At 59.2% G+C, this 115,343-nt stretch carries 96 protein-coding genes and 1 pseudogene (1 of these 97 only partly in view); 63 read left to right on the forward strand and 34 right to left on the reverse strand.

Translation table 11 applies throughout. The features are described from left to right. Positions 1 to 541 carry the 3' portion of an MBL fold metallo-hydrolase gene (locus tag U5A05_RS21505; protein WP_321834709.1) on the forward strand. The gene continues 323 nt to the left of window position 1, outside the view, so only the last 541 of its 864 coding nucleotides appear in the window; its start codon lies beyond the left edge, outside the window; the stop codon is at positions 539 to 541. A 98-nt stretch (positions 542 to 639) separates the two neighbouring features. On the opposite strand, the gene U5A05_RS21510 is transcribed toward U5A05_RS21505, so the two are convergent. Both U5A05_RS21510 and U5A05_RS21515 read right to left on the reverse strand, forming a co-directional pair. Beyond that, the gene (locus U5A05_RS21510) at positions 640 to 1,533 is read right to left on the reverse strand and encodes a PA4780 family RIO1-like protein kinase (protein ID WP_261739862.1); all 894 of its coding nucleotides are present in this window, start codon (positions 1,531 to 1,533) and stop codon (positions 640 to 642) included. A gap of 126 nt (positions 1,534 to 1,659) precedes the next feature. Then, complete coding sequence (locus U5A05_RS21515; RefSeq protein ID WP_321834712.1) at positions 1,660 to 2,454, reverse strand: AraC family transcriptional regulator; 795 nt, start codon at positions 2,452 to 2,454, stop codon at positions 1,660 to 1,662. A gap of 82 nt (positions 2,455 to 2,536) precedes the next feature. Between U5A05_RS21515 and U5A05_RS21520 the strand changes: the two genes are divergently transcribed. Beyond that, positions 2,537 to 3,589: a bile acid:sodium symporter family protein gene (locus U5A05_RS21520; protein ID WP_321834713.1), complete on the forward strand. Its 1,053-nt coding sequence runs from the start codon at positions 2,537 to 2,539 to the stop codon at positions 3,587 to 3,589. A gap of 125 nt (positions 3,590 to 3,714) precedes the next feature. On the opposite strand, the gene U5A05_RS21525 is transcribed toward U5A05_RS21520, so the two are convergent. Beyond that, entirely contained in the window at positions 3,715 to 4,989 is a 1,275-nt protein-coding gene (locus U5A05_RS21525; RefSeq protein ID WP_321834714.1) for an acetyl-CoA C-acetyltransferase, read from the reverse strand. A gap of 122 nt (positions 4,990 to 5,111) precedes the next feature. Here U5A05_RS21525 and U5A05_RS21530 point away from each other — a divergent pair, with 122 nt between their 5' ends. The 7 genes from U5A05_RS21530 to U5A05_RS21560 all read left to right on the forward strand — a co-directional run bounded on the left by U5A05_RS21530 (position 5,112) and on the right by U5A05_RS21560 (position 12,002). Further along, on the forward strand, positions 5,112 to 6,464 hold the full coding sequence (locus tag U5A05_RS21530; protein ID WP_261739866.1) for a 3-oxoacyl-ACP reductase: 1,353 nt from the start codon (positions 5,112 to 5,114) through the stop codon (positions 6,462 to 6,464). After that, positions 6,461 to 7,315: a MaoC family dehydratase gene (locus U5A05_RS21535; RefSeq protein WP_321834715.1), complete on the forward strand. Its 855-nt coding sequence runs from the start codon at positions 6,461 to 6,463 to the stop codon at positions 7,313 to 7,315. Before U5A05_RS21530 ends, U5A05_RS21535 begins: the two co-directional genes overlap by 4 nt. A gap of 153 nt (positions 7,316 to 7,468) precedes the next feature. Next, positions 7,469 to 7,774, forward strand: coding sequence for a nucleotide pyrophosphohydrolase (locus U5A05_RS21540; protein WP_261739868.1), 306 nt, complete (start codon positions 7,469 to 7,471; stop codon positions 7,772 to 7,774). Beyond that, positions 7,771 to 8,520, forward strand: a complete 750-nt coding sequence (locus U5A05_RS21545; protein WP_261739869.1) for a methyltransferase domain-containing protein — start codon at positions 7,771 to 7,773, stop codon at positions 8,518 to 8,520. Before U5A05_RS21540 ends, U5A05_RS21545 begins: the two co-directional genes overlap by 4 nt. A gap of 20 nt (positions 8,521 to 8,540) precedes the next feature. Next, a complete protein-coding gene (locus U5A05_RS21550) occupies positions 8,541 to 9,155 on the forward strand; it encodes a DUF4136 domain-containing protein (RefSeq protein WP_261739870.1) in 615 nt (204 codons plus the stop codon). Between the two features lie 20 nt (positions 9,156 to 9,175). After that, a complete protein-coding gene (locus U5A05_RS21555; RefSeq protein ID WP_321834719.1) occupies positions 9,176 to 9,763 on the forward strand; it encodes a DUF4136 domain-containing protein in 588 nt (195 codons plus the stop codon). A 244-nt stretch (positions 9,764 to 10,007) separates the two neighbouring features. After that, on the forward strand, positions 10,008 to 12,002 hold the full coding sequence (locus tag U5A05_RS21560) for a pilus assembly protein TadG-related protein (protein ID WP_321834720.1): 1,995 nt from the start codon (positions 10,008 to 10,010) through the stop codon (positions 12,000 to 12,002). A gap of 123 nt (positions 12,003 to 12,125) precedes the next feature. Here the strand turns inward: U5A05_RS21560 and U5A05_RS21565 are convergent, their stop codons facing one another. Beyond that, the gene (locus tag U5A05_RS21565; RefSeq protein WP_321836548.1) at positions 12,126 to 14,873 is read right to left on the reverse strand and encodes a PAS domain-containing sensor histidine kinase; all 2,748 of its coding nucleotides are present in this window, start codon (positions 14,871 to 14,873) and stop codon (positions 12,126 to 12,128) included. Further along, entirely contained in the window at positions 14,860 to 15,306 is a 447-nt protein-coding gene (locus tag U5A05_RS21570; RefSeq protein ID WP_261739873.1) for a TadE/TadG family type IV pilus assembly protein, read from the reverse strand. Before U5A05_RS21570 ends, U5A05_RS21565 begins: the two co-directional genes overlap by 14 nt. Before the next feature lie 71 nt (positions 15,307 to 15,377). On the opposite strand from U5A05_RS21570, the gene U5A05_RS21575 reads away from it, so the two are divergent. Next, on the forward strand, positions 15,378 to 15,851 hold the full coding sequence (locus U5A05_RS21575) for a prepilin peptidase (protein ID WP_261739874.1): 474 nt from the start codon (positions 15,378 to 15,380) through the stop codon (positions 15,849 to 15,851). A gap of 117 nt (positions 15,852 to 15,968) precedes the next feature. Continuing rightward, positions 15,969 to 16,757 (forward strand): response regulator transcription factor, encoded by a 789-nt coding sequence (locus U5A05_RS21580; RefSeq protein ID WP_321834725.1) that lies wholly within the window; start codon positions 15,969 to 15,971, stop codon positions 16,755 to 16,757. 120 nt (positions 16,758 to 16,877) lie between these two features. Here U5A05_RS21580 and U5A05_RS21585 read toward each other — a convergent pair whose 3' ends face one another. The 8 genes from U5A05_RS21585 to cpaB are packed head-to-tail and all read right to left on the reverse strand — an operon-like array spanning position 16,878 to position 24,305. Beyond that, positions 16,878 to 17,144 (reverse strand): DUF3613 domain-containing protein, encoded by a 267-nt coding sequence (locus tag U5A05_RS21585; protein ID WP_261739876.1) that lies wholly within the window; start codon positions 17,142 to 17,144, stop codon positions 16,878 to 16,880. Positions 17,145 to 17,161: 17 nt separating this feature from the next. Next, positions 17,162 to 17,851, reverse strand: a complete 690-nt coding sequence (locus tag U5A05_RS21590; RefSeq protein ID WP_261739877.1) for a tetratricopeptide repeat protein — start codon at positions 17,849 to 17,851, stop codon at positions 17,162 to 17,164. 14 nt (positions 17,852 to 17,865) lie between these two features. Continuing rightward, positions 17,866 to 18,750 carry a type II secretion system F family protein gene (locus U5A05_RS21595; protein ID WP_261739878.1) on the reverse strand — a complete coding sequence of 295 codons (885 nt, stop codon included), beginning with the start codon at positions 18,748 to 18,750 and terminating at the stop codon, positions 17,866 to 17,868. Position 18,751: 1 nt separating this feature from the next. Beyond that, the gene (locus U5A05_RS21600; protein WP_321834727.1) at positions 18,752 to 19,636 is read right to left on the reverse strand and encodes a type II secretion system F family protein; all 885 of its coding nucleotides are present in this window, start codon (positions 19,634 to 19,636) and stop codon (positions 18,752 to 18,754) included. A 9-nt stretch (positions 19,637 to 19,645) separates the two neighbouring features. After that, on the reverse strand, positions 19,646 to 20,920 hold the full coding sequence (locus U5A05_RS21605; protein ID WP_261739880.1) for a TadA family conjugal transfer-associated ATPase: 1,275 nt from the start codon (positions 20,918 to 20,920) through the stop codon (positions 19,646 to 19,648). Next, positions 20,917 to 22,116, reverse strand: a complete 1,200-nt coding sequence (locus tag U5A05_RS21610) for a CpaE/TadZ family protein (RefSeq protein WP_321834729.1) — start codon at positions 22,114 to 22,116, stop codon at positions 20,917 to 20,919. Before U5A05_RS21610 ends, U5A05_RS21605 begins: the two co-directional genes overlap by 4 nt. Then, positions 22,113 to 23,339, reverse strand: coding sequence for a type II and III secretion system protein family protein (locus U5A05_RS21615; RefSeq protein WP_321834731.1), 1,227 nt, complete (start codon positions 23,337 to 23,339; stop codon positions 22,113 to 22,115). The genes U5A05_RS21610 and U5A05_RS21615 overlap by 4 nt, the downstream gene beginning before the upstream one ends. A gap of 39 nt (positions 23,340 to 23,378) precedes the next feature. Then, positions 23,379 to 24,305 carry a Flp pilus assembly protein CpaB gene (gene cpaB / locus U5A05_RS21620; RefSeq protein ID WP_261739883.1) on the reverse strand — a complete coding sequence of 309 codons (927 nt, stop codon included), beginning with the start codon at positions 24,303 to 24,305 and terminating at the stop codon, positions 23,379 to 23,381. 329 nt (positions 24,306 to 24,634) lie between these two features. Here cpaB and U5A05_RS21625 point away from each other — a divergent pair, with 329 nt between their 5' ends. Beyond that, positions 24,635 to 24,856 (forward strand): Flp family type IVb pilin, encoded by a 222-nt coding sequence (locus U5A05_RS21625; RefSeq protein WP_321834734.1) that lies wholly within the window; start codon positions 24,635 to 24,637, stop codon positions 24,854 to 24,856. Positions 24,857 to 24,878: 22 nt separating this feature from the next. Then, positions 24,879 to 25,286: a response regulator gene (locus U5A05_RS21630; protein WP_261739885.1), complete on the forward strand. Its 408-nt coding sequence runs from the start codon at positions 24,879 to 24,881 to the stop codon at positions 25,284 to 25,286. Positions 25,287 to 25,419: 133 nt separating this feature from the next. Here the strand turns inward: U5A05_RS21630 and U5A05_RS21635 are convergent, their stop codons facing one another. The 3 genes from U5A05_RS21635 to pbpC all read right to left on the reverse strand — a co-directional run bounded on the left by U5A05_RS21635 (position 25,420) and on the right by pbpC (position 31,239). Then, on the reverse strand, positions 25,420 to 27,102 hold the full coding sequence (locus U5A05_RS21635) for a ShlB/FhaC/HecB family hemolysin secretion/activation protein (RefSeq protein WP_261739886.1): 1,683 nt from the start codon (positions 27,100 to 27,102) through the stop codon (positions 25,420 to 25,422). A gap of 191 nt (positions 27,103 to 27,293) precedes the next feature. Further along, positions 27,294 to 28,556 carry a collagen-like triple helix repeat-containing protein gene (locus U5A05_RS21640; RefSeq protein ID WP_321834737.1) on the reverse strand — a complete coding sequence of 421 codons (1,263 nt, stop codon included), beginning with the start codon at positions 28,554 to 28,556 and terminating at the stop codon, positions 27,294 to 27,296. A gap of 319 nt (positions 28,557 to 28,875) precedes the next feature. Further along, positions 28,876 to 31,239 carry a peptidoglycan glycosyltransferase PbpC gene (gene pbpC / locus U5A05_RS21645; RefSeq protein ID WP_321834739.1) on the reverse strand — a complete coding sequence of 788 codons (2,364 nt, stop codon included), beginning with the start codon at positions 31,237 to 31,239 and terminating at the stop codon, positions 28,876 to 28,878. A 12-nt stretch (positions 31,240 to 31,251) separates the two neighbouring features. Between pbpC and U5A05_RS21650 the strand changes: the two genes are divergently transcribed. Then, positions 31,252 to 31,545, forward strand: a complete 294-nt coding sequence (locus U5A05_RS21650; RefSeq protein ID WP_261739889.1) for a hypothetical protein — start codon at positions 31,252 to 31,254, stop codon at positions 31,543 to 31,545. A gap of 180 nt (positions 31,546 to 31,725) precedes the next feature. Here the strand turns inward: U5A05_RS21650 and U5A05_RS21655 are convergent, their stop codons facing one another. Continuing rightward, positions 31,726 to 36,615: an alpha-2-macroglobulin family protein gene (locus tag U5A05_RS21655; RefSeq protein WP_321834742.1), complete on the reverse strand. Its 4,890-nt coding sequence runs from the start codon at positions 36,613 to 36,615 to the stop codon at positions 31,726 to 31,728. Between the two features lie 249 nt (positions 36,616 to 36,864). Here U5A05_RS21655 and U5A05_RS21660 point away from each other — a divergent pair, with 249 nt between their 5' ends. Beyond that, positions 36,865 to 38,208 carry an MATE family efflux transporter gene (locus U5A05_RS21660; RefSeq protein WP_321834744.1) on the forward strand — a complete coding sequence of 448 codons (1,344 nt, stop codon included), beginning with the start codon at positions 36,865 to 36,867 and terminating at the stop codon, positions 38,206 to 38,208. A 77-nt stretch (positions 38,209 to 38,285) separates the two neighbouring features. On the opposite strand, the gene speA is transcribed toward U5A05_RS21660, so the two are convergent. From speA to U5A05_RS21680, 4 genes are all read right to left on the reverse strand, one after another. Further along, positions 38,286 to 40,205 carry an arginine decarboxylase gene (speA, locus tag U5A05_RS21665; protein WP_261739892.1) on the reverse strand — a complete coding sequence of 640 codons (1,920 nt, stop codon included), beginning with the start codon at positions 40,203 to 40,205 and terminating at the stop codon, positions 38,286 to 38,288. 206 nt (positions 40,206 to 40,411) lie between these two features. After that, on the reverse strand, positions 40,412 to 40,783 hold the full coding sequence (locus U5A05_RS21670) for a translation initiation factor Sui1 (protein WP_261739893.1): 372 nt from the start codon (positions 40,781 to 40,783) through the stop codon (positions 40,412 to 40,414). A gap of 288 nt (positions 40,784 to 41,071) precedes the next feature. After that, complete coding sequence (locus U5A05_RS21675; protein WP_261739894.1) at positions 41,072 to 41,614, reverse strand: NUDIX hydrolase; 543 nt, start codon at positions 41,612 to 41,614, stop codon at positions 41,072 to 41,074. Between the two features lie 3 nt (positions 41,615 to 41,617). Beyond that, positions 41,618 to 42,685, reverse strand: a complete 1,068-nt coding sequence (locus U5A05_RS21680; protein WP_261739895.1) for a DUF2333 family protein — start codon at positions 42,683 to 42,685, stop codon at positions 41,618 to 41,620. Between the two features lie 258 nt (positions 42,686 to 42,943). On the opposite strand from U5A05_RS21680, the gene U5A05_RS21685 reads away from it, so the two are divergent. The 14 genes and pseudogenes from U5A05_RS21685 to U5A05_RS21750 all read left to right on the forward strand — a co-directional run bounded on the left by U5A05_RS21685 (position 42,944) and on the right by U5A05_RS21750 (position 61,778). Then, positions 42,944 to 44,587: a PleD family two-component system response regulator gene (locus U5A05_RS21685; protein WP_321834748.1), complete on the forward strand. Its 1,644-nt coding sequence runs from the start codon at positions 42,944 to 42,946 to the stop codon at positions 44,585 to 44,587. A gap of 1,525 nt (positions 44,588 to 46,112) precedes the next feature. Beyond that, positions 46,113 to 46,628: pseudogene (locus tag U5A05_RS24350) on the forward strand (methyl-accepting chemotaxis protein); the annotation flags it as partial. A gap of 220 nt (positions 46,629 to 46,848) precedes the next feature. Continuing rightward, positions 46,849 to 48,615, forward strand: a complete 1,767-nt coding sequence (locus tag U5A05_RS21695) for a protein-disulfide reductase DsbD (RefSeq protein WP_321834752.1) — start codon at positions 46,849 to 46,851, stop codon at positions 48,613 to 48,615. 130 nt (positions 48,616 to 48,745) lie between these two features. Further along, a complete protein-coding gene (gene aroQ, locus U5A05_RS21700) occupies positions 48,746 to 49,201 on the forward strand; it encodes a type II 3-dehydroquinate dehydratase (RefSeq protein WP_048360251.1) in 456 nt (151 codons plus the stop codon). A gap of 25 nt (positions 49,202 to 49,226) precedes the next feature. Continuing rightward, entirely contained in the window at positions 49,227 to 49,685 is a 459-nt protein-coding gene (gene accB, locus U5A05_RS21705) for an acetyl-CoA carboxylase biotin carboxyl carrier protein (RefSeq protein WP_095001030.1), read from the forward strand. A gap of 17 nt (positions 49,686 to 49,702) precedes the next feature. Beyond that, a complete protein-coding gene (gene accC, locus U5A05_RS21710; RefSeq protein WP_046810401.1) occupies positions 49,703 to 51,061 on the forward strand; it encodes an acetyl-CoA carboxylase biotin carboxylase subunit in 1,359 nt (452 codons plus the stop codon). 285 nt (positions 51,062 to 51,346) lie between these two features. Then, positions 51,347 to 52,225 carry a 50S ribosomal protein L11 methyltransferase gene (gene prmA / locus U5A05_RS21715; RefSeq protein ID WP_261739899.1) on the forward strand — a complete coding sequence of 293 codons (879 nt, stop codon included), beginning with the start codon at positions 51,347 to 51,349 and terminating at the stop codon, positions 52,223 to 52,225. Between the two features lie 77 nt (positions 52,226 to 52,302). Beyond that, entirely contained in the window at positions 52,303 to 53,529 is a 1,227-nt protein-coding gene (locus tag U5A05_RS21720; protein ID WP_321834763.1) for a DUF3426 domain-containing protein, read from the forward strand. Positions 53,530 to 53,746: 217 nt separating this feature from the next. Beyond that, entirely contained in the window at positions 53,747 to 54,760 is a 1,014-nt protein-coding gene (gene dusB / locus U5A05_RS21725; protein WP_261739901.1) for a tRNA dihydrouridine synthase DusB, read from the forward strand. Beyond that, a complete protein-coding gene (fis, locus tag U5A05_RS21730; RefSeq protein WP_019408796.1) occupies positions 54,757 to 55,077 on the forward strand; it encodes a DNA-binding transcriptional regulator Fis in 321 nt (106 codons plus the stop codon). The genes dusB and fis overlap by 4 nt, the downstream gene beginning before the upstream one ends. An 81-nt stretch (positions 55,078 to 55,158) precedes the next feature. Continuing rightward, positions 55,159 to 56,766 (forward strand): bifunctional phosphoribosylaminoimidazolecarboxamide formyltransferase/IMP cyclohydrolase, encoded by a 1,608-nt coding sequence (gene purH, locus U5A05_RS21735; RefSeq protein ID WP_261739902.1) that lies wholly within the window; start codon positions 55,159 to 55,161, stop codon positions 56,764 to 56,766. A 179-nt stretch (positions 56,767 to 56,945) separates the two neighbouring features. Then, positions 56,946 to 58,244, forward strand: a complete 1,299-nt coding sequence (gene purD / locus U5A05_RS21740; RefSeq protein ID WP_321834774.1) for a phosphoribosylamine--glycine ligase — start codon at positions 56,946 to 56,948, stop codon at positions 58,242 to 58,244. A 99-nt stretch (positions 58,245 to 58,343) separates the two neighbouring features. Beyond that, positions 58,344 to 61,124 carry a hybrid sensor histidine kinase/response regulator gene (locus tag U5A05_RS21745; protein ID WP_321834775.1) on the forward strand — a complete coding sequence of 927 codons (2,781 nt, stop codon included), beginning with the start codon at positions 58,344 to 58,346 and terminating at the stop codon, positions 61,122 to 61,124. Positions 61,125 to 61,181: 57 nt separating this feature from the next. Next, on the forward strand, positions 61,182 to 61,778 hold the full coding sequence (locus U5A05_RS21750; RefSeq protein ID WP_261739905.1) for a MarC family protein: 597 nt from the start codon (positions 61,182 to 61,184) through the stop codon (positions 61,776 to 61,778). 165 nt (positions 61,779 to 61,943) lie between these two features. Here U5A05_RS21750 and cobJ read toward each other — a convergent pair whose 3' ends face one another. The 5 genes from cobJ to U5A05_RS21775 form a co-directional block, all read right to left on the reverse strand. Further along, entirely contained in the window at positions 61,944 to 63,608 is a 1,665-nt protein-coding gene (gene cobJ, locus U5A05_RS21755) for a precorrin-3B C(17)-methyltransferase (protein ID WP_321834777.1), read from the reverse strand. After that, positions 63,605 to 64,336, reverse strand: coding sequence for a precorrin-2 C(20)-methyltransferase (locus U5A05_RS21760; RefSeq protein ID WP_261739907.1), 732 nt, complete (start codon positions 64,334 to 64,336; stop codon positions 63,605 to 63,607). The genes cobJ and U5A05_RS21760 overlap by 4 nt, the downstream gene beginning before the upstream one ends. Then, a complete protein-coding gene (locus tag U5A05_RS21765; RefSeq protein ID WP_261739908.1) occupies positions 64,336 to 64,962 on the reverse strand; it encodes a precorrin-8X methylmutase in 627 nt (208 codons plus the stop codon). Before U5A05_RS21765 ends, U5A05_RS21760 begins: the two co-directional genes overlap by 1 nt. Further along, a complete protein-coding gene (gene cobG, locus U5A05_RS21770) occupies positions 64,955 to 66,286 on the reverse strand; it encodes a precorrin-3B synthase (protein ID WP_321834780.1) in 1,332 nt (443 codons plus the stop codon). Before cobG ends, U5A05_RS21765 begins: the two co-directional genes overlap by 8 nt. Positions 66,287 to 66,376: 90 nt before the next feature. Further along, a complete protein-coding gene (locus U5A05_RS21775; protein ID WP_321834781.1) occupies positions 66,377 to 71,572 on the reverse strand; it encodes a dermonecrotic toxin domain-containing protein in 5,196 nt (1,731 codons plus the stop codon). A gap of 287 nt (positions 71,573 to 71,859) precedes the next feature. Here U5A05_RS21775 and cbiE point away from each other — a divergent pair, with 287 nt between their 5' ends. The 14 genes from cbiE (at position 71,860) to U5A05_RS21845 (ending at position 85,881) form a co-directional block, all read left to right on the forward strand. Beyond that, a complete protein-coding gene (cbiE, locus tag U5A05_RS21780) occupies positions 71,860 to 73,068 on the forward strand; it encodes a precorrin-6y C5,15-methyltransferase (decarboxylating) subunit CbiE (RefSeq protein WP_321834782.1) in 1,209 nt (402 codons plus the stop codon). Beyond that, a complete protein-coding gene (locus U5A05_RS21785; RefSeq protein WP_321834783.1) occupies positions 73,061 to 74,158 on the forward strand; it encodes a cobalt-precorrin-5B (C(1))-methyltransferase in 1,098 nt (365 codons plus the stop codon). Before cbiE ends, U5A05_RS21785 begins: the two co-directional genes overlap by 8 nt. Next, positions 74,155 to 74,883, forward strand: a complete 729-nt coding sequence (locus tag U5A05_RS21790; RefSeq protein WP_261739913.1) for a cobalt-precorrin-6A reductase — start codon at positions 74,155 to 74,157, stop codon at positions 74,881 to 74,883. The genes U5A05_RS21785 and U5A05_RS21790 overlap by 4 nt, the downstream gene beginning before the upstream one ends. 48 nt (positions 74,884 to 74,931) lie before the next feature. Further along, positions 74,932 to 75,270 carry a type II toxin-antitoxin system RelE/ParE family toxin gene (locus U5A05_RS21795; RefSeq protein ID WP_321834785.1) on the forward strand — a complete coding sequence of 113 codons (339 nt, stop codon included), beginning with the start codon at positions 74,932 to 74,934 and terminating at the stop codon, positions 75,268 to 75,270. 5 nt (positions 75,271 to 75,275) lie between these two features. Beyond that, positions 75,276 to 75,599 (forward strand): helix-turn-helix domain-containing transcriptional regulator, encoded by a 324-nt coding sequence (locus U5A05_RS21800; protein ID WP_261739914.1) that lies wholly within the window; start codon positions 75,276 to 75,278, stop codon positions 75,597 to 75,599. 104 nt (positions 75,600 to 75,703) lie between these two features. Next, the gene (locus tag U5A05_RS21805) at positions 75,704 to 76,102 is read left to right on the forward strand and encodes a DUF2946 domain-containing protein (protein ID WP_321834787.1); all 399 of its coding nucleotides are present in this window, start codon (positions 75,704 to 75,706) and stop codon (positions 76,100 to 76,102) included. 48 nt (positions 76,103 to 76,150) lie between these two features. After that, positions 76,151 to 76,645 carry a copper chaperone PCu(A)C gene (locus U5A05_RS21810; RefSeq protein WP_321834789.1) on the forward strand — a complete coding sequence of 165 codons (495 nt, stop codon included), beginning with the start codon at positions 76,151 to 76,153 and terminating at the stop codon, positions 76,643 to 76,645. 48 nt (positions 76,646 to 76,693) lie between these two features. Further along, the gene (locus tag U5A05_RS21815) at positions 76,694 to 77,071 is read left to right on the forward strand and encodes a DUF2946 domain-containing protein (protein ID WP_321834791.1); all 378 of its coding nucleotides are present in this window, start codon (positions 76,694 to 76,696) and stop codon (positions 77,069 to 77,071) included. A gap of 93 nt (positions 77,072 to 77,164) precedes the next feature. Then, positions 77,165 to 79,243, forward strand: coding sequence for a TonB-dependent copper receptor (locus U5A05_RS21820; protein ID WP_321834793.1), 2,079 nt, complete (start codon positions 77,165 to 77,167; stop codon positions 79,241 to 79,243). 140 nt (positions 79,244 to 79,383) lie between these two features. After that, complete coding sequence (locus U5A05_RS21825; RefSeq protein ID WP_321834796.1) at positions 79,384 to 80,760, forward strand: PepSY-associated TM helix domain-containing protein; 1,377 nt, start codon at positions 79,384 to 79,386, stop codon at positions 80,758 to 80,760. Between the two features lie 164 nt (positions 80,761 to 80,924). Further along, positions 80,925 to 83,051, forward strand: a complete 2,127-nt coding sequence (locus U5A05_RS21830; protein WP_321834798.1) for a TonB-dependent receptor — start codon at positions 80,925 to 80,927, stop codon at positions 83,049 to 83,051. Positions 83,052 to 83,138: 87 nt separating this feature from the next. After that, positions 83,139 to 83,927 carry an ABC transporter ATP-binding protein gene (locus U5A05_RS21835; protein ID WP_261739921.1) on the forward strand — a complete coding sequence of 263 codons (789 nt, stop codon included), beginning with the start codon at positions 83,139 to 83,141 and terminating at the stop codon, positions 83,925 to 83,927. Continuing rightward, positions 83,924 to 84,874 (forward strand): ABC transporter substrate-binding protein, encoded by a 951-nt coding sequence (locus tag U5A05_RS21840; protein ID WP_261739922.1) that lies wholly within the window; start codon positions 83,924 to 83,926, stop codon positions 84,872 to 84,874. Before U5A05_RS21835 ends, U5A05_RS21840 begins: the two co-directional genes overlap by 4 nt. Further along, the gene (locus U5A05_RS21845; protein ID WP_261739923.1) at positions 84,871 to 85,881 is read left to right on the forward strand and encodes a FecCD family ABC transporter permease; all 1,011 of its coding nucleotides are present in this window, start codon (positions 84,871 to 84,873) and stop codon (positions 85,879 to 85,881) included. The genes U5A05_RS21840 and U5A05_RS21845 overlap by 4 nt, the downstream gene beginning before the upstream one ends. Here the strand turns inward: U5A05_RS21845 and U5A05_RS21850 are convergent. After that, positions 85,878 to 89,309, reverse strand: coding sequence for a DUF4329 domain-containing protein (locus U5A05_RS21850; RefSeq protein WP_321834803.1), 3,432 nt, complete (start codon positions 89,307 to 89,309; stop codon positions 85,878 to 85,880). The genes U5A05_RS21845 and U5A05_RS21850 overlap by 4 nt on opposite strands. A gap of 361 nt (positions 89,310 to 89,670) precedes the next feature. Here U5A05_RS21850 and urtA point away from each other — a divergent pair, with 361 nt between their 5' ends. The 12 genes from urtA to U5A05_RS21910 all read left to right on the forward strand — a co-directional run bounded on the left by urtA (position 89,671) and on the right by U5A05_RS21910 (position 101,139). Next, complete coding sequence (gene urtA, locus U5A05_RS21855; RefSeq protein WP_261739925.1) at positions 89,671 to 90,936, forward strand: urea ABC transporter substrate-binding protein; 1,266 nt, start codon at positions 89,671 to 89,673, stop codon at positions 90,934 to 90,936. A 148-nt stretch (positions 90,937 to 91,084) separates the two neighbouring features. Next, positions 91,085 to 92,587, forward strand: coding sequence for an urea ABC transporter permease subunit UrtB (gene urtB / locus U5A05_RS21860; RefSeq protein ID WP_321834807.1), 1,503 nt, complete (start codon positions 91,085 to 91,087; stop codon positions 92,585 to 92,587). Beyond that, positions 92,587 to 93,666: an urea ABC transporter permease subunit UrtC gene (urtC, locus tag U5A05_RS21865; RefSeq protein ID WP_261739927.1), complete on the forward strand. Its 1,080-nt coding sequence runs from the start codon at positions 92,587 to 92,589 to the stop codon at positions 93,664 to 93,666. Before urtB ends, urtC begins: the two co-directional genes overlap by 1 nt. Beyond that, entirely contained in the window at positions 93,663 to 94,508 is an 846-nt protein-coding gene (urtD, locus tag U5A05_RS21870; protein WP_261739928.1) for an urea ABC transporter ATP-binding protein UrtD, read from the forward strand. The genes urtC and urtD overlap by 4 nt, the downstream gene beginning before the upstream one ends. A 138-nt stretch (positions 94,509 to 94,646) precedes the next feature. Continuing rightward, on the forward strand, positions 94,647 to 95,345 hold the full coding sequence (gene urtE / locus U5A05_RS21875) for an urea ABC transporter ATP-binding subunit UrtE (protein ID WP_321834809.1): 699 nt from the start codon (positions 94,647 to 94,649) through the stop codon (positions 95,343 to 95,345). A 33-nt stretch (positions 95,346 to 95,378) separates the two neighbouring features. Further along, positions 95,379 to 96,218 (forward strand): urease accessory protein UreD, encoded by an 840-nt coding sequence (locus tag U5A05_RS21880; RefSeq protein ID WP_321834811.1) that lies wholly within the window; start codon positions 95,379 to 95,381, stop codon positions 96,216 to 96,218. A 138-nt stretch (positions 96,219 to 96,356) separates the two neighbouring features. Continuing rightward, a complete protein-coding gene (gene ureA / locus U5A05_RS21885) occupies positions 96,357 to 96,659 on the forward strand; it encodes an urease subunit gamma (protein ID WP_261739931.1) in 303 nt (100 codons plus the stop codon). A gap of 9 nt (positions 96,660 to 96,668) precedes the next feature. Beyond that, on the forward strand, positions 96,669 to 97,202 hold the full coding sequence (locus U5A05_RS21890; RefSeq protein ID WP_261739932.1) for a GNAT family N-acetyltransferase: 534 nt from the start codon (positions 96,669 to 96,671) through the stop codon (positions 97,200 to 97,202). Continuing rightward, positions 97,199 to 97,732, forward strand: coding sequence for a GNAT family N-acetyltransferase (locus U5A05_RS21895; protein ID WP_261739933.1), 534 nt, complete (start codon positions 97,199 to 97,201; stop codon positions 97,730 to 97,732). The genes U5A05_RS21890 and U5A05_RS21895 overlap by 4 nt, the downstream gene beginning before the upstream one ends. Next, complete coding sequence (locus U5A05_RS21900) at positions 97,729 to 98,037, forward strand: urease subunit beta (RefSeq protein WP_321834814.1); 309 nt, start codon at positions 97,729 to 97,731, stop codon at positions 98,035 to 98,037. Before U5A05_RS21895 ends, U5A05_RS21900 begins: the two co-directional genes overlap by 4 nt. Before the next feature lie 153 nt (positions 98,038 to 98,190). Further along, complete coding sequence (ureC, locus tag U5A05_RS21905; RefSeq protein WP_261739935.1) at positions 98,191 to 99,891, forward strand: urease subunit alpha; 1,701 nt, start codon at positions 98,191 to 98,193, stop codon at positions 99,889 to 99,891. A 105-nt stretch (positions 99,892 to 99,996) separates the two neighbouring features. After that, positions 99,997 to 101,139 (forward strand): sensor histidine kinase, encoded by a 1,143-nt coding sequence (locus U5A05_RS21910; protein WP_321834815.1) that lies wholly within the window; start codon positions 99,997 to 99,999, stop codon positions 101,137 to 101,139. Between the two features lie 78 nt (positions 101,140 to 101,217). Here the strand turns inward: U5A05_RS21910 and U5A05_RS21915 are convergent, their stop codons facing one another. Next, a complete protein-coding gene (locus U5A05_RS21915; protein ID WP_321834816.1) occupies positions 101,218 to 101,520 on the reverse strand; it encodes a chaperone modulator CbpM in 303 nt (100 codons plus the stop codon). A gap of 2 nt (positions 101,521 to 101,522) precedes the next feature. Beyond that, on the reverse strand, positions 101,523 to 102,434 hold the full coding sequence (cbpA, locus tag U5A05_RS21920; RefSeq protein ID WP_261739938.1) for a curved DNA-binding protein: 912 nt from the start codon (positions 102,432 to 102,434) through the stop codon (positions 101,523 to 101,525). Between the two features lie 291 nt (positions 102,435 to 102,725). Here cbpA and U5A05_RS21925 point away from each other — a divergent pair, with 291 nt between their 5' ends. Beyond that, on the forward strand, positions 102,726 to 103,991 hold the full coding sequence (locus tag U5A05_RS21925) for an Hsp70 family protein (RefSeq protein ID WP_321834817.1): 1,266 nt from the start codon (positions 102,726 to 102,728) through the stop codon (positions 103,989 to 103,991). Between the two features lie 170 nt (positions 103,992 to 104,161). On the opposite strand, the gene U5A05_RS21930 is transcribed toward U5A05_RS21925, so the two are convergent. The 3 genes from U5A05_RS21930 to U5A05_RS21940 form a co-directional block, all read right to left on the reverse strand. Next, positions 104,162 to 105,172: an AI-2E family transporter gene (locus U5A05_RS21930; RefSeq protein WP_261739940.1), complete on the reverse strand. Its 1,011-nt coding sequence runs from the start codon at positions 105,170 to 105,172 to the stop codon at positions 104,162 to 104,164. Positions 105,173 to 105,417: 245 nt separating this feature from the next. Beyond that, complete coding sequence (locus U5A05_RS21935) at positions 105,418 to 105,699, reverse strand: PsiF family protein (RefSeq protein WP_261739941.1); 282 nt, start codon at positions 105,697 to 105,699, stop codon at positions 105,418 to 105,420. A 64-nt stretch (positions 105,700 to 105,763) separates the two neighbouring features. After that, entirely contained in the window at positions 105,764 to 106,549 is a 786-nt protein-coding gene (locus U5A05_RS21940) for an AraC family transcriptional regulator (RefSeq protein WP_261739942.1), read from the reverse strand. A 96-nt stretch (positions 106,550 to 106,645) separates the two neighbouring features. Between U5A05_RS21940 and U5A05_RS21945 the strand changes: the two genes are divergently transcribed. Then, positions 106,646 to 107,521, forward strand: a complete 876-nt coding sequence (locus U5A05_RS21945; protein ID WP_261739943.1) for a DMT family transporter — start codon at positions 106,646 to 106,648, stop codon at positions 107,519 to 107,521. A gap of 124 nt (positions 107,522 to 107,645) precedes the next feature. On the opposite strand, the gene U5A05_RS21950 is transcribed toward U5A05_RS21945, so the two are convergent. After that, complete coding sequence (locus U5A05_RS21950) at positions 107,646 to 109,712, reverse strand: AsmA family protein (protein WP_321834819.1); 2,067 nt, start codon at positions 109,710 to 109,712, stop codon at positions 107,646 to 107,648. Positions 109,713 to 109,966: 254 nt separating this feature from the next. Here U5A05_RS21950 and U5A05_RS21955 point away from each other — a divergent pair, with 254 nt between their 5' ends. From U5A05_RS21955 to U5A05_RS21980, 6 genes are all read left to right on the forward strand, one after another. Continuing rightward, complete coding sequence (locus tag U5A05_RS21955) at positions 109,967 to 110,239, forward strand: hypothetical protein (RefSeq protein WP_261739945.1); 273 nt, start codon at positions 109,967 to 109,969, stop codon at positions 110,237 to 110,239. A 162-nt stretch (positions 110,240 to 110,401) separates the two neighbouring features. Next, a complete protein-coding gene (locus U5A05_RS21960) occupies positions 110,402 to 111,034 on the forward strand; it encodes a TetR family transcriptional regulator (RefSeq protein ID WP_046809184.1) in 633 nt (210 codons plus the stop codon). 161 nt (positions 111,035 to 111,195) lie between these two features. Beyond that, positions 111,196 to 111,696 (forward strand): urease accessory protein UreE, encoded by a 501-nt coding sequence (gene ureE, locus U5A05_RS21965; RefSeq protein WP_261739946.1) that lies wholly within the window; start codon positions 111,196 to 111,198, stop codon positions 111,694 to 111,696. Continuing rightward, entirely contained in the window at positions 111,693 to 112,367 is a 675-nt protein-coding gene (locus U5A05_RS21970; RefSeq protein ID WP_321834823.1) for an urease accessory protein UreF, read from the forward strand. The genes ureE and U5A05_RS21970 overlap by 4 nt, the downstream gene beginning before the upstream one ends. 9 nt (positions 112,368 to 112,376) lie before the next feature. After that, positions 112,377 to 112,988, forward strand: a complete 612-nt coding sequence (gene ureG / locus U5A05_RS21975; protein ID WP_261739948.1) for an urease accessory protein UreG — start codon at positions 112,377 to 112,379, stop codon at positions 112,986 to 112,988. A 169-nt stretch (positions 112,989 to 113,157) separates the two neighbouring features. Continuing rightward, positions 113,158 to 114,291 (forward strand): AGE family epimerase/isomerase, encoded by a 1,134-nt coding sequence (locus U5A05_RS21980; protein ID WP_321834826.1) that lies wholly within the window; start codon positions 113,158 to 113,160, stop codon positions 114,289 to 114,291. A 116-nt stretch (positions 114,292 to 114,407) separates the two neighbouring features. On the opposite strand, the gene U5A05_RS21985 is transcribed toward U5A05_RS21980, so the two are convergent. Continuing rightward, positions 114,408 to 115,313 carry a cation diffusion facilitator family transporter gene (locus U5A05_RS21985; RefSeq protein ID WP_261739950.1) on the reverse strand — a complete coding sequence of 302 codons (906 nt, stop codon included), beginning with the start codon at positions 115,311 to 115,313 and terminating at the stop codon, positions 114,408 to 114,410. Positions 115,314 to 115,343 lie beyond the last annotated feature (30 nt).

The following is a 115,343-nucleotide window of genomic DNA, read 5'->3' on the forward strand; positions in this document are numbered from 1 at the left end:
CCTTGAGCCCGAGTTCAAACTGGACGGCTCGCAGTTCGATCGGCTGTTCGAACCGGACGAGTTATTCCACATCGGGCGACTACAGGTACGGGCACTGCATGTGCCGGGGCACACCCCGGCCGATATGGCTTATCAGGTTGAGAACGACAGCCTGTTCGTCGGCGATACCCTGTTTATGCCTGACGTGGGCACGGCCCGCTGCGACTTTCCGGGGGGCGATGCACGCCAGTTGTATCAATCGATCAAGCGCCTGCTGGCCTTACCCGCACAGACCCGACTGTTCATGTGCCATGACTACCCGCCAGCCGGGCGCGCAGCTACCTGGTCAACGACGGTAGGCGAACAGCGCGCCAGAAATATCCATGTGAACGACAGCATCGATCTGACGGGTTTTGTCGACATGCGCACGGCACGCGACGCCACTCTTGGGGTTCCTGCACTGCTGATCCCGGCCATTCAGATCAACATTCGCGCTGGCAACCTGCCACCCGCAGATGAAAGTGGCTTGTGCAGCCTGAAAATCCCACTGAACCGGTTTTGAAATCCCCTCTTTGTGGGAGCGAGCAGGCTCGCTCCCACAAGGCACACGATTCGAGCACATAAAAAATCCGGCCTGAGCCGGATTTTTTATTTAGCCAATTACTGCATCCACGGTGGTGGCGGCTCTTCAGCTTTGCTCGGTGGAGCATCATCCGCAGCACGTACTGCCTGACGGAAGGCTTCGTCCAGGCGTGCAGCTTCGATCTCGCGCATTACACCGCCGACATCAGCCAGCTCGTCCGGCTCGTCAAACTCGCCCGTCAACACGCTGCCAGGGTGCAAGGTGGCTGCTTCATAAAGCGCCCACATTTCCTTGGCGTACTTGGTGCCCTTCAGCTCCGGTGCAAAACGCCCGAAGTAAGAAGCCATGTTGCCGACGTCACGCTCCAGCATGGTGAATGCATGGTTGTTGCCCGCGGCATCGACTGCCTGCGGCAAGTCGATAATCACCGGGCCGGTCGGCGTCAACAGTACGTTGAACTCGGACAAGTCGCCGTGAACCAGACCGGTACACAGCATCAGCACGATCTGCTGAATCAGGAAGGCGTGGTATTCGCGCGCCTGATCCGGTTCCAGCACCACGTCATTCAATCGCGGAGCGGCATCACCGTACTCATCCGCCACCAGCTCCATCAACAGCACGCCTTCCAGGAAGTCGAACGGTTTTGGAACCCGGACACCAGCGCCAGCCAAACGAAACAGCGCAGCCACTTCGGCGTTCTGCCAAGCGTCTTCGGTTTCTTTGCGACCGAACTTCGAGCCCTTGGCCATCGCGCGAGCCTGACGGCTGTTGCGAACCTTGCGGCCCTCCTGATATTCGGCAGCCTGGCGAAAACTTCGTTTGTTAGCCTCCTTGTAAACCTTGGCGCATCGCAGCTCATTGCCGCAGCGGACTACGTACACAGCTGCTTCTTTACCACTCATGAGTGGGCGCAGCACCTCGTCGATCAGACCGTCTTCGATCAGGGGTTCTAAGCGTTTTGGAGTCTTCATCAGCTTTTATTGTGGGTCCTTTATTACCAAACACGCGAATGTCACTCGTTATACGGCAATCCACTCACCACGGGGAGAGGGCAAACGATTTGAATGATAGACGAGCAACCCGTTTTGAGCACCGACTCAGCCCTGACGAAATAACTCGCCAGGGGTAAACCCGAACATTTTCTTAAACGCGGCAATAAAGGCCGAGGTCGAATCATAACCGCAGGACAACGCCGCGCTGGTTACGCTGGCGCCCTCCTCCAGCCCTTTTAACGAGGAGAGCAAGCGCATGCGCTGACGCCAGCTGCGAAAGCTCAAACCGGTTTCACGGGCAAATAAACGCATCAGGGTTTTTTCCGACGTGCCCAAGCGCTCAGCCCACAGGCTTAAGGTCACTACCGTATCCGGACTTTCGATCAACTCATTGCATAACGCCAGCAGCCGCGCATGACGCGGCAACGGTAACGAGAACCCAACCTCGGGCAAGCTCGCAAGCTGATCGAGCAACACCTGCACCAGACGCTGTTCGGGGGTTGCGCCTTCGGGGTAGGCCACCGGCAATTCACAAAATCGCTTGATCAACTCCCGGGCCAGCGGCGTGACCTCCAACACCCGGCAATGCTGCGGCGCCCACCGACAGTCTTCACGGCGCACATACAGACTGCGCATTTCAGCACGCATCGAGGTAATGACTTCGTGCTCCAGCCCGGCCGGAATCCAGATTCCCCACTGCGGCGGCGCAAAAAAACTGCCCTCGTCGGTATGCACCCCCAGAACACCGCTGATAGCGTACGAAAATTGCACCCAGTCATGGCGATGACGGGGCGTCCACGACCCCGCCCCAAGACTCTCAGCCCGGGCATAGAGCGGCCGCGGCAACTCATCGAGCACTGGAATGGCACGCTGGGGCCCACGTTGTCCGTTTGGCGGCATTGATTGGCCTTATGTCGCAAGACGTCTGATACCTGCGACGTTAGGCTAAGTCATCAATTCTTACAATATTCCGGTGGCAACGATGCCTGTGCTCAAACACCTCAAACGAATGTTCACCGACTGGTTTCTGTGCGGCATGTTGTTGGCGACATTCCTGGCTTATGTGTTTCCACATTTCGGCAGCACCGGCGGTGGGATGCACGCCGAGTGGGTCATCAATATTGGCGTGTTTTTGGTGTTTTTCCTGCATGGGGTCAACCTGTCCAGCGAGCAAATCAGCCACGGTCTGAAAAACATCCGCCTGCATTTTATGGTGCAGGGCTTCACCTTTATCGTCTTCCCGCTGATCTGGGTGATCGCCAACAAGCTGTTGGGTGCGCATATCCCGCCGCTATTGATGCTGGGTTTCTTCTACCTGTGCGCCCTGCCTTCGACCATCTCCTCCTCGGTGGCACTCACCGGCAGCGCAGGCGGCAACGTCCCGGCGGCGATTCTCAACGCCAGCCTGTCCAGTGTGCTGGGGATCTTCATCACGCCCTTGCTGGTCAGCTTTGTGATGGGGAGCGGCGCGGGCGGCATCGACCTGGGTTCAACCCTGCTCGACCTGTGCGCCATGCTGCTGCTGCCTCTGGTGCTGGGCCAACTGGTACGCCCGCTGTTCGGGCGCTTTTTCGCCCGCCACAAGCGCTACACCAACATCTGCGACAAGGTGGTGATTCTGCTGCTGGTTTACGCCGCGTTCTGCAACTCGATGGTCTCGGGGATGTGGCAACAACAAGGCACTTCGGTGATTTTCAGCGCACTGATCGGCAGTGCGGTGCTGCTCGCCGTCATCCTGTGGATGACCACCCGTACTGCTCGCGCCTTGAAGTTCAGCACCAGCGACGAAATCGCCGCGGTGTTCTGCGCCAGCAAAAAGTCCCTGGCTGCCGGTGCGCCAATGGCCGCCCTGATCTTCGGCTCCAACCCTGGGCTGGGCCTGATTCTGCTGCCAATCATGATCTACCACCCGTTACAGCTGATAGTGTGTTCGGTGATGGCTGAAAGCTACGCCACTCGCAGCCGCCAGGAGGTTCGCGCACGCACAACTCCTGTAGCCGCTGAGGAGCGAAGCGAGGCTGCGATCGGGCGCTAAGCGAACGTAAATCCTGAGAACCGGGAGCACCTGACACACCGCACAACCTGACTTTAACGACGACTTCGTCGCCGAACGCAGCCTCGCTTCGCTCCTCAGCGGCTACAAGGGGGGGGGGAGCTCTCCTACCGCTCAATTATCACCGTCACGCCCTGCCCACCCGCCGCGCAGATCGAGATCAGACCTCGGCCCTGCCCGGCAGTGGCCAGCAGTTTGGACATATTGGTCACGATACGTCCGCCCGTCGCCGCAAACGGGTGCCCCACCGCCAATGAGCTGCCTTTGACGTTGAGTTTACTGCGATCAATCGAGCCCAGAGGTGCATCAAGACCCAGACGGCTTTTGCAGTAGGCTGCATCTTCCCAGGCCTTCAAGGTGCACAACACCTGCGCGGCAAATGCCTCGTGAATCTCGTAGTAGTCAAAGTCCTGCAAGGTCAGGCCATTACGCGCCAGCAGCCGTGGGACGGCATATACCGGGGCCATCAGCAAACCTTCGGCGCCATGCACAAAATCCACAGCGGCTGTTTCGCCATCACGCAGGTACGCCAAAACCGGCAGCCCCCGCTCCTTGGCCCATTCCTCACTGCCCAGCAATACCGTCGATGCGCCATCGGTCAGCGGCGTGGAGTTACCCGCCGTCAGCGTGCCTTTGGCACTGCGCTCGAACACCGGTTTAAGCGCCGCCAGCTTCTCCAGGGTCAGATCGGCCCGCAGGTTGTTATCGCGACTCAAGCCCAGAAAAGGCGTAAGCAAATCATCTTCCCAGCCCGCGTGATAAGCCGCCGTCAGCGCCTGATGACTGTGCAGGGCCAGTTCGTCCTGCTCGACCCGGGGGATGTTCCAGGCCTGTGCCATCAACTCGCAGTGCTGGCCCATCGACAGCCCGGTACGCGGCTCGCCATTACGGGGAAACTCGGGTTTCAAGAAGCCAGGACGCAATTGCAGCAGGGTTTTGAGCTTATCCACAGGCGTTTTGATGCGATTGAACTGCAACAGCCATTTACGCAGCCCGTCATTGAGACCAATCGGCACATCGGAGGCGGAGTCCACTCCCCCTGCAATGCCGCACTCGATCTGCCCCAGAGCAATCTTGTTGGCCACCAGCAACGCGGCCTCAAGACCGGTGCCGCACGCTTGCTGCAGGTCATAGGCAGGGGTTTGCGGCGACAACCGCGAACCCAGTACACACTCACGGGTCATGCTGAAGTCCCGAGAGTCCTTAAGCACCGCCCCGGCTACCACCTCGCCCATGCGCAGCCCGTGCAGGTGGTAACGCTCAATCAAACCCTCCAGCGCCGCCGTCAGCATGTCTTGATTACTGGCGGTCGCATAAGGTCCGTTGGCACGGGCAAACGGGATTCGGTTACCACCAATAATTGCTACACGACGCAGACTCATAAGATTCACCCTATTCTCTTAAATCCATTAATCGTTACAAGCGTAGGCCTTATCGCTGATAACGAACGACCACGGCATGTTTGTGGTCAACCCTTTGAACCCCAACTGTCGGAGAGTGTTCCATGTCAGACCGTTATATCGACTTCGTCAACTCAGCCCTCGGCCAGCGTCTGGTCGGTGCTTTGGGGCTGCCGTCACCGGGACGACTGGAACGCTGGCAAGCCGGGCGCCTGCGCCCCATCGAAGGGCCTCTGCTGATTGGCGGCGGCGCATTGGCCGAAAAGGTTAACCGCTTCGCCAACAAGCTCACCGACGCGGTGTTCAGCTATGGTCCCGAACCATTGCTCGCCACGCCGTGGATTCCTGGCCAGGGGCCAAAGCTCAAAGCCGTGGTGTTCGACGCCAGCGAGCTGCTGCACACCGATCAGCTCAAGCAACTGCGCGAATTTTTCCAGCCACTGCTGCGCAGTCTGCAGGACTGCACGCACATGGTGATATTGGGCCGGGCGCCTGAAACACTAAGTGATCCATTCGCTGCCAGCGCCCAACGTGCGCTTGAAGGCTTCAGCCGTTCGCTGGCCAAAGAGCTGCGCAACGCCAGCACCCTGCAACTGCTGTATGTCGGTGAAGGGGCCGAAGACCAGCTTGAAGGCGCACTGCGGTTTTTCCTCTCTCCCAAAAGTGCATTTATCAGTGGCCAGGTACTGCGTCTGAACGCCTGCGCCGCTCAGGTGCAGGACTGGACGCGCCCTCTGGCCGGGCGCAAGGCATTGGTTACCGGCGCCGCCCGCGGGATTGGTGCCTCGATTGCCGAAACCCTGGCCCGGGATGGCGCCGAACTTATCCTGCTGGACGTGCCGTCAGCCAAAAACGACCTTGATGCCTTGGCCGCACGCTTGGGCGGGCGCAGTATCGCGCTGGACATCTGTGCCACCGACGCTCCTGCACAACTGATCGAGCACCTGGCAGACGGCGTCGATATCGTGGTGCACAACGCGGGTATTACCCGCGACAAAACCTTGGCCAACATGACCCCCGAGTTCTGGGATGCGGTGCTCGCTGTCAACCTCAACGCCCCGCAAGTGCTGACCAAAGCCCTGCTCGACAGTGGCACCCTGCGTGATAACGGCCGGGTGATTCTGCTTGCGTCCATCAGCGGTATTGCCGGTAACCGCGGCCAGACCAACTACGCCGCCAGCAAGGCCGGGCTGATCGGTCTGGCCCAAGCCTGGGCACCACTCCTGGGCGAGCGTGGGATCAGCATCAACGCCGTGGCCCCAGGGTTTATCGAAACCCAAATGACCGCGCATATTCCCTTTGCCTTGCGCGAAGCGGGTCGGCGCATGAGCTCGCTGGGCCAGGGTGGCCAGCCGCAGGACGTCGCCGAAGCGGTGGCCTGGCTCGGCCAGCCGGGTACGGGCGCAGTCAGTGGCCAGGCGCTGCGGGTGTGCGGGCAAAGCATTTTGGGAGCATGACCGTGAAGTGGCTCGACCTCAGCAGCCCGCCGCACTTGCCCACGCTGTACGCTCGCGCCGCAGCCCGGCGCAAGATCACCGGCAGCACCTTGCCAGAACAGGGGGTGCGCTGTTGGGTCGAGGTTGAAGCCAAGCCATTGGCAGCCTTTCGCGATGTGTGCGCGTTGGGGCCAAGCCCATTACTTCCTCCTACCTACCCCCATGTCCTGGCCTTCGGGCTGCAAATGCAATTACTGACCAGTAAGGACTTCCCCTTCCCACTGCTTGGGCTGATTCATCTGACAAATCGGATTCGGCTACTGCGCCCCATGGGCAACGTGACGCAGCTACGCATCGGGGTATCTGTGCACAACCTGCAAAAGCATCCCAAGGGCGCAACCTTCGATGTGGTGACTCAGGTCGACGACCTGCTGGGACCATTATGGGAGGCCGAAAGCACGCTGCTGTGCAAAGGTGTTGAGCTGACGGGCGAAGTGCCGCAGCCCGTAGTGCCTGCGCCAGTCTCCCTGGGCGAGCTGACCCGCTGGTACGCGCCCGCCGACATTGGGCGCCGGTACGCCAAAGTGTCGGGCGACTACAACCCCATCCACCTCAGCGCCGCCAGCGCCAAACTGTTTGGCCTGCCCAGCGCCATCGCCCACGGCCTGTGGATAGAGGCTCGCGCCCTGGCGGCTCTGAACTCACACCTGCCAGCCGCCAATGTGGAAATTTTCGTCGCGTTCAAAAAACCGGTCCGCTTGCCTGCCGAGGTGATCCTGCACTGTAGCGAAGCGGGCTCCAGTGGTGACTTCCAGCTCAACGGGCATGACGACCTGGTGCATTTGATCGGTAACTGGCGACCGATCAGTTGATTCATCGCTAATTCCGCTGTGGCAGCAAGCCTGCTCGCGAAGGGTTACCGACCTTCGCGAGCAGGCTCGCTCCCACAGGGGGAGTAGTGCCTTTCACTTGCGCCAATGCTCGTTCCGCCGCAAGCTTTGCGCCTTCTGGAGAGCACACCCTCGATGAACCTCGACGAACTCACGCAACGCATGCACCGCATCCGCGATAACAACGACTGGAAGCAATTTCACAGCCCGAAAAACCTGGCCATGGCCGCCAGTGTCGAAATGGCCGAACTGGTGGAAATTTTCCAGTGGCTGAGTGAAGACCAATCCCGTCAGCTCCCCGCCGACAAGCTCGCCCACGCCGGCCAGGAAGTGGGCGATATCGTGCTGTACCTGGTATTGCTGTGCGCCGAGTTGGGCCTGGACATGAATGAAGTGGTGCGCAACAAATTGGCCGACAACGAAAGGCGTTTCAGCAAATGAGTGACCGTCACTTCGATCAACTGGCCACCCGCTTCGCCGAGAAAATCTACGGCGGCGCCAAGGGAGCCATTCGTTTGGCCGTGCTTCAGGCCGACCTCGAACAAACACTGCCCAAGCGCCCGCTGCGGGTGCTGGATATCGGCGCCGGGCTGGGCCATATGTCTTTGTGGCTGGCCCAACAAGGTCACGATGTAACCCTCGCCGAGCCGGCCGCACCCATGCTTGAAGGCGCTCGACAGCGCTTTGCCGAGGCAGGCCAGACAGGTACGTTTATTCAGGCTCCGTGGCAAGAACTGCTGGGGCAGCTGACCGAACCCTACGATCTGGTGTTGTGTCACGCCGTACTGGAATGGCTGGCCGAACCCCACGCGATCCTGCCTGTTCTGCACCAACTGACGGCCAAGGACGGCTGGCTGTCACTGGCGTTTTACAACCGCGACGCGTTGATCTATCGCAATCTGCTCAAAGGCCACTTCCGCAAAATGCGCAAGAACGACATGGCTGGCGAAAAACAGAGCCTTACCCCGCAACAGCCACTCGATCCACGGGAACTGGCCACGGCACTCGAAGGCATGTGGCAGGTCGAAACCCAAAGCGGCGTACGAGTGTTTCACGACTACATGCCTGTGGAGTTTCAGGCTCGCGCAGAGCTTGATGCGTTGGTTGAAATGGAGCTGGCCCACCGTCGCCATCCCGCCTTTGCCGGGCTGGGACGTTATCTGCATTGGGTTTGCCGTCCGGTTTGAATCGCCTTGGGGAGAACATCATGTATCGCCGCGCTGCCTTAATCGTTTTAAGCCTGGGACTGGGCGCTTGCCAAAGCCCTAACCCATACACCGCAAGTGCCATGCCTATGCCGCCAGCCCCGGCGCAAGCGGCCAATACTCTGGACCTGAGTGCCTACCCCGCGGCACCGCGGGATTACGGGCGCTACCAGAGCTGGGCCTGGCTCAATGGCCGCTTGCCGGTTGGCACGGCATGGGCCGATTCGGCGCAAATCGCCGAAGCCGTGAACAATGCGCTGGACCAGCGCGGCTTGCGCCCGGCACAACCCGGCCGGGCGGCGGACCTGTGGGTCAGCGCTGATTTGCACACTGAAAAACGTCTGCGTCAGGTGCAGGACGACTATGGTTATGGAACCGGATATGGGAACAGTTACGGCCGTTACGGCAACCAGTACGGGATGTACAACTCTGTACCCGTAGTACGCACCTACGAGGTAGAAGTCATGGTGGTGCGGCTCAACCTGTACGACGGCAAAACTGGCCAACCCGTATGGAGTTCCAGTGCAGAAACCAGCAGTAAAGGCAGCCTGAGCGAACGCGGTGACGCCCTGCGCGAATCACTGAACAAGGCAGTGCAGGCATATCCTCCCCATTAAGTTGAAGCGGAGAAAGCATCATGCTACGTCGCATTGCATTACTGGGCCTGGCCCTGCTGCTCAGCGCCTGCGAGACCCTGCAGGTCAGCCACGACTACAACCCTGCGGTCGATTTCGCCAAATTCCAGTCCTGGGCCTGGAAAGAACCGGCCGTGCAATATCAGCCCAATAGCCCGATGCTCAGAAGCGACCTGACCGAGCAACGAATCATTCAGGCCGTGAGCGCTCAACTTGACCAGCGTGGTCTGCGCCCGGTGGCTGCGGGCAACAAACCGGACCTTCTGGTACAGGCCTGGCTGATCGTCGCCAACCGCCAGGAACAAGTGGTGACCCATTACGGCTACGGCGGTGCATGGGGTGGACCTTGGGGTGGTTACTGGGGTGGCCCGTGGGAAGGTAACTGGGGCGCACCGATGTACAACGAAACCCGCAATGTGGTCTATCAGGTGGGCACGCTGCAAATTGACCTGATCGATGCCAAAGACGGCAAACTGGTGTGGCGCGGCAGTGCCGAAAAAGTCGTCGACAACAGCCCGACCCCAGCGGAACGCGACGCCGCGATCCGCGACGCGGCAACTAAAATCCTGAGTACTTACCCACCCAAGTAAGGCTGACTGTTTTACACAACACTAACGTGTTCGCGATGTATATAAGTAAGTTGGCATTAATACTTTCGCGAACACGTTAGCTCCCACACTAAATTTTAAGTCATTTATCGTTGGCTTTTGATTAATCGCTCACATCGCGCCTATAAAACTGGCAACTGGCCAGCGCACTGATCACTTATTGGCTACACTCGCTGAAACTTTGGAGAGTTAGCGCTGGTTCATATACCAGCATCAGGAGTGCTCGATGTCTCCCCAACTACGCGGTATGGGTTTCACTGGTCCACAGCAACAGCGTGGCGCAATCGGCTTGATGGCCGCCGTCACCCTTGGCATGGTGCTGCTGTTTATGCTGTTGGTAATCGACAGCGGGCGTTTGTACCTGGAGCAACGCAAGTTGCAACGGGTGGCGGATATGGCTGCGTTGGAAGTGGTGAGTCGGGGGGGAACATGTGGCAGCAGCGCTACCGCCGTGACCTACGCCAAGGAGAGCGCAACCCGCAATGGTTTCACGCCCGGCAGCGGGCAAACGATAACCCCCACCTGCGGCACCCTGAAGACCGATGGCGCCACCCAGTTGCGCGTCTTCACGCCGGACCAGACCAAGTCCGACGCCATCCGTGTTATTGCCACTACGACCGTACCCACCAGTGTGGCGGGGGGCTTGTGGAGCATTTTTTCAAAAGACGGGTTTGACCCTGCTACAAACTTGACGGCGAGTGCAGTGGGAAGCAATGGTGGGTCACCATTGGCTCAGTTGACTATTCGCAGCTCACTGGTAAAAATCAGCTCCGACCAATCAACACTTCTTAACCCGCTTATTGGCGGGATGCTCGGCGGCACTTTGACACTCGACGCGGTGTCTTGGAATGGGCTAGTAGACACCAAAATCAGCTTGCTCAGTTATCTGAACACACTACTTGATTTAAACACGAACATCGGAAGTACCGACGAACTACTAAACACTAACCTACATCTTTCTCAACTCCTGGATGCGCTTTCGGTCAGCGTACTGAAAAAAAATGGCCCAGGTGCGGACTTAGTGATTAAAAACCTTACTAAGCTCAGTCTACTACCCAGTAGCACACAACTCTTGAAACTGAGTGATTTACTTAACATCGAAACAGGGACCCCAAGCGCGGGCCTAAACACAGAAATGAGCATATTCGACCTGCTACAAGGCGTTGCTCAACTGTCAAATGGGAAAAACGCGGCCGCGGTGACCGTCAATACCAACGTCCCTCTTGTCGGCAACATAGCAATTTCAGTTAAAGTTATAGAACCCCCGCAAATATCTGCTATTGGGAATCCTGCACTGGCAATAAAGCGTCCTATGGTAGACGCCGACCAAATAATGGTAAGAACAGCGCAAGTCCAAACGCACGTACACGTAGATCTAGCCATACTCAAACTGGTTTCTGACCTTACATCAACGCTAACCTCAATACTGTCGCCACTTACAAACGTAGTAAACAAATTATTAAACTTGGACTTGATTGGAGCCGTAGGCAACCTGCTTGTAGGAGACAGAACCTCATTGAGTCTTTTCTCTTCGCTTGATATTTATCTAGACGCTGCCGGTGCTAACAGCTACGTCACTGACTATAGCTGTTCAAGCAATACGTCAAAAAGCCTGACGATTCAGGCCTCGACTGCATTAGTCAATTTAAGCATCGGCAGCCCGCCATTAAACGCAACATTCCCTCCAAAGGTTGAAATAAACAACAAAACCTATCTCGCAATAGAGCCTGTAAAACTTATCAGCATTGACATTACAAAGTGCATAGCCGCTTTCATCTGTTCACCTACCCAAATCGGTGCAGGCGGAGGGCTCGGACTAAAACTCCAGACTCAAGTCGGGGCCAACTCACAGCCTATAACGTACAACTCCCCCGACTCTCCTGACGCTTTAAACTTGAAAAATGTTGGTTTGCCACCCGTTTATAAAAGCTTGAACTCTACAAAACTAATAGAGAGCATAGGCAACACACTGGACAATCAATTACTGGTTTCTTACATACCCAAAACTGCCAACATTACTAACGACGCTCTTAGTACCGTCGCTGGCACACTTCATTCGATCACCAGTACTCTGGCCTCAACATTCAAGCTCCTGCTTGCCCCCTTGCTTGATCCCATCATAAATACCTTGCTGCAAGCTTTAGGCATCAACCTGGGTAACGCCGAAATCGGCGCCAATCTCTCCTGCGGCCAAGGCGGCCGCGCCCAACTGGTGCTTTAACCAACAACGCGCCTGTAGCCGCTGACGAGGTACTTCAAGCGTGGGAGCGAGCCTGCTCGCGAAAATCATTCGCGAGCAGGCTCGCTCCCACTGGGGCTTGATCTGGAACAGAGTATCTACAGGTCAGCTCGCTTCGACCACCGGCAATTCCACGCAGAACCGGGCTCCGTGCCCGGTGTTGCTGACGCTTAGACGCCCGCCCATGTTGTCGATAATGCCGTAGCTCACAGACAACCCCAGGCCTGTGCCCAACCCGATGGGCTTGGTGGTGAAGAACGGTTCAAAGATCCGCTCCAGCAGGCGCGGGTCGATACCGCCAGCGTTGTCATCTACCTGCAGGCGCACGCTCCGGGCATCGGACTCGACGCTAAGGACAATCCAGGGCTCAAAGTCGCGGTCAGTTTCGCGCTTGCTCATCAGCGCATCACGGGCATTGACCATCAGGTTGATCAACACCTGCTCAAGCTGATCAATATGGCCACGCACCAGCACGGCACACACCTGGCCTTCGCTGCGCAGTTCCACGCCTTTGCCGCGCAAGCCTTCGCCGAGCAAGGCCACGGAGCCTTCCATCGCCTGTGTCGGGTTGAACACTTGCTGTTCGATTTCGGAACGGCGGCCAAACACGCGCAAGTGGTCTACCACACGTGCTGCACGCTGGATCTGCCCATCGATACGGGTAAGTTTTTCGTGCAGGTAAACGAGGGGTATATCACCGCTGCTCAGCCGCTTGAGCACGTTAACTACGGCCATGCGGATCACGTTCAACGGCTGGTTGATTTCGTGCGCCAGGCCTGTGGCCATTTCGCCAAGGGTGGCCATTTTTGCGCTGTGGGTCAGTTGCTGTTGCGAGCGGCGCACCTCGGTGTTGTCGCGGCCCACGGCTTGCACTTCCAGCAAGTTGCCTTGGGCGTCAAAGATGCCCCGGTCCGACCATACCCACCAGGCGTATTCGCGACCCGGCAGTTGCAGGCTGATTTCAGCCGAGCTGACGGGAGACTCTGGAGTCAAACCACCAATACGCTGCACAAAAGCCTCGCGCTGTTCGCACGATAGCCAACTGCTCAGGTTGATCCCCGGCAGTTGCTCGGTCGTGCATTCCAGGTAGCTGGCCAGCGGCTGATTGCCGAAGGTCAGGGTCAGGTCAGGCAGGTAACGGCAGATCATGGCCGGCGAATCTTCGACCAGAATCCGATAGCGTTCTTCACTGTTTTTGACCCGCTCGGCGGCTTCGGTAGCCTCGGTGATATCCAGCCACAAGCCGACTACTTCAACGGGCAAGCCCAGGTCGTCGCGCAAGAGCTTGGCCTCGTCCAGCAGCCAGTGATAATCGCCGCGCCGATCGCGCAGCCGATACCGACTACGGGTGCTGCCTTCGCGCAGCAACTGGCGCGTACGCTCAAAATAGTGCTCGCGATCATCGGGGTGGACCCACTCGATCAACGTGGCACCCGTGCATTCCTGTAACGTCCAGCCCAGCAGGGGCTTGAGGCTATCGCTGAAAAATGCAGGCAACAGCGCGCCTTCGACATAACGCTGGACGTAAATCACCGCAGGCGAACTGGCAATCAGGTTGTCCAGCCGAGCATGGGCGGCAGCGACTTGCTGCTGCTGGTTTTTGATGTCGCTGACATCCAGCATAAAACCCACGATGCGCCGTCTCGTGCCGCTCCCCAGCACCTGGCCCTGAATCCGATACCACTGGGTGGGTTGCGCGCTTTGCGTTTGATGCACCCGCGCGAACAACAGCAGATCCTTGCCATGTTCCAGCAGTTCATTAAAGCGACCACTGAGTTCATCCCGATCAGCAGGATGAAACAGCGCCAACCATTCCTCGCGGGTCAACACCTGCTGTTCGGCTGTAGACGCTAGGCTTGCGGCCAACTGCGGAGCCAGTTGCAACAGCTCGCTGGTTGTCGACCACTCCCACCAGCCCGTGCCCAATAGTCCTTGCAGGGCGTCCATGCGCTCGCGCTGTTGCAGGTGCTGCTGCTCACGCAAGCGATCCAGCAGCGGCGCAGCCAACGTGGCACACACCTGCAGCCAGTCACTTTCGCTCATCTGCGGGCCATGCAAGGAGGCCGGGTAAAAACCCAGCATCAGCCAGGCACACAGGCCTTGCTGATCGCTGTAGGGCACCAGCACGCCGTCGGCATTACCAAACAGGTCGTTGAGCCTCGGGTTGCCGTCGCGCTCAACACGCATGGGCGAGGCCCCACTGAGCGGGTCGAGCAGGCTGCCCAGGCTTTGCTCTGGCATCCACAGTTGCGGTGCATCAAAGGCGTGATAAGTGCTGTGCATGTGCCAAGCAGACTGCGCATCATCACGCAGAGCCAATGCCATGCAGGGCACACGCCCATGCTGGGCCACGCTGCGTAGCGCCTCGTGCATCACTTCAGGCAAGCGCACCACACTGCACTGGCGCAATTGTGCGCTCAAACCGAGAATCAATTGTGTACAGCGCTCACGGCTGCGGGCCTGCTGGCTGCCGAGTCGTAAGTCGCTGATATCCAGCAACTGTAAAAGCCAGCCCTCGGCCTGAGGCTGAATCCAGCCCCGGGTATGCACCACCCGCAGCCCGGCGCATTGAAAGTCCAGGTCGAGGCTGTGCCCCACCCAGTCTGCCGGTACGCCTTCAAGTGCCTGCGTACTGCCCGGCACCAGATAGCTGAGCAACAAACGCGGTGCGCCGTCGCCGGTAGCCCGCGCCAGGCCGTAACGCTGCAGGCCACGAATCTCAATGACGTAGCCCTGCTGATCGAGCAGCAACTGGATGCCCGTATCGGTACGTGATTGCGGCCCGCTGGATTCAGGCAAGCGCTCGTTGGTCCGCCCCAACAACCGCCCGAACAGCCCTTCACGGGTTGACAAGTTTGACACTCGATTGGGCCATCAGCTTGGCTGGCAGGTCAGGCACGGTGATGCTCCCCAGTTTGAGCACAGGCATGATGGAGTTCAGGGCCTCGGCCGGCAGACTAACGCTGGCTGTCAGTATCTTGGTGGCGTCGTTGTAAGAAGCGGCCGGGGCCAGACTGTCTTTCAACGCGGCAGGCACCCAGGTCAGCTTCTCGCTCAGAACGCTTTTGGCCAACGTCTCCACCACACTCCCATAGTTCGCTGCCGCCGGATCAACCGCCATGCTGCGACGCACCGCTTCGGCGGTCGCATTGTTGAATGACTGCATCAGTAACAGCGGCAAGCTGTAGCTGAGCACGCCATAAAGCACCGTAAAAAAAATCACAAACACCAGGGCGAACTCGATCGCAGCGGCGCCTTTCTGCTTTTTGGGAAGTCTTGTTTTCATGACTGCATCTACCCTGACAATCAAAACTAATATCATCATAGAATCACTGGTAAAAAAGGGAGGCCATTTACGTGATTCCGTTATGTGTTGTATTTCTGTGGCTCGCTGCTTGCTCCGTTCAAGACCTTATCCAACGCCAGATTGCCAATATCCTGACCTTTGGGGCGGCGGCTCTGGCGTTGCTGTATTTACTCTGGACAGGCCATACCTGGCTCGGGGCAAGCGCAGCCGAAGGAGGCTGGGCGTTGCTGATTGTCCTGCTGCTGACACTGCCCGGTTATGCACTGAACAAGCTGGGTGCCGGTGATGTAAAACTACTCATTGCACTCGCGCTGGCAACCGATCGTCCGACAGTTCTGGGCACCATTATCGGTGCCGGTCTGTGTGCCGGTGTGTTGTGGTTGCTCGCGTCAAAAGCCCTGCCTTTAGTGAATCAACGAGTTAAGATCCATTCATTTGACATGAAAGGCCTTGCGTCAAAAAAGCATCCCTTTGCGCCCTTCCTGTTAGGGGGATTTACCCTGACAATGGTGCTTCTTAACTAATTGATTTGCGGGGTTAACGCCTTGTACATAGTCGTAAAGTAGGTCTACGTTTAAATCAGTCGCCTCAAATGAGTGGACAAAGAAGTCCCTGATTGGTTTACCAGGAAGGAGAAGCGTGTGAACAAGTCCCAAACTCTAATAAAAATACTCGTGGTAGACGATCAGCCGTTGATTGTCGAAGAGCTGTGCGAGTTTCTGGAAAGCAGCGGTTACCGTTGCGTGCCTTGCAACTCAAGCAGTGAAGCCATCAGTGCCTTCGTTGCCGACCCACTGATAGGTCTGGTGCTGTGCGACCTGCACATGCCAGAAATGAATGGCATCGAACTGACCCAGCACTTGCAAAAACTCGCCGGCAAACACCGCGCGTTTGAAAGCATTTTGCTGACCGGTCGAGCAGACAAACAGGATGTGATCAAAGCCTTGCGTATCGGCATTGCCGACTACTATCAAAAGCCGGTCGATCTGAATGAGCTGCTTGAGGGCCTCCAGCGTCAGGAAGCCAGCTTGCGCGAACGCCACAAGAGCGATCAGCTGGGCCACCTGAACCAAAAACTGCAGAACCTGGCAGAGTCGATTGACGACCTGTATCAAGACATGGAGTCTGCTAGACGCCCTCCGCAATCCGACTATCAACCCTCAAGTCCACAAGACTCAAATGAGGGCACCTGGCAACAGATCCCGACGATTTTCAAACAACTATCGCCGCGCCAACTGGACGTCGCCAAGCTGGTCAGCAAAGGCCAGACCAACTACCAGATCGCCTGCGATCTGGGCATTACCGAAAACACGGTCAAGCTCTACGTGTCTCAAGTACTGCGCCTGACCCACATGAACAATCGCACCCAACTGGCTCTTGCCCTGTCCCCTAATGCCCCTTCCAATCACCACCGACAGACTGCGTATTAATCGCTGACTAGCGGCCTGAATAGCTCGCAAGCCAGCTCCCACAGAATGTGTTGTTGCACAACAACTGTGGGAGCCGGACTAAATCACTAAAACAGCCGCCCCCCCCCACAAAGTGCACACTCAATTCTGCTTGGCTGTACCCCCTTCATCCTGTTTGTAATACTCGGGAATTGGATGCTTGTAGCTGTCCAGCCAGCGTTGCAGGCTTAGCTCTCGCTCTGCCGGGGTGGCAACCTGGCGTATCGGCGATTGGGCCTGACCACTGATCTGAAGCTGCAACCAGTTTTCGGTTTGCTGCTGGTTTTTGGCCGCAGGGCCAGGCTCGATGGCCAGCGCGCCTAGCGGCAGCAGGGCCAACAGCACCCCCACACGAATAGAAAAAGTCATGGCAAACCTCCAACAGATTATTTGATTGCAGCCACCTGGTTGCTGGCTGTCTTGGCTTGGGTCTTCAATTCCTGTGCCCGGGACTGAGCATCACTCACCTGTTCGGGTGTCAATCCGGCACGGGTCACCAGTTCGGCAGCCTGTTTCCACTGATCCTGGTAAATCAGCAAGGTCACCAGATTCAGCGCCGCCAGCGAGTCGTCCTGCTTGAGCTCCAGAGCAGTCAAAAACTCAAACCGGGCCTCATCAACCCGGCGTTGATTGAGGTACACCACCCCCATGTCATTGCGAATCTTGGCATCGGTCGGCGCAAGTCGCGACGCACGCTCAAGGTAGGTGGTTGCCAAAGCGTTATCGCCGCGCCCCGCTGCCAACTGGCCCAGCCCATGCTCCCCTTCAGCGGCCAGACACCCCCCCAACAGCCCCCGGTACAAGGGTTCAGCTTCACTTCGGCCCAACTGGCGATAGATCCGCGCCTTGCGTAGTTGTACCTGCGCGGAACGCTCCGGCAGGTTTTGCAGATTGGCCAGGCTGGCGTGCAGCTTGCCCTCCTTGGCCATGTCATCCGCCAGGTTCAGCGACAGTTCCTGCTCGCTACTCAATTTGGCGCAGCTACCGCTCATGGCCAGCCACGGCGGATTGCTCTGCCCCCCTGTCGCACAGCCACCCAGCATCAGCAGCCCACACACGACGATGACAAGTTTCATGCTCATACTCCTGATCAAGAGGCAAAGGCTCGTGAGATCGCGACAAAACTCGGCCCGGCCAATACGATCATTAGCGCGGGGAACAGAAACACCATCATCACTACCGACATCTTGGCGGACATCTTGGAGATGTATTCCTCCATACGTGTCATGCGCCGGTCGTCGAGCAACTCCTTGAGCGCCTGCAGCGATTTCATCGCGCCGCCACCCTGTTGAATCAACTGCAGCAGGATCACGCAGGTGTCATTGAACTCATCTACTTCCAGCAAGCTCGCGGTCTTGCTCAGCTCCTGACTCAACTCCAGCCCCGAGTCCACTCGGGCCAGCACTACCCGCAACTCGCCAGTCAGCACCGGCAGCAGTTGCCTGGCCTCCTGGCTCAGCACGCGTAACGCCTGTTCAACCGCCATGCCCGACTCAAACAGAATGCGCAGTAACGGGATAAAGGTTGAAACCTCCACCGCCACTTCCTGCTGCCGTTGTTTCGCCGCGTAGGCCAACAGCCGCTTGGGGATCAAATACCCCAATGCCAAAGCCAACAGCAGTACCGCCAACAGGTTGCCTGCCTTGGGAAAGAACAACTCATGCCCCAGAAACACCAGCCCGGCAAAGGCCACCGGCGTACATACCTGAAAGGCGGCAAACAACGAACGCTGACTGGCCGTGCGCCAACCCACGCGGTTGAGCAGGATCTGGGTCTCGTTATCCAGCGAAACCGAGCGCTGACCAAACTTGCTGTTGCCCACCGCCCGCATCCACAGGCTGAGTTTGCCCGGCCCGGTCTTGTCACCTTCCAGGCGCTGCATCACCCGCTGCTGACGCAGGCGATCCTGGATCACGTTGTTTAGCAACAGCGCCATAGCGCCCAACAGTAAAACTGCGCAAATCAAATAGGCCATGTCATACGCTCCGCACCATGCGCCACAGCGCTAGACTGCCAAATACCTGCATGGCCAAGGCCGATAGCAGCAAGTGCTGACCACTAATGTCTTGCCACATCTTGACCATGTAAGTCGGGTTGGTACCCAGAAAAAAGCCGCACACCAACAGCGGCAACAGGCCCAGTACCAGCGCCGTCACGCGGGTTTCACCCGTCATGGCCTTCAGCTTGCGAGCCCCTTGTTCACGCTCTCGAATCAGCACGATCAGGTTGTCCAGCAACTCACTGGCGTTACCGCCGTAGCGATGGTTAACCTTCAGGCCAAGGGCAAACATGCGAAATTCATCGCGCTCATACAGTTCGGCAAAGTCCTGCACCGCCTCGGGTAAACTCGCCCCCAACTGCACATTTCGCGACACCCGGCTGATACTGCTTTTGAGCGGATCACGGGATGAATCTATGGCATGCAGTACCGCATCGACCAAGGTGCGCCCCGCTTTCAGGCTACGGACACAGTGATCGAGCAACTGTGGCAGCTGCCCCACCATGCGCCCCACCCGGCGGTGATATCGCCATCTGACAAATAGCCACACCAACAACGGCGGCAACACCAGCAGCGCGAGTAAAAACACCCAGCCACCGAGCAAACCACCCACCACTACCGCAGCGGCCCAGAGCCCCAACCATAAACCCAGGCGTTCGGAAGGGCGGCCCAGACCGGCCTGTAAAAAAGCCCGATCCAGCCAAGCCACGCCTTGGATCTTTTCCGCCAGTTGCGGCTGGTCGACACCCAGACGGTCCAGCACCCGGCTGGTAGTCGGGTCACGCAGGGCGCGGTACACCAAGCTCAGCGAAAACGCGAACATCAAAAAGCTGATGGTAAAAAGCAGTAAGGCCGGGATCATGGGTGCACCTCAGCCGTGAGCATTCAAAATGGGATCACGACGCAACTTGTCGCCTGCCGGGTTCACGGCTTCACGCATAAAGCCAAAACCAGTGCGCTTATCCAGCCGGAACAGGGTGTTGGTCACATACACATCGTCACGCACCCCCACCACCTCCAGCACCTCACTGACACAACGCCGGCCATCCGGCATACGCGTGAGCTGGATGATCACGTCGAGTGCGGCGCAGATCATCTGGCGCAAGGTTTTTTCCGCCACTGTGCGGCCCGTCAGGCCGACCAGAGTTTCCAGACGCAACAACGCATCCTGCGCGGTGTTGGCGTGCACGGTGCTCATCGAACCATCGTGACCGGTGTTCATCGCCGTCAACACATCAAGCACTTCCACACCCCGGATCTCACCGAGGATGATGCGGTCCGGACGCATCCGCAGGGCGTTACGAATCAAGTCGCTGGCTTTGACTTCGCCATGCCCTTCGGCATTTGGCGGACGCGTTTCAAGGCGTACTACGTGAGGGTGACCCAGCTGCAATTCAGCCACGTCTTCGATGGTGACCAGCCGTTCGTGAGGGTTGATCAGCTGGCTCAAAATATTCAGCAGTGTGGTTTTACCGGTGCCAGTACCGCCGCTGATCAAGATATTGCAGCGCTTGCCCACCGACTCCTGGAAAAACTCGAAGATCGACTGGTCGATGGTTTGCATCGCCACCAGGTCGCTGCTTTTAAGCATGTCCTTGCGAAACTTTCGAATCGACAGGCAAGGACCATCCAGCGCAATCGGCGGAATGATCGCGTTCACCCGGCTGCCATCGGGCATGCGCGCATCGACCATCGGCGAGGATTCGTCCAGGCGCCGACCCAGCGGTGCCAGGATGCGCTGCATGACCCGTTCGACGTGATGATCGTCGATAAAACGCAGGTCGCTTTGACTCAGCAAACCCTCGCGTTCAACGAACACCCGATACGGGCCGTTGACCAGAATTTCGGTAACGGCAGGGTCTCGCAGCAGTACTTCAAGCGGGCCGAAACCGGTCAATTCATCGACGATTTCTTCGGCCAGCCGCTCCATCTCATAACGGGAAATAGCCAGGTGCAGGCGCGACACATACTCCGCAACCCGCTCGGTGACAAACTGCGCCAGAACCAGACGCGAATCTTCCAGCAGGTTTTTCCCGGTCTCCTCAATGGCATCAATGATGTAGCGATGCAGTACCAGTTTCAGCCCGTCGTGATCCGCATGACCGTCTTTGTACAGGCCAGAGCCGAACAACTGTTCATTGGTCATTTTGAGCCCCACAGGCGGTTCAACCACATGGCAGGCCCGGACGATACCTGCCCGGGCAACTGCGAACGCCTGGATAGCCGCTCACCGAGTTTTTTCAGGCCCAGACTCAGGGCTTCTCGCGGGCCCAGATCAAACAAGGTGGCGGCCTGATTCTTGGCATTGATCCGCAGTTCCGGGCTCAACGGCAGCGTTGCCAGAACCGGGAAGCCAAAACTCTTGGCCAGCGCGTTGACATCAGGTGCCACACCGCGCAGATAACGATCGACCAACAACCCCGCGTGCTCCAGCTTCATGCCCTTGGCGCGCCAAAGGCTGAGCACGTCCAGGTTACGACGGCAGTCGAGCACACTTTGGTCGGTGTACCAGAGCAGGGTGTCGCAATGACTGACGAACGTGCGTAATGCCTCACTGTCGGGCTGCCCCGTGAGGTTCACCACAATGTGCTGAAAGTGCTGACGCAAAGCGCTAAGCAACATATACAACTCGGCAGCGCTGGTAAGTTCCAGAGGCTCGTCGTTGTCACTGTGGGCCAAAATCCGCAGACCGCCCGCGGCCTTGGTAAAGGCGCTGTCAATCAAGGTGCTGTCCAGGCGTCGCAGATGGCGCAAGGCATCGCCAAAAAAGAACGAACTCTCAAGCCCCATCAATGCCAGGCCATCACCACGGGGCACGCCCAGGTCCAGGAACAGGGTTTTTTGATCATGCTTTTGCACCACCAGCCCCAGGTGGCTGGCGAGCAACGCGCCGTCGGCATTGCATTGCGCACTGAACAGCACACTCAGGCCACCCAGCTCAGCATTCGGCGCGACTGCAGGCAAGCGCTTGCTCAAGCGCCGAACCAGCCCCGCCACCTCACTGGAACGCGAACCGTAGGCCACAAAATCCCTGGCGCCCGCACGCATGGCGTTCAGCACCAACTGGTTGTCCATGCCGTCGCCCAGGGCAACTATGGCCAGCATCGGTTTGGCTTCCAGTGCGCCTTCAATCAGCGCGCACTGGGCCACCACCTTGTCGCGGTCCAGGCCGACAAAAATCAACCCGGCAAAGGTCACATCCACCAATGCCAGCAGTTCGTCCAGGCTACTGCTGCCTGCACCTACCACTTGCCCCAGCGGCGCCAGCGCACCTTGCAACCATTCAAGATCGGTGTTGTTGCGCGTTAGCGCGAGAAACGTCTGGCTCAGGTTTTGGCTCATTGTGATAACCCACTACGGCGATTGGCATTGCCGTTGTCGAGGAAATACAAGCGATACCAGTTAGGGTCGTAATTGCGTAGATTTTCACCGGGCAAGGACGGCAGCTGCGCATTGGCCGCCAACGGTTGAACCAGGTGCGGCGTCACGATCATCAGCAGCTCTTTCTCTTCGCGACTGATGTTGGAGTCGCGGAAAAACGCGCCAAGAATCGGGATATCTCCCAGCCCTGGGAATTTATTCACCTGTGAGGTATTGCGCGAACTGATCAAACCACTGATCACAAAGCTCTCGCCGTCGGCCAGGGAGATGCTGGTGTCCGTACGACGAACCGTAAGGCCCGGTACTAGCGTCCCGGCGATATTCACCGCATTTGTGTAGTCCAGTTCACTAACCTCTGGCGCCACTTTAAGCATGACGCGATCACGCCCGACCACGGTTGGGGTCAGCGTCAGACGGATACCAAACTCCTTGTACTCGATCGAGACGTTATCGCTGCCGCTGCTGGGCACAGGAATCGGCACTTCACCACCGGCGAGAAAGGTCGCACTCTGCCCGCTCATTGCCACCAGGCTTGGTCGCGCCAGGGTGTAGGCAAAACCGCTGCCTTCCAGAGCGTTGATCATGGCCTTGACCTTGCCACCGCCAAAACCGATGTTGAAATACTTGCTGTTGGCAACAGGACCGCCCGTGATCACCCCCTCAGCCGTACTGAGGAATGAACCCGGAGAGCCGAACAAAAAGTTGCTGCCCATACCAAAGATCGAGGTACTGGCTTCCTGCAACTTGGTGCGGCTGACTTCGACAAAGCGAATATCGGTTTGTACCTGTACCGGCAGCGTGGAGTCTTCTGACGGTGACAGTGAGGCACTGGTAAAGCCCCCGGTGGCCTTGCCCTTGACGAATATCATGCTCTGGCGAGGGGTTTTCGAGCAGGCGGTCCAAACCATCAGGCTGGTAGTACCTGGCGCCATGCCGGTGAGCAAAAAGGCATTACTGCCATTGGCGTGAACATCGGCGATGGTCGGGTCACCCACCGCAATACGGGAAATGCTGACTGGCGAATCCAGTGCCTGCTGGCCACCCTGGGCCACTTCCAGTACCGCTGGAAACTGGCTGAGTGCCGCGCAATTATTTGGAACGGCCAAGGCCATTTCGAAAGGCAGGCTGCTCAAGATCAGAGTCCAGACAGCACGCTTGTACAACGGAACGCAACGATGGCTCATGCTGGGCTTCCTTGAAGATCAGGATTTTTATCGGGCAGGCTACTTAGCCGTTTGGTTGCCGCGAATAATTTCGATACCGCGCACACGAGGGGCGCCGCCGGGGTTGCCAGTGACAGGGCCTTTTACCGGGCCGGACATGGCTAACTGATTGAACTGATAAAGGCTGCGCTTGGCGTTATCGAGGTTATTGGAAGCCTCCTGTTCGCCCGCCCAATACTTGCTCAAACGCTGCTCCTGAGCGCTGCGCACCGCCAGACGCAGAGTGCCGGCCTGTGTGGCAAGCATCAGTTGATTGAGCAGTGGCTCAGGAACCGCCAGTACTGCGGTGCGCGCGCTGGCACGACGCTGTTCCTGCTTGAGCGCTTCCTCGGCACTCTTCGGCTGGGAGGCCAGTTGACCATCGTTGGTCAGACCCAAATCATCCCCCACGCTCAGCACACGAACCGCAGGCAATACCACCTGAGCCGATTGCTGCGGGTTGGCGGTGTCCTGCCGCAGAAACAGCAGGATATCGACGTAGTCACCCGGCGTTAGCTGCCCGCCCGCGCCGGTCACTTCGTCAATCGCTACCGCCAGTGCGCGTTCATTGGGGCGAATCATCCGCGCCAACGGGCCGCCCATATCAAAGCTCTGCTCATTGAGCCAAGTACCTGCACTCAGGCTACGCCAAGGGGTACGGCCCACCGCCTGATCAATCGCGGTGAGGCTGCCGGCAGGCACAGTGGTCAATTTCTCCAGGGTCACATCGGCGGCCGTCAAGGCCACATGCGGAGGCACGTCATGGGCTAAAACCACCACTGGCTTGCGGGTCGTGTCTTCAGCCGCCACCACTCCCTGCTCGATTACCTGAGTGACCGGAAGTGCAGCTATCGGCTGTTGCCGACTCAATACCAGGCCCCAATAACCGGCAGCAATAGCCCCAACAAACAAAATCGCGGCGAGTATTAAACTGCGTCGATTGTTCATGCACAAACTCCCTTTCTTACGGCGTACTGCAGACTAAAAAACCAATTCGCAATCAGGCAGCTATGAACAAATAACGCCGATGCAACCCACTTCGTTACTTGAAAATAGCGCAGAGAAATCAAAATGCCATTATCGGAACTAAAAATCTTTAATTAATTTTAATAATTTGATTTAACACACACTTTTCGACGGCTAATTAGAATTAATACTTTATGATTAGTCCATTGTTACAGTTGCTTTAAAATACTTTATTGCCAATGCTGTGATGGCAGATCGCAATCAAGCCGCACCATTGCAGTGCCCACCTCGGTGCACTAAGGAGAAGTCAGATGATGTTAAATACTGTTCTGAGAGTGTATATTCCTGCCCAGGCATTCGTGGCTGGCCAGATCAAGTCATTTATTAAGCGAACAGAAGGTGCTTCGGGTATTGAATACGCTATTATTGCGGCGATGGTTGCAGTAGTTATTGCTGGATTCTCAGTCGACGTACAAAAAGCAGTAACAGATATATTTGATGAGATTAAAGTTGGCCTCGCAATGCCCGCCTAATCAGTTACGACGAGTCATTACTATGAGCACCTCTTCGCCGCGCCAACAGCTCCTTCTGGTGGATGACGAAGAGGACGCACTGCTGGAGTTGGCTGAGCTGTTGGAGGGCGAGGGCTTTGGTTGCTTTACGGCAACGTCAGTCAGACTCGCCCTTCAGCAGTTGGCCCGGCATTCGGATATTGCACTGGTCATCACTGACCTGCGCATGCCGGAAGAAAGCGGCATAGCGCTGATCAAGCGCCTGCAGGAACATGCATCGCGCCAGCATTTACCGGTCATCGTTATTTCCGGGCACGCCGACATGGGCGATGTCAGCGATCTGTTGCGCCTGCACGTACTGGATCTGTTCCGCAAACCCATCTACCACGTGCGTCTGCTAGATACTCTAAACACCCTCTTCCCCTCGCCTCCCCCGTTGCACCAACCCTGACCTTAATTATATTTTCGCCGTACAAAAACCCCACAAAAGTTGCCGAAAACCGTAATCCTCCAACTCTTGAAAGACCACAATTACCAACAACTTCCGTGGGGTTAAACGGTTCCGCCAAGCTACATATATACCCCTACAACTGGTAACTAAAGCTCAACGTATAACGCGGGCTACGGTTAAAGCTGTCCAGCGCAATATCAGACATCGGTTTGGCAACTTCCAGAGCAATGTTGTAATAACGCCTGTCACCAAAACGCATCCCCACGGACGCCGAAGACATGTCTGAACCTTTTAATGGCAGTTCGTTGTACCAGGTCTTGGCCCTGTCCAGTACCGCATAAGGTTGCAGCAACTTCACCCATTCCCCGTCACGGTTAAAGCTGTAGTTCAGTTCATAGGCCACCCCCCAACCCTTGTCCCCCGAAGCCTGATCGTCCGGATAGCCACGGCCGAAGTTCTGCCCGCCAAATACCGCGCGCTCGCTGTCAGGCAAACTGTCGTCGGTCCAGTACAAGGCACCTGACATTACGCCCTGCCAGTTATCCAGAAAGCCGTCACTTTGCACCCCCGACAAACGCAACCGGAAGAAGTCCAGATCGTAGTGGCTGCCGGTCAGATTACTCTCGCTTTTGGCCCCCAAACCATCGATCCCTTGGTACACACCGGCACTCAAGATGCGTAACTGCCTGGCATCGGACTTGCGCCAATCGCCTTCATACGCCAGTGCGCGTACGTTGGTTTTTTCGCTGATGGTCTGCCCATAACCGACCACGTTGTAGTCAGTAGTGTCGTTCACCCCATACAACCGGGCGGCGACGCTCAGCCATTGATCAGGCGCGGCTATCAGCGGATGGCTGACGCCTATCGAGAAACGGTCATTCTCACGATGGGGCTTGAGCTCAAAACCATCGCTGGTAGCGATACTGGTGCTCGGATCACTGCGATAACTGGCGCCATACACGCTTAGCTGTGTGCCTTCGGCGTTCAAGTACTGGCTGTAATCGAGGCGGTAGTAGTGCTCCTTGTCTTTGCCCGGGGGAAACAAACCGCTCAGGGTCAGCTGTTCAGCCATGGCCGTTTGCGAGTTGCTGCTGGCCCCGAACAGTGCCTGAGTACTATCGCGACTGCCTTCGACAAAGCTCATGCTGGTAGTGAACGGTTTACGGCTGGCACCAATATGCAATGTCGATGCACCGTCGGTGGTGCCAGGCGGAGGTACTTGCGCCTGCAAGGTCACGCCGGGAATCCGGCTCATCAGCGTGCTATAGCGATCAAAGGTTTTACGGGTCAGCGGGCGCTCGCCCTTGAGCTTGTCTACCAGCTCATCAATAAAGCCTTTGACCCGTCCAACATCACCGTCAACCTGGTAATCACGGATATAGCCTTCTACCAGTACCACACGTACCAGCCCCTGATCGAAATCCTGCTGTGGCAAAAACGCATACGAGAGCAAATAGCCGTCAGTCTGGTAGCGCTGGGTAATGCCGCGCGTCACCTCAATCAATTGCGCCAAGGTGATTTCATGGCCCAACAACGGCTTGAACACCGCGGCCAATTCCGGCAGCGGGTAGACCGTACCGCCTTCAATCTGCAACTTGCGGATGGTCAGCCGGGTACCCATCAACAATGGCTGAGCCTCGGCGGCACCCGCCTTGGGCAACTCCAGCGCAGGCGCTGACGGGCGATAAGCGTCTACCGGCAAGTTGGGCGTGGGCAAGCTTTGCATGCTGTCGTTGCTGTTGAGGAAACGCGGAAGGATGTCGGCACCTGCATGCGGGGCCAGTGCCAAGAATAAAAAAGGAATGCAATTACGCATAAGACTCTCCATGTTCAACTACAGCGGCATGACGAAGGGACTTCATCTTTTTTGAGTGTTTCGTGAAGTTGCCCCAGCATCAGTCCTACAACCTGTACATGAAAAAAGACGAGAGACTCATCCGAATCTCCCGTCCCAACCAAGCGTAGGCGCTGTAGATACGGCCGTCGAACCGGCCAGGTGCAATAGCGTCAGTTTTTCTTGCCCAAGTTGCCCAACCCGCCAAGCACTCCCCCAAGAGCACCACCCAGACCACCTAAACCACCTGTTGCACCACCACCCGCACCTACCGTCGCACCCACTGAATTGTTGTTGCTTGAATCCAGTTTGATACCCAGCAAGCCACCACCGCCCAGACCTAGCAAGCCGCCTTGGCCAGCACCAGTACCACTACCTGAACCTGTACCGGCGACTGCTCCAAGACCCAACAATCCGCCAAGACCACCCAGACCAGTAGCCGTACCTGTGCCATTGCCGGACGCCGGGTTCACGTAACCACCCGCCTTGTCAGCCACACCGCCCACACCGATCAGCACGCCGCCAACCAGGGAGGTCACCGGATTGTTGTCGCCGGTTGTTGCCACTTTGGTGCCGAGCCCACCGACAACGCCGCCGACCTTGTTCAACAAACCGTCCACGGGAGCCCCGAGACCTGTGGTCGTGCCCACTTTGCCCGTGACGTTTTCCACCAGTGAAATGACCGGCACTAGGACTTTGTCATTCACACCACCGGTGACCTGCCCCAATTGGCCACTGGTCACGTTGGTGGTCAGTGTATTGCCGAGCATGGTCACGGTAGTGCCCACTTTATTTACCAGTCCGCCTGTGGTGTCGGTCACCTTGCCGACGACGCCGCCCACCAGCGGGATCTGACTGATCGGGGTGTTATCGAGCACAGTGCTCAAGCCAGTACCAACTGACGAGACGCCTTTGCCTACATCACTGACCGCATGGGTGGCACCCGCCACGGTAAGGCCAAGCGAGTCCTTGTCGGTGCCCAGTGTGCCCAGACCGTGGGTAAGACCATCCGTCACGGAGGTCACCGCATTGCCAGTGTTCACCACCAGACCGCCACCCAGGGTGCCGACGACCGGGACGCCGTTCAACGTGCTACCCAGACCGCTGACCGTACTGCCCACGCCACCTACGGCTGTACCGACTTGCCCTACGACCTGACCTGTCACCAGAGGCGTGGCGCCTGTACCACCACCGGTTCCGCCACCGCCCGTGCCGCCACCACCAGTACCTCCACCGCCTGTACCGCCGCCACCCGTTCCGCCACCACCAGTGCCACCACCGCCAGTTCCGCCACCACCGGTGCCACCACCGCCAGAGCCGCTATTGCTAGCCACATAGCTCTTGGAACCGCCACCGCCGCTGCTGCAACCTGACAGGCTGACGGTCATTACCAACAGCAAAGCCGTACTGGTTTTCAACCAAAGTTGAGTGTTCATGATCAATGCCCTGCACCTGTTATGCCTGAGTTCGAAACTTCCCTGTTCTGCGTCAGGGATAATTTCATCGGTTACAGACATGACAACGCCACGAGCAAAATCAAACAATTCACAACTTGGTATTAACCCCTTATATACAGACGAGCGCATCCACCTTATGGACTAATACTTTGGATCTACTCGACGACAAAACAACTTTATTTATCAATGTTATTGCTCACCCAACAAGTAACCGAGCGCGACAAGCCCACTTTAGATATAGGCATAATTAATGGCCTGCCCGCTGACGCGTAGGGTGCAAAAAACCGGAAACTGCCACTTATTCCACCAGGCTGAATTCAACACGCGCCGTCTGCCCGGTTTCATCGAGCACACTGAGTTCATAACGGCCCGTCTGTTGCAGCGTGGTGTTGAGCACCTCTTGCCGAGTGCTGACACCCAACGGGGCACCGTTCATAAACCACCAGCGCCGACCGTCTCCGCCCAAGGCCGATAACGCCAGGCGCAACACTTCCTGACTGGCTGCCGGACGACGCAGGCGGTCACCGTCGCGTACGCCAACAATCGACAGCGGCGCAGCCGCATTCAAGGCCGGGGGCGGGCATTCCCTGGAGGCCTGCGGCAACCGCGCCTCACGCCGTTCGACACGGGGTAGCCAGGGTTCCAGCGGTGCAGGCCATAACACCACTTCACGCAGCTGCGCACCGGCGCATTGCGCTGCCACGCGCAAGCCCTGCGGGTTGACCCAAATGGTTTCACGCAGGCCCACACCCAGTGGTTGATCCGCTGCAAGCAAGGTCGGGGGCGTGGTGTGATCCAGCGTCCAGGCAAAACGCTGGCGACGGCAATCGGGATTGCCCTTGTTCATGGGCTGGCCCAGCGGCCAGCAAATCGCAGCCACTGCGACGCTGGCCGGCACGGCCTGAACTGGCGCGACAATACCGCGCTGGCTGTCGCGGTTACTCAGCACATCGTGTACTTGCAACATCAAGGGCGCCGCCGACGCCAGACCAAACTGCCCCGGCACGGGCGTGCCATCCGGGCGGCCAATCCACACGCCGATCAAGTAGCGCGGCGCTACCCCTATCGCCAGGGCATCGCGAAAGCCGTAGCTGGTGCCGGTCTTCCAGGCCAGCAGGGGGCGCTGCACCAATTCGGCGTGCGGGTCGCGATCGGGGCGCGCCTGACCACTGAGGATGCGCCGGATAATCCACGCTGCACCGGGCGAGAGCATGCGTCGCTCGTGTAACGGGTCACTCGGTTGCAGACGCAAATTGGCGCTGCGACCTTCTCTCGCCAGGGCGCTGTAGCCGCTGACCAGATCCTCCAGACGACTGCCGGCACCGCCGAGGATCAACGCCAGATTGGGCTCGGCCAATGCCGGCAAACTCAATGGCACACCTCCATTGCGCATATCGGCGGCAAAGCGCTTGGGGCCATACGCTTCCAGCAACTGCACGGCGGGCAGATTCAACGAAGTGACCAGCGCCGCACTGGCCGAGACCGGCCCGCTAAAGCCCATGGAAAAATTGCCCGGACGGTAGTCGCCATAGCGTCGGGGTACATCCTGCAGCAGCGATTCGGAGTGGATCAGCCCGGCATCCATAGCCATTCCATACAAGAACGGCTTGAGCGTAGAGCCCGGCGAGCGCATGGCTGTGATCATATCGACGTGGCCAAAGCGACGCGTATCGTTGATATCCACCGAGCCCAGATAGGCGCGTACCGCCATGCTCTCGGTTTCGACCACTACGATGGCCGCCGAAGTGTGCTCGGGTAAACGGGCGCGCCAGCCCAACAACAGGTCTTCGAGTCGGCGCTGCAAGTTGGCGTCAATCGTGGTGCGAATCAACGCTGGACTGTTGGGCCGATTAAGCCGCCGCGCCAGCAGCGGCGCCAGGCTCGGTTCCAGACGCGGCGCCAGCAGCAGCGGTTCTTCCAGCGCCTCGTTCACGGCCGACTGCGGCCATACCCGGTACTCGGCCAGGCGGCGCAACACTTTGTCCCGCGCCACTTGCGCCCGCCCCGGGTGACGGTCGGGGCGCAGACGGCTCGGCGCTTGCGGCAACACAGCGAGCAACGCGGCCTCAGAATGGGTGAGCTGCAGCGGGGACTTGCCCAGATACGCCCAACTGGCCGCCGCAACGCCCTGCAGAGTGCCGCCAAACGGTGCGCGATTGAGGTACAGGGTGAGAATTTGATCCTTGGACAGGTGCCATTCCAGCTGCGCGGTGCGCCACAGCTGACGCAGTTTGCCGGGCAGCGTGCGCTCGTGGGGATCAAGCAAACGCGCAACCTGCATCGACAGAGTGCTGCCGCCCGACAACACCCGCCCGCCGGTGAGGTTTTGCCAGGCCGCGCGCCCCAGCGCCAAAGGGTTGACCCCTGGGTGCTGATAAAACCAGCGATCCTCGTAAGTCAGCAAGGCATCCAGGTACAGCGGCGACACTTCACTGGGTTGCACCGGGTAGCGCCACACGCCGTTGGCATCGGCAAAGCGCCATAACGGCGTACCGTCTTCGGCCAACACCACGCGGGCCTGATCATCCTGGGGCAAGGGCAGCGGCCAAATTCGGTCAGCCAGCCACAGCAATGTGCACACCAGCAACAGGCAAGCGACTATCCAGCTCACGATGCGTAGCCGCCCACGGTCGATATCTGGCAAAGTGGCCGCCTTACTCATCGGGATACACACATGCAAGTTGAAGGGTTTTTCGAAAGCCTGGGGCAAATGTTCGGGGCCATCATTCGCTTTATCGTTGAAGGATTGGGTGGCATTTTCAGTGGCCTGAGCCACGCCGGCAGTAACTTTGTCGACGGTCTTGGCCGTGCGCTGGGCATGGAAACCTCGATTATCAGCATTGCCATTTTGGTGATCGGCCTACTGTTTTTATACAACGCCGTACGCGCCTTTATGCGCGCCTCGATCATCGGCGGGGTGATTTGGTTACTACTGGGGTTGTGGGTACTTAGCTGGATCATCAGCTAAACACCCAAACCCTGTAGATACTCTGTTCCAGGTCAAGCCCCAGTGGGAGCGAGCAGGCTCGCTCCCACGCTTGAAGTATCTCTGTAGCCGCTGCCGAAGGCAGCGCCAAGGGCCACAGGACCTTCTTTGGGGTTGCTTCGCAACCCATCGCAGCCTGCGGCAGCGGCTACACAAACATGATTACCGGCCCTTGATCACCATATCCCCTGGTGTTTCGCCCACGGCCTGCCAGTTGGGACGGTACATGGATTCCACTTGTGGTGGCGGTACGCGGTATGTCCCTGGGGTCACGGCACGGGCCAGGTACAGCAGGTGCGTGGTGCCATAGCCATCCAGTTTCAGTGCCGCCACGTAACGGTCATCGCGATATTCCTGATGCTCTACGCTGGCGTTCTGCATCGACTCACGCCATTGCTTGACCTGGGTACTGGCGTTTTCAAGGCTGGCCGCGCTCTGGCCCAGGTTCTGGTTTTCCAGCTCCAGGCCCGCAGGCAGCAAGTCGACCACCAGCGCATCCGGCACCTGCTGCTTGGCCGTAACGGCCAGATGCACCAGTACCAGATCACCACTTTTCAGCGCCTTGAGGTCCAGCGGCTCACCGTTCATGCCTAGATAATCACGGCGAATACTCATGTTCTCGCCACCCGCCGCCGGGGCTTGCTGTGGATAGCCCGAAATCGTCAGCTGTTGATAAATCGGCGTGCTGCCCTGGTTGCGCAAGGTCAGGGGCGAGGCCAGCAACGGCCCATCGAGCTTGATGCCCGATTGGGCGTTGTTCAGCTCGCGGGTCTGGCTGCCACTGGTAAGCTGCGCTGTCCAGCTGGCTTCAGGTTTGCTCAGCAAATCGCGACCGGCGAGGAACAACGAGTTGCGCTCCTGGGTCGACAACCATTGGCTCGCCGCCAGTTGATCGGACAGATCGAACAAACGTTGCTCGCGCTGGCCGCTCATCAGGTTGTTTTCTTCCAGCAGGGCTAAAATCAACGCCTGATCGCGCAGCGGGCTGCCGTAATCACCCAGCCATTGATCCGCCTTGCGAGTCACGGCCAGGCCTGCCACCAGCGCCTGATCGGCTCGCGGCTGATCGCCCATCTTCTGCAGGGCAATCGACAACTGCACCAATGGCAGGCCCGAACGGGCATCGCTGCGCCGTTCAAAGATGCTGCGCAGGGCCCCCAGCGGAGCTTGCTGGCTACGGGCCAAAACCATCGCCGCATACGCCTGCACGGCAAAGCGGGTGTGTTCGAGGTTTTCGCTGTAGTCGGCTTCGATCAGGTTGCGTTCCTGCACATAGCGCAGCAAACGCTGGCTGGCCTTTTTCAGCGCCTCGGGCGGCACCGCGTAGCCTTGATCGCGGGCGCGCAGCAGGAAGTCGGTGACATAGGCGCTGAGCCAGTATTCTTCCTGACCGTCTGCACCCCACAGGCCAAAACTGCCGTTGTAACGCTGCATCCCCAGCAGGCGCTCGATGCCTAATTCGATTTTGCGCTTGCGCTCCGCGTCCGGCTCGCCTTCAAGGCCCAGCCGTTGCAGTAACGCGGCATCGGCATACAGCGCCGGGTACAGGCCGCTGGTGGTTTGTTCGGAGCAGCCGTACGGGTAGGCCTTGAGCGCCCGGATCTGCTCGCCAAGGTTCAGCGGCGGACGGCTCGACAAGCTGAGCAAGGCTTCGCGCCCGGCCGGTTCAAAGGCTTGCAGCTCGGCGTCGGGCAGGCTCCACGGTTGATCGTTGAGCACAGCGCGGTAATGCTTGAGCAAAGCTGGATACGCCGGGCGTACACCCAGGGTCCACTCTCGGGTGAACGGTGCCAGGGTTTCACCCGGCAGATCAAGACCGTTGACCGTCACCTTGACCTGACCCGTGCCATAACCGCCAAGGGCCTTGACCGGCACCTGCAAGGTGCTGCGCTGGCCGGGGCTCAGCGTCACGTTTTGCGTCGCATCGCCCAGCAGGCTCAGTTGGCCCTCAGTGTTGAGCTTCACTTGCAGGGTTTGCGGTTTGTCGGTGAGGTTGGACAAGTCCAACGCCAGCCGGGTCTCGTCACCACCAGCTAAAAAGCGCGGTGCGGCCAGCTCGGCCACCAGCGGCGCGGCGACCACGGTTTTACCTTCGGCCATGCCGTAGCGATCATCGGTCCAGGCCTGGGCCATCAACCGCAGTTCGCCGTTGAAGTCGGGGATATCCACACTGATTTGGCCTTCGCCCTGTTCGTTCAACGTCACCGGTGCGCTTTGCAGCGCGACGATGGTCACGCTGGTGGCAGGTCGCTTGCCGCCCTTGGCCAGCGCCGCATCACCACCGAACGCCAGACTGGCCAGACGGCCCTGCCCGGCTTCGATCAGTTGCCCGTAGATATCCAGTTGGTCCGCGCCATAGGCCTTGCGCCCAAACAGGCTGGCGAATGGATCAGGGGTTGGGTATTCAGTGATATTGAGTACGCCCACATCCACTGCGGCCAGCAGTACATGGGCTTGCTTGGGGATGCTGCCATCGGCGTTTTTAGCCTGAATTTTTACCGTCAGCGGTTGCTTGGGACGCATTTTTTGCGGCGCGTCCAGGCTCAGCGCCAACTTGCGCTGGCTGCGATCGATTGGCAGGTGCAATACACCAACAGCACGCTTAGGGGTGATATTGGTCTTGCGCTCACCGGGGCGAATGACCAGTGCGCTGATGTACAAGTCGTGACGCGCCCAGCTCGGGTCGAGCTTGATGTCGAAGGCTTTACCTTCGGCGGGCACTTCGATTTCTTCCCACCACAGCGGGCCATCACTGCCTTCAACCAACAAGTAACCCTTACCTGCCGCAGGTGGTGTGACCGTGACTTTGGCCGTGTCGCCATCGGCATAGGCGGCCTTGTCCAGCGCCAGCTTGACCTGATCGGGGCGCACGGCACCACCTTCGGCGTTGTCCTGGGCACGATAACCAGCCCAGAAACGCAGGCTGCTGATCAAGCCGGTTTTCGGGTCTTCGACTTCAACCCGGTAAGGGCCCCACTCCACCGGAAAACTGACCTTGGCGGTGTCGCCCGCCTTGAGGCTGAGGGTTTCTTCGTTAAGGTTCAAAAACTTCTCGTTGTAGTGATAGCTCCAGCCATCGTTGTCCGAGTAGTTCCAGTAGTAGTCGCGGCGCTCGCGCACCAGTCGCACTTTGAGGTTATCGGCGGCCAGCTTGTTGCCCTGGCTGTCGGCAACCAACAGTTCAAATTCAACCGGACCATCGCCATCGGTTTCAGTGCCCTCAAACAAACCGCGAATCCCCGGTAGTCGTTCCGCAGGCCACACCGGCTGCACCAGACGCCGAGTAATCGGGCGCCCGCCAGACTCTTGCAAGCTGGCTTGAACAATCAATTGAAGCGGCGATTTGGCATCGCTCCACTGACTTTCAAGGCTGATGGTTTCCTTGCCTTCGGCATTGAGGACGCTTTCGTCCAGTTCCAGATCCTGAGTCAGTTCGGTTTCTGTTACCGAACCAAACTGATAACCCGGCAAGGCGCTGACCGCCTCGCGCAATGGCCGCACATAGACCTGACCGCTCAAGCGATTGCCCGCTGCCGGAGCGCCGTACAGGTAACGGCCCGTCACCTGAATTTCAGCCGTTTGCTCAGGGCTCAGCGGCGTGTCGCTGCCTTTAAGCTCCAGCGCCATGCGCTCGGGCAAAAAATCCTCGACCAAAAACTCATACAGCTGCGGCTTGCCATCGCCGAAATCGAACACCAGTTGCCAGCGCCCGGTCGGTGCTTCGCTAGCCAGTTGCAGTGGGTACTGATACAGACCCGAGGCATCCGGCGACCAGACAAACTTGCGGCTGACCTGTTCGTCCGGACGGCGCACTTCAACGCTGACCGGCTGCGGCTTGACCGGGTTGCCGTCACGGTCGCGCAGCAAGGCATTGAGCAGTACGGTTTCACCGGGACGATACAAATCCCGCGGGCCAAACACAAAGAACTGCAACGGGTGCGCTTGCGGGCCACCAATATCGAACTCGGCCAAGTCCAGCGCTGCCGTATTCAAACGCAGCAAGCTGGTCTGATCACCCTGACGCGCCACCAGCACTTCGGCCTTGGGTGGCAGAGCCAGTTGCGCGTGACCGTCCTTGGCGGTTTTACCCTGACCAAGCATCTGGCCTTTGCCGTCGAGCAACTCCAGCTCGACACCGGCCAGGGCGCTGCCGCCTTCCAGCGCTTGGGTGAAGACATCCAGGCGCTTCTGGTAGCGATGGACGGAAAGGCCAATGTCGCTGAGGGTGAACAAGGTCGCCGGGGTCGAATAGCTATAACTGCCCGACGCAGTCATCACCGCCAGATACACCCCCGGTTGCTGCAAAGGCTTGATCCCGGAAGTCGGCAGGATCAGGGTTTCACGGGTATTACGCGCCGGGTTCAAGTCAAAGCGAGCGCCGTACACCAGATCGGCCATGTTCAGCAGGTCCTTGGCTTCGTAGCTTTGCAGGCTGCTGTTGCGACCCCATTGGCTAAGAAATGCCGGCAGTGATTCGGGTTTAACCCGGAAGAACTCGACATCCACCTTGTCGACGTTCAGCGCGATCACCGGCAGGCCTTCGGCCAAACGGGTGGGCAGCAAGTTGCCACGACTGGCGAAACCGACCATGGGCTGCAGGTCGCGGGTTTCAAGGCGGCTGACGTATTCGGCGGCCAGTTTGGCGTCGTTGACGGCGCGCAGACCGGGGTCAACGGTGAGGATCAGTTTGCGCTGTGGCTCAAGGTGGCGCAGGCGCAGCTCCATGAGGTTATCCGACAGCTCCCAGGCGCCATCGACCTTGCCGGTTTTGGCATCCACCAGATGCAGCGTGTCCGCGAAGTTCTGCTCTGGATTGAGTGGTACCGAAAAGCTGACGGACAAGGTGCTGGCACCGTCCAGTTGCACTTCGGACACATCCACCACACTCAACTCGCGCCCGGCATAGCGTTCGGCCAGGACCTTGACGTCCTGCACCGGTTTGGCCGACTGGCTCGCGGCAACCTTGGGCGCTGCGGGTTTGTCGACACTGGAAGAATCACAAGCGCTCAACAGCGCCAGCGTGCAGGCCAGGAACAATCCTTTGTTAAGCATGGTGTACTCGTTTGACTGGGCATTGAAGGGGTCGACTATATAACAGCGCGCCATGAACCACAGGCGCGCTGGTCAGATTGACTGTGGAACAGGGGATTGGTTCTCCACCGCAGATGCTGGCCTGGCTTTTGGGTGGGAGCGGGCTTGCTCGCGATGGCATCACTGCGGCCAACCGATCAGACCGCGTTGTCTGCATCGCGAGCAAGCCCGCTCCCACAGGTTACAATCACGCTCCCCAAAGGAGCCTGCATGTCATCTTCTCTACTCGCCGACTGGCGCGACCGACCGACCCATCGCCGAGTGTGGGCGCTGGCAGCGCCGATGATCCTGTCGAATATTTCCGTGCCGCTGGTGGCGCTGGTCGACAGCACCGTGATCGGCCACCTGCCCCACGCGCATCAACTGGGCGCGGTGGCCGTGGGCGCCAGCCTGTATATCTTCCTGGCCTGGATGATGGGCTTCTTGCGCATGGGCACCACCGGCTTCTCCGCGCAGGCCGCAGGCCGTGGGGATGGCACCGCTCTGCGGCAAATCCTGCTGCAAGGCTTGTTGCTCAGTGTATTGCTGTCGATGCTGCTGGGGGCCATCGCGATTCCATTCAGCGGGGTGGCGCTGAGCCTGATGCAGCCCTCGGCCGAACTGCACGCCCTGGCCCTGGACTTCTTCCATATCCGCCTGTTTGGCTTACCGGCTGCCCTGGCCAGTTATGCGCTGGTGGGCTGGTTTCTGGGCACGCAAAACGCCCGAGCGCCACTGGCGATTCTATTGACCACCAATCTGGTCAATATCGCACTCAACCTGTGGTTTGTACTCGGTCTGGACTGGGGCGTGGCCGGTTCGGCGCGGGCTTCGGTGATTGCCGAGTGGAGCGGCGCCCTGCTCGGTTTGTGGCTGACACGCGGAGCATTGCGCAAATTTCCCGGCACGCTGGTGTGGGCCGCCTTGCGCCTTTGGCACAACTGGAAGCCACTGCTGGGCGTCAACCGCGATATTTTTATCCGCAGCCTGCTGCTGCAATCGGTGTTTTTTGCTATCACCTTGCAAGGTGCCCGCTTGGGCGACGCCACGGTGGCGGCCAATGCGCTGTTGCTCAATGGCCTGTTGTTGGCCGCCCATGCCCTGGACGGTCTGGCGCACGCCGTCGAGGCGCTATGCGGACATGCAATCGGCGCTCGCGATCGCACTGCTTTGCGCCGTTCGATGGTGGTGGCCTGCGGCTGGTCGTTGCTGGCCAGCCTGGCCTTTGCGCTGCTGTTCCTGTTGGGCGGGCATCTGTTTATCGAGATGCAAAGCGACATCCCGAGCGTGCGTGAAACAGCCTTCCAGTACCTGCCGTATCTGGCCTTGCTACCGCTGATTGCAGTGTGGAGCTATTTGCTCGACGGGCTGTTTATCGGCGCCACCCGAGCCCGGGAAATGCGCGATGCAATGGTCATCAGTGTGATTATCGCCCTCCCCGTCGCTTGGGCGCTGCACGGCTATGGCAACCACGGGCTGTGGATAAGTTTTCTGCTGTTTATGGTGCTGCGCAGCCTGACCCTGGGCATTTATGCGTGGCACATGCAGCGCAAGGATCAATGGTTCGGCGCCTGAACCGAGGCAAAAAAAAACGCTGACCCGCGCAGTGCGCAGGTCAGCGTTTTTCAGTCAGCGAGGACTGTGTCGGGCAATCAGTGGCTCGACAGGTACGACGAACGGGTCAGGCCCAGACGCAGCGCATCCAGGTACTGGGTACGCTCTTTGGCGCTGATGTTGGCACTGGCCACTTTGTCGCGGTAGTGGTTCATCAGCTCTTCAGGCGACAAATGCACGTAGCGCAGCATGTCTTCGATGGTGTCGTGGGTCTCGATCCCGGCGTGGTACACGCTGCCATCGGCGTTCTGGTAGATGTTCACCGAGTCGGTATCACCGAACAGGTTGTGCATGTCACCGAGAATTTCCTGGTAAGCGCCCACCAGGAAGATACCCAGCAAGTAGTCTTCGCCTTCGTTCAACCCGTGAACCGGCAGGCTGGTCTCGATGCTCTGCTCGTCGACGTATTGCTTGATCTTGCCGTCGGAGTCGCAGGTCAGGTCTTGCAGCACAGCACGGCGCAGCGGCTCTTCGTCGAGACGATGCAGCGGCAGGATCGGCAGTACCTGGCCAATCGCCCAAGTGTCCGGCAGGCTCTGGAACACCGAGAAGTTGCAGATGTACTTGTCGGCCAGCTTGTCGTTGAGTTCGTCCAGCACCTGACGGTGGGAACGTTGACGCGCTTTCAACGAGTTATGCAGGCGACGGCACACAGCGAAGTAGCACTGCTCGGCCAGGGCTTTTTCCGCCAGGTTGATTTTACCGTCGGCGTACTGGGCGGCGATGTCGCTCATGTAGTGCGTGGCACGCCAGTAAGTTTCGGTGACCATTTCAATGTCGGTCGGGCCCAGCAGGTCCACCAGCCACTGCACGGTTTCCGGCAGGTTTTCCTTGTTCTCGATAACCGGCACGTCGTCGTTGTGCTTCTCGACGTCGGTCACTTGCACCACCAGCATGGCGTGGTGTGCGGTCAGGGAGCGACCGCTTTCAGAAAAGATGTTCGGGTGCGGCAGGTTTTGCGCATCGCAGAACTCCTTCAACATGCCCACTACAACACCGGCGTAATCGTCCATGTCGTAGTTGATCGAGCTGGCGTTGCGCGAGTGCGTACCGTCGTAGTCCACGCCCAGACCGCCGCCCACGTCGATATGGTCAACCGGCAGGCCGAGGTTGCGCAGTTCACCGTAGTAACGAATCGCTTCCTTGAAACCGTGCTGGTAGTCCGCCAGGTTGGCGATCTGCGAGCCCATATGAAAGTGCAGCAGGCGGATGCCTTGATCCAGACCCGCAGTGCGGAAACGCTCAACCACCGACAGCAACTGCGCGGCAGACAAACCGAACTTGGATTTCTCGCCGCCGGTGTCAGCCCACTTGCTCGAAGCAAGGGACGACAGACGTACGCGCAGACCCACCTGTGGCTTGACCTTGAGCGAGGCCGCTTCTTCGATCACCAGGTCTACTTCGGATTCTTTCTCGATCACGATAAAGACGTTGTGGCCCAACTTCTGGCCCATCAGTGCCAGACGGATGAACTCGCGGTCCTTGTAACCGTTGCAGACGATGGTGCCGCCTTTCGGGGCCAGCGCCAGCACGGCCAGCAGCTCAGGCTTGGAGCCGGCTTCAAGGCCAATCGACACATCTTTGGTGGCGATGATGTTTTCGATCACGGCTTCTTGCTGATTCACCTTGATCGGGTACAGCGCGGTGTACTTGCTCTGGTATTCCAAGCGCTCGATATTGGCATCGAAGGCGCCGGTCAGCTGGCGTACACGGTCTTGCAGGATATCCGGGAAACGCACCAGCAACGGCAAGGACAAACCGCTGTTCTTGCGCAGTTCGTCGACTTGCTCGTACAGGTCGATGGGCGAGCTGTTCGGGCCGTTCGGACGGACTTCTACGCGACCGGCTTCATTGATCGCGAAATACCCGGCCCCCCAATGGCGAATCCCATAAACGCTGCGGCTGTCCGCAACTGTCCATTGGCTGCCATCGTCTTTGCGTGTGCGTCGTACGGACATCGAAGTCCCCTATAAATAAGTCAAATAGCCCAGCCTGAAAGCAGGCTGGTGCAGTCTAAAGTGTGAAAGTGACGATTAGTCAGACCCTGACAACAGCGCCGAGTTTAGAAACCCGTGATAACAGGCTCTGTGAAAACCATGGCGAGCACAATCTGACAGCCCTTGAAGGCGTCAGACCAACTGCGCGGTGGTTTTCACAGAGGCTGCTAGCCGCCGGATTTCTTGGCTTTGAATCCGTGTTTGAGCAACTCGCCAAGCAACAGCTCGACGTGATCGCCCTGGATCTCGATGATCCCGTCTTTCAGCGCCCCGCCGGTACCGCAACGTTTTTTCAACGTGGTGGCCAGCTCCTTGAGCGCGTCTTCAGGCAGCGGCACGCCGGTGATGGTGGTCACCGTCTTGCCGCCACGGCCCTTGCTTTCGCGACGCACGCGAGCAATGCCATCACCTTCGGGGATCAGGGTTTGTTTGCAGGTACAGGCGTCTACTGGCTGGCGACAGTCCGGACAGTGACGACCTGCGTCGGTGGAAAATACCAAGCCACCAAGGGCGGCGAAGGATGCGGCTTTTTTGGCCACCGGCAATCCTCATTCGGAGGACAAATAATTGGCCGGTGCATGACGCTGTTGCGCCAAGGTGTACCGACCGCGAAGCCCCACTCTGGCAGGGGCAGCGCAACTCAAGCGGGAAAAACGCCTGAGCCTGAAAAAGGTCGCGCAGTGTAACGACAAAATCGCTGCTGCCCAATAGCCAATCGGCGTAAAAATCTGCGCAAGGGCCACATGGACTTCAACCGTAGGAGCGAGCCTGCTCGCGAACGGCATTCGCGAGCAGGCTCGCTCCCACAGGGGCAACTGCGCAGCGACCTACGCCGTGTTGATTTGGGTAAGGTAACGCTTGAGCGCATCCAGCGAATCCGGGCAGTAAGGCTGCTGCCCGCTCAGGCGCAACGCCTCTGCCACCGGCATAAAGCAGGCGCTCTGGACTTCCTCGGGTTGCACCTGCAGCGGGCCGTCCCACACGGCCGAAAACACCGCGCACCACAGATGGTTTTGCGGGCCCTCGAAGTAAAACCGTTCGTGAGCCGTCAGCGCCACACCACTCACGCCCAGTTCTTCTGCCAGTTCACGGGCGGCTGATTCGGCGTAGGTTTCATCAACCCCGACCATACCGCCCGCCGCCACATCCCAAAATCCGGGATATAACGCTTTGCTCAGGGTGCGCTGATGCACGCAGAGTTCCCCGGCAGAGTTGAACAAGAGGATGAACGTACCGCGACCGATCAGGCCGCGTTCACGCAGTTCGCGGCGCGGCAAGCCGCCCAGCAGGTGGTCGTCGCGATCGACCCAAGCCACTTGCTCGACATCGGAGGCCGCACGGTGCGCGGCCTCCAAGGCTGAAATAGGCATGATTTAGCCTTGCGACAGCAATTGACGAAGATCCATGACCGCCGCGTTGGCGCGGGAAATGTAGTTGGCCATGACCAGCGAGTGGTTAGCCAGCACACCATAACCGCTACCATTAAGGATCATCGGGCTCCAGACCGGCTCTTGCGCTGCTTCCAGCTCGCGAATGATCTGGCGCACGCTCACCGTGGCGTTCTTTTTGGCCAGCACATCAGCGAAGTCGACCTCAATGGCGCGCAGCAAGTGCGACAAGGCCCAGGCCTGACCGCGGGCTTCGTAGAACACGTTATCGATCTGCATCCACGGTGTTTCGACCACTTCTTCGTCAACCACTGGAACCTGACCAGGTTGCAGGCTTTCAGTCTTCAGCGCGCTGTTGAGCTTGACCCGCCCTACGCTGGCCGACAGGCGTTGCGACAATGAACCCAAGCGGGTACCCACATCGCCCAGCCAGTTGTTCAGGTTATCGGCACGGGCATAGAACAGTGCATTTTTCTGGTTCGGGTCAGACAGGCGCGCCTGATAACGGCTCAGGGAGTTGATGCCTTCCTGGTATTCGGATTCGCTGGAAGGCAGCATCCAGCTTTTATTGTCGAAGTTGAAGCGCGGCTCAGCCTTGGCCAGATCCGCGTCTTCAGCCGACTGCGACTGCGAACGGGCGAAATCCTTGCGCAGGGCGCGGGTCAAGTCGCGCACTTGCACCAGCACGCCATATTCCCAGCTTGGAATGTTGTCCAGAAAAATGCCCGGTGGAAAACGGTCATTGGACAGATAGCCGCCCGGCTTGTTGAGCAATGTCCCGGCGACGGTTTTCAGGGTTTCGACGGTCGTGAAGCCCGGCACCATCTGCTTGCCTTCTTTCTCGGCAGCTAACTGAGCGTTTTGCTGCACGGGAAAGAGGTCCGGCTCCTGGCTCCAGTACCAGCCAAATCCCAGGCAGACCACGACATAGATACCTACCAGCACTGCGATTGAGCGGCTCAACAGGATGCTTTTGAAATAACCACGCGACTGTGTTTTCGTCTCTTTGACCGACTCGCGGGCTGTGCCCTCACGTTTTTTCCAGTCCAGCATGGCTATGTCCTTTCAAATGCTTGATTCAACGGTTCGACCACAACCCTAACCCATCGTGCCTTGCTGCACGCTTTTAAATCGAGGCCAGGTTATCTGCAGGATCGCAGGGGCCATATACGCCCGGCACTATAGAACATGGATGGGCAACATGGCTGCCCGACAGTTAATTTCAAGGAGAAACTCGTACATTTGGAGCGAGGTGCTAGCATAGGGCCATCATTCGATTTGAGCATGCCCTCTTTGCCCAGCAGCCAGGATATGACCGAGCAAGAAGACCCCAGTCGCGAACGCCTGAAAAACCACTTTGCCCAACGGGTCACGCATCAGGCACGCCAGATTCTTGAGATATGGCAACGTTTGCAGGCCAACCAATGGTCCGCTGCAGGGCTGGCAGAACTCGACGACGCCAATTCGCGCCTGCTGCGTTTTGCCGAACGCTTCGAGCAACCGGAACACATCGAGCTGGCCCGGGGCATCAACGTTGCACTACAAGACATGGCGGCCAATCACAGTCGCCTGAGCAGCAAGATCATCACCGAGCTCAACCGTTTGATGCAGCGCCTGTCGCGCACCGGTCTGCGCCAGGACGATCTGATGCCCCACGTCTGCCTGCCACCGCTGCGCAAGCCGGTGTATATCCTGCTGCAAGACCTGGAGCGCGCGGACCGACTGGCCAAGCAACTGGATTTTTTTGAGCTCAGCGCCCAAGCATTCGGCAACCTGACCGCCTTTCGCCACGCCATGGCGGAGCGCCATCCAGCAGCAATTGTGATGGATGTCGACTTCAGTGGCCCCGGAATGGGCCTGGAGCTGGCGGCCGAAGCCCAGGTCGGTCTCGAACAAAAGCTCCCGCTGCTGTTTTTCAGCTTGCATGAAACCGACACTCCGACCCGCCTGGCCGCCGTGCGCGCAGGTGGACAAGCGTTTTTTACCGGTACCCTCGAAGCTTCAAGCCTGATGGAAAAAATCGAGGTACTGACCTGCGTGGCCCAATACGAACCCTACAGGGTTCTGATCATCGACGACTCACGGGCTCAGGCATTGCACACCGAGCGCTTGCTCAACGGCGCCGGGATTGTCACCCGCACATTGATTGATCCGATTCAGGCCATGGCCGAACTGGCGCAATTCCAGCCGGACCTGATCATCCTCGATATGTATATGCCCACCTGTACTGGCACTGAGTTGGCCAAGGTGATCCGCCACAACGACCGCTACGTCAGTGTGCCGATCATTTATCTGTCGGCCGAAGACGACATGGACAAACAACTCGATGCCATGAGCGAGGGCGGCGATGACTTTCTGACCAAACCGATCCAGCCGCGCCATCTGATTACCACCGTGCGCAACCGCGCCGTCCGTGCTCGCCACCTCAAGGCGCGGATGGTACGTGACAGCCTGACCGGGCTGTACAACCACACCCATATCCTGCAATTGCTTGAAGACTGCACCTTTCGCGCCCGCCGCGAAAATCGTCCGCTGAGTTTCGCCATGCTCGATCTGGATCACTTCAAACGCGTCAACGATGGCTACGGCCATCCGATGGGCGATAGGGTGATCAAAAGCCTGGCGCTGTTTCTCAAGCAACGACTGCGCAAAACCGATTTTATTGGCCGATATGGCGGTGAAGAGTTTGCGATTGTGATGCCGGACACCGATCAGGAGTCGGCCTACAAGGTGCTTGATCAGATTCGCCAACGCTTCGCCGAGATTTTCTACCCCGCGCAGCCCACCGACCTGGCGTGCTCATTCAGCGCGGGCCTGGTGCAGATGCAGGACCAGGCAGACAGCCTGCTGATGGCTTCCCAGGCCGACGAAGCGCTGTATAGGGCCAAGAACAATGGCCGCAATCGGGTGCAACCCTTTCACCAGTTAAGGCCTATTGCCACTATTTATTCGTAATCCCCGCCCACGTCACACCGCTGTAACTCAACTGCAATAACTTTTGCCGCTTCTGACTGTGTAGTAGGCAAGAATCCACATGCGCCTGAAGCTGCTAACCAACCTCAATACGCTGCTGCTGGTCGCCGTGTGCCTCGCTCTGGGCGCAACCCTGTGGTGGTCGCAGCAGGCGCTGGAGCGCCCTTTTCTGTTGATGGAGCGCTATTTGAGCCTCTCGCAGCAGTTTCAGAACAAAGTGGCACGCAATATCGAGGACTACCTTGCCAGCGGCGATGCCCTGCGCCTGAGCGATGCCAACAGCGCGCTCGAGACCCTCAAGGCCGAACTCAAGCCTTTGCCGCCAGCACTGGCCGATGCGCTGCGGCCCAGCCTCGAAAACCTGAGCACCTACAGCAATACCGAACTGCTGGCCGCCGGCAAGCTGGCCGGTGACCCGCAGGCCTTGCTGTTGCAAGCTGAACGTGAGCTGGGGGCCGGCCTCGAACAGCTCAGCCAATATGCCAGCGATCCGACCTCGACCGAGGCCCGCGCCTATCTGCCTTTGCTGCTGACCGCCTCGCAGCACTTGGCCAAGCTGTCCCTAGCCCGCGACAAGCTGGTCAGCAGCGGGCGCAGTGAACTGGCCGGTGATGTGGAGCGCGAGCTGGACAGCATTCAGCTTCAGGCCCGACAAATCGACGCCCTGCCCCTGCTGGGCGTCAGCAGCAAAAGCGCCTCGGGCACTGACGACTTTGCCGCGATGATGGGCCTTGAAACCAGCGACACGGCCCAAGCCGAGGACGCCGGAGTGGGTCTCAAGCGCGAACTCAACAGCCTGTTGAGCCGCTACCCGGCGGAACTCAAGCGCACCCGCACGCAAATCGAGCAACGTGCCCGGCTCAGCGCCGCCACCCACCTCAAACTGGACGCCGTACAACAGGCCATCGCCGAGCTGGAACCCGTGGTGCGCGCCGAGCATGGGCAAATCCAGAATGAAGTTCGGCTGATCCAGGGCCTGATGATTGGCCTGATCCTGCTCATCGCACTCCTGATCGACACCCTGCAGCGCAAACTGGCGCGGGTACTGACATACCTGGCGCCACTGCTGTCGACCTGGGCCGAAGGCGACTTCAGCCACGACATTCAACTGGGCAAAACCAATCGCGAGTTACGTGATATCGAATCCTCACTCAATCGCTTGCGCAGCTATCTGGTGAACCTGGTGGGCACCCTGCGCCTGAATGCCGAGCAGGTTGCCGGCAGCAGCCAGACCCTGGCCGAGCTGAGCACGGGCTTGCATGGCGGCGCTGAACGTCAGGCCGGTGATAGCGCACAAATCCGCGATGCTCTGGGTGAGCTGGAGGCGACCATCTCTCAGGTCGCGGGGGATGCCAGCCAGGCCGCCGATGCCAGTCGTAGTGCCGGGTTGGCCGTGGCTCAGGGGCAACGGGTGATCGGCCAGAGCCTGACCGGGCTGCACGCATTGGTCGGCGAAGTGCAAGGCAACGCGCAGACAATCGAGCGTCTGGCAGAGGAGTCGGCCACCATTGGCGGGGTACTCACGGTGATTCGCTCCATTGCTGATCAGACCAACCTGCTGGCGCTCAACGCCGCCATTGAAGCCGCTCGCGCCGGTGAAATGGGCCGTGGCTTTGCGGTGGTCGCCGAAGAAGTCCGCTCCCTGGCGCAACGCACCGCAGGTGCAACCAACGAGATCCAGACCCTGATTGGCGGGCTTCAACTGGCCGCCCGGCAATCAGTTGAAGGCATCCGCGCACAAGTGACCCACGCCCAGGCCACCGCGCAGCAAGCCCAGGCCGCAGACGGTGCACTGGATGAAATTGTCGCGGCGATAGCAACCATCTCAGACACCGCCGTGCGCATTGCCGACGTTACCGCCCAACAAACCGGGGCGGTCAGCGAGATCCGCGATCACAGTGAACGCATTCACGTGCTGGGCGACGAAAACCTGCAACGTATCGGCATCGCCCGCAACCAAAGCCAGCAATTGCTCGAGCTGGGCTCAGAGCTCAACACCGCCGTGCAGGCGTTTCGGGTGTAAGCCACCGGCAAAATTCGTAGCAGCTGCCGAAGGAACGAGGCTGCGTTCGATTGCGCAGCAATCGTAAAACCGGGCAGCGCGGTTTACCTGGCAAACCGAATTTGCCGATTTTACGACGGCTTCGCCGCCGAACGCAGCCTCGTTCCTTCGGCAGCTGCTACGCGGTTTTCATCGCACAAACTCCGCTATCATGCCCGCACGTTTGCTTTGCGAGATTCCTATGCGCCGTCTGTTTTTGCTCCTGTGTTTGCTGTTTGCCGTGCCTGCCATGGGCGCGGGGTTGCTGGATAACCGACCCAGTGCAACCCTGGGCGCAATCAATAACAGCAGCGACTTTCTGCCGGTACGCGAAGCATTCAAGCTGAATCTGATCAGCAGCACGCCCGAGTCGATCAAGCTGCGCTTTGTGCCTACCGAAGGCTATTACCTGTATCGACACAAGTTCGCCTTCAAGACCGAACCCGCCGATATCGCTCTGGGCACTGCGCAACTGCCACCCGGCGAGGCGAAACACGATGAGTACTTTGGCGACGTCGAGGTCTATCACGGCATTCTCGATGTAGACATCCCGCGCCCGGCAAACGACTCACGCCCCTTTACGCTGGTGGTCAGCTACCAGGGCTGCGCCGACAAGGGCCTGTGCTACCCGCCTGAAACCGAACGCTTGAGCATCGATGGCAGCGCCGTCACGACCTCCGACGAACCGACAAAATCGTGGAACTGGCGCGAACTGGCACTGTTTTTCCTCGCAGGGCTTGGCCTGACATTTACCCCCTGCGTGCTGCCAATGTTGCCGATCCTGTCCGGCGTGGTGCTGCGTGGTCAGGTCGGCGGCCTGCGCGGCTTCAGCCTGTCGTTGGCCTATGTGCTGCCGATGGCGGCATGTTTTGCCCTGCTGGGCGCACTGATGGGCATGTTCGGCGCGCAACTCAATCTGCAGGCGCGTCTGCAATCAGTGTGGGTACTGGCGCCATTTGCGCTGTTCTTCGGGATTTTTGCCCTCGCCATGTTTGGCGTGTTTGAACTCAAACTGCCGCAAGCCATCAGCAACCGTCTCGACCGTGTGGCCAACCGTACCCAAGGCGGCTCACTTTGGGGCGCCGCCGTGCTGGGAGTGGTCTCCAGCTTGCTGGTTTCACCTTGCGTGTCCGCACCGCTGGCCGGAGCCTTGCTGTATATCAGTGCCAGTGGCGATGCACTGGGCGGTGGCTTAAAGCTGTTTGCTCTTGGCTTGGGCATGGGTGCGCCGCTGCTGCTGGTCGCCACCGGTGGCGCGGCCTGGCTGCCGAAAAGCGGGCCGTGGCTGGTGAGTGTGAAAAACGCCATCGGCGTGCTGCTGCTCGGTCTGGCTATCGGCTTGCTCAGCCGCGTGCTGCCTGGGCCAGTGACCCTGCTGTTGATCGGTGCACTGGCGGCGGGCGTGAGTCTGTTTCTCGGCACCCTGGAGTTCACCTATAAAGCTCCGCGCCAGCGTCTGGCCCAGTTGCTGGGGCTTTTTTTGCTGGTCTACGGGCTGGCCTGCTGGTACGGCGCCCTGAGCGGGCAAAGCGATCCATTCAACCCCATCGGCCATGCGCAACCCACCAACCCGGCAGTGACCAGCGCCGTACAACCAGCCGGCCAATGGCTCACCGTCAGTACTGCTGCCGAGCTGGACAACGCACTGGCCGAGGCCAAAGCCGCGGGCCAGCCGCTGTTACTGGACTGGTACGCCGGCTGGTGTATCAGTTGCAAAGTGATTGAGCACGAAGTGCTGAACAACCCCCGAGTGCTGGATCTGCTCAAGGGTTACCGGCTGGTGCGCTTCGATATCACTGCCAGCAATGCCGAGCAGCGCGGCCTGCTCGACCGCTACACATTGTTCGGCCCGCCTGCGCTGATGTTCTTCGGCAAAAACGGTTCCGAAAAAAGTGACCAACGGGTCATCGGTGAGATCAATGCAGCGGACTTCGCCGAACGTGTCGCCATCGCGAATGACCAGATCTAGAGCTTCAGTCACAAACTTTTCGCGAACATCGGTCATCGTGCTGGCTATTGCAGTTAACTGGACAGCGAATCCGGTTTTCGGCATAGTCGCCCGGCACTGACAACTGCACACAGATAATAAGGAACAGCAGATGGCGACTTTCCTGGTTCTACACGGCCCCAACTTGAACCTGCTCGGCACCCGCGAGCCGGGCGTCTACGGCGCAACCACCCTGGCGCAAATCAATCAGGACCTGGAACAACGGGCGCGTGATGCCGGTCACCATTTGCTCTACCTGCAAAGCAATGCCGAGTATGAATTGATCGACCGCGTACACGCTGCCCGCAACGAAGGCGTGGACTTTATTCTGATCAACCCGGCGGCTTTTACTCACACCAGCGTGGCATTACGTGACGCGTTGCTGGCAGTGAGCATCCCATTTATCGAAGTGCATTTGTCTAACGTGCACAAACGCGAACCTTTCCGCCATCACTCCTACTTCTCCGACGTTGCGGTAGGTGTGATCTGCGGCCTTGGCGCCAGCGGTTATCGACTGGCCTTGGAGGCCGCCCTGGAACAGCTTGAACTACAAGCTAAACGCCCCTGACAGACCCATTGGGAGTTGACGATTCATGGATATCCGTAAAGTTAAGAAACTGATCGAGCTGCTGGAAGAGTCCGGCATCGACGAGTTGGAAATCAAAGAAGGCGAAGAGTCCGTACGCATCAGCCGTCACAGCAAGACTCCTGCTCAGCAGTACTACGCTCCGGCTCCAATGCAAGCGCCTGCCGCAGCTCCAGTAGCTGTTGCTCCGGTTGCTACCGTGACTGAAGCACCTGCCGCACCAAAACTGAACGGTTTTGTGGTCAAGTCGCCAATGGTCGGTACGTTCTACCGTACCCCGGCGCCAACCTCGCCTGCCTTCGTTGAAGTTGGCCAGACCGTCAAGGTCGGCGACACCATTTGCATCGTTGAAGCGATGAAAATGATGAACCACATCACGGCTGAAAAAGCCGGTGTTATCGAATCCATCCTGGTAGAAAACGGTCAGCCGGTTGAATTCGACCAACCGCTGTTCACCATCGTTTGAACCACGGGGAGCCAACGATGTTGAAGCCTCAGAAGCTGGAAAAAGTCCTGATCGCCAACCGTGGCGAGATTGCTTTGCGCATCCTGCGGGCGTGCAAGGAAATGGGGATCAAGACTGTCGCGGTGTACTCCACTGCCGACAAAGAGCTGATGCACCTGGGCCTGGCAGACGAAACCGTCTGCATCGGTCCGGCACCGGCCAACCTGTCTTACCTGCACATTCCGGCCATCATCGCGGCCGCTGAAGTGACCGGCGCCACGGCGATTCACCCGGGCTACGGCTTTTTGGCTGAAAACGCCGATTTCGCCGAGCAAGTCGAGAAATCCGGCTTTGCCTTCATCGGCCCGAAAGCCGACACCATTCGCCTGATGGGCGACAAGGTATCGGCCAAGCACGCCATGATCGCTGCAGGCGTACCCACGGTTCCAGGTTCTGACGGCCCACTGCCGGAAGACGAAGAAACCGCGCTGCGCATCGGCCGCGAAGTCGGCTACCCGGTGATCATCAAGGCCGCTGGCGGCGGCGGTGGTCGCGGCATGCGCGTTGTGCATCGTGAAGAAGACCTGATCGAAGCAGCCAAGCAGACTCGCGAAGAAGCCGGCGCCTGGTTCAGCAACCCGATGGTCTACCTCGAAAAATACCTGACCAACCCGCGTCACGTGGAAGTTCAGGTAATTTCCGATGGTCAGGGCAACGCGATCCACCTGGGCGACCGCGATTGCTCGCTGCAACGTCGTCACCAGAAGGTTCTGGAAGAAGCTCCGGCACCGGGTATCGACGAAACCGCACGCGCTGAAGTTCTGGCTCGCTGCGTCAAGGCCTGCGTTGACATCAACTACCGCGGCGCGGGTACTTTCGAGTTCCTGTACGAGAACGGTCGTTTCTACTTCATCGAGATGAACACTCGTGTGCAAGTAGAGCACCCGGTGTCCGAAATGGTCACTGGCATCGACATCCTGAAAGAGATGTTGAGCATCGCAGCCGGCAACAAGCTGTCCTTCACCCAGGCTGACGTGAACATTCACGGTCACTCGCTGGAGTGCCGGATCAACGCGGAAGACCCTGCGACGTTCATGCCGAGCCCTGGCATGGTCAAGCACTTCCACGCTCCAGGCGGCAACGGCGTTCGCGTCGATTCGCACCTGTACAGCGGCTACAAGGTTCCGTCCAACTACGACTCCCTGATCGGCAAGCTGATCACCTGGGGTTCGACCCGTGACGAAGCCATGGCGCGCATGCGCAATGCCCTGGACGAAATCGTGGTCGACGGGATCAAAACCAACATCCCGCTGCACCGCGACCTGGTGAATGACGAAGGCTTCTGTAAAGGCGGCGTCAACATTCACTACCTGGAACACAAACTGGCTAACAAGTAAGTTTGTATTCCCGTCAACAAAGCCGCTTTCGAGCGGCTTTGTTGTTTGCGGGAGGCTCGCAACCGCCGTTGTGGGAGCGGGCTTGCTCGCGATACAAACGACCTGGCATTGCAGGTCGACCGCAGGTGATGCCATCGCGAGCAAGCCCGCTCCCACAACAGGACAACTGCGGCTACCTGGCTTTTCATCGTTTTTGATTACCCCACCGCCAGCCCGCTCGCGTAAACTTGCGCGCTTCTCGCAGCCCGACCGGCTGCACACTCCTATTTTTCAAAGGTGCCCGCCATGCCTTGGCTGCAAGTACGCCTCGCCATCAGCCCGGAACAAGCCGAAACCTACGAAGACGCGTTCCTCGAAGTCGGCGCTGTTTCGGTTACGTTCATGGACGCCGAAGACCAACCAATCTTCGAACCTGAGCTCAACACCACACCGCTGTGGTCGCACACCCACTTGCTGGCATTGTTCGAAGGCGGCACCGAAGCCGAACTCGTGCTGTCCCATCTGGAACTGCTGACCGGCTCGCCACTGCCTGAACACCACGCAGAAGTTATCGAAGACCAGGACTGGGAACGCAGCTGGATGGACAACTTCCACCCGATGCGCTTCGGCCAGCGCCTGTGGATCGTGCCAAGCTGGCACGCTGCTCCCGAGCCTGACGCGGTCAACCTGTTGCTCGATCCGGGCCTGGCCTTCGGCACCGGCACCCACCCGACCACCGCACTGTGCCTGGAATGGCTCGACGGTCAGGACCTGAAAGACTGCAACGTGCTGGACTTCGGCTGCGGCTCGGGGATTTTGGCGATTGCCGCCCTGCTGTTGGGCGCCAAAGAGGCCATCGGCACCGATATCGACGTGCAGGCACTGGAAGCCTCCCGCGATAACGCCGGGCGCAACAACATCGCCGAAGAACTGTTCCCACTGTACCTGCCCGAGGACCTGCCACAGGTTCAGGCCGATGTAGTGGTTGCCAATATTCTGGCTGGCCCGCTGGTTTCCCTGGCCCCGCAACTGTCGAGCCTGGTCAAGCCGGGCGGCCGTCTGGCACTGTCGGGCATCCTCGCCGAACAGGGCGAAGAAGTCGCTGCGGCATACGCCAAAGACTTCGATCTGGACCCGATTGCCAATCGCGATGGCTGGGTGCGCATCAGCGGCCGTCGGCGCTAAGTTCAATCCGCGCACTCGGCTCGCAATGAAGCAGGTACAGCCCCTACAATGCACGCTTGCCTAATTCGGATGGCCGCATGAGCGATAGCTTCGTTACACAGTGCCCACATTGCCAGACCAGCTTTCGCGTCAGCCACGCTCAATTGAGCGTGGCACGCGGAGTGGTGCGCTGTGGCGCCTGCCTGCAAGTGTTCAACGCTGCACAGCAACTGCTCAACAGCAGCACTGAAACAGAGCAGCCGCCTGTCGTCGCAACGCCAGAACCCGAGGCGGTCGAGCCGCCCGCTACCCCCAAGGCGGCCAGTCCGGCCCCTTGGCAAGCGAGCGAACTGGACCTCGACCATCTGGATCTGGACGAAGAACTGGCCAGGCTCGAAGAGCGTGAAATCCAGCCCAGCAAAAGCTTCGGCCAGCCGCACAAGCCAAAAAGCAGCTCACTGAGTGCTCGTCGCGACACCCCTGACACTGAAGAAGGTGAATGGTCTGATAGCCTGTTCAGTGAGTCAGCGGCAGACCGTGCAGAGACCGCCAAAGTTGCCGAAAAAGCCGTAGAGCTCGCTGAAACCGGACGGACCGAGCCGTCCCTGTCACTGGACATTGACGAACCGGACGATACCCCGCCGCTCCAGCTTTCGCTGGACGATGACCTCGATCCGCTGCCGGGCGAACATCTGTCGGCCACCGATGACGAGGACGACGAACTCCCTGAACTGGCACCTGTCAGCAAAGGCAAACGCAAGCGCAACGAACCGGGCATGCGCGAAGAAGCGTTGCTTGACCTGGTCGACGACCCATTGCACCTGGACTGGCAAAAACGCCGCTCGCCGTGGGGCAAACGCCTGCTCTGGACCCTGCTGGCACTCCTGGCTGGCGCGGCACTGGCCGGGCAGTACATTGCCAATCACTTCGACGAGCTGGCGCGTCAGGACCAATACCGTCCGATCTTCCAGCAACTGTGCCCGCAAATCGGCTGTACGGTGCCGTCCAAAGTGGATATCGACCGGATCAAAAGCAGCAATCTGGTGGTACGCAGCCACCCCGAATTCGCCGGAGCGCTGGTGGTGGATGCAATCCTCTACAACCGCGCGCCCTTCTCCCAACCTTTCCCGCTGCTGGAGCTACGCTTTGCTGACCTCAACGGCAAAATGATCGCCAGTCGTCGGTTCAAGCCCGGCGAATACCTGAGCGGCGATCTGCCCAAGGCCGAGATGCCCCCGCAAACCCCTATCCACATTGCCCTGGACATCCTCGACCCGGGTCCAAAGGCCGTTAACTACAGCCTGAGTTTTCATTCCCCGGAATGAGCGCGCTGCGCTTTTAGTTGCTAGCTTCAAACCGCAAGTTAGAAGCGAAATGCAAATTTGCTGTGTCTTGCAGCTTGTCGCTTGAGGCTTGTAACTAGCCTTCAGCTCCAATTGTTCAAAATTCATCCAATTGCGTCTTTAACCAGTCATCGAGAGCGGGTATCATGCCAACCCTTTTTCGAACTCCCAAGATCCGGCCCCACAACAGGGAAGTCCTATGTCGGCGGTACGCATCGGCCCATATACATTGCACAACGGTTTGATTCTCGCCCCTATGGCGGGCGTCACCGACCAGCCCTTTCGTCAGCTTTGTCGACGGATGGGTGCAGGCCTGGTTGTTTCGGAAATGGTCACCAGCGACATGAGTCTCTGGAACAGCCGCAAATCGCGCCTGCGCATGATTCACGACGGTGATCCCGAGCCGCGCTCGGTACAGATCGCCGGCGGTGACGCGCAAATGCTGGCAGACGCCGCCAGGGCCAATGTGGAACTGGGCGCACAGATTATTGATATCAACATGGGTTGCCCGGCGAAGAAGGTCTGCAACAAGGCCGCCGGCTCCGCGTTACTGAAAGATGAAGCATTGGTGAACGAGATCCTGCAGGCCGTTGTGGCTGCAGTTGATGTGCCGGTCACCCTGAAGATCCGTACCGGCTGGGACCGGGACAACAAGAACGGCCTGACGGTGGCAAAAATCGCCGAACAAGCCGGGATCACTGCTCTGGCGGTACACGGCAGAACCCGTGCCGACCTGTACACCGGCGAAGCCGAGTACGACACCATCGCCGCGATCAAGCAGGCGGTGTCGATACCGGTTTTTGCCAACGGCGACATCGATTCACCGCAAAAGGCCCTGCATGTGTTGAACGCAACCGGGGCTGACGGACTATTGATTGGCAGGGCAGCCCAGGGGCGGCCCTGGATTTTCCGCGAAGTTGATCATTTTTTGCGTACCGGGCAACTGCTGCCGGCACCGCAGATGAGCGAAGTGGAACGTATTCTGCTAGAGCATCTGACTGCATTGCACACCTTCTATGGGGAGGTTTTGGGCGTACGCATCGCCCGCAAGCATGTCGGCTGGTATCTGGCAACCTTGCCGGGCGCCAAGGAGTTTCGCGCCCACTTCAATCGTTTAGAAGATACGGAAGCACAATGCGCCAACGTTCAGGCGTTTTTCGCCGAACGACACAAGAGCCTGGTGACAGGGGACGAGGGATGGGTGGCCGCATGACGATGATGACCGAGACATTAGTGAGTGGAACAACGCCCGTGAGCGACAACGTCAACTTGAAACAGCACCTCAATACACCGAGCGAAGAAGGTCAGACCCTTCGCGGGAGTGTCGAGAAGGCGCTGCACAATTATTTCGCCCACCTGGAGGGCGCTGAAGTCACGGACGTCTACAACCTGGTACTTTCCGAAGTCGAGGCCCCCCTTCTCGAGTGCGTCATGAACTACGTCAAGGGCAACCAGACCAAGGCCTCCGAGATGCTGGGCCTCAATCGCGGCACCTTGCGCAAAAAGCTCAAACAGTACGATCTGCTGTAAGCATTCAATCAAACCTGAAAGGCGTCCTGATAAAACAGGCCGCCTTTTTTGCTGACTCCTTTGCTTTTGATGGAAATCGAGATGACCGATCAGACTACCCGCCTGCCGATCCGCCGCGCTCTAATCAGCGTTTCCGACAAAACCGGAATCCTTGATTTCGCCCGTGAACTGGAAGCCCTCGGCGTCGAGATCCTGTCCACAGGCGGTACGTTCAAGCTGCTGCAAGACAACGGCGTAGCCGCTGTTGAAGTCGCTGACTACACCGGTTTTGCAGAAATGATGGACGGTCGGGTTAAAACCCTGCACCCGAAAATCCACGGCGGCATTTTGGGCCGTCGCGGCATCGACGACGACATCATGAACGAGCACGGCATCAAGCCGATCGACCTGGTAGCCGTTAACCTCTACCCGTTTGAAGCCACCATCTCCAAACCAGGCTGCGACCTGCCGACCGCCATCGAGAACATCGATATCGGCGGCCCGACCATGGTTCGCTCGGCGGCCAAAAACCACAAAGACGTGGCCATCGTGGTGAATGCCAGCGATTACGCCAACGTTCTGGAAAACCTCAAGGCCGGCGGCCTGACCTACGCACAGCGTTTCGACCTGATGCTCAAGGCCTTCGAGCACACCGCTGCCTACGACGGCATGATCGCCAACTACCTGGGTACAGTGAACCAGGCCGCCGAGACCCTGAGCACAGAAGATCGCAGCCTGTTCCCGCGTACCTTCAACAGCCAGTTCATCAAGGCCCAGGAAATGCGCTACGGCGAGAACCCGCACCAGAAAGCGGCGTTCTACGTTGAAGCCAAGCCGACTGAAGTCAGCATCGCCACCGCGACCCAGCTGCAAGGCAAAGAGCTGTCGTTCAACAACGTAGCCGACACCGACGCTGCGCTGGAATGTGTAAAAAGCTTTGTTAAGCCAGCCTGTGTGATCGTCAAGCACGCCAACCCGTGTGGCGTGGCCGTAAGCCCGGACGCAGAAGGCGGCATTCGCCAAGCCTACGAGCTGGCCTACGCCACTGACACCGAATCGGCTTTCGGCGGCATCATCGCCTTCAACCGCGAGTTGGACGCTGAAACGGCCAAGGCCATCGTTGAGCGTCAGTTCGTTGAAGTGATCATCGCCCCGTCCGTGAGCGAAGAAGCCCGCGCCATCGTGGCAGCCAAAGCCAACGTACGCCTGCTGGCCTGCGGTGAGTGGAGCGCAGACCGTGCCCCGGCCTGGGACTTCAAACGTGTTAACGGCGGCCTGCTGGTTCAGAGCCGTGACATCGAAATGATCGGCAGTGAAGACCTTAAAGTCGTGACCAAGCGCGCACCGACCGAGCAAGAGATCAACGACCTGATCTTCGCCTGGAAAGTAGCCAAATACGTGAAGTCCAACGCCATCGTCTACGCCAAGGGCCGTCAGACCATCGGTGTCGGCGCAGGTCAGATGAGCCGCGTAAACTCGGCCCGTATTGCCGCGATCAAGGCTGAACACGCGGGTCTGCAAGTACAAGGCGCCGTAATGGCATCGGACGCATTCTTCCCGTTCCGTGACGGCATCGACAACGCAGCCAAGGCCGGTATCACTGCAGTGATCCAGCCGGGCGGCTCGATGCGTGACAACGAAGTGATTGCAGCAGCAGACGAAGCTGGTATTGCCATGGTCTTCACCGGCATGCGCCACTTCCGTCACTAAACACTTTTGCAGACGCCACGAACCATGTAGCCGCTGCCGAAGGCTGCGATAAGACCCAAAAGGTCTTCAGCGATCTGAACATCCTGCAACCGCTTCGCGGTTGATCGCAGCCTGGCGGCAGCGGCTACAAGGTCTGACCCGCGTTTCCACAGAATTCAGCGTCATCCGAGGTTTTTGAAATGAATGTTTTGATCATTGGCAGCGGTGGCCGCGAACACGCACTGGCCTGGAAAGTAGCTCAGGACCCACGTGTCGCCAAAGTATTCGTTGCCCCGGGCAACGCCGGCACCGCCATCGAAGCCAAGTGCGAGAACGTCGCCATCGACGTGCTGGCCCTTGAGCAACTGGCTGATTTTGCCGAGAAAAATGTTTCCCTGACCATTGTTGGCCCGGAAGTGCCACTGGTTGCCGGTGTGGTTGATCTGTTCCGTGCCCGTGGCCTGGACTGCTTCGGCCCTACCGCTGGTGCCGCTCAGCTGGAAGGCTCCAAGGCATTCACCAAGGACTTCCTGGCGCGTCACAAGATCCCGACTGCCGACTACCAGAACTTCACTGAAATCGAACCCGCTCTGGCTTACCTGCAAAAAGTCGGCGCGCCGATCGTGATCAAGGCCGACGGCCTGGCCGCGGGCAAAGGCGTGATCGTCGCCATGACCCTGACCGAAGCCGAAGACGCCGTACGCGACATGCTCGCGGGCAATGCGTTTGGCGAAGCCGGTTCGCGCGTGGTCATCGAAGAGTTCCTCGACGGCGAAGAAGCCAGCTTTATCGTGATGGTCGACGGCAAGAACGTTCTACCAATGGCCACCAGCCAGGACCACAAACGTGTTGGCGACGCTGACACCGGTCCGAACACCGGCGGCATGGGTGCTTACTCCCCGGCCCCGGTAGTCACCGCCGAAGTTCACCAGCGCGTGATGGATCTGGTGATCTGGCCGACCGTGCGCGGCATGGCTGAAGAAGGCAACGTCTACACCGGCTTCCTGTACGCAGGCCTGATGATCGACAAGGCCGGCAACCCGAAAGTCATCGAGTTCAACTGCCGCTTTGGCGACCCGGAAACTCAGCCGGTGATGCTACGCCTGCAATCGAGCCTGGTACTGCTGATCGAAGCCGCACTGGCTCAAGCGCTGGACAAGGTTGAAGCACAATGGGACCCGCGTCCAAGCCTGGGCATTGTCCTGGCTGCTGGCGGCTACCCTGGCGATTATGCCAAAGGCGCAGTAATCCACGGTCTGGACGCAGCCGCCAAGCTGGAAGGCAAAGTGTTCCATGCCGGTACTGCGCTTAATGCAGCCGGTGAAGTCGTGACCTCGGGCGGCCGCGTACTGTGCGCAACCGCAATGGGTGACACCGTTGAAGCGGCGCAGCAAAAAGCTTACGCGCTGGCCAAGGCCATCGAGTGGGACGGTTGTTTCTACCGCAACGATATTGGCTACCGAGCCATTGCACGCGAACGCGGTGAGAACCAGGAATAAGCAATCCACATGGATAGGTAAGGGCCATTGGCCCTTGCCTAACTATTCCAGGCCCGCGCATAGTTATCATCTGGCTTCACTTTACGAAGGGATTTCGCCGTGCGCTGGCTCAGGATTGCCATAGCTTTTACCGTCGCTCTGATGGCTTCTGTACTCGGTATAACGTCGGTGCAGGCGGCATCAGCCACAAGTTGGTCGGTCCTCTCTGACCCTCAGGGCACACTGCAACTGAGCGATGTGCGCTCCGCACGGCTATCCAGCCAGTTCAGTCCCGTCGATCTTGCCCGGTTAACCCCCGCCGAACCCGGTGAAGCCCTATGGCTGCGGGTACGCTTGCAACCCGACAGGCACGAACAAATTCTGCGGGTGTTCGCCCCCGACCTCTCGCGCCTGGACATGTATGTCTTTGACGATCAAAAGCTGATCAGCGAAATCGTCACCGGCAACTCACTGCCCCTCAGCAGCAAGCCTGTGCCAAGCAGTGACTACCTACTGCCTTTACCGCAAAGTCATGAAGCCCTGGATGTTTACCTGCGCATGGTCTCGGACCACCAGTTACGTCCCCACATTACCCTCGACACTGCCGTCATGCTGGCCGCCAGCCAGGGCAAGCCCTTGCTCTATGGTCTGTTGCTCGGTTGCATGGCAATGCTGGTGTTGCACAACCTGATTCGCTTTTCCTTTAGCCGCTCGCCCAGCAGCCTGTGGCTTGCGATTTGTGAAATCCTGCTCATGGCCAGTTCGGCGCTGTTCCTGAACCTGCTGGACCCCTGGCTCCCGCAGTGGCAAGGCGCACAAATCCCCGGTGCCTACCTGGCCCTGCTGCTGACCGCACCTTGCGGGTTGATGTTTACCTATCACTTTTTCTCGAACCGTGGCTCACATCCGCTGCACAAACTGCTGTTGCTAAACATTCTGATCATCAGCCTCGGCGGCCTGCTACTGCTGTTTATCGATGACCTGCCACTGAACCTGATGACCTACGCTCTGGTCGGACTGGCGAGCCTGAGCATTCTGGCGGTTGCGGTTTACCACTGGCAAAAAGGCTACCGACCGGCGCGCATGTTTGTCATGGCGATGGTGTTTTTCAATATCGGCACCCTGGTGATCCTCCCCGCACTGCTGGGCCTGACCCTGATCGCACCGCAGGAGCTGGTTCTGGCGCTGATGATGGTGATCTGCACCAGCGGTTTGCTGATGAGCATCGCCTTGAGCGAGCGCAATCGCGGCATCACCGATGCGCAATTCAGCATCAGCCGCGACCTGGCTGCCAGTAACGCCGAGGTAAGTGCCAAGGCCGAGTTCCTGGCCAAGATCAGCCATGAAATCCGCACCCCCATGAACGGCGTGCTGGGTATGACCGAACTGCTGCTGGGTACACCACTGTCGGTCAAACAACGCGATTACGTACAAACCATCCACAGTGCGGGCAACGAGCTGCTGACGCTGATTAACGAAATTCTCGATATCTCCAAGCTCGAATCGGGGCAAATCGAGCTCGACGACGTACAGTTCGACCTCAATGCCCTGATCGAAGACTGCCTGAGTATTTTCCGCACCAAAGCCGAACAGCAGAACGTCGAGCTCATCAGTTTTATCCAGCCACAAGTGCCACGGGTGATCAGCGGTGACCCCACCCGCCTGCGCCAGACCTTGCTCAGCCTGCTCGAGAACTCCCTGAAAAAGACCGACGAGGGCGAGATTCTTATCGTTGTCGCACTGGAGGAGCGCAGCGGCCCGCCACGCCTGCGCATTGCCATTCAAGACTCCGGCCAACCGATGGATGAGCAGGAGCGTGACGCCCTGTTGCATGCCGAGTTGCACAGCAAGAACTTCCTCGCGGCAACCCGCCTCGGTGGCCATTTGGGCTTGGTCATCGCGCGCCAGCTGATCCTGTTGATGGGCGGCGAGTTCGGGATCAAACCCGGGCAAACCACCGGCAGCAATCTGTGGCTGACCCTGCCTCTGGACCCGCAACACCTTGAGCACCCGACTTCCGATCTGGACAGCCCGCTCAAGGGCGCACGGGTGTTGGTGGTCGACGACAACGACACCTGCCGCAAAGTGCTGGTGCAACAGTGCTCCGCCTGGGGCCTGAACGTCAGTGCCGCGGCATCGGGCAAGGAGGCTCTGGCCTTGCTGCGCACCAAGGCGCACTTGCGTGATTACTTCGACATCGTCCTGCTGGACCAGAACATGCCTGGCATGACGGGCATGCAACTGGCCGCCAAGATCAAGGAAGACCCGAGCCTCAACCACGACATCCTGCTGGTCATGCTCACGGGTATCAGCAACGCGCCGAGCAAGATCATTGCGCGCAACTGCGGGATCAAGCGCATCCTCGCCAAGCCAGTGGCCGGTTACACCCTCAAAACCACCTTGGCCGATGAACTGACCCAGCGCAACAAGGGGCATACCGCCGCGCACACCTCTGCCAATGGCCCGGCGGCCGTACCTGTATCAGTGCCCGGTGACTTCCGTATTCTGGTGGCCGAAGACAACAACATCTCGACCAAGGTCATTCGCGGCATGCTGGGCAAGCTCAACCTGCACCCGGACACCGCCTGCAATGGCGAGGAAGCGCTGAAAGCGATGAAAACCCAGCGCTACGACCTGGTTCTGATGGACTGTGAAATGCCGATACTGGACGGTTTTTCCGCTACCGAGCAATTGCGCGCTTGGGAAGTCAGCCATCAGCGGGTACGCACCCCGGTGGTTGCGTTGACCGCGCACATCCTTACCGAGCACAAGGAACGCGCTCGACAGGCAGGCATGGACGGGCACATGTCAAAACCCGTGGAGCTGTCGCAACTGCGTGAACTGGTGGAATTCTGGGTCGAACAGCGTGAGTTGCGTCAATCCAGGGCACAACTGTCCTAACATACACTCAATCCCCTGATAAACTTTGCGCGCCCCCCTTCGATGTGAGCTCAGACCATGCTCCATGTGTTGTTCAGTGTGTATTTGAAGATGCTGGTGCTCTACAGCCCGTTCTTCGTACTGTCGTGTTTTATCAGCCTGACCCGGGGTTACTCGAACAAGGAGCGCCGCCGCCTGGCCTGGAAAGTGGCCCTGGCCACGCTGATCTCCAGCGTGCTGCTCTATCTGTTCGGGCGCACCATTTTCAGCGTGTTTGGCATCACCGTTGACGCGTTCCGCATCGGTGCCGGCAGCGTGCTGTTTATCTCGGCACTGGGCATGGCCCAAGGCAAGTCTGTGGTTCAGACTGACAACGTGCAGCAAGACGTAACCATTGTGCCGTTGACCATCCCGCTCACCGTGGGCCCCGGCACCATTGGTGCGCTGCTGGTCATGGGCATCACCCAGCCCCATTGGGACGACAAGCTCATGGCTATCGTCAGTATTGCCCTGGCCAGCCTGACGGTCGGCGTGGTGCTTTACCTTTCCAACAAGATCGAGGGAATTCTGGGCGAGCAGGGCTTACAGATCGTAAGCCGCCTGATGGGCCTGTTTGTATGCGCCCTCGCAGCGCAAATCATCTTTACCGGGGTTCGGGGCTATATGGTCCCTTGAACAAAGTCTGCGTAGCAGCTGCCGTAGGAACGAGGCTGCGTTCGACGATGCAATCGTCGTAAAACCGGCAAGCACGGTGCATCTGATTCACCAAAGCCGAATGGTTTTACGACTGCTTCGCAGCCGGACGCAGCCTCGTCCCTTCGGCAGCTGCTACGGTTGTGCTCAAGGCTTTTCGCCATACCAGCGCGGCGTATACACCCACTGTGTACCATCGGCACGCGGGAAGGTGCAGGTGGTCGACGAACCAATCAGCACCATAGTGCGCATATCTACCTGATCCGGCGTCAAATCACCCAACGTAATCACGCGCAGGGTTTGGCCTGGACGGCCGATATCGCGCCCCAGCACCACAGGCGTTTGCGCCGTGCGATGACGGCGCACGATATCCAGCGCAACCCCCAACTGCCACGGTCGTGAACGGGAGATCGGATTGTAGAACGCCAGGGCCAGGTCCGCCTCGGATGCCAGGTCCAGACGCTTTTCAATGATGCTCCACGGCTTGAGGTTGTCCGACAGCGACATTACGCAGAAGTCATGCCCCAGCGGCGCACCCGCCTGTGCAGCAGTTGCCAACGAAGCCGATACGCCCGGCAGGATCTCCAGGTCGACGCTGTGCCACTGCGGTTCAGTAGACTCGTGCAAGGCCTCAAGCACTGCAGCGGCCATGGCAAATACGCCGGGATCACCCGAAGACACCACCACGACCGAACGACCTTGTGCCGCCAGCTCAAAGGCATGTCGGGCACGCTGCATTTCTTCTCGGTTATCGGTGCAATGCAGCACCTGATCGGCGCGAAACGGCCCGGCCATGCGCACATAGGTTTCGTAACCCAACACATCATTGGCCCGGGCCAGTTCGGCTTTGACCGCAGGCACCATCAGCTCGGCAGCGCCGGGGCCCAGGCCGATAACGGCCAAGCGTCCACGCGCCCGGCCAATCTGCTGTGGGTCCAGTGGTGCGAATGCTACGCCAAACTTTAGCCCGCTACCCGACTCGCGCCAGTCCACAGGCAGTTGCTCGGCAGCGCTGACAAACCGAAGTGGCACAGCCAATTCGAGGGCCGTTTCACGCAACTGCGCGCTGCCCATCAAGGTGTCGGGCGCAACGATGCACGCCAGCGATTGCCAGGCCAACTTCGCCTCGTGCAAAGCCTCGCGAATCGTCTGCGCCGAGACTTCAGCACTTGCCTTCAGCAGCACATTGCGCGGATAGATCAACAGCTCATCAGCCGCCGGTTCACGCTCGGCACTGCCGATATGAATACTCAGACGTGCCTGCTGACTTTCAGGCAACTGCGCGCTGACCAGCCACGGTGCATCACCTTCGATACGCACCGGCTCGCCCGCCAGCAGGTCAGACACAAAGCGCTTGCCCAATTCCAGATCGCCCAAGGCGTAGCCGCTCGGCGGGTTAAGCAGGCAGGTGCCAAAGCGCAGTTCACCGCTGGTGGTGATCGCAGGAGCAATGCCCAAGCCGGCAGCGATTTCCCGTGCCAGATCGTTCACCCCGCCCAGCCCGCCCAGCAGCGGTACGACCGCGCTGGCGTCTTCGGCAACGGCCAGTACCGGCGGCTCGGCGCCCTTCTCCAGCAGCAACGGCGCCAGCGTGCGAATCACAATTCCCGCCGCGCACAACGCAATAATCGGTGTGCCCTGCTGATACAGCTCACGCAGGGTGGCACCAAAATCACTGTAACTGCGGTCAACGTCCTCAACCCGCCCTGCCAGACCATAAATCAGCGCCTCTGAGCAGCACTGTTGAATACGCCGAGCGGTGTTCAAGCTGCCACTGCCCAGGATGACAATGGCCGGTGCTGGTCGACTCATCCTTGCCACCGCTCGCCCGGCACGATAATCAGCGAGAAGTACGGCGAGGACATCGGTTCCACTTCATTGAGCGGCACGATTTTCTGATTGCTCATGGTGGCGCGCTCAACGTATAGCGCACGCTCGGCCAGGCCCAGCTCACCCAGTACTTCGCGCACTTTATGAAAGTTGCGCCCCAGTTTCATGATCACCGCCGCATCGGCAACCGCCAGGCGCGACTTGAGTTCGTCGTGGGGCAGCACACCCGAGAGCACCGACAGGCTCTGGTTGCGATACACCAGCGGCACGCCCAGTACCGAAGCACCGCCCAACATCGAGCACACACCCGGCACCACCTGAGCCTCAAAACGCTGGGCCAGACGGTCGTGCAGGTACATATAGGAGCCGTAGAAGAACGGGTCGCCTTCGCAGATCACCGCCACATCGCGCCCGGCTTCCAGATGCACGGCCACTTCAACAGCCGCCTGATCGTAGAAATCGCTGATCACTTGTTCGTACGACAACGGCTCCGGCAACACTTCAGTGGTCACCGGGTACACCAGCGGCATCTGCGTTTGCGCGTCTTGCAGATGGGCTTCGATAATGCCGAAAGCATTGCCCTTTTTGCCTTTGGCGACGAAGTACGCCACCACCGGCGACTCGCGCAGCAAGCGCAAGGCTTTCACGGTAATCAGCTCCGGGTCACCGGGACCAACGCCCAAACCGATCAAACGTCCTGGTTGCGTCATTATTCGATCTCCGTCGCCAGTGCGTTGACCGCAGCCGCAGCCATCGCGCTGCCGCCGCGGCGGCCCTGCATGATCACAAACGGCACGCCGCGACTGTCCGCCGCGAGCATGGCCTTGGATTCAGCTGCGCCGACAAAGCCGACCGGAAAGCCCAGAATCAGCGCCGGTTTAGGTGCCCCGGCATCGATCATTTCCAGCAGGTAAAACAGCGCGGTCGGCGCGTTTCCGATCACCACCACGCTGCCTTCCAGATACGGACGCCACAGTTCAAGGGCCACCGCCGAGCGGGTGTTGCCCTTCTCCAGCGCCAGCTCTGGCACGCCTTCTTCACGCAGGGTACAGATCACCGGGTTGTTGGCCGGCAAACGGGTACGGGTCACACCTTCGGAAACCATGCGCGCATCGCACAAGATTGCCGCGCCAGCAGCCAGTGCATCGCGTCCGGCCTTGCCCGCGCCCGGCGAAAAACGCAGGTCCTCGATAGCGTCGACCATGCCGCAGGCGTGAATCACTCGCACCGCGAGTTTTTCCAGATCCGCCGGGATACTGGCGAGGTTGGCCTCGGCACGAATAATGGCGAACGAGTTGCGATAGATCTCTTGACCATCGCGGATGTAATCAATCATCGGTGTTGCTCCGTTGGCGGGCCTCAAGCCAGGCGCCCGCCGCTTCAATAGTAAGGTTGCGCCCGCGCAGAACACCGAAACCCGGTTGTTCTGGGGCACGTAAATAAAGGTCGTAATGACCGGGCGCCACGGCCAGCAAAGTGACCGGCGCAACGTGGGCCGCCGCGCAAGAGCGCAGGCAGCCAGTCAGATGTATGTTGTGCGGTTGCTGCAAAACGGCCGCCAGCTGACGCGCGTCCTGTTTGGTATCGGCCAGGCCTTTGGCGCAGGCGCTTGAACCGGTACAGGCAAGCAGATGCGCCAGCGGGGTCTGTACATCACAGAGCAACCCCAGGGCTTCTAACTGTCGTGTAACCGTGAGCGCAGCCTGCGCCTGAACATTGGGCAGCAACACACTTTGCCAAGGGGTGAAGCGCAACGTGCCGTCGCCGAACGTCTCTGCCAGTTGAGCCAGCCCGGCCAGGGTCGCGGCATCCAGCCGACCCAGCGCAGGCACGGCGCCGATATGGACCCGGCCTTGCTCGATCTGTGGATAAGTCCCGATGTGCCGTAACCCGTCAGTGCCTTCGCGCCGCCATTGTGCCAGCACCATCAGCGGCACACTGAGGCGTTGCGCCAACTGCGCCATAAAATCCGCGAGCGCAACTTCCTTGAGCAAATGACGCATCCGCGTGTGTTCCGGGCGGGCCAGATCAAGAAACAGCGTCAACACTGCCAGCACCAGCGCATGCCCGTGCTCAACCGGCACCGCTGCCAGCGCCCGGTCATGGCCCGGGCACCCGGCCAGACCAAAGGCCAGCAGCGTCTGGCCATTGTGCTCGAACGCCGACAACCACAGGTCGTGGGGGTGTTCGAGCATGGCCAATGCTTCGCCGCCGTCCAGTTGCACCGCGAACTTGGCCGACAACTCGGCAAACCGCGCAGTACTTTGCAAACTCGCGAGTATTTGCCGGGCCAGCGGGCGCGTATCGAACTGCATCTGCGGGTCGATGCCCGCAGTAGGGCTGAGCATCAGGTTGCGCACATCATCACCTGCTGCGGTCGCAGGCCCTAGGCCCACCGCCAGCAGGGGCTCAATCAGCTCACGCTGCCTGGGCCCAACACCACGAATCTGCAGGTTGGCGCGATTGGTCGCCTCGATCACGCCGCTGGCATAACGCTGGGCCACATCAGCCACCGCCCGGGCTTGCCGTGCAGTGATCGAGCCGCCGTCCAGCTTGACCCGGCAGATCCCGCCATCCAGCGCGGCAACGATGCGCAGTAACCCCGGGCAAGCCGAAGGGCGCACAGAAGTCGTGACAGGCAATTCAAGTGGCAGGGTCAATGGGCTATCCAGAACAGGCAATGGGCTATTGCAGGTGGCGCATTATGCCTGCTTTGGGCAATCCCATGAAAAGCTTGCCGGACGGAATACCTACATGGGTTGAGGCGGCTCAGCGAACACCGGGTGAACACGGCCCAGACGGCTGATCAGCAAGACTACCGTGTCAGCATTGGCCAGCATCAAATCGATACGTTTCATGGGGTCCTTGGTGAATACCTCACGGGCTTGCGCCAGCGTTTGCACCCCGGCAATTTTTTTCACATGGCTTTTGGCCGGACCGTTTGGTATATCGCTCCACTGCTGGGTATCGGGATTGAACGACTGAAACAGCCTCTGCTCCTCCACGTACGGCGAATGGCACTGCTGAGCGACGTCACAGAGCTGTTTAAGACGGCTGCCATAGGCCGTACGCTCATCCAGTAGATCGGGATAGGGGAAGCCCGGGTTCGAATAAAAAATATCGTCCGTGTTCAGTACTTGATGGTTGATCTCGTGCAACAGGAACGAGGCGCGATAGTGCTGGTTGACCGCAAACGGTGGCTCGGTCTGCTTCAAGTACGGGTGATTTAACGCATAGGGTAATTCAAACACCGAGGCGAAGAACTTCTCGGCCAAATAGACACGCTTGCTCGGGTCCGCAAGGTTGACAAAAGCCACAGTATTGTTCGCAAACCGGGATCGACACACCACGTATTTGCTTGACGTCAGTGGCGCCATATCGGGATGTAAAAACCGTGCAAGCATGGGCTCAACCGTTTGTTTGAGCCGCTCGAGCATCGCTTGATCAATTGCCTCAACATCAAAGAAAATCTCCAGCAGTTCGCGGTTATCAGCATTTACCTCACCCGCCTCGTTCAGCGTATGCAGTGCGTTTTGACTGCGTTGCAGGTAGATAGTCGCCAGCTCATGAGCCTCGCGGATCTTCAATGCCTTCTCAGGAAAACGCCGTTGAATACTGTCCATGCCAATGGCTTCCATTTCATAGGTAAAGGCATACCCGCCCATGATCGCTCTGGAAAACACCGGGCCGCCGCCCAACAGCGGCTCGCGGGTGTCCAGAACCCACTGCTGCTTGTCGTCGAGTTTCAGCAGTGGGCCGTCGAGCTGTTCGTCGATAAAAATGCGCCAGCGCTCGCGCCAGGCCTTGAGACGAAACACTTGCCCGGCCAACTGCACATAGTTGAAGCCGCTGCGCGGGTCGCTGTAAACATGAGTGGAGGGGTCTCTGTGCAGATCTTTCAGGGCCACATCATTGACCTGAAAAGGCTGTAACTCGGCTTGTGGGGCCAGCTCCGGCGTCACGCCTTCGGTATGTTTGCCGCTGCGTTGACGGGTGGCCGTTATCAGCAGCGCCTGGGCAAAATCCCCTACGGCCTCGCCCCACGTGCCCCGCCTTGCCGCGGCCACGCCCTCATTTAGCGCCCCCATGCTCTGCCAAACCACCAACGGAATACTGAGTTTGGCCGGGAGAAACATCAGCGCAGTCTGCACGATCAGGCTGAACAGGTACTTGAAAGACTCCCAATTCGCTTCGGCCGTCGTTTTCGATTGCTCCGCAGCCATTTCCAGCAGCAATTGGTAGTTATCCTTGTACAGTTCATGAAACAAATTGCCCGCGATGGGGCGGTTAGCCAGAGTGGGTGGCAAAGCCTTGAGCAACAGACCGGGTATGGGTGAGCTGATATAACGCGCCAGATGCGGTTCGACAAAACCGCCATTGGCGTAAGTCTTGCGGGTAAAGGCTGACATGCGTGACAGCAGCAGATTTTGCATAGGTGTGGAGGTGCGCAGGTCTTCGAGCACGTCAGCGTCGCTGTCGTAAGACTGGAACGTAAACTGCTCGCTGTAGTTGACCCACAAAATCTGCGGCCCGGCCTCGGGTGCCGCGGGGCCGATCAGGTACACACCCGCGACCCGGTCCGGGTCATCCCCCTCTTCTGCGATCAACTCGAAGGGCCGAATGATGATCGTGCCACCGTCCAGCGGTTCGCGGGCCGAGCCATCGGGCATGTCCATCACATGCTGCAAATAGCGCCAGGAGGTTTCCTTTCTCGGGTCGATCAGCTTCTCGCGCAATGCCTGCTCAATCACTTGCAGCCGCAAATGCTCGGCAAATTGTTGCTGGCGCAGTGCAACGCCATCGTTACCGGGCGCAAGTCTGGTCTTGAGCAAGGTTTGGTACTGAGCGCCGATATCCAGTTGCCGGGTTAACTGACGCACATAAGCGGCGTCCAGCAACGCAGGTAGCGCCCGGCCATCGTGGCCGTGCAAGGACATCGTCCCGGCGTTGAGCCGGTAAAAAGCATTCAAGGCAAACTGCGTCAGGCTCTGGTGAGTACGCGTTGTGGCCGCGGGCAAAAAAGACGGAATATTGCCCACGCCTACAGGAGCGCCAAGATAGGTGTCGATCACCACCTCAATCGCATCCGGCTGCAGCCCTTGGCCAGGAAAGTCGGTGTTCAGGCGAGACGCCAGAGCCGCTCGTGAAAACTCGGTGATTTCCGGGATGTCATGCAAGTAACTCTGATCGGCTTGCCCGGCACTCTGAAAGCGCTGCAACAGGTGAGCGTATTGCTGTTGCTCGTCTGGCGCGGCCGCTTTCAGCCAGGCGGGCAGCAAGGTATTGAACTGTTGCAGACGAGCCGTTTCGATCACCCGCTCCAGCATTACCCCGGCCCGGCCTGCAACCAACGCGCTCTGCACCGTATTTTCAAAAGCCTGCGCCGACAACGGCGTATTTCGGGCCAGACGGCACACATGTTCGATGTCCTGCAGCACCTTGTTGATAGCAGCTATCTGGCATTGGCTGATGAAGTCCTGCTCGATCGGCTCCAGGTAAAGCCAGCGATTTTGCCCGGCCACTTTCCAGTAACGCGTGCCGTCCAGATACGTCGACACGCCCGACTGCTCGGCAGTGCTCACATTGTCCAGCAACTCCCAGCGCCGGACCTTGCTCAGCAAAAGCGCTTCAAGGTGCGCCATGCAATGGTCCAAACAATCAAATCCTTCAAAGCCTGCTGCCGGAGTCCAGACAATTGCACGACCTGCGTTGGCAGACTCAAGCCCGCCGCGTTCGGTGACCAGAAAACAATTGGCCACAGCCATTGCCCCCTGCCCCCCGTTAAACGACAAGCTGATGCCATGCACATCCGGTACGAACTGATTGAGTGCCGGGCGCTGATCACTCACTGGATAGTCCAGTACGGTGTTGAGGATTGCCCGGTCAGTCGAGCCAAGAGCGTTGTCCAGATGCATGAGGCGCAGCTCGGCACGCAACATCACGCCCCTCAAGGTGGCTAGCCTGAGCGCCAGCGCATCCGGACCCTGCGGGCTGTAAGGGGTAAAAAAGAACCCCCGGAGCCGCTGTTTGAACTGGGCGCTGAAATCCATTGCGGCCTGATCCAGCACCGTCAGCACCTTGGTCCCGGCAAAGGTTTTCAGCAGCTTGGCTTCGGCACTGCTGCTTGATTGCAAAGCGGCCTCAACCGCCTGAGGGTTGAGCGGCAGCGGACGATAACCGGTCACCCGCTCCAATAGCGCATCGACAAGCATCACTGATCGAACGGGCGTGTGGCTGTCCCGAGCTTGTATCACCACGCAGGAGAAATCCAGACGTCCATGCCCGGCCCGGATCATGGGTTCCTGCAACCTGGCCAAGGCAAATGAGTATGGGGTTGGCCAATAACGCAGCAGCTCATCCCGCTGAGCCTTCAGGTTCATCAACTTCAAACCCAGCACATCGGCGACCTCACTGGGGCTGTCCGGTACCGGGGTAAAACCGCTTGCACCCGGCACATAACGGCTGCTCCAACGCCCGCCGCTGTTCAACGCCAACAGATCAGGGTCGATCAACTGCCGCACATCGAGTGCATGATCGACCGCTGCCAGCGCGACATGCCCGGCCCGGAGCTGCTGCAACAGAAAATTGAAATCGCTGGACTGCCGGGTGCGAATTGATTGCACGCAAGCGGCGAATACATCGCTGGAAATATGCTCGACACTCAATCGAAGCTCGGACATTGCCGCGAGCGACTCACGTTGATCCAAAGCGATGTAGCGCGCAATCGATGCATACGTCGCAGGGGTTCTCAAACTCGACAGCAGCCAACTCTTGAACCGCGCCCGAGTGCCATGCTTGATCAACCCTTGGGCTGCGCTAAATGAAAAAACCGGGCTCTCCTGCTTCGGAAAAAACACACTGAACACCCCTGACAAGGCTAACTCGCCCTTGGTCGGATCAAACACCGCCAAACGCGCAGCCTGTACCTGGGCGTTGTTATTAACGTCCGAAAACATCTGCTGCAAATGGCCAAATTGTTCCCGGGTAATCTGCTGGTCATGCAGGGCTTGTAGCGTCTGGTGATAAAACAGGTCGCCGAGCCTGGCGACACAATGGTCAAACGGGCTGACTTGCGCTGCACCCGCCTCCTGCCAATACGTGTCCAGAGCCGCCTGCATGCGCTTTGGCAGGTCTTTGGTTGCACTCGACAGCACTCGAACAAGGCGCGTTTCAACTTCATGGGTGCCGCCCTCAGGCAACCCCAAAATCTCTCGGCTATCGGCAGCGGGCAATTCACCCTTCAGGTAAAAATCCAGCGCCGCCGTGCCCAAGCTTACTGTCGTGACCTGGTCTTCCTGCGTGGGGTGTTCCCCACGTCTGCTGCTGCGAAGCCAGATCGTCTGAAAATCCAATAGCCAACCTGGATACTCCCGCGCCAGCGCACGACTCAACTGTGTATCGAGGACCGAGCGTAACGAAGGCAGAGTGATCAGACTGGCCAATGCCTGCACCCGGCAACTGACTAAAAAGTCGCTAACACCCTGACTGACATTCTGCATCACCGGTGATTGCACCTGCCGGGTGTCGAGCGTCAGCGCACCAGGCGTGATCAGAGCAGCGCGCACGTCCAGAGGGGTCAAGCGCAACAACTCACTGCGCTGTTCGGGATCGTCCAGTTGCTGCTCGAGCGCCTGGCGCAAAGCACTTTCGTCGGCGAACCGTCGCAACGTGCCCGTTACAGTAAATAAAAATACGGCGCTGCCTGGGGCATTGCCTGGTCGGCACAGCAGGGCACCCGCCCAGTGCACCGGTCGGCATTGCTTGCGTGACACAAACAGGCTGTGCACCTGCGCCGACCCGGTGGGGTGGTCTTCCTTTACCGCACTGCGCAGCGCGCTGCTTTCGGCCGCACTGAGGTCACCCGCCAACTCGGCGAGCGACAGGCTGTTCATGAAGCATTCATACAAGGCCTGCTCTGCATAAAACGGGCGTGGGATAGCGTTCATCGTTCATCTCGCAAGCGTGACGGGCGAGCCTGAAGGGCGCCCTGAAAATGAACTCAAACGCTAAGCCACGGCACCATTGCAAAGGCATTACATACTTATCGACACCAAACCGTTGTAACCGCGGCTGCAGCGCCCCGCCCAATCTTCGCCAAGGTCACGTCATTGCACCCGGTGGCTTTATGCGCAAGGCACCTGCAGGCCAAGGCGCGCTATCATGCGTGCCCTGTCTACGGGCCTTTGAAACCCGCTGGCAGTTGGATAAATCAGCGTTCACCAAGAGGATCGGCATGTCGCCCTGGCTAACAATTGTGGGAATCGGTGAAGACGGCTTCAGCGGTCTGGGCAAAACTGCGCGCCGCGCGCTGTTGAGTGCTGGCACCGTGATAGGCGGCCAGCGCCAGCTCGACCTGCTGCCCGCATGCATCCGTGGCCAGCGCCAAACCTGGCCCAGCCCGTTTTCATTGGCCCCCGTGCTGGCAATGCGCGGCGAACCCGTGTGCGTACTGGCCAGCGGCGATCCGATGCTGTTTGGCGTCGGTGCCAGCCTGGCACGATTGGTCCCGAGCGATGAAATGCAGGTTCTGTCAGCGCCTTCGTCCTTTTCGCTGGCAGCCGCCCGACTGGGCTGGGCCTTGCAGGACGTGGTCACGCTGTCCGTAGTAGCGCGCCCAGTAGCCGCTCTCAATGCCCATCTGCACAGCGGCGTGCGCTTGTTGGTGTTGAGCAACGATGGCAGTAGCCCGGCCATTATTGCTGCGATGCTGCGCGAACAGGGTTTTGGCCCGAGCCTGCTGACGGTGCTGGAACATCTTGGCGGCCCACTGGAACGCCGGGTTGAAGCCTGCGCCAATGCCTGGAGCGACCCGCCGATCGCAGCCCTCAACCTGATCGCTATTGAATGCCAGGCCGATGCCTCGACCCAGCCCCTATCCCGTGGCGGCTTGCCTGACTCGGCCTTCAAGCATGACGGCCAACTGACCAAGCGCGATGTGCGGGCCATCACCCTCGCCCGTCTTGCGCCCTTGCCCGGCCAACTGCTGTGGGATGTGGGCGCGGGCAGCGGCTCAATCGGTATCGAGTGGATGCGCACCTGGCCAAGCTGCCGCACGCTGGCGATTGAAGCCGATGCGGGCCGCCAACAACTGATCGAACACAACCGCGATGCTCTGGGCGTTCCCGGCCTGCAACTGATTCGCGGCAAGGCCCCGCAAGCCCTTGCCGGGCTGGAGCGCCCGGACGCGATTTTTATCGGTGGCGGCGTGACCCGCGAGGGCGTGCTCGACACCTGCTGGCAGCAACTCAAGCCCGGCGGGCGACTGGTGGCCAATGCCGTCACCCTGCAAAGTGAAATGCTCCTGATGAGCTGGCGCGAACGCCACGGCGGCGAACTGACGCGGGTTCATATCGCTCAGGCGCAACCGCTGGGCGAGTTCGACACCTGGCGCCAGGCGCTGCCGATTACCCTTCTGGACATGACCAAGCCCCTCGATGCGTGACGAAACCGCCGAACAACCCGCACCGCTGCGCAGTGGCCTGACCACCGGCAGCTGCGCCACCGCCACCAGCCTGGCCGCCGCCCGCTTGCTGCTCAGCGGCGTCTGCCATGACGCGGTTGAGATCACCCTGCCCAAAGGCAAAAAGGTGCAGATGCGTCTGGAATTCTGCCGCCTGTGCGAAGCAGGCGCCGAAGCGGGCACCATCAAGGACGCAGGCGATGACCCGGACGTGACCCACGGCGCACTGCTCTACTCGCGGGTGCGCCTGCGGCCCGAAGCGGGCATCGGCTTTGTCGCCGGGCGGGGCGTCGGTACGGTGACCCGCCCAGGGCTGGTACTGAACGTGGGCGAACCGGCAATCAACCCGGTACCGCGCAAGATGATCACCGACCATTTGCAGCAACTGGCAGCCGAGCTGAATTACGGCGGCGGCTTTGAAGTGACCGTAAACGTGCAAGACGGCGAAGCACTGGCCCTGAAAACCATGAACCCGCGCTTGGGGATTCTCGGCGGGCTGTCGATTCTGGGCACCAGCGGCATCGTGCGCCCGTTCTCGTGTGCGGCCTATATCGCCTCGATCCACCAGGGCATCGACGTGGCCAAAACCAACGGCTACCTGCATATCGCCGCCTGCACCGGCAATGCCAGCGAAGACACCATGCGCCGGGTCTACAACCTGCCGGAAATTGCCCTGATCGAAATGGGCGACTTCGTCGGCGCGGTCCTCAAGCATTTGCGCAAAGTCCCTGTGGATAAGTTGAGCATTTGCGGCGGTTTCGGAAAGATCAGCAAGCTGGCCGCGGGGCATATGGACCTGCACAGCCGTCACTCCAGCATTGACCTGCCGCAACTGGCGCAATGGGCCGCTGCCATTGGTGCCGACCTACAACTACAGGAAGCCATTCGCCAGGCCAACACCAGCCAACAAGCCTTGGCGATGGCCAGTGCGGTCGGTATCGCCTTGGGCGATGCGGTATGCCAGCACGCGCTGAATTTTGCCCGCAGCGTGGTGCCTGCCCAGGTACAGATTGAAGTGTTCGCCATCGACCGCCAAGGCGGCATCGTTGGCCACGCCGGAGCTTTTGCATGAAACGGATATTGTTGCTCGGTGGCGTCACCGAAGCGCTGGCCATCGCCCGCACGCTCGGCCCCCAACACGTCTACAGCCTGGCCGGGGTCGGTCGCGTGCCTACCGATTTGCGTTGTGAAGTACGGGTTGGTGGTTATGGCGGCGCAGAAGGTCTGGCCCGGTATATTGCCGACGAGGGCATCGACTTGCTGCTGGATGCGACCCACCCCTACGCGGCACAAATCAGCCGTAACGCAGCTCTTGCCGCTGCAGCCAGCGCCATCCCGTGCTGGGCCCTGCGGCGCCCGGAGTGGGTTGCACAAGCCGGTGATGACTGGCGGGAAGTGGCGGATTGGGCCGAACTGGTCGAAGCCTTGAGACCATTCAAACGCCCGCTGTTCACCCTGGGCCGCGAACCGCTGGAGCATCTGCATGAGATCCCCGAGCACCAGTTCTGGACCTTGCGCGCTCTGGATCAGTACCCCGGCAATGAACGTTGCGAGGTGATCGGCGCACGCGGGCCGTTTCTGCTCGACGAAGAGCGAGCATTGTTCGAGCAGCGCCAGATTGATGTACTGATCAGCAAAAACAGCGGCAGCAGCGCCACCGAACCCAAACTGGAAGTCGCCCGCGAGCGTGGAGTACCGGTGTTGATCCTCAAGCGGCCGGAGCTGGCGAGGGTTGATCGGGAGTTTGTGCTGGCTGATGAGTTACTGACGACTTTAAGAGCACTTCATTACGCATGAATTTCATCGCCCTTGCCATATGGTAACTTATTTGTTACCTTTAGCGGCATGACGATCTCCGTAGAAGAATATTGCGGTCAAGATAAAACCAGCCCTTTCGAGCGCTGGTTTTCGTCATTGGATGCCCATGCTGCAGCTAAGGTATCCACAGCAATTTTGCGCATGGAGATGGGCAACACTTCGAACATAAAGTGGTTTGAAGGCTTGGGGGAGTACCGCATCGATTGGGGCCCCGGCTATAGAATCTATTTGTTACAGGAAGGAAAACGCTTGATCATCCTGTTTGGCGGTGGCGACAAGTCCAGCCAGAAACACGATATCAAACAGGCTAAAAAACTCATTGCCGAGTACAAAAGCCGAAAAAACACCACGCAACACACGAGGTAATTGCTATGGCTCTCACAAGAAGTTTCAAGCAAACAATTGCTGAGCGAGCCCAACGCGACCCCGCATTTGCTCAAGCTCTGCTCGATGAAGCCGCTACTCTTTTCCTGAATGGCGAGCCAGAAATGGCGCGGGTCATTCTTCGCGATCTGGTCAATGCCACCGTGGGGTTTGAAGGCCTGTCCAAAGAAACAGCCAAGCCCAGCAAGAGCCTGCATAGAATGCTCTCGGTCAGTGGCAACCCGAGCATGGACAATCTGGCGGCCATCTTTGCCGTTATCCGTAGCAATCTCGGGGTTCAAATAGAGGTACATGCGGTGCCGGCGCACTGACGCGTACTCCAGTGCGGTGACACTCAGCCGCACCCGCTCTTTTTACTTACGCCGATCATTCAGGCTTAATAGCCACCTTGATCGCCTCACTCATGGAATTGCTCATGTCCCGACAACGGTTTGCATTTGCCTGGATCGCCTGCTTTGCAGTGCTGTTCAACATGCTTGCCATGTCGACGGCCGGAGCGATGGGTAACGCTAAACCTGCTGCCACCGAACAGTTTATGTGGAGCAGCTTTTGCACCTCAACCGGCACCAAGATGGTTGCCGTGTCGCTGGGCACGGTTGACGCGGGTGACAGCCAGCAAGACGATCACTCCACCATGCAGCATTGCTGGTGCTGCTCGGGTTCTGCGCCGCTGGTGGCTCTGCCCGCGCATATTCCCACCTTGTATTTTGCGGCCATCGAACATGGCCACAGCCTGATCCCCGATCACCTCAAACGCCCTACCCCGCGCCAGCAATGGCCGAGCCTCAACCCCCGCGCCTCACCTCTGGTCTGATTCCGCCTCGCACTCCTTTTGCGTTTTGAATCGTTCCGGAGAATCGCCATGTTGAACCGCTCACTGCTCAAGCACGCCCTGATCGCGGCGGCTGTATTGCTGCCTGCCTGTTTTGCCAACGCCCACGAATACAAAAGCGGCACGCTACAAATTGCCCACCCGTGGTCACAAGAGCTGCCGCCCAACGCGCCGACCGTGGCCGCGTATTTTGTCATTCACAACACCGGCACCACTGCCGATCGCCTGGTCAGTGTCGACACCCCTATTGCCGACAAGGCCGAGCTGCATCAGCACGTGATGGAGGGCGACTTGATGAAAATGCTGCCGGTGGCCAGCGTCGACGTCCCGCCTGGCGGCACCGTGACGTTTGCGCCCATGGCGTACCACGTGATGATGTTCGGCCTCAAGGATCGCAGCCTGCTGCAGGACGGCAAGCACTTCCCGCTGACCCTGCACTTTGAAAAAGCCGGTGCGGTGCCGGTTGAAGTCAACGTGCAGAAAACAGCCCCGGCCGACAGCATGGAACACATGCACGCCCACTAACGGCCAAGGTTTCTGAACCCCGTGCGCGAACCTCGCGCCAGGCACTCCATGTCGCAAATTCGCGGCAGTTGGCTGAGCCTGTTTGCCATGTTGATGATTTTTATCGGCCCGCTGATTTCCCAAGCGATGCCGATGGATCATCACGGCTCCATGTCCATGCCCATGCCCATGTCGATGGATATGAGCATGGACATGTCTGCGCACGCCGAACATAAACAGCCTGCCACCGACCACCACGCGATCTGGGAAAAGTGCGGCTACTGCACCCTGCTGTTCAGTTGCCCGGCGCTGCCCGGCAGCGTTGACCTTAACCTGTTTGATGCGCCTGCGCCCAAGCGCTATCTGGCGTCCAACCCCCGGCTGGGCCATGCCCGGCAACCGGTCTTCCCCGGATCGCGCTCGCGAGCCCCACCCGCATTCTTTTAAGCCTCGACACAACTCATTATCTGGCCGACCTGCATACGCTGCTTTAGACAGCCGCAGGTGCCGGGTTGTATTCGCTTGAATATTGGAATGCTTATGTCCCGTTTTACTGCTGCCTCCCGTTTGCCTCACGCCCAGGCGGTTTTGCCCTTTGCCCTCAGCACCCTGTGCTGCGCATTGCTGGCGTCCACCGCACTGGCCGACGAACATGCAGGGCACACTAATGAACTGAGCCCGCTGGTGATTACCGCCATTGCCCCCAGCTCGCCCCTGACCGTGGTCACCAACCCCAAGGACCCGCGCCAGCCGGTGCCCGCCAGTGACGGCGGCGACTACCTCAAGACCATCCCAGGCTTCGCCATGATCCGCAACGGCGGCACCAATGGCGACCCGGTATTGCGCGGCATGTTCGGCTCGCGCCTGAAGATCCTCACCAACGGCGGCGAAATGCTCGGCGCCTGTCCTGGGCGCATGGACGCACCAACGTCCTATATCTCACCGGAAACCTACGACAAGCTCACCGTGATCAAAGGCCCGCAAAGCGTGCTCTGGGGCCCTGGCGCTTCGGCGGGCACCATCCTGTTCGAGCGTGAGCCCGAGCACTTCGGTGAACTGGGCACACGGGTCAACGCCAGCCTGCTGGCAGGCTCCAACGGCCGCTTCGACAAAACCATCGATGCCGCCGCCGGTGGCCCGCTGGGCTATGTACGGGTGATCGGCAACACGGCCCACTCCGACGACTACAAGGACGGCAATGGCGACACCGTGCCGTCGCGCTACGACAAATGGAACGGCGATATCGCCCTCGGCTGGACCCCGGATGCCGATACCCTGCTGGAACTCACCGCCGGCAAGGGCGATGGCGAAGCACGTTCGGCCGGGCGCGGCATGGACGGCAGCCAATACCTGCGCGAAAGCCTTGGCCTGCGCTTTGAAAAATCCAATATCGGCGACGTTCTCGACAAGATCGAAGCACAGGTCTACTACAACTACGCCGACCACGTGATGGACAACTACACCCTGCGCACCCCGTCGGGCACCGGCATGATGGCCGGGCCGATGGCGTCCAACGTCGACCGCCGCACCCTCGGCGCCCGCATCAAAGCCACCTGGCGCTGGGCCGATTACCAGTTGATCAGCGGCATCGAAGCACAGACCAACGAACACCGCAAACGCATGGGTATGGGCATCGATACCTACAAGGAGCAGAACTGGAGCAAGGACGCCGACTTCCACAACTACGGTGCCTTTGGCGAGCTGACCTGGTACGCCGCCGAACGTGATCGGGTAATTACCGGCGCGCGCCTGGACCGTGCATCAGCCAAGGATTACCGCGCCCGCCTCGGTTCGGGGATGATGAGCAAACCCAACCCGACCCTCAACCAGACCCGCGCCGACACCCTGCCCAGCGGCTTTGTCCGTTTTGAGCATGACCTGGCCGACAGCCCGACCACCTTGTATGCAGGTCTGGGCCACGTGCAGCGTTTCCCGGACTATTGGGAACTGTTTTCGCCAAGCTCAGGCCCTGCCGGTTCGGTGAACGCGTTCGATGCTATCAAACCGGAAAAGACCACCCAACTCGATATGGGCCTGCAATACAAAACCGCAACCGTGGAAGCCTGGGCCTCGGTGTATGCCGGTGAAGTCCGCGACTACATTCTGTTCGACTACGCCAGGGGCGCGTCCCAGGCACAGAACATCAACGCGCGGATCATGGGCGGTGAACTGGGCGCGGCCTATCAACTGACCTCCAACTGGAAAGCCGACGCGACTCTGGCCTATGCCTGGGGCAAAAACACCACCGACGGCAAGGCTCTGCCACAAATGCCGCCGCTGGACACCCGCCTGGGCCTGACCTACAGCGAAGACGACTGGAGCGCGGGCGCCTTGTGGCGAGTAGTGGCACCCCAGGGCCGCATCGACCGTAACGCGGGCAACGTGGTGGGCAAGGACTTCGACAAGAGCGCCGGGTTTGGCGTGTTCTCGTTCAATGGCGCGTACCGCATAAACAAGAACCTCAAGGTCAGCGCCGGGGTCGACAACCTGCTGGATAAAAACTACAGCGAGCACCTGAACATGGCGGGCAACGCCGGTTACGGCTTCCCGGCCAACGACCCGACCCCGATCAATGAACCGGGCCGCACGTTGTGGACCAAGGTTGATGTGAGCTTCTAACCCGCCTTGTGGGAGCGAGCCTGCTCGCGATGGGATCGCTGCGGAGTGTCAGTTACACCGCGTCGTCTGAATCGCGAGCAGGCTGGCTCCCACAGGATCCAGATTCAACAAAAAGTATTTAGCCTTGCGGAGCCGCTCACATGAGCCAATCAACACCGTCTTTCTACAACCTGGCCTGGCGCTGGCATTTCTATGCCGGGCTGTTTGTTGCTCCATTCATGATCCTGCTGGCACTGACCGGGATTATTTACCTGTTCAAACCCCAGCTCGACCCCCTGCTCTACGACCACCTGCTCAACGTCAGCCCCAGCCATCACAGCCTCAGCGCCGACCAGCAATTACTGCGCGTGCAAACCGCTTATCCACAGGGCCATATCAGCCAGTACCTGCCGCCAATCAACCCGGAGCGCAGCGCTCAATTTGTGATCCACAACGGCGGGCGCGAGCTTAACGTGTTTATCAACCCCTACAGCGGTGAAGTGCTGGGCGAGCAGGATGCCAAGCTCAATCTGCAAGCCGTGGCTCGGGCACTGCATGGCGAGTTGATGATCGGCACCCTCGGCGACCGGCTGGTGGAACTGGCTGCTGGCTGGGGCGTGGTGCTGGTGGTTTCCGGTCTGTACCTGTGGTGGCCACGCGGGCAATCGGCCGCCGGAATACTGTGGCCGCGCCTGGGCCGACGCGGGCGGGTGCTGTGGCGTGACTTCCATGCCGTAACCGGTTTCTGGGGCGCAGCCCTGTTGCTATTTATGCTGGTCAGCGGCATGACCTGGACCGGCTTCTGGGGCAAGCAATACGCCGATGTCTGGAACCAGTTCCCGGCAGCGATGTGGAACAACGTGCCCAAGTCCGATGTTGAAGCCCGCAGCCTCAATACTGCCACCCGCCAGACCGTGCCCTGGGCGCTGGAAAACACCCCGATGCCAGTCTCCGGCGCCCACGCCGAGCACATGGGCCACGGCGCCATGCCCAGCGGCCCTGCTGCTCCCAAGATCACGCTGCAAGATCTGGTCAACATCGCCAGCCAGCGCAAGGTCGAACCCGGTTACAGCATCACCCTGCCCACCACCGCAACCGGCGTGTTTACCATCGCGGTATTCGCCGACGACCCGCGCAACGACGCCACCCTGCATGTCGATCAATACACCGGCGAGGTCCTGGCTGACGTGCGCTGGCAGCATTACAGCAACGTTGCCCGCGCCACGGAAATGGGCGTGATGCTGCATGAGGGCAAGCTCTTCGGCTCACTGAACCAGATCGCGATTCTGCTGGTGTGCCTGATGATCCTGCTCAGCTCGGTCAGCGGCCTGGTGATCTGGTGGAAACGTCGCCCGCAGGGTCGTTTGGGCGTGCCGCCGTTACGTCACGAATTGCCGACCTGGAAGACCGGGGTTGTGATCATGCTCGCCCTCGCCGTGATGTTTCCGCTGGTGGGGGCATCGTTGATCGCTGTTTGGGTGCTTGATCGCCTGTTGATGGTTTTTCGCTCAAAACCCCAACATGAGCACTCCTCATAACTAACGTGAGTCATCCGAGAGGCGCATTCCAGAGCATTCCCTATACTGGCGCGCCAGTATCGGACACAAAATAGTTGTTACTGTATAACAATCTATTTAAGCTCCATTACCCGCCGCCAGGAGGCAGCGGGCACACCTCTCGAAAAAAGCGACTCACTGCCACGATGAACAAGTACCTAGTGTCCAGCCTCTGCCTGCTGGCGATAAACAGCGCCCAGGCCGATGACAGCGCCCCGTCCCTGATGTTGCCAGCCGCGAGCATTACCGCCCCTGAAGTCGATCTTGAAAGCATCGACCTCAAGACCGCCACCAGCGCCGGTTCGCGCCTGAACCTCAACAGCCTCGAAACTCCGGCCAGCGTTGAGAGCCTGACGGGTGCGCAAATCCGCGCCCGCGGTGATCGCAGTGTGCAAAGCGCCGTCACCCGCAGCACCGGTATCAGCAACACCGGCACGCCGGGTAACGGCGGCTCGGCCTACTCGGCCCGCGGCTTTGTCGGGGAAGGCTCGGTGATGCAGCTGTATGACGGCGTGCGCATGTACAGCGGCGCGGGCACCGTGACCTTTCCGGTGGACGATTGGTCGGTTGAGCGCATCGACGTACTGCGCGGCCCGGCTTCGGTGCTGTATGGCGAAGGCGCTACGGGTGCGGTGATCAACGTGCTCCCGAAAAAACCGTTCAGCGGCGAAATCGAAAACCACCTGCGCGTCGGCTACGGCTCCTACGACACCCGCCAACAGGCGCTGGACAGCGGCGGTTCGCTGACCGACACCCTGAGCTACCGCTTGAATATCAATCACAACCAGAGCAATGGCTGGATCGATCACGGCAACTCTGAAAATACCTTTATCAGCGCCGCCCTGCGCTGGCAGGCCAATGATGATCTGGCATTCACCCTGAGCCACGACTATGGCGACCAGGAACCGCAAAACAACTTCGGTGTACCGCTGATCAATGGCCGATATCACCAAAGCCTGCGTGACAAAAACTACAACGTGCGTGACGCCAAGCTGCACTACAACGACCAGTGGACGCGCCTGAACAGCGAATGGCAGATCAACGACAACCTCACTGCCAGCAACGAGCTGTACTACCTTAAGGCCCAGCGCCGCTGGCAGAACGCCGAAAACCACGCATGGAATGAAAGCCAGCAAACCTTGCTGCGCAGCGGTTACTACAGCATCAAGCACGAACAGGAACAGGTCGGTGATCGCCAGACCTTCACCCTCAACCACGACCTGTTCGGCCTTAAAAGCAGAACCTTGGTCGGCGCGGACTACAACCGTATCCACTTCAACCTGCACAGCAACTCGCCGTATACAGATGTGAACACAAACGGCCAGCCAATCGACCTGTACCACCCGGACCGGGGCGAGTTTGAAAGTCAGTCGCCATACCGCGACCAATTCACCACCACTACGCAGCAGGTTTCACTGTTCGCTGAAAATCGCACCGAGCTGACCGATCAACTGTCGCTGGTCACCGGCGTGCGCCGCGATATCGTGCATCTGGATCGCAATGATTTCTTTCTGGATAAAGCCACCGAACGCAGCGACCGAGGCCTGTCGGCCAATAGCTGGAAAGTCGGCCTAGTATACGAGTTGACACCAGACATGTCGGCCTATGTCCAGCAGGCCACCAGCGTAGATGGCGTGGGTGGGCTGATCAGTCTGGATCAGAAGCAGCAAGACTTCAGCCTGGCCCATGCCCGCCAGACCGAAATCGGCTTCAAGCAGATGTTCTGGGACCAGCGAGGCGAATGGACCCTCGCCGCGTACCACATCATCAAAAAGGATTTGCTGACCACCGACCCGAATGATTCCACCCGTACCCTGCAAGTCGGCGAGCAATCCTCCAATGGCCTGGAAGCCAGCCTTGATCTGCAACTGCCGCACCGCTGGCAGCTGCAAGCCAATGCCTCTGTGGTACGCGCCCAGTACGACACGTTTAATGACGAAGGCGTGTCACGCAAAGGCAATCGCCCTACGGATGTACCGCGACGTACCGCCAACCTGTGGTTGAGCAAGGCCATTACCGATGACGTGAATGCCGGAGCCGGTGTGCGTTATGTCGACTCGCGTTATGCCGACACGGCCAACAACGTCGAAGTGCCGAGCTACACCGTGGTCGACGCTACCGTGAGCTGGAAAGCCCTGCCCAAAACCACCCTGGGACTGCGCCTGAACAATTTGTTCGACCGCCAGTACGCTGTTAGCCAATACAATGGCGGCCAACAGTGGATCATGGGCGAACCGCGCTCGTTCTTTGTGACGGCTGATTACGCATTTTAAGCGCTGCCCTCAAACCGTCCCCTCTCCCTCCGGGAGAGGGGACGGTTTGAGGGGCTTTTGATTCTTCGAGAACACAACCGGATATTTATGACCCGCCTCACCCTCACCCAACTCGCCTGGACCCCTCTGGGCCATGGCCATTGTCATCACCAGTTCCAGCTGCGTGATGCCAACCTGCACGTCGCGGCAGGTGAGTTTGTGGGGTTGATCGGGCCCAACGGCAGCGGTAAAACCAGCCTGTTGCGCTGTGCCTATCGCTTCAGCAAACCCGAGGCAGGCGCGGTCCACCTCGGCCCGCACAGCCTCTGGCAGCAATCACCGCGCTGGTGCGCGCAACGCATTGCCGTGGTGTTGCAAGAATTCCCTGACGCCTTTGGCCTGACCGTCGACGAAGTGGTCGCCATGGGCCGCACCCCGCACAAAGGCCTGTTCGACGGTGATACCGAAGCCGATCGCCAACTGGCCCGGAACGCGCTGCAGTCAGTCGGCCTCAGCGGCTTTGAGGACCACGCCTTCGCCACCCTCTCGGGCGGTGAAAAGCAACGGGTGATCCTCGCCCGCGCCCTGGCCCAGCAGCCCGAACTGCTGATCCTCGACGAGCCGACCAATCACCTCGACCCGCGCTATCAGCTGGAGTTGCTGCAGTTGGTCAAACGCCTGAACATCGGCACCTTGGCCAGCATCCACGACCTCAATCTGGCTGCCGCATTTTGCGACCGCCTGTATGTGATCGACCACGGCAAAATCATCGCCAGCGGCACTCCACGCGAGGTGCTGACCGTCGAACTGCTGCGCGATGTGTTTGGCGTTGCGGCTTTGATCGACGATCACCCGCTGTCCGGCTACCCGCGCATCACCTGGATAACCCGACCATGAAGCTGACCTCCCTTGCACTCGGCCTTTGCATTTTGCTGGGCGCCCAACTGGCCCAGGCCGACGCCACGAAATACCCGCTGACGATCAAAAGCTGCAACCGTGACGTAACCTTCAACCAAGCGCCGAAACACGCGGTCAGCCATGACATCAACATGACGCAGATGATGCTCGCCCTGGGCCTCAAGCCGCGCATGGCTGGCTACAGTGGCATCAGTGGCTGGAAGGCGGTAACTCCCGAGATGAAAGTGATCCTCGACGGCTTGCCGGAACTGGCGAGCAAATATCCCTCGGTTGAAACCCTGCTCAATGCCAACGTCGATTTCTTCTTCGCTGGCTGGGACTACGGCATGCGCGTGGGCGGCGACTTGACGCCGCAAACCCTGACCCCGCTGGGCATCAATGTTTATGAGCTGACCGAGTCCTGCGCCTTTGTGATGAAACGCCCACCCGCCAGCATGGAAGACACCTACAACGACCTGCGCAACCTGGGCAAAATCTTCGACGTACAAGAGCGCGCCAATACGTTGATCGCGAAAATGCAGGTAAAAATCGCCGAGGTGCAAAAGTCCCTGCCCGCCACGAAGCCGCGGGTGTTTCTATATGACAGCGGCGAAGACCGCGCCATGACCTCGGGCAAACTGGGCATCCCTCATGCGCTGATCGAAGCCGCCGGCGGCAACGATATCCTCAGCGACATCGACGCCAGCTGGACCCGCATCAACTGGGAAACCGTGGTCGAGCGCAACCCCGAAGTCATCGTGATCGTCGATTACAGCGAAGTCAGCGCCGAACAAAAACAGCGTTTCCTTGAAACCAATCCGGCCCTGCAATCGGTGGACGCGATCCGCAACAAGCGCTTTATCGTCATTCCCTACGTGCAAGCCACACCGGGCATCGACAACGTGCTGGCGATAGAAACCCTGGCCAAAGGTTTCCACCCACAATGATGGCTCGCCGCTACGCCCTGTTGCTGATCGGCCTCGGCGCATTGCTGCTGGTGTCGTGCGTGGTGTCACTGGGCTTTGGCCCGGCGCGGGTGCCGGTGGAGGTGGTGTGGCACATTTTGCTGAGCAAATTGTTCGGCATTGGCGAGGTGAACTGGAGCGCAGGCCAGGAACATATCGTGTGGCTGATCAGGGTGCCGCGCATGTTGCTCGGGGCCTTGGTCGGCGCCGGGCTGGCGTTGATCGGTGCGGTGCTTCAAGCCGTGACACGCAATCCATTGGCCGACCCGCACCTGCTCGGCGTCACCAGCGGCGCCACCCTGGGTGCGGTGATTGTGGTGCTGCATGTGGGTGAAATCGTCGGCCTGCTGACCTTGCCCATCGCTGCCTTTATCGGCGCCCTGTTGAGCATGCTGCTGGTGCTGGCCATCGCCAGCCGTCACGGCCGGCTCGACAGCGACCGCCTGCTGCTGTGCGGTGTGGCCGTGTCGTTTGTAATGATGGCCGTGGCCAATACCCTGCTGTTTCTGGGCGACCATCGCGCCAGCTCCGCCGTGCTGTTCTGGATGCTCGGCGGCCTGGGGTTGGCACGCTGGGAACTGTTGGCCATCCCCAGCGCCAGCGTGCTGCTGGGGCTGGTGTTATTGCTCGGCATGGCCCGCCCGCTGAACGCGCTGATGGCGGGCGAACAGACCGCCGTCACCCTCGGTTTGAATGCGCGCAACGTGCGCCTGCGGGTGTTTCTGATCGCCTCGCTGATGACCGGCGTACTGGTGGCCATCAGCGGCTCGATCGGCTTTGTCGGCCTGATGATCCCGCACATCGCCCGGCGCTTGGTGGGCGCCGAGCATCGGCGTTTGCTGCCTGTATCGGCACTGCTGGGTAGCGTGTTTCTGGTGTGGGTCGATGTGGCGGCGCGCACCCTGATCGCCCCCGAGGACCTGCCCATTGGCGTGGCCACGGCGGCGATTGGCGGCCTGTTTTTTATTGGCTTGATGCGCAAGCGTTAAAGCTCGTCACGCAGGGGGCCGACTTTCAAGTCTGCCACTGGCAGGCCCGGCGTCGTGCCCTCGTAATCGAATGCCTCGGGCTGAGCCCGAACTGTGTGCCCTGAAGCAATAATCCCGGCAAGTGGCCAACTGCTGCTGGTCACCAAAACATGCATCCCGCCAGAATTGAGTACATGGGTCAGCATATCGCTGGGCAGCATGTTCACTGGCGTCGCCTGACTGTTCTCTTCGAAATACCCCAAGGCTGACCAGCCATCGCCAATCACTGTGTTGCACAGCTGGAACCTGGCCTCCTGGCTCCCCCGCCAATACCTCAAAAGCCCACCATCGTCGGTCGACACATACAGGTAAGCGACTCCCAGCCCCCTGAGGTCCAGGGTATGGGTGGCGTAACAGATATCTTCCGGCCATGGGATGTTACGCAACAGCAGGGTTTCAACTTCTCCCGCAGCATTGCGGTTACGCATATCGCGCGAGAAATACAGGCTGGCCAGCTTGAATCCTTCGGGCAGCACTACCCTGGGCGAAGACGCACCGGGAGTGACGCGATGAGTTTCAAGCAGGGTTTCTGCGATATTTACCGGCTCGCCATTTACCACCGGGTCGAGCGCTACGTAAGTGTTGTAAGCCGGGTGGTGCAAAATCCCCCCAAGGATATTGAGGGTATGGGGTTGTTTGATCTTGCCATGTACATAACGGGCCGCATCGTTTGGATAGCTGAACACCGGGCTCGCGGGAAACTGTCTGATCGAACGCTCGGGCCTGCCCCCGACTTGCGCACCAAAGGGTTGCCAGCCGCCCGATACCGGGCCGGCATGGGCCCAGACCCCATTGGTTACCAGCACCTCAAGACGCCCCGCCATTGCTACCTGGCGCACATATTCAACGGGCGTCAGCCTACGCGCGGTCAATTGGTCCAGCAGCACTTGCCCGGCGTTTTTGAATATTCCCGCAGACAATTGGGTCGCATCCAGAGCGCTGGCAAACCGCAGCAAGGCCCCGTCTGCGGTCGAGATATACAGGACCGAATTGCCCCCCAAAAAATCGGTCTGGCTCTGGAGATTGATCGCCAGCTGCAAGCCCTTGACCAGATCCAAAGGTGAAATAAACCCTTCGTAAACCCGCTTGTCGGGGAGATGGCCCGGCAGGTCGATCTGCCCGGGCGCTGCCACATACACCGCCAACGGTTTAAAACCCGCAGGCAGTTTGTAGCTGCCGGTCAGATCATCCCGCTGATACAGCCGATCCATACTGAAGTCGCCGCCCTCCAGCGCCAGCGTCGTCACATACTCCTCGCTGTGAGTGCTGCGCAGGACCAGCCCGTACTGACCGGACTGGCGGGCGCCCATCTGTTCATGGACATGGCGCACGGCGTCTTCCGATTGCGCAAAAACCGGGCTCAGTGCCGGCGGTTGCACTGCCTGCCCACTGTCGATTCCAGGCCGCCATCCATCTGTAATTTTACCGGGGCTACCCCACAGGGCACTGCCAACCACAAGTTGCAAATCCCCGGTTTTGGCCACAAGCGCGATGTACTCGCTGGGCTTTTTCGAGTTGCCGCGCATGGCCATTGCCATCGTGTTGTGCCGCACGCGTTCGGGATGGTCAGCAGGAGGTGCGAGCTGCGCCCCAAGCACGGCTTCCTGGGGTGAGCCGCTGGGGGTGTACTTGAGCAAAGCACCGTCCTGCGCTGAAAAATATCGGATTGCGGCCCAGTCACGATTGCGGATTGCGTCGTAAACCTCATGGGGCTCAAGCATGTTGCGAAACAGTTTTTCTTCATCTTTTGAGCGCCATAATTGCAACGGATGCACACGGTGGCTGTGATAGACCGCCACCACAGAACAGCCCGCAGGCACGAACCTGGCCAACTCGGTCGGGTACACCATCGAGGCGTCAAAAGTCTCGTTTTTGCCCTTCAAGGGTTCAGTCGCGACAAAACGGTTATCCAGCCGCTGGTAGATCAAGCCGCCATAGACACTGGCTGTGCGACTGGCTATTTGTTTGTGGGCGTAGCGGGCAGCATCGTCCGGGGTGACAAAGGACGGCCCCATGTCTCGACGGTAAAACCCTTCATAGGGTTCCCAGCCAGCATCAACCCGGCCTTCAGAGCGCCACAGGTCACTACTGTGCAGCACGCTCAACTCACCCGCACCGGCCAGCTCACGAATACAGGTTGTCGTTTTATAAACGCCCCCCAGCATGTCACGCAAAATGGCCAGGCCTTGGCCCTCGCCTTCGGGCAACCGGGCCAGAAATTTCTGTTCGCTCGAGGCAAAGGTCGATACGTATTTCAACAGCGCGCCGTCGCGGGTCGAGATATACAGCGCCAGCGACCGTTTGGCCCCTACTCCCGCCAGCGACCGGACCGCCTCAATACCTTTGGCCAGGGTTTGCGGGTATACGAAATTTTTGAAAATCGACACTTCTTCGGCGGGCATAAGGCTGGGGTCGCGATAAAAGCCATCGCTGCAATAAACCCCAATCAAGTCAAACTGCTCAGGAAATCGCAGCCTGCCTGCCGTGTCACGACCGAAGATGCGCTGCAATGCAAAATCCGTTTCGCCGGTAACCGGCTCAGAAGCGATGAAAAACCCCACCCCCTTGCGCTTGAGAATCACCCCATAAAGGCTCTCGCTGGTTTGATGAATGCGCGCCCTGACATCCTTGAGCGCCAGCTCCGCGCTGCGGAATGTCGGGCCAAAGGCAGGCTGGGCAATGATGACCGGCGCAATATCCTGCAGGGCCTTGGGCGTGAATGGCCGGTAATCGGCGCCCAGCACCCCGAGTTTTCCGTCCCAGACTTCGCTGGACTGGATCACGCTCAGGTCACCGGCTGCCGCGGCGGCCTCAACAAACCCCACGGCGCTGTTGAAGGTTAAAATCCCCTTGCTCGAATCCTCGCCGATACGCACTGCCAATGCTCGTTCCCGAGCTGATCCGCTGGCGACATATTTGATCAGTGAGCCATTGACCCCCGACAAATAGTGCACCCGCGCAAAATAGGCATTCTGACTGTTGAGCAATACATCAATGTTGGAAAAGAAATTCACTGCGATATGTACCTGCGACTCGGTCCAGCGCCCGAAGCCACGCTTCAACGCGTCATAGTTATCCGGGTGCGAGTGATACAAGGCATAACAGGTGTAACCAGAGGGCTGGATAAAGTGGCCTTGCGGGTTGGTTGAGATCACCAGTGTCGGATCGAAAGCACCGGTTTTGCCTTTTACCGGGCGGGTCGCATAGTAGAAGCCCTGCGCGTCTTTCAAGATGACGCCGCCATATTCGGCCGAGCGAAAATCACCAATCAACCGATGAGCGAACCGGGCGGCATCATCGGCGCTGACAAAGGCCGGACTCAACGCCGGGAGCCGGGCCGTTATAGCGGGTCGGGCAAGCCGTTTTTCGCGGTTGCGAGGAGTGTTCATGGCTGTGCTTCCTTGATTAAAAAGGGCGGGCTCAGACTCGGCAGTTGTACGGTCTTGTCACGGGACAACTGATCTGAAAGTTCCATTTGGCTTTTCTCTGGATAGAGGGAAGCTTCATCCTTCGCCGGTACCTCGATGGATCGGTATTAACTAAATATTTCCCTGCCCTGGTGCACGCAGCACCAAGGCAGCGCACGCCGTGCACCCACCTGCCTTTAAAGCCCCCACTTGGTGCGCGAGCACGCCTTTTTTTCGCGCAAAGCCCTGTTGCAGAACCTTTTTCCCATCACGGCACACCCCTTGCAAATACCTTCAGGTATTCGGATCGACACTAAAAAATCAGATACCTGGAGATCGCACCATGAAGCGTCGCAGCTTGATCAAAGCTTTCACCCTTTCGGCCTCGATTGCCGCCATGGGTATGTCCTGGACCCTTCAGGCTGCCGAGACCATCAAGGTCGGCATTCTGCATTCGCTGTCCGGGACCATGGCGATCTCTGAAACTTCACTTAAAGACATGGCGCTGATGACCATCGACGAGATCAACGCCAAGGGCGGGGTCAACGGCAAGATGCTCGAAGCGGTCGTGGTCGATCCGGCATCCAACTGGCCGCTGTTCGCGGAAAAGGGTCGCCAGTTACTGACCCAGGATAAGGTGGCCGTGGTGTTTGGCTGCTGGACGTCGGTGTCGCGCAAATCGGTATTGCCGGTATTCGAAGAGCTCAACGGCCTGCTGTTCTACCCGGTGCAATACGAAGGTGAAGAGATGTCACCCAACGTGTTCTACACCGGGGCTGCGCCCAACCAGCAAGCGATCCCGGCGGTTGAATACCTGATGAGCGAAGATGGCGGCAGCGCCAAGCGCTTTGTATTACTGGGTACCGACTACGTTTACCCGCGCACCACCAATAAAATCCTCCGTGCCTTCCTGCACTCCAAAGGCGTAGCCGACAAGGATATCGACGAGGTCTATACCCCGTTCGGCCACAGCGATTACCAGACCATCGTGTCCAACATCAAAAAATTCTCGGCGGGCGGCAAAACCGCGGTGATCTCCACGGTCAACGGCGACTCCAACGTGCCGTTCTATAAAGAGCTGGCCAACCAGGGCCTGAAGGCCACCGACGTTCCGGTCATCGCGTTCTCGGTGGGCGAAGAAGAACTGCGCGGTATCGACACCAAACCGTTGGTGGGCAACCTGGCGGCGTGGAACTACTTCCAGTCGGTTGAGAACCCGGTCAATGAAAAATTCGTCGCCGACTGGAAAGCCTACGCCAAGAAGCACAACCTGCCGGGCGCTGACAAAGCGGTAACCAACGACCCGATGGAAGCTACATACGTGGGCATTCACATGTGGGCCCAAGCGGCAGAAAAAGCCAAGTCCACCGATGTCGACAAGGTTCGCGAAGCGCTGGCCGGCCAGACCTTTGCCGCGCCATCGGGCTACACCCTGACTATGGACAAGACCAACCACCACCTGCACAAGCCGGTGATGATCGGCGAGATACAGCCTGACGGTCAGTTCAGCGTGGTCTGGCAAACCGAAGGCCCGGTCCGCGCCCAGCCGTGGAGCCCATACATTCCTGGCAATGACAAAAAGCCGGATTACGCGGTGAAGAGTAACTAAGCCCCGCCACACTTTTTTGTCTGGTGCGATCAATGTGGGAGCTGGCTTGCCTGCGATGCAAACAACTAGGTGTATCTGATACACCGCAGCGATGCCATCGCAGGCAAGCCAGCTCCCACAACGTCCGTGCATGATCAGGACATTTGTTATGCCTACTGCCCTCTACCGCCTCATTCTGGCGTTGCTGCTGTTGCTGCCATTGGCCGCCAACGCCGATGACGCCAGCGACTTCGCCGTCGCCAACAACAGCCAGCAAGCCCAACTGCTGGAAAGCTGGGCGGCACAACCCGTTCCTGCCCGCATCGAACTGATCATCAGCCTGCAACAGGGCCAGCTCACCGTCGATGGCCAAACCAAAACCCTGCGCCTGAACAACCGCCTGCGCGGCCTGATCGATACGGCGCTGGCCAGTCATCAGTTGCTGGCAGCCGATCCGACGCTGCGCTTGAGCGCGGCACAACAGCTGCAAAAGTCCGCAAAGCCTGCGCAACTCAAATTCCTCGACCAGCAACTGGCTGGCGAAAGCGACAGTGATGTACATGCGGCACTGAGCCTGGCGCTGGCCAATCTGCAACTGGTCGATGCCGACCCGGCCGTGCGTCTGGCCGCCGTGCGCCTGCTTGGTGAAACCGGCGAGCCACTGGCTCGTACCCGCCTTGAAGCCCTGCTGCAACCGGGTGTCGAAACTGATGCCACGGTGCACACCGCAGCCGAAACCAGCCTGGCGCAAGTCAAACGCAAACTGCTGATCGGCGACCTGTTGGGGCAGGCTTTCAGCGGCTTGTCCCTGGGTTCGATCCTGCTGCTGGCGGCCCTCGGCCTGGCTATCACCTTCGGCCTGCTGGGCGTGATCAACATGGCCCACGGCGAAATGCTGATGCTGGGCGCCTATTCCACTTACTGCGTGCAGTTGCTGTTCCAGCGTTTTGCCCCCGGTGCCATCGAGTACTACCCGTTGCTCGCATTGCCGGTGGCGTTCTTCGTCACCGCGGTTGTGGGCATGGTGCTGGAGCGCACCATCATTCGTCACCTCTACGGCCGACCGCTGGAGACCCTGCTCGCGACCTGGGGTATCAGCCTGATCCTGATCCAACTGGTGCGGGTGATGTTCGGTGCGCAAAACGTCGAAGTGGCCAACCCGGCCTGGCTGTCGGGCGGGCTGCAAGTGCTGCCTAACCTGGTGCTGCCGTACAACCGGCTGGTGATCATCGTTTTCGCCTTGGCCGTGGTGTTCCTGACCTGGCTGCTGCTGAACAAAACCCGCTTGGGCCTCAACGTGCGCGCCGTGACCCAGAACCGCAACATGGCCGCCTGCTGCGGCGTACCCACCGGGCGCGTGGACATGCTCGCCTTCGGCCTGGGCTCGGGGATCGCCGGGCTGGGCGGCGTGGCCTTGAGCCAGGTCGGCAACGTCGGCCCGGACTTGGGCCAGGGCTACATCATCGACTCGTTTCTGGTGGTGGTACTGGGCGGCGTCGGGCAACTGGCGGGCACGGTTTACGCGGCCTTCGGCCTGGGTATCGCGAACAAGATTCTTGAACCGCAGATCGGCGCCGTACTGGGCAAAATCCTGATCCTGGGGCTGATCATTCTGTTTATCCAGAAGCGTCCGCAAGGGCTCTTCGCGCTAAAAGGACGGGTGATCGACTGATGAATCAGCCTCTGATGGTCACTGCTGCACAAAAAGCCGGCCCCAGGCTCACAACCCTGGCGGGCGCCTTGATTCTGCTGGTGCTGCTGGCATTGCCGCTGCTCTCGCTGCTGCCCGCCGACAGCCCATTCCAGGTCTCGGCCTATACCCTGACGCTGGTGGGCAAGATTCTCTGTTACGCCATCGTCGCGCTGGCGCTGGATCTGGTGTGGGGCTACGCCGGGCTGCTGTCCCTGGGCCACGGCTTGTTCTTCGCCCTGGGCGGCTACGCAATGGGCATGTACTTGATGCGTCAGGCCTCGGGCGATGAGCTACCGGCATTCATGACCTTTTTGTCCTGGACCGAATTGCCCTGGTACTGGGTCGGCACCGAGCATTTCTGGTGGGCCATGTGCCTGGTGGTGCTGGCCCCCGGTTTGCTGGCGCTGGTGTTCGGCTTTTTCGCCTTTCGCTCGCGGATCAAGGGCGTGTACTTCTCGATCATGACCCAGGCCCTGACCTTCGCCGGGATGTTGCTGTTTTTCCGCAACGAAACCGGTTTTGGCGGCAACAACGGCTTTACCAACTTTCGCAGCATTCTGGGCTTTGGCATCACCGAGCCCGGCACCCGCGCTGCGTTGTTTTTCGCCACCGTGCTGTTACTGGTCGTCAGCCTGTTTCTCGGCTGGCGCCTGGCGCGCAGCAAGTTCGGCCGCGTACTGACCGCCCTGCGCGATGCGGAAAACCGCCTGATGTTCTGCGGCTACGACCCGCGCGGCTTCAAGCTGTTTGTCTGGGTGCTGAGCGCAGTGCTGTGCGGCCTGGCCGGGGCCTTGTATGTGCCTCAAGTGGGCATCATCAACCCCGGTGAAATGTCGCCGACCAACTCCATCGAGGCTGCGGTATGGGTCGCCTTGGGCGGTCGCGGCACCCTGATCGGCCCGCTGCTGGGCGCAGGGGTGGTCAATGGCATGAAGAGCTGGTTCACCGTGGCCTTCCCTGAGTATTGGCTGTTCTTTCTGGGGGCGCTGTTTATCGTCGTGACCCTGTACCTGCCCAAAGGCGTGATCGGCCTGCTGAAGAAAAGGGCCGACCAATGAGGCATTTCATGCTCGAACCTATCCTCGAACCAAACAAGGACGCAGGCAGCAGCCGCGATGCTATCGGTCTGGGCAAGGCCGCCGGTTCGGGGCTCAATACCCGTCACGGCACCATCCTTACCCTGGAAGATATCAGCGTCAGCTTCGATGGTTTCAAAGCGCTGAATAACCTCAACCTGTATATCGGCGTGGGCGAACTGCGCTGCATCATCGGCCCCAATGGCGCGGGCAAGACCACGATGATGGACGTGATCACCGGCAAGACCCGCCCCAGCGCAGGGCAAGCCTGGTTTGGCGAAACCCTCGACCTGCGCCAGATGAGCGAGGTGCAGATTGCGCAATCGGGAATCGGCCGCAAATTCCAGAAGCCCACGGTGTTTGAAGCCCTGAGCGTGTTTGAAAATCTGGAGCTGGCGCAAAAAACCGACAAGTCGGTATGGGCCAGCCTGCGCGCCAAGCTGAGTGGCGAGCAGAAAGACCGTATTGGCGAAGTGCTGCACACCATCCGCCTGACTACCTCGGCCCATCGACCGGCCGGGCTGTTGTCCCACGGCCAGAAACAGTTTCTGGAGATCGGCATGCTGCTGATGCAGGACCCCCAACTGTTGCTGCTGGATGAGCCGGTGGCGGGCATGACCGACGCTGAAACCGAGTTCACCGCAGAACTGTTCAAAAGCCTGGCAGGCAAGCATTCGCTGATGGTGGTGGAGCACGACATGGGCTTTGTCGGCTCGATTGCCGACCACGTCACCGTGTTGCACCAAGGCAGTGTATTGGCCGAAGGCTCGCTGGAGCAGGTGCAGGCGGATGAACGGGTGATTGAGGTTTATCTGGGCCGCTGACGAATACCTGTAGCCGCTGCCGCAGGCTGCGATAAGGCCCGCAGGGGCTTCAAACACTTCAAGAACGCGACCGCTCGCGTTCAATCGCAGCCTGCGGCAGCGGCTACAGGTTCGGTGCAGTTAAAAAGGAATCCAAACATGCTTCAAGTCGAAAAACTGCATCAGTTCTACGGCGGCAGCCACATTCTGCGCGGGCTGTCCTTCGAGGTAAAAGTCGGCGAGGTCACCTGCCTGCTGGGCCGTAATGGCGTGGGCAAAACGACCTTGCTCAAGTGCCTGATGGGTTTGCTGCCGGTCAAGGAAGGCGATGTGCAGTGGGAAGGCCAAACCATCACCACACTCAAGCCTCACCAGCGGGTACACGCCGGGATCGCTTACGTACCTCAAGGCCGGGAGATCTTCGGACGCCTGACGGTAGAAGAAAACCTGCTGATGGGCCTGTCGCGCTTCCCAGGCAGCGAGGCCAAAGAGGTGCCTGCGTTTATCTACGAACTGTTCCCGGTATTGCTGCAAATGAAGCATCGACGTGGCGGTGACCTGTCCGGCGGCCAGCAACAACAGTTGGCCATCGGCCGTGCCCTGGCCAGCCGCCCGCGCTTGCTGATCCTCGACGAGCCCACCGAAGGCATCCAGCCCTCGGTGATCAAGGAAATCGGCGCCGTAATCAAAATGCTCGCCGCACGCGGGGACATGGCGATTTTGCTGGTGGAGCAATTTTATGATTTTGCCGAAGAATTGGCCGACCAGTACCTGGTGATGTCGCGGGGCGAAATCGTGCAGCAAGGCCGCGGTGAAAATATGCAGACAGAGGGTGTGCGCGGGCTGGTTACGATTTAATCTTCGACGTTCTCTATGCGAAAAGTCCTACATATGAACTTACCCGCCAACACTGCATTGTTCACCCCCAGCTGGCATGCCGAGCTGGAGCTGGGCTATGGCCGTTTTGGCGACAGCACGCGCCCTGTCCTGCGCCGCCACCTTGGCCCGCTGCGGGTGCAGAAGCACCTGTACCCCGAAGGCCCTGAAGTTTGCCAGCACATCATCGTCCACCCACCGGGCGGGATTGCCGGTGGCGACCAGCTGAATATCAGCGCCAGTGTCGGCCCCGGTGCCTGGGCACAACTGACCAGCCCCGGCGCGGCCAAGTGGTATCGCGCAGCGGGCCCTGCCTATCAGAACGTAAGCTTGAAAGTGGCCGCAGGTGCGACCCTCGAATGGCTACCGCAAGAAACCATCGTGTTCAGCGCCGCCCAGGCCGAGCTCACCACCCGCATCGACCTTGAAGGCGATGCGCGGCTGTTTTACTGGGACATGGTAGCGCTGGGACGACTGGCCAGCGGCGAGCGTTTTGAGCGCGGGCACTTTCAATCGCGGCTGGATATTCGCCGCGATGGCCAGTTGCTCTGGCATGAGCGCCAGCGCATTGTGGGTGGCGACGGGTTGCTGGATTCACCGATAGGCCTGGACGGCAACCCGGTGTTCGCCACCTTGCTGGTGACAGGTGAAATCAGTGCCGAGCTGCTGGAAACCTGTCGCTCGCTGCCCAATCCGGTGCGCGGTGACTTGACCCAATTACCGGGTTTGCTGGTAGCGCGCTGTTTGGCGGGTGAAGCCTTGCAGGCACGGGCCTGGTTGATCGACTTATGGCGTTTGCTGCGCCCGGCGTTGCTGGGGCGCGAGGCGCTGGCACCGAGGATCTGGAGTACTTGAGAACAATGCAATTCAACTGTGGGAGCGGGCTTGCTCGCGATGCAGACACCGCGGTCGGCCAGTGAATCCGCGGTGATGCCATCGCGAGCAAGCCCGCTCCCACAGGGCACTTTTAACTTATTTGATACGGACTCCATCATGGACCTGACTCCACGCGAAAAAGACAAGATGCTGATCTTCACTGCCGGCCTGCTGGCTGAGCGGCGGTTGGCCCGCGGCGTGATTCTCAACTACCCGGAAGCCATCGCCTATATCTCGGCAGCCCTGCTCGAAGGCGCCCGCGATGGCCGCACCGTCGCCGAACTGATGCATTACGGCACCACCCTGCTGACTCGCGAGCAGGTGATGGAAGGTATCCCGGAAATGATCCCCGATATCCAGGTCGAGGCTACGTTCCCGGATGGCACCAAACTGGTCACTGTCCATCAACCCATCGCCTGAGGCTGCACCATGTCTTACGTTATTCGTGATGCCGTCGCGGCTGACCTGCCTGCGATTCGCGATATCTACAACGATGCGGTGCTCAACACCCTCGCCATCTGGAACGAACAAACCGTCGACCTGGACAACCGCCAGCAATGGTTTAACGCCCGTCAGGCCCAGGGCTATCCGATTCTGGTGATCGTCGACGCCGCCAATATCGCCCTGGGTTATGCCTCCTTTGGCGACTGGCGCCCGTTTGAAGGCTTCCGCCACACCGTCGAGCACTCGGTGTACGTCCACCCCGAGCAACGCGGCAAACGCCTTGGCCCGCAGTTGCTGACTGAACTGATCAACCGCGCCAGGGCCTGCGACAAACACGTGATGGTTGCGGCTATCGAAAGCGCCAACGCGGCTTCGATCCATGTGCACAAGCAGCTTGGTTTTGTTACCAGCGGGCGTATGCCACAAGTGGGAATCAAGTTCGGGCGCTGGCTCGACCTGACTTTTATGCAACTGATGCTCAACCCCGGCGCACTGCCACCCAAGGAGCCCGTGCAATGAACAGCGAACAGGTGGTGCGCGTCACGGCGCAGAGCTTTGCCCAATACCGCGAAGACCTGATTGCGCTGCTGCTCGACGCCGTGCAGCACGGTGCATCGGTGGGTTTTATGAACGACCTTGATCAACCCCAGGCTAGCCGCTACTTCAACGAGGTTCACGCGCAACTGGAGCAAGGCAACCTGCTGCTGTGGGTTCTGGTCGAAGATCAGCGCGTGCTGGCCAGCGTGCAACTGATCCTGTGCCAAAAGGCCAATGGCCTGAACCGCGCTGAAGTGCAAAAACTGCTGGTACTCAATGAAGTCCGCCGCCGCGGGTTAGGCCAGGTACTGATCCACGCTCTGGAGCAAGGCGCACGCGAACAGAAACGCGGGTTGCTGCATCTGGACACCGAAGCAGGCTCACCCGCCGAGAACTTCTACAGTGCGCTGGGTTATACCCGCGTCGGCGAACTGCCCAACTACTGCCAAAGCCCCAACGGCCATTACAGCCCGACCGCCATTTACTTTAAAACCCTGAGTGAGCCGCAATGATTCCAGGCGAATATCGCATTGAATCGGGTGAGATCGAGCTGAACGTCGGCCGCCGCACCTTGAGCCTGAGCGTGTCCAATCGTGGCGACCGCCCGATCCAGGTGGGCTCGCACTATCACTTTTTCGAAACCAACGACGCCCTGCTCTTTGACCGTGGCGACAGCCGCGGCATGCGCCTGAACATCCCGGCGGGTACGGCGGTGCGTTTCGAACCGGGGCAGACCCGTGAAGTGGAACTGATAGAGCTGGCTGGACTGCGCCGGGTGTTCGGCTTTGCCGGGCGGATCATGGGGGATCTGGATTGACCACAACACATCTTCCCCCTGTGGGAGCGGGCTTGCTCGCGATGGCATCTACACGGTTGTGCTGAAAGACCGCGTTGCCTGAATCGCGAGCAAGCCCGCTCCCACAACAGGTTTTCGGCGTTAACGATTCGTCTTAATTTTCAGGAACGCACAATGAAAATATCCCGTCAGGCCTACGCCGACATGTTCGGCCCCACCGTGGGCGACAAGGTTCGTTTGGCCGATACCGAGCTGTGGGTCGAGGTTGAACAGGACTTCACCACCTATGGCGAAGAAGTGAAGTTTGGCGGCGGCAAGGTGATTCGTGACGGCATGGGCCAAAGCCAGTTGCTGGCCAGCGAGGTGGTCGACACGCTGATCACCAACGCGCTGATCATCGACCACTGGGGCATCGTCAAAGCCGATGTGGGCCTGAAAAACGGCCGGATTCACGCCATCGGCAAAGCCGGCAACCCGGATATCCAGCCCAATGTGACCATCGCGATTGGCGCCAGCACTGAAGTGATCGCCGGTGAAGGCATGATCCTTACCGCGGGCGGCATCGACACCCATATCCACTTCATCTGCCCGCAGCAGATCGAAGAGGCGCTCAACAGCGGCGTAACCACCATGATCGGCGGCGGCACCGGACCTGCCACCGGCACCAATGCCACCACCTGCACCTCGGGCCCGTGGCATATGGCGCGCATGCTGCAAGCCGCTGACGCATTCCCGATGAACATGGGCTTTACCGGCAAGGGCAACGCCAGCCTGCCGCAGCCGTTGATCGAGCAGGTCGAAGCCGGGGCCATCGGTCTCAAGTTGCACGAAGACTGGGGCACCACACCAGCCTCCATCGACAACTGCTTGAATGTGGCCGATCTGTATGACGTGCAAGTGGCGATTCACAGCGACACTTTGAACGAATCGGGCTTTGTCGAAACCACTCTGGCTGCCTTCAAAGGTCGCACCATCCACACCTATCACACCGAAGGCGCCGGCGGCGGGCATGCCCCGGACATCATCAAGGCCTGCGGCCTGGCCAACGTGCTGCCCAGCTCCACCAACCCGACCCGACCCTTTACCCGCAACACCATAGACGAACACCTCGACATGCTGATGGTTTGCCATCACCTCGATCCGAGCATCGCTGAAGACGTGGCCTTCGCCGAAAGCCGCATTCGCCGCGAGACCATCGCCGCCGAAGATATCCTGCATGATCTCGGTGCGTTCTCCATGATCAGCTCCGACAGCCAGGCCATGGGCCGGGTGGGCGAAGTCATCACGCGCACCTGGCAGACCGCCGACAAGATGAAAAAACAACGCGGCCCGCTGGCCGAAGATACCCCGGGCAACGATAACTTTCGCGCCAAGCGCTACATCGCCAAGTACACCATCAACCCGGCGATCACCCACGGCGTAAGCCATGAGGTGGGCTCTATCGAGGTGGGCAAGTGGGCTGACCTGGTGCTGTGGCGTCCAGCGTTTTTCGGGGTCAAGCCGACGCTGATTCTCAAGGGCGGGGCGATTGCCGCCAGCTTGATGGGCGATGCCAACGCCTCCATCCCGACGCCGCAACCGGTTCACTACCGGCCAATGTTCGCCAGCTACGGCGGCTCGCGCCATGCCACTTGTCTGACGTTTATCAGCCAGGCCGCCTTTGACGCAGGCGTACCTGCGGCCCTGGGTTTGCAAAAACAGATTGCAGTGGTCAAAGGTTGTCGCGATGTGCAAAAAACCGATCTGATCCACAACGGCTATTTGCCCACTATCGAAGTCGACCCGCAGACCTATCAAGTCAAGGCCGACGGCGTGCTGCTGTGGTGCGAACCCGCCGATGTGCTACCGATGGCACAGCGCTATTTCTTGTTCTGACCCCCCCGTGTTTGCAGGAGGTTGGCGGCTGTATTGAAAAGACCCGTTTGGCGCTAAGATGCGTCACCTTTCAATACAGCCGCTCTTGCAGCAAGGTTCGTGGCCATGCGCCTATCAGAATTCATCGTGCACAATGTTGACCGTATCGTCGATGAATGGGAGCAGTTTGCCGAAACCATCACGCCCGCGGCTGAATCCATGAACAGCCTGGCGCTGCGCGACCATGCCAAAGAGATCCTGCTGGCCGCATCGCGGGACATGAACACCGCGCAAACCGCCAGCGAGCAGCAGGCCAAAGCCGAGGGCGAAGGGCCCGAAACCAGCCCGGCCCTGGATGAAGCTGCTGCCAGCCACGGCGAGCTGCGCCATACCGTGGGTTTTGATCTGGTGCAGATGACCTCGGAGTTCCGCCACTTGCGCGCCTGCGTGATTCGCCTGTGGGTCGCCAGCATCGACACCCCGGCCCTCTCCCACATGCAGGACATGATCCGTTTCAACGAAGCCATTGATCAGGCGTTGGCAGAGTCCACGGCAGCCTATGCCGAGCAGGTCAGTCGCTCGCGGGACATCTTCCTGGCCATTCTCGGTCACGACCTGCGCGCGCCGCTGCAGGCCGTTAGCATGTCCACCGAAATGCTGGAGCGCAAAGCCAGGCTCGATGCCGATGCGCAGACTTATGTACGGGCAATCAAAACTGGCGCGCGCCATATGGGCGCAATGGTCAACGACCTGCTGGAATTTGTGCGCAGCCGCTTGGGCAGCAGCCTGCCGATAGAGCCCAAGGCCATGGATCTGGCCCTCGCCTGCCAGGTAGCTCTGGATGAAGCCTGCGCCGGGCAGCCCGACTGCGCTCCGACATTGCACGTAGAGGGCGACGTGCAGGGCCATTGGGACCCGCGCCGGTTGGGGCAAATGCTGCAAAACCTGATCGGCAACGCACTGCAACATGGCGCCCGCAGGGGCAAAGTGACACTCACCCTGAGCGGGGATGGCGATGAAGTGACCTTGCGCGTCCACAACCTGGGCCAACCCATTGCCGAGGACGCGATTGCCACTTTGTTCGACCCACTGGTGCGCAGCCCGAGCGAAGACATCAGCCAGCCGGGTACGTCGACCAGCCTGGGGCTGGGCCTGTTTATCATCAAGGAAGTGGTGGACGCCCACCAGGGGCGCATTGACGTGATTTCGACCGAAGCCGAGGGCACGACGTTTACCGTGGTGCTGCCCAGGAACGTTAAGGCTGTGTAGCCACTGACGAGGCACGAAGGCTGCGAGCGCTTGGGGGCACTTCGCAGCCCCATCGCAGTCTTCGTGCCTCGACAGCGGCTACATCACAAACCGTCCCAGTTGCTGCTTCAGCCGCTGGTTTTCAGCGCGCAACTGCTGCACTTCCTCGAGCAGGTCCAGCGCCAGGGCGACGCCTTCCCATTCCATTTGCAAATCATCCCGCAGCTTGGCCGCACGCCTGGCGATGACCAGTTCGTAGTCTTCAAAGCGCCACGCGTCTGGCGTGCGGCCCTGAGGTTCGATAATTCCGTGTTCGACAATCTCTATCACGTAAGTGGCCGAGATATTGGCCTCTTCGCAGAACCTTTCCATGTCCAGCTGAACGATCAGGGTGCTGCTCATGATCAGTTACTCCATTGGGCTCTCGGGTCAAATGCGGCTTTATCGGCGAGTTCTTGCCACAACGCTTTGGTGGCTTCGTCGCCATGGGTCGGCATGACCACTTTCAATTGGGCATACAAATCACCACGCTGGCCTTGCTTGTCGCTCAAACCGTGGCCCTTGATGCGCATACGCTGACCGCTCTGGCTGTCTGGGCGAATGGTCATCATCACCTTGCTGGTCAGGGTCGGTATCGCCACCTTGGTGCCCAGCGCAGCTTCCCACGGTGCCAGCGGCACAGTGATGACCAGATCGTGGCCTTCGACATCGAATTTCGGGTGCGGCGCAAAGCGAATGATCAGGTATAGATCACCATTGGCTGCACCGCCCATGCCCGGCGCGCCCTGCCCTTTAAGGCGGATGCGCTCGCCGTCGGTCACACCGGCCGGAATCTTCACGCTCAGGGTCTTGCTGGTATCGCCGATCTGGAAGCTGATCTGCTTCGACTCACCAGACAGGGTTTCTTCAAGAAAAATCGGCAATTCCATTTCAACATCCTGCCCGCGACGGCCCGCACTGCGGCCCGACTGCCCACCAAAGCCATTACCGCGCGAACCGAAGATCGAGCTGAAAAAGTCCGAAAAATCGCCATTATTCTCGAAGCCACTGCTGGAATGACCCTGCCAGCCAGGCGGCCCCTGGAACGGCTGACCATGTTGACCATATTTACGAATTTCATCGTATTCAGCACGCTTTTCGGCGCTTTTAAGCGCTTCATACGCTTCGTTGACGTCCTTGAACTTGCTCTCGGCGTCCTTTTCCTTGCTCACATCCGGGTGATACTTGCGCGCCAGCTTGCGATAGGCGGTCTTGATCGCCTTATCGTCCGCCGTGGGCTCGACACCCAGGATCTTGTAATAGTCTTTGAAGTCCATGTAAGGATCACCATCCGTTATCAATATCGCGCTGCTCCGGTCACCCAGAATGCTCCAGTTGACCGGCCTGTCGATTGACCGATCTCAAGAGCAGCGCTGCAAAAGTTTATCGGCAGCCTACGGGCTTCACGCAATCGCCTGCTAACTACCAAGCCAATGACTGGAAGTTTGGGGATGAAGGATAGTCTTTCAAGTGGATTAAAACCTGCGATTTAACGATTAGTCGTGCTTCGATTCTTTGAGCGTCTGACATACACTGCGCGGCCGTTTTTTAACCGGAACACGAAAGACATGAAAAGCGCCTCTCCAGCACGTGCCTGCGGTATCGACTTCGGCACGTCCAACTCCACCGTCGGCTGGCTGCGCCCAGGCGTGGAAACCCTCATCGCGCTGGAGGACGACAAGATCACCCTGCCCTCAGTGGTGTTCTTCAATATTGAAGAACGCCGCCCGGTGTATGGCCGTCTGGCGCTGCATGAGTACCTGGAAGGCTATGAAGGCCGCCTGATGCGCTCGCTCAAGAGCCTGCTGGGCTCCAAGCTGATCAAGCACGACACCAGCGTTCTGGGCACAGCTATGCCCTTCAAGGACTTGCTGGGGCTGTTTATCGCTCAGCTTAAAAAGCGCGCCGAGACAACCGCCGGTCGAGAATTTGAAGAAGTGGTACTGGGCCGCCCGGTATTTTTCGTCGATGACGACCCCCTGGCCGACCAGGAAGCCGAAAACACCCTGACCGACGTGGCCCGCGCCATCGGTTTCAAGGAAGTGTCCTTCCAGTACGAACCAATCGCTGCGGCATTTGACTACGAGTCAACCATTGAGCGCGAAGAGCTGGTACTGATCGTCGACATCGGCGGTGGTACGTCCGACTTCTCGCTGGTGCGCCTGTCGCCCGAGCGCCGTGGCATGGACAACCGCCAGGACGACATTCTCGCCACCGGCGGTGTGCACGTGGGCGGTACCGACTTCGACAAGCAACTGAGCCTGCAAGGCGTGATGCCGCTGTTCGGCTACGGTAGCCGCATGAAAAGCGGTGCCTACATGCCTACCAGCCACCACATGAACCTGGCGACCTGGCACACCATCAACTCGGTGTACGCGCAAAAAACCCAGATCGCCCTGAACAGCATGCGTTACGACATCGTCGACACCGGCGGTATCGATCGCCTGTTCAAGCTGATCGAGCAACGTGCCGGTCACTGGCTGGCGATGGAAATCGAAGAAACCAAGATCGAACTGACCCATAACGACAGCCGTCACTTGCTGCTGGATCGGGTTGAGCCGGGACTGAGCGTGGACCTGAGCCGGGCAATGTTTGAAGCGTCCATCGACAACCAGCTGGAGCGTATCCGCAACAGCGTGACCAACCTGCTCACCAGTGCGGGCGTGGGTGTCGAGCAAGTCGATACGGTGTTCTTCACCGGTGGTTCGAGCGGCATTCCGGCGTTGCGCCAGAGCGTCTCGGCCATGTTGCCTAATGCCAACCATGTTGAAGGCAACATTTTTGGCAGCATCGGCAGCGGTTTGGCGATTGAAGCTAAAAAACGTTACGGCTGATCCCTCTGTAGCAGCTGCCGAAGGAGCGAGGCTGCGTTCGGCGGCGAAGCCGTCGTGAAACCGGGCACTGCCGAGTGTCACTTGAACTCGGTATTCCGGGTTTACGGTCGCTACGCAACCGAACGCAGCCTCGTTCCTTCGGCAGCTGCTACGAGGATGTGCGTTAACCGTTAAACCAACCCCACCTGCTTCAACTCGCTCTTCAAATACGCGTAGTAAATCGGTCCAGCCACCACACCCGGCAGGCCGAAGGCTGCCTCAAATACCAGCATCGCCAGCAGCAATTCCCAGGATTTGGCGCTGATCTGCCCACCCACGATTCTGGCGTTGAGAAAGTATTCCAGCTTGTGGATAACGATCAGATAGCCCAACGCGCCCACCGCCACCCAGATCGACAACGACAGCCCGACGATGGTGATCAAGGTATTGGAGATCAGATTACCGATCACCGGCAGCAAGCCCAGCAGGAAGGTCAGCACGATCAGGGTTTTGGTCAGCGGCAGGTGTACACCCAGCAGCGGCAGGATCACGGCCAGGAAGATCCCGGTAAACGCAGTATTGAGCAGTGCGATCTTGATCTGAGCAAACACGATATTGCGAAACGCCTGTACCAGCAGGTGCAAACGTTCGAACAGAGCAGCCGACAGCGGCTTGCGGCGGCTGATATCGGGAATGCTCTGCAAGGCCATGATTGCCCCCAGCACCATGCCGATCAGCAAGGTCACGAACATGTGCGCAGCGTCTTTACCCACCAGTTGCAAATCGCTGAGGTGCTTATTCATCCATTCGCCAATGGCGACACGAAACTCTGCTGCGCTGGCGGGCAGGTAGCTGTCCAGAAACGGCGGCAATTGCCCGCGTGCCCGGTCAACCACGACCATGAATTTATTCAGTGAGGCACCTGGGTTTTCGGCTTCATGCAGCAAAAAGCTGATCGCCCCGGCAAAGATCAGCGCCAGCACACTGACGATTACCGTGCCCAGCAACGCCACCGCCAACCAGCGCGCACGTCGCCCGGCAATCAGGCGCTGCAATTGGGGGGTGAGCATGTTGACCAGTTCGAATACCAACAACCCGGCCAGCAGACTGGGCAACAAACGCAAAGGAAAAACCAGTAACAGGCCGCCAGCAATGATGATGTAACTGGCCAATATGATGTGACGCTGAGAAAACGTTGGCATACAGCCTCAAAACTGACAGCGTGAAAGGACAGGCAGTCTGCCAGCCTTCGGCGGGGAGCACTAGAATTTCAAACTTTACCGTAGCAGCTGCCGAAGGAACGAGGCTGCGTTCGGCGGCGCAGCCGTCGTAAAATCAGGCACTGCGGTGCACCAGTCAAACCCGGCTCTCAGGGTTTACGACGACTTCGTCGCCGAACCCAGCCTTCGTTCCTCGGCAGCTACGAGATACGCGCAGGCCTTTGAAGCTATTTTTTCTTCAGGCAATCACTCATAAAGGCTTTGCGTGCGTCACCCTTGAGGGCTTGGGTGCCAGCCGTAGCGTTGCAGGTTTTCATTTTGTCCTGCTGGGTTGCCGGTTTGGCTTTGAGGCAGGTACTCATAAAGGCTTTGCGCTCATCCCCCTTGAGGGTTTTTGCACTGGCGTCAGCGTTACAGGTGGTCATTTTGTTTTGTTGAGCGGTGGCCGCAAAACCTTGGGAACACAGCAGCAAACCGATCAACAGCAGAGGCACACGCAGCATTTTCATGGAGTTTTCTCCTTATTGGCGCGCCAGATTGCAGCGCGATCTCCTGAAGTGTAGACAAACTCTGTTACAGCACACGTGCTTGGCGCCGATACTGCTCTGGCGTACACCCGGCCTGACGCGCAAACATTGCGATAAACGCCGATGAGGTGCTGTAACCCAGATCAAACCCCACGTCCTGCACGCTGCGTGCAGACTCCAGCGCCTCGATCGCCGCCAGAAAGCGCAGGCGCTGACGCCACTCGCCAAAACTCATGCCCAACTCGCGTACAAACAGCCGCGCCAGCGTGCGCTCGCTGACGTGTACCTGCTGCGCCCACTGGCCTAACGATCGGTTATCGCCAGGTGCCTGTTGCAGCGCCTGGAGCACCTGCAACAAGCCCGGATGGCTGGCATAGGGCAAGTAACACTGATGCACCGGTGCCTGGCGCAATTGGTCGACCAGCACCTGCGCCAGGCGAATATCCGCCTCGCTCTCAGGGATATTGATATCGCGACGGGCGAAGTCGCTGAGGATGGCCTTGAGAATATCGCTGATGGCCAGGGTTACCGGGGTACTCGGCAAGTGCTGACAATGAATGGCATCCAGATACACCGAACGATAAACAATCGCCTGAGCGTTATAGGCACTGTGCTCGGTGTTGGGCGGGACCCAGACTGCGTACTGCGGCGGCGACATAAAGCGCCGACCATCGACCTCAAAGCGCATTACCCCGTGGGCCACGTAATCCAGTGAACCCCAGGCATGCTCGTGCGGTACGGCATGGCTATGGGCTTCGATCTCGGCGTAGCGAAAGTAAACCGGCGCAGGCAAGCCATCAAATTCGGGGACGCTGATCAGATTCTTGCGCATGTGTCTGGATTCGGCATGAGGTTGGCTGGATCGAAGTATAGGCTTGCAGACAGACAGGCGGATAATCAGCGCTTATTAATTCTGTAGTTGTCACTGATGCAATACGCCTATCCCCTACTGGCCATTTTTATCTGGGCCGGCAATACCGTTATCAACAAACTGGCTGTAGGAGCGATCTTTCCGTCCGAGATCGGCTTTTACCGATGGCTGCTGGCTGGCCTGCTGTTCACCCCGTTTATGCTCAAGCCGGTGATAGCCAATTGGCCTGTTATCCGCCCCAATCTAGGCAAGATATTCGTCCTCGGCGTGCTGGGCATGGCCGTGTACCAAAGCCTGGCTTACTACGCGGCGGCCAGAACTTCAGCGACCAATATGGGGATCATCCTGTCATTGATGCCGCTGATGGTGCTGGCCATGTCGATCATCAGCCTGGGGCAACGCTTGACTGCCGGGGCATTGGTGGGGGCCATCGTGTCGTTTGCCGGGGTACTGGTGGTGGTATCGAGCGGCAGCCTTGCAGCCTTGCTCGATCACGGCCTTAACCTAGGCGATGCGATGATGCTGATCGCCACCCTGGCCTATGCGATTTACAGCACCTTGCTGAAGAAATGGCAGTTGCGCCTGCCACCGCTGCAAATGTTGTATATGCAGGTGCTGGTGGCAATTGTGGTGTTGTTTCCGCTGTACCTGGCCTCCCCCAAGGTCGGCCCGACGGTGCATAACATGGGGCTGGTGCTTTATGCCTGTGTGCTGGCGTCAATGATCGCGCCGCTGGCCTGGATGAAAGCCGTGGCCACACTTGGCCCGAGCCGCACCACGCTGTTTTTCAACCTGCTGCCTCTGATTACCGCGCTGATTGCGGCGCTGGTATTGAAAGAGCAGTTGCATGCCTACCACCTGATTGGCGGTGCGCTGACGCTGGGCGGGGTGATTCTTTCGGAGCGCTGGACTACGCCACTTCGAAAAACCTGAGAACACTTCTGAACCCACAACCTGTAGCCGCTGCCGCAGGCTGCGATGGGCAGCGCAGCGGCCCTCGAAGGGCCTACGGCCCTTATCGCAGCCTTCGGCAGCGGCTACATTAGTTCTGCAGTGTTTACTTCACCGTTTTAGGCACTTTGCCCTGCTGCATTTGTTGCAGCAGCGGTGCGCACTGGTTAGGTTCGCCGCCGCTTGGCGCAACCAATGCCAGCAACCCTGCCGCCGGGCCTGCAATCACTCCCAACGCCACCATGCCTGCACCACGCAACAGCAACGGCACCGCTTGCACACCCGCCGACGGGTTGGCGAAGGTGCCGCGCACATACAGCGGTGAGCGCAACGAGAACAGACGCAGGCCTTTGGACTCAGGGGTGATCTTCAAGTCGAGCTGTTCGGTGGCCAGGTTGATCGTGCCGTCGATGTAGATAATCGCGTTCTCGGTATCGAACACGAACAACCGGGTGCTGGCCAGACCACTCTTGATCCCCAGGTCTGCTGCTGCGCAGTTGATCTTGACGTCTTCGTCGCCAAAGATTTTGCCCACCACATAGTTACCCACGTTCAACCCGGCAATTTCCATCAGGCTGCGGCTGATGGCGCCGTCATTGATGATCATTTTCAAATCACCATTGGCGGTGCCCAGCAACTTGGCGACCGAATTGCCGGTGCCGGCAATCGTGGCATCACCATTGAGTTCGCCGAAGCTGGTTTTCATCGGCTCAAAGGTGGGGAACAGCTGCTTGAGCTTGAAGTTACGGGCAGTCAATTTGGCGCTGCCTGTCAACGGCGTGACACGGCCATTGAGTCGAATCTGCGCATCCAGCTTGCCGCCTGCCACGCCAAAGCGCAGCGGCTCAAGGCTCAGCTCACCGTCATTGAGCACAAGATGAGTGTAAAGGTCGGTAAACGGCAGCTCCGCACTCTGCACGATGCGCTTGCCGGTGAGTTCAACGTTGGCATCCATGTCGCGCCAGCGCTCGGTGCGAAACTCTTCGACCGGCAGTACCTTACCAGCCGGTTGTTTGCTCTCGCCGCCACGGGCTTTTTGTTTGGTGTTGGAGTCAGCACCAATCAGCGGCGCCAGGTCAGCCAGCAGCAATTGGTTGGAGACCAGCTTGCCGGACAACTTTGGCCGCGGCTGGCTGGCCAGGTATTGCAGATCGCCGTGAATATCACTGCTGCCGATCTTGCCGTTGAAGTTTTCATAAGTGAAGGTCGCACCACCCGGCTCATGCAGCTTGGCAATCAAGTGCCCATCGGTTGAGTACGCCGGCGAATCGGGCAAGGTCACGCCGGTCAGCGGATACAGGTTAGCCAGGCTGGTGCCGGACAGCTTCAGGCGCAGGTCCAGCGCCCCAAGATTCAATGGGTCAGTCAAGGTCCCGGCAAGCGCCACCTGGGTATCGGCAATGCTGACTTGAGCTTGCAGCGGGAAAGGCTGATTGGCATCTTGCAGCGCCAGCAGGCCGCCGATTTTGCCAGCGCCGCTGAGCTTCTGGCCGTGGTACTGGCCTTTGACCTTCAGGGCGAACGCATAGTCTTGCGGCTTGGCGCCTTTTTCCATGACCTTTTTCGCGTCAGTTTCGCCGACGATTTCGCTAAACGGGATCGGCTTGCCCAATGGGTCAATCAACACATCCAGCTGAGTTTTGAGGATCTGGTCATTGAGGGTCACGTGCCCCTTGTCGAACCCAATGGCACCGATATCCAGCGTCCAGCTCGAGGGCTCGGCGTTCGGGTCCTTGGGGTCGAAGGTAAAGGTCCAGTTCGCCCGGCCATCAGCCAGCCGTTCAAGGCTGGCGCTGGGCTCGGTCAGGTTGATACGCGGGATATCCACGGTTTGGGTCAGCAGCGCCAGCGGCGACAGGCGTAGCTCTACTTTTTTCAGGCTGGCCATTTGCGGGGTTTTCGCCCACTCGGGGTTGCCCAGCGTCAGGTCCTGAGCGATCACATGCGGCCACGGCACCCAGGCACGCCAGCCTCCTTCGTCCTCTTCACGCTGCCAGCGCACAGCCAGGTCACCGTTAATGGCAAACGGGCGATGAAGGACTTCAGACACTTTGGTGTTGATGGTCGGCTTGATGCGGTTCCAGTCGAAAGTAGCGAGAACCACCACCAGCACAGCGACCAGCAGAACGAATACAGAGCCTGTCCAGGCAAGGGTTTTACGGGTGCGCGTCATGTCACGGCTCCTTGATTACGACTGAACGTCCCAGTTACGACGCCTGTAAATGTACGACTGGCAAAGACGTCTCAAGGTTTAACCCTGCCACGTCTTTCGTGAAAAAAACCTCAAGAACCGCAGGCTAGAGCCACCGATCCTGAACAATCAATTCTGTCGATTATCACCATTGGCCGTATGAACTTTGATATCCGGTAGCCAAGCGTAGCATTGCCACCACACCTACTTGATTGCACTGCTACGGAGCACACACCATGAAACGCCCAGTATTGTTTGGTCTTTCCCTTTCACTTATGGCCTTCAACGCATTCGCTATGCCTGCCGACGAAGAGCCAACCCCAATGGTACAGCCTGCATCAAGCACTCTGAGCCAACCGCTCAACCCGGTTGCTGAAGACGGCGCACAACGTACCCTTGATCAGCAAAAAAGCGTTGCTGAAGATGGCTACGATCGCACCCCAAGCAATCAGTTTGTTGCCGAAGGTGGCGCTGATCGTTTGGCAGAAAGGAATCAACGTGCCAGCTAAATCGATCCATGTAGTCGCTGCCGCCAGGCTGCGATAAAGGCCGCAGGACCTTCAACATCCTGGGGCTGCTACGCACCCCATCGCAGCCTTCGGCAGCGGCTACAAGGGATTGATCAAATTTGCTAGAGTGCGCCGCTGTACTTGTCTGGAATACCAGCCCCGATGCTCCCTCGCGCCGAACAGAAACAACAAACCCGCCTTGCGCTGATGGATGCTGCCCGCCACTTGATGGAGTCGGGTCGCGGCTTTGGCAGCCTGAGCCTGCGCGAAGTCGCCAAAACGGCTGGCATCGTGCCCACCGGCTTTTATCGCCACTTCAGCGACATGGACCAATTGGGCCTGGCACTGGTCAGTGAAGTCGGCCAGACCTTTCGCGAAACCATTCGCCTGGTGCGTCACAACGAACTGTTCATGGGCGGTGTGATCAACGCCTCCGTGCGTATTTTTCTCGACGTGGTCGAGGCCAACCGCTCGCAGTTTTTGTTTCTGGCCCGCGAGCAGTACGGCGGTTCCCAACCGGTTCGTCAGGCCATTGGGGCCCTGCGCGAAGACATCACCTCGGACCTCGCGGCAGACCTTGGCTCCAAGCCAAAATTGCAGCATCTGGACCACGCGGGCCTGACCGTGATCGCCGATCTGGTGGTCAAAAGCGTGTTTGCCGCCCTGCCCGATGTCATCGACCCGCCTGCAGACACCCTGCCCGACCACCTGCAACCCCAAGCCAAAATCAGCCAACAACTGCGCTTTATCTTTATCGGGCTCAAGCATTGGAAAGGCTTGGGCAGCACTGAATAATTGCAAGCGCACCCTGTTGGTGCGCCATGGCACCCATTACGCACTAATTTAGAACAGCTTCATCTTCCTGCACTCTTTTTGGGCCTGCATTTGCGGTCTACACCCGGGTTGGCAAGCCCCTTGCTCTGACCCAGGTAATGTCAATTGCAGGAAGCTTTCCGATGTTGGTGATTCATCGCAGAATCCAGGCCCACCCCGTGTGGAGCGCCGAGCTACACCTCAACTTCGAAGCCCGTAGCAAGAGCCGCCTGCGCTGCTTCAGCAGCAGTGGCGAAGATGTCGGCCTGTTCCTTGAGCGCGGTCAGGCGCCCTTGCATGACGGCGAATTTCTCCAGGCCCAGGACGGGCGCATCGTGCGCGTCTGCGCCAGCCCCGAAAAACTGCTGCATGTCACCTGCAGTAATGCCTTTGAATTGACCCGCGCTGCCTATCACCTGGGCAACCGTCACGTCGCCTTGCAAGTGGGTGATGGCTGGTTGCGCCTGCTCGATGACTACGTGCTCAAGGCCATGCTCGAGCAGTTGGGCGCTCACACCGAAGCCATTGAAGCGCCGTTTCAACCGGAACACGGCGCCTACGGAGGCGGTCACCACCACTCCCGTGCGGGCGAAGAAGACTTCAACTATGCCCCGAAGCTGCATCAGTTTGGTGTGCGCTTGTGAACCCGGCCTGGGCGCTGCTGCGCCTGGCCAGCCCGCAGTTGCCGATTGGCGGCTACAGCTACTCCCAAGGGCTGGAGATGGCCGTCGAGAATGGCCGCGTAGGTGATCCGGTCGCGGCTTCACGCTGGATCAGTGATCAACTGCTGCTCAATCTGGCCCGTTTCGAAGCGCCGTTGCTGCTGGCCCATTGCCAAGCAGCGGCCGATCAGGACTGGAGTGCCTTGCAGCGCTTGTGCGATGAGCATCGCGCCAGCCGTGAAACCCGTGAGTTGCATCAGGAAAGCCGGCAAATGGGCTACTCCCTGCAACAATTGCTCACTGGTTTGCCGGAACTGGACGAGCCCGCGCGGATGTTTCTCGCACAACAGACTGAACCGCATCTGGCGCTGGGCTGGGCATTGGCTGCCCGCGCCTGGAGCATCAGCCCACAGGATGCGCTGGCTGCCTGGCTCTGGAGCTGGCTGGAAAACCAACTGGCGGTGCTGATGAAAACCCTGCCATTGGGCCAACAGGCAGCCCAGCGCATGACCAGCGAGTTGTCCCCCGCCTTGCAGCAGGCACAGCAACACGCCAGTACTCTCGACTTATCCCACTTGGGCAGCGCCGCTTTCGGCCTGTCATTGGCGAGCATGGCCCACGAGCGCCAGTACAGCCGCCTATTTCGTTCCTAGGAGAATGTAATGAACACACAGCCTTTGCGAGTTGGCATCGGTGGCCCGGTGGGCTCCGGCAAAACCGCACTGACCCTGGCCCTGTGCCTGGCATTGCGCGAAAAGTACAACTTGGCTGTCGTGACCAACGACATCTACACCCGAGAAGATGCCGATTTTCTGGTGCGCAACGAGGCGCTGGCTCCGGAGCGCATTATTGGAGTTGAAACCGGTGGTTGCCCGCATACGGCTATTCGCGAAGATGCGTCGATCAATCTGGAAGCCGTGGATCAACTGAACCGACGTTTTCCGGGGCTGGACCTGATTCTTGTGGAATCGGGTGGGGATAACTTGTCGGCGACTTTCAGCCCGGAACTGTCCGACCTGACGATCTACGTGATCGACGTGTCGGCGGGGGACAAGTTGCCGCGCAAGGGCGGGCCGGGAATCTGCAAGTCGGACTTGCTGGTGATCAACAAGATCGACCTGGCGCCGCTGGTGGGCGCGTCGCTGGAACTGATGGACAGCGACACCCGGCGCATGCGCGCAGACAAGCCGTTTGTGTTCAGCAACCAGAAGACCGGGCAGGGCCTGGACACCATCGTGGCGTTTATCGAGCGTCAGGGGTTGCTGGTCAAATAGTGCTGAAATCATCTGTGGGAGCGAGCCTGCTCGCGATGGCCGCGACGCGGTACATCATAAAAACGCAGTGATGCCATCGCGAGCAGGCTCGCTCCAACAGAGTTGAGATCATCCAGGAATCACGGTGTATCATGTCGCGCAAACGCCCCAGCCGTGACGACGCCCGCCGATGCCTGATGTAGCCAGCTCCGACTTCCCGCTTGAACTGACCGCCACCTTTGCGGCAGTGCAGCAGCATTTTCGCCAGGTCATTGTGCCGCTCTGGCAAGGCCCCGGCTGGAATGCCGAACTGGCGCTGCCCTATGAGGCCCTGAGCCCCGAGCACCAGCCGTTGCCACCCCAGCGCTACCGCGCCATGGCCTGTGCACGGCAACTGTACCTGTTCGCCAGCCTGATCGACGACCCGGCCTTCCCCGGCGCGGCGGAGCGCGCAGCTCAGTTGTTTCGCTCGCTGCACCAGCATTTTCACGACGCCGAACACGGTGGCTGGTTCTACAGCATCGACCCTCACGGCGCGCCGCTGGATCAACGCAAAGACCTCTACACCCACGCCTTTATCATCTTCGCTTGTGCCCATTACTGGGCCAAAGTGCGCGAACCGCTGGTGGAGTCGGCGCTCAATGGCGCATTGCAAGTGGTAGCCGAGCGTTTCAGCGATGGCGACGGTCTGTATGAAGCCAGCCTGGACCGGGACTGGTCATCACTGGGCAGCGGCCCGTTGCAAAACCCGTTGATGCACTTGGCCGAAGCGTTTTTGGCCACCCTGTCGGTCCGCGACGATGCCCCGGTACACGCCGCACTGCTGGCACTGGCGGCGGGCATGCAGCAGCGGTTTATAGAGCCTGTGCATAACGTCATGCTGGAAAAACCGCACGGGGCTGTGGATAACTGGTTTGAGCCAGGCCATCAGTTTGAGTGGTTCTTTTTGCTGCAATCTTCGCCCCTGCTGCGCCAGACCCCGCTACACGGGTCGCTGGATCGCGCCTTTGGCTTTGCTGAGCAGGTGGGGGTCGATCCACAGAGCGACGCGGTCTGCGGCATGCTGGCCGCCGATGGCAGCCTGCGTGATGGCACCCAGCGTATCTGGGCACAGGCCGAGTACCTGCGCGCACTGACCTTACGCCCGGACAGCCAGCCACGCCTGCAACGCCAATTGCTGGCGCTGCAACAGAACTTTTTACATGCCGGTGGCTGGTATGAATGCCGGGATGGCGCGGGCAAGGTCAGCCGCGAAGATATGCCGTCGACCACGCCGTATCACCTGGCGACGTGCTACAGCGGGTTGGCGCAATTCCTCAGCTAACACTAACAACTGTGGGAGCGGGCTTGCCCGCGCTTCAGGCGACCCGGTTTATCAGATAAACCGCGCCGATCCGATCGCGAGCAAGCCCGCTCCCACAAAAAGTTACTTGCCTTGAGTTACGCAATCCACTTGCGATCCCCGGTAAAGCTGATGGTCAGCCAACGTGCACTGTCAGCCGCCCCCAGCAGCTCGGATATTTCTTCGCGCAACGCATCAAGCGTCTTCACGCTGATCAGTGGATAACCTGCTGGCAGCACGATATGAATCTCGATGAACCGCGCCCGCCCATGCTTTTGCACATAGGTTTTGTAGCCTTCAAAACCATGGCGCGCCGACATGTCCTCCAGCACGTCCCGAACCTTGTCATCGAGCTTGTCCGGGGCAATGCCCAGTACGTCACGCAAGGCCGGTTTAAGGATTTTGAACGCCGGGGCCAACATGCTCAGCGCCAGCAAAATCAGGATTGCCGGGTCAACGTAAGCCGCCCACTGTGCATAACCCTGCTGCTTGAGCACCAGCGCGGTGACGAAACTTATCAACAGCCCCACCGACAGCATCGCGTCCACCAGCCAACTGATGTTATCGAACTGGATCAAGGTTGACTTGAGTTTGCGGTTTTTGCGCCGTACCCAGAAGTAATAGGCGAACTCGATCACGGTAAACACCGCCGCGTAGACGATCACCATGCCCAATTCGATGTCGCGCCCGCCATTGATAATGCCGAACACGCCGTTAAGAAATGCGTAGATCGCAATCAATAACAGGAAGCTGCCTTCAATCAGCAGCACCATTGGCTCTAGGTGCCAGAAGCCGAACTGGAAACGCTGGTTGCTTTCCTTGGCGATCAGTTGCGCTGTGATCAGCATCAACACTTTGATAAAAGTTGCGATCAAAGAGAAAAAACCATCGAACAGGATGGATTCGGAACCCGAAATAAAACCCGTCGCGATGCCAGCAATGGCCACCGCGAACATTAGAACAGTCGATTGTTTGAGCAGTTGCTGCTCACCACGGTTACTCACAAAAACTCCTTTTCAGCCCGATTGAATGCG

Origin of the sequence: Pseudomonas kulmbachensis (genome assembly GCF_963681935.1) — a bacterium.
Taxonomy (GTDB): Bacteria; Pseudomonadota; Gammaproteobacteria; order Pseudomonadales; family Pseudomonadaceae; genus Aquipseudomonas; species Aquipseudomonas kulmbachensis.

Bases quoted from the DNA above. Each gene is read 5' to 3' on its own strand.
- U5A05_RS21510 (WP_261739862.1), bottom strand. From the start codon at position 1,533: ATGAAGACTCCAAAACGCTTAGAACCCCTGATCGAAGACGGTCTGATC.
- U5A05_RS21515 (WP_321834712.1), bottom strand. From the start codon at position 2,454: ATGCCGCCAAACGGACAACGTGGGCCCCAGCGTGCCATTCCAGTGCTC.
- U5A05_RS21520 (WP_321834713.1), top strand. From the start codon at position 2,537: ATGCCTGTGCTCAAACACCTCAAACGAATGTTCACCGACTGGTTTCTG.
- U5A05_RS21525 (WP_321834714.1), bottom strand. From the start codon at position 4,989: ATGAGTCTGCGTCGTGTAGCAATTATTGGTGGTAACCGAATCCCGTTT.
- U5A05_RS21530 (WP_261739866.1), top strand. From the start codon at position 5,112: ATGTCAGACCGTTATATCGACTTCGTCAACTCAGCCCTCGGCCAGCGT.
- U5A05_RS21535 (WP_321834715.1), top strand. From the start codon at position 6,461: ATGACCGTGAAGTGGCTCGACCTCAGCAGCCCGCCGCACTTGCCCACG.
- U5A05_RS21540 (WP_261739868.1), top strand. From the start codon at position 7,469: ATGAACCTCGACGAACTCACGCAACGCATGCACCGCATCCGCGATAAC.
- U5A05_RS21545 (WP_261739869.1), top strand. From the start codon at position 7,771: ATGAGTGACCGTCACTTCGATCAACTGGCCACCCGCTTCGCCGAGAAA.
- U5A05_RS21550 (WP_261739870.1), top strand. From the start codon at position 8,541: ATGTATCGCCGCGCTGCCTTAATCGTTTTAAGCCTGGGACTGGGCGCT.
- U5A05_RS21555 (WP_321834719.1), top strand. From the start codon at position 9,176: ATGCTACGTCGCATTGCATTACTGGGCCTGGCCCTGCTGCTCAGCGCC.
- U5A05_RS21560 (WP_321834720.1), top strand. From the start codon at position 10,008: ATGTCTCCCCAACTACGCGGTATGGGTTTCACTGGTCCACAGCAACAG.
- U5A05_RS21570 (WP_261739873.1), bottom strand. From the start codon at position 15,306: ATGAAAACAAGACTTCCCAAAAAGCAGAAAGGCGCCGCTGCGATCGAG.
- U5A05_RS21585 (WP_261739876.1), bottom strand. From the start codon at position 17,144: ATGACTTTTTCTATTCGTGTGGGGGTGCTGTTGGCCCTGCTGCCGCTA.
- U5A05_RS21590 (WP_261739877.1), bottom strand. From the start codon at position 17,851: ATGAAACTTGTCATCGTCGTGTGTGGGCTGCTGATGCTGGGTGGCTGT.
- U5A05_RS21595 (WP_261739878.1), bottom strand. From the start codon at position 18,750: ATGGCCTATTTGATTTGCGCAGTTTTACTGTTGGGCGCTATGGCGCTG.
- U5A05_RS21600 (WP_321834727.1), bottom strand. From the start codon at position 19,636: ATGATCCCGGCCTTACTGCTTTTTACCATCAGCTTTTTGATGTTCGCG.
- U5A05_RS21605 (WP_261739880.1), bottom strand. From the start codon at position 20,920: ATGACCAATGAACAGTTGTTCGGCTCTGGCCTGTACAAAGACGGTCAT.
- U5A05_RS21610 (WP_321834729.1), bottom strand. From the start codon at position 22,116: ATGAGCCAAAACCTGAGCCAGACGTTTCTCGCGCTAACGCGCAACAAC.
- U5A05_RS21615 (WP_321834731.1), bottom strand. From the start codon at position 23,339: ATGAGCCATCGTTGCGTTCCGTTGTACAAGCGTGCTGTCTGGACTCTG.
- cpaB (WP_261739883.1), bottom strand. From the start codon at position 24,305: ATGAACAATCGACGCAGTTTAATACTCGCCGCGATTTTGTTTGTTGGG.
- U5A05_RS21625 (WP_321834734.1), top strand. From the start codon at position 24,635: ATGATGTTAAATACTGTTCTGAGAGTGTATATTCCTGCCCAGGCATTC.
- U5A05_RS21630 (WP_261739885.1), top strand. From the start codon at position 24,879: ATGAGCACCTCTTCGCCGCGCCAACAGCTCCTTCTGGTGGATGACGAA.
- U5A05_RS21635 (WP_261739886.1), bottom strand. From the start codon at position 27,102: ATGCGTAATTGCATTCCTTTTTTATTCTTGGCACTGGCCCCGCATGCA.
- U5A05_RS21640 (WP_321834737.1), bottom strand. From the start codon at position 28,556: ATGAACACTCAACTTTGGTTGAAAACCAGTACGGCTTTGCTGTTGGTA.
- pbpC (WP_321834739.1), bottom strand. From the start codon at position 31,239: ATGAGTAAGGCGGCCACTTTGCCAGATATCGACCGTGGGCGGCTACGC.
- U5A05_RS21650 (WP_261739889.1), top strand. From the start codon at position 31,252: ATGCAAGTTGAAGGGTTTTTCGAAAGCCTGGGGCAAATGTTCGGGGCC.
- U5A05_RS21655 (WP_321834742.1), bottom strand. From the start codon at position 36,615: ATGCTTAACAAAGGATTGTTCCTGGCCTGCACGCTGGCGCTGTTGAGC.
- U5A05_RS21660 (WP_321834744.1), top strand. From the start codon at position 36,865: ATGTCATCTTCTCTACTCGCCGACTGGCGCGACCGACCGACCCATCGC.
- speA (WP_261739892.1), bottom strand. From the start codon at position 40,205: ATGTCCGTACGACGCACACGCAAAGACGATGGCAGCCAATGGACAGTT.
- U5A05_RS21675 (WP_261739894.1), bottom strand. From the start codon at position 41,614: ATGCCTATTTCAGCCTTGGAGGCCGCGCACCGTGCGGCCTCCGATGTC.
- U5A05_RS21680 (WP_261739895.1), bottom strand. From the start codon at position 42,685: ATGCTGGACTGGAAAAAACGTGAGGGCACAGCCCGCGAGTCGGTCAAA.
- U5A05_RS21685 (WP_321834748.1), top strand. From the start codon at position 42,944: ATGACCGAGCAAGAAGACCCCAGTCGCGAACGCCTGAAAAACCACTTT.
- U5A05_RS21695 (WP_321834752.1), top strand. From the start codon at position 46,849: ATGCGCCGTCTGTTTTTGCTCCTGTGTTTGCTGTTTGCCGTGCCTGCC.
- aroQ (WP_048360251.1), top strand. From the start codon at position 48,746: ATGGCGACTTTCCTGGTTCTACACGGCCCCAACTTGAACCTGCTCGGC.
- accB (WP_095001030.1), top strand. From the start codon at position 49,227: ATGGATATCCGTAAAGTTAAGAAACTGATCGAGCTGCTGGAAGAGTCC.
- accC (WP_046810401.1), top strand. From the start codon at position 49,703: ATGTTGAAGCCTCAGAAGCTGGAAAAAGTCCTGATCGCCAACCGTGGC.
- prmA (WP_261739899.1), top strand. From the start codon at position 51,347: ATGCCTTGGCTGCAAGTACGCCTCGCCATCAGCCCGGAACAAGCCGAA.
- U5A05_RS21720 (WP_321834763.1), top strand. From the start codon at position 52,303: ATGAGCGATAGCTTCGTTACACAGTGCCCACATTGCCAGACCAGCTTT.
- dusB (WP_261739901.1), top strand. From the start codon at position 53,747: ATGTCGGCGGTACGCATCGGCCCATATACATTGCACAACGGTTTGATT.
- fis (WP_019408796.1), top strand. From the start codon at position 54,757: ATGACGATGATGACCGAGACATTAGTGAGTGGAACAACGCCCGTGAGC.
- purH (WP_261739902.1), top strand. From the start codon at position 55,159: ATGACCGATCAGACTACCCGCCTGCCGATCCGCCGCGCTCTAATCAGC.
- purD (WP_321834774.1), top strand. From the start codon at position 56,946: ATGAATGTTTTGATCATTGGCAGCGGTGGCCGCGAACACGCACTGGCC.
- U5A05_RS21750 (WP_261739905.1), top strand. From the start codon at position 61,182: ATGCTCCATGTGTTGTTCAGTGTGTATTTGAAGATGCTGGTGCTCTAC.
- cobJ (WP_321834777.1), bottom strand. From the start codon at position 63,608: ATGAGTCGACCAGCACCGGCCATTGTCATCCTGGGCAGTGGCAGCTTG.
- U5A05_RS21760 (WP_261739907.1), bottom strand. From the start codon at position 64,336: ATGACGCAACCAGGACGTTTGATCGGTTTGGGCGTTGGTCCCGGTGAC.
- U5A05_RS21765 (WP_261739908.1), bottom strand. From the start codon at position 64,962: ATGATTGATTACATCCGCGATGGTCAAGAGATCTATCGCAACTCGTTC.
- U5A05_RS21775 (WP_321834781.1), bottom strand. From the start codon at position 71,572: ATGAACGCTATCCCACGCCCGTTTTATGCAGAGCAGGCCTTGTATGAA.
- cbiE (WP_321834782.1), top strand. From the start codon at position 71,860: ATGTCGCCCTGGCTAACAATTGTGGGAATCGGTGAAGACGGCTTCAGC.
- U5A05_RS21785 (WP_321834783.1), top strand. From the start codon at position 73,061: ATGCGTGACGAAACCGCCGAACAACCCGCACCGCTGCGCAGTGGCCTG.
- U5A05_RS21790 (WP_261739913.1), top strand. From the start codon at position 74,155: ATGAAACGGATATTGTTGCTCGGTGGCGTCACCGAAGCGCTGGCCATC.
- U5A05_RS21795 (WP_321834785.1), top strand. From the start codon at position 74,932: ATGACGATCTCCGTAGAAGAATATTGCGGTCAAGATAAAACCAGCCCT.
- U5A05_RS21800 (WP_261739914.1), top strand. From the start codon at position 75,276: ATGGCTCTCACAAGAAGTTTCAAGCAAACAATTGCTGAGCGAGCCCAA.
- U5A05_RS21805 (WP_321834787.1), top strand. From the start codon at position 75,704: ATGTCCCGACAACGGTTTGCATTTGCCTGGATCGCCTGCTTTGCAGTG.
- U5A05_RS21810 (WP_321834789.1), top strand. From the start codon at position 76,151: ATGTTGAACCGCTCACTGCTCAAGCACGCCCTGATCGCGGCGGCTGTA.
- U5A05_RS21815 (WP_321834791.1), top strand. From the start codon at position 76,694: ATGTCGCAAATTCGCGGCAGTTGGCTGAGCCTGTTTGCCATGTTGATG.
- U5A05_RS21820 (WP_321834793.1), top strand. From the start codon at position 77,165: ATGTCCCGTTTTACTGCTGCCTCCCGTTTGCCTCACGCCCAGGCGGTT.
- U5A05_RS21825 (WP_321834796.1), top strand. From the start codon at position 79,384: ATGAGCCAATCAACACCGTCTTTCTACAACCTGGCCTGGCGCTGGCAT.
- U5A05_RS21830 (WP_321834798.1), top strand. From the start codon at position 80,925: ATGAACAAGTACCTAGTGTCCAGCCTCTGCCTGCTGGCGATAAACAGC.
- U5A05_RS21835 (WP_261739921.1), top strand. From the start codon at position 83,139: ATGACCCGCCTCACCCTCACCCAACTCGCCTGGACCCCTCTGGGCCAT.
- U5A05_RS21840 (WP_261739922.1), top strand. From the start codon at position 83,924: ATGAAGCTGACCTCCCTTGCACTCGGCCTTTGCATTTTGCTGGGCGCC.
- U5A05_RS21845 (WP_261739923.1), top strand. From the start codon at position 84,871: ATGATGGCTCGCCGCTACGCCCTGTTGCTGATCGGCCTCGGCGCATTG.
- U5A05_RS21850 (WP_321834803.1), bottom strand. From the start codon at position 89,309: ATGAACACTCCTCGCAACCGCGAAAAACGGCTTGCCCGACCCGCTATA.
- urtA (WP_261739925.1), top strand. From the start codon at position 89,671: ATGAAGCGTCGCAGCTTGATCAAAGCTTTCACCCTTTCGGCCTCGATT.
- urtB (WP_321834807.1), top strand. From the start codon at position 91,085: ATGCCTACTGCCCTCTACCGCCTCATTCTGGCGTTGCTGCTGTTGCTG.
- urtC (WP_261739927.1), top strand. From the start codon at position 92,587: ATGAATCAGCCTCTGATGGTCACTGCTGCACAAAAAGCCGGCCCCAGG.
- urtD (WP_261739928.1), top strand. From the start codon at position 93,663: ATGAGGCATTTCATGCTCGAACCTATCCTCGAACCAAACAAGGACGCA.
- urtE (WP_321834809.1), top strand. From the start codon at position 94,647: ATGCTTCAAGTCGAAAAACTGCATCAGTTCTACGGCGGCAGCCACATT.
- U5A05_RS21880 (WP_321834811.1), top strand. From the start codon at position 95,379: ATGAACTTACCCGCCAACACTGCATTGTTCACCCCCAGCTGGCATGCC.
- ureA (WP_261739931.1), top strand. From the start codon at position 96,357: ATGGACCTGACTCCACGCGAAAAAGACAAGATGCTGATCTTCACTGCC.
- U5A05_RS21890 (WP_261739932.1), top strand. From the start codon at position 96,669: ATGTCTTACGTTATTCGTGATGCCGTCGCGGCTGACCTGCCTGCGATT.
- U5A05_RS21895 (WP_261739933.1), top strand. From the start codon at position 97,199: ATGAACAGCGAACAGGTGGTGCGCGTCACGGCGCAGAGCTTTGCCCAA.
- U5A05_RS21900 (WP_321834814.1), top strand. From the start codon at position 97,729: ATGATTCCAGGCGAATATCGCATTGAATCGGGTGAGATCGAGCTGAAC.
- ureC (WP_261739935.1), top strand. From the start codon at position 98,191: ATGAAAATATCCCGTCAGGCCTACGCCGACATGTTCGGCCCCACCGTG.
- U5A05_RS21910 (WP_321834815.1), top strand. From the start codon at position 99,997: ATGCGCCTATCAGAATTCATCGTGCACAATGTTGACCGTATCGTCGAT.
- U5A05_RS21915 (WP_321834816.1), bottom strand. From the start codon at position 101,520: ATGAGCAGCACCCTGATCGTTCAGCTGGACATGGAAAGGTTCTGCGAA.
- cbpA (WP_261739938.1), bottom strand. From the start codon at position 102,434: ATGGACTTCAAAGACTATTACAAGATCCTGGGTGTCGAGCCCACGGCG.
- U5A05_RS21925 (WP_321834817.1), top strand. From the start codon at position 102,726: ATGAAAAGCGCCTCTCCAGCACGTGCCTGCGGTATCGACTTCGGCACG.
- U5A05_RS21930 (WP_261739940.1), bottom strand. From the start codon at position 105,172: ATGCCAACGTTTTCTCAGCGTCACATCATATTGGCCAGTTACATCATC.
- U5A05_RS21935 (WP_261739941.1), bottom strand. From the start codon at position 105,699: ATGAAAATGCTGCGTGTGCCTCTGCTGTTGATCGGTTTGCTGCTGTGT.
- U5A05_RS21940 (WP_261739942.1), bottom strand. From the start codon at position 106,549: ATGCGCAAGAATCTGATCAGCGTCCCCGAATTTGATGGCTTGCCTGCG.
- U5A05_RS21945 (WP_261739943.1), top strand. From the start codon at position 106,646: ATGCAATACGCCTATCCCCTACTGGCCATTTTTATCTGGGCCGGCAAT.
- U5A05_RS21950 (WP_321834819.1), bottom strand. From the start codon at position 109,712: ATGACGCGCACCCGTAAAACCCTTGCCTGGACAGGCTCTGTATTCGTT.
- U5A05_RS21955 (WP_261739945.1), top strand. From the start codon at position 109,967: ATGAAACGCCCAGTATTGTTTGGTCTTTCCCTTTCACTTATGGCCTTC.
- U5A05_RS21960 (WP_046809184.1), top strand. From the start codon at position 110,402: ATGCTCCCTCGCGCCGAACAGAAACAACAAACCCGCCTTGCGCTGATG.
- ureE (WP_261739946.1), top strand. From the start codon at position 111,196: ATGTTGGTGATTCATCGCAGAATCCAGGCCCACCCCGTGTGGAGCGCC.
- ureG (WP_261739948.1), top strand. From the start codon at position 112,377: ATGAACACACAGCCTTTGCGAGTTGGCATCGGTGGCCCGGTGGGCTCC.
- U5A05_RS21980 (WP_321834826.1), top strand. From the start codon at position 113,158: ATGCCTGATGTAGCCAGCTCCGACTTCCCGCTTGAACTGACCGCCACC.